The sequence below is a fragment of the Pseudomonas sp. SIMBA_067 genome (assembly GCF_046534675.1).
Classification (GTDB): domain Bacteria; phylum Pseudomonadota; class Gammaproteobacteria; order Pseudomonadales; family Pseudomonadaceae; genus Aquipseudomonas; species Aquipseudomonas putida.
Genome location: NZ_JAWRYH010000015.1, coordinates 1 through 112,730, shown reverse-complemented (window position 1 = coordinate 112,730; position 112,730 = coordinate 1). Strand labels below are relative to the sequence as shown.

The 112,730-nt window shown below is 62.1% G+C and carries 103 protein-coding genes and 1 pseudogene (1 of these 104 running past the window's edge); 46 read left to right on the top strand and 58 right to left on the bottom strand.

Going from position 1 to position 112,730, the window contains the following annotated elements:
• Nucleotides 1-465, bottom strand: the beginning of a protein-coding gene (locus SB765_RS25425; RefSeq protein WP_341796465.1) for a sigma-54-dependent transcriptional regulator. Its footprint begins 1,095 nt before the window's first position; the window shows 465 of its 1,560 coding nt (coding positions 1-465); it begins with the start codon at nucleotides 463-465; its stop codon lies beyond the left edge, outside the window.
• A 256-nt stretch (nucleotides 466-721) separates the two neighbouring features.
• On the opposite strand from SB765_RS25425, the gene phhA reads away from it, so the two are divergent.
• The 4 genes from phhA to SB765_RS25405 all read left to right on the top strand — a co-directional run bounded on the left by phhA (nucleotide 722) and on the right by SB765_RS25405 (nucleotide 3,504).
• Entirely contained in the window at nucleotides 722-1,510 is a 789-nt protein-coding gene (gene phhA, locus SB765_RS25420) for a phenylalanine 4-monooxygenase (protein ID WP_410932117.1), read from the top strand.
• A gap of 40 nt (nucleotides 1,511-1,550) precedes the next feature.
• A complete protein-coding gene (locus SB765_RS25415; RefSeq protein WP_019472967.1) occupies nucleotides 1,551-1,907 on the top strand; it encodes a 4a-hydroxytetrahydrobiopterin dehydratase in 357 nt (118 codons plus the stop codon).
• Between the two features lie 190 nt (nucleotides 1,908-2,097).
• On the top strand, nucleotides 2,098-2,226 hold the full coding sequence (locus tag SB765_RS25410; RefSeq protein WP_016488505.1) for a hypothetical protein: 129 nt from the start codon (nucleotides 2,098-2,100) through the stop codon (nucleotides 2,224-2,226).
• Nucleotides 2,227-2,316: 90 nt separating this feature from the next.
• A complete protein-coding gene (locus SB765_RS25405; RefSeq protein WP_410912510.1) occupies nucleotides 2,317-3,504 on the top strand; it encodes an MFS transporter in 1,188 nt (395 codons plus the stop codon).
• 124 nt (nucleotides 3,505-3,628) lie between these two features.
• Here SB765_RS25405 and SB765_RS25400 read toward each other — a convergent pair whose 3' ends face one another.
• Nucleotides 3,629-6,649 (bottom strand): FAD-binding and (Fe-S)-binding domain-containing protein, encoded by a 3,021-nt coding sequence (locus SB765_RS25400; protein WP_410932116.1) that lies wholly within the window; start codon nucleotides 6,647-6,649, stop codon nucleotides 3,629-3,631.
• Nucleotides 6,650-6,801: 152 nt separating this feature from the next.
• On the opposite strand from SB765_RS25400, the gene SB765_RS25395 reads away from it, so the two are divergent.
• Nucleotides 6,802-7,686, top strand: coding sequence for a LysR substrate-binding domain-containing protein (locus SB765_RS25395; protein ID WP_061203405.1), 885 nt, complete (start codon nucleotides 6,802-6,804; stop codon nucleotides 7,684-7,686).
• 166 nt (nucleotides 7,687-7,852) lie between these two features.
• Here the strand turns inward: SB765_RS25395 and SB765_RS25390 are convergent, their stop codons facing one another.
• The 6 genes from SB765_RS25390 to SB765_RS25365 all read right to left on the bottom strand — a co-directional run bounded on the left by SB765_RS25390 (nucleotide 7,853) and on the right by SB765_RS25365 (nucleotide 14,362).
• Nucleotides 7,853-9,271: an amino acid permease gene (locus tag SB765_RS25390; RefSeq protein WP_341796468.1), complete on the bottom strand. Its 1,419-nt coding sequence runs from the start codon at nucleotides 9,269-9,271 to the stop codon at nucleotides 7,853-7,855.
• Between the two features lie 722 nt (nucleotides 9,272-9,993).
• Nucleotides 9,994-11,061 (bottom strand): 23S rRNA pseudouridine(2605) synthase RluB, encoded by a 1,068-nt coding sequence (rluB, locus tag SB765_RS25385; RefSeq protein WP_132846931.1) that lies wholly within the window; start codon nucleotides 11,059-11,061, stop codon nucleotides 9,994-9,996.
• 192 nt (nucleotides 11,062-11,253) lie between these two features.
• Nucleotides 11,254-12,021, bottom strand: a complete 768-nt coding sequence (scpB, locus tag SB765_RS25380) for an SMC-Scp complex subunit ScpB (RefSeq protein WP_341796469.1) — start codon at nucleotides 12,019-12,021, stop codon at nucleotides 11,254-11,256.
• Nucleotides 12,008-12,733: a segregation and condensation protein A gene (locus tag SB765_RS25375; protein WP_162801848.1), complete on the bottom strand. Its 726-nt coding sequence runs from the start codon at nucleotides 12,731-12,733 to the stop codon at nucleotides 12,008-12,010. The genes scpB and SB765_RS25375 overlap by 14 nt, the downstream gene beginning before the upstream one ends.
• Before the next feature lie 125 nt (nucleotides 12,734-12,858).
• A complete protein-coding gene (locus tag SB765_RS25370) occupies nucleotides 12,859-13,488 on the bottom strand; it encodes an L-threonylcarbamoyladenylate synthase (protein ID WP_041167971.1) in 630 nt (209 codons plus the stop codon).
• Nucleotides 13,489-13,501: 13 nt separating this feature from the next.
• On the bottom strand, nucleotides 13,502-14,362 hold the full coding sequence (locus SB765_RS25365; protein ID WP_016498473.1) for a PHP domain-containing protein: 861 nt from the start codon (nucleotides 14,360-14,362) through the stop codon (nucleotides 13,502-13,504).
• Nucleotides 14,363-14,429: 67 nt separating this feature from the next.
• Between SB765_RS25365 and SB765_RS25360 the strand changes: the two genes are divergently transcribed.
• The 5 genes from SB765_RS25360 (at nucleotide 14,430) to SB765_RS25340 (ending at nucleotide 18,063) form a co-directional block, all read left to right on the top strand.
• Complete coding sequence (locus SB765_RS25360) at nucleotides 14,430-15,023, top strand: septation protein A (RefSeq protein WP_341796470.1); 594 nt, start codon at nucleotides 14,430-14,432, stop codon at nucleotides 15,021-15,023.
• 1 nt (nucleotide 15,024) lies between these two features.
• Nucleotides 15,025-15,324 (top strand): YciI family protein, encoded by a 300-nt coding sequence (locus tag SB765_RS25355; protein ID WP_012273585.1) that lies wholly within the window; start codon nucleotides 15,025-15,027, stop codon nucleotides 15,322-15,324.
• Between the two features lie 142 nt (nucleotides 15,325-15,466).
• A complete protein-coding gene (locus tag SB765_RS25350) occupies nucleotides 15,467-16,144 on the top strand; it encodes a response regulator transcription factor (RefSeq protein ID WP_016498471.1) in 678 nt (225 codons plus the stop codon).
• Between the two features lie 101 nt (nucleotides 16,145-16,245).
• Nucleotides 16,246-16,662: a Spy/CpxP family protein refolding chaperone gene (locus tag SB765_RS25345; protein WP_016498470.1), complete on the top strand. Its 417-nt coding sequence runs from the start codon at nucleotides 16,246-16,248 to the stop codon at nucleotides 16,660-16,662.
• A gap of 60 nt (nucleotides 16,663-16,722) precedes the next feature.
• Nucleotides 16,723-18,063: an ATP-binding protein gene (locus tag SB765_RS25340; protein WP_410932115.1), complete on the top strand. Its 1,341-nt coding sequence runs from the start codon at nucleotides 16,723-16,725 to the stop codon at nucleotides 18,061-18,063.
• A gap of 133 nt (nucleotides 18,064-18,196) precedes the next feature.
• On the opposite strand, the gene SB765_RS25335 is transcribed toward SB765_RS25340, so the two are convergent.
• On the bottom strand, nucleotides 18,197-18,751 hold the full coding sequence (locus SB765_RS25335) for an NAD(P)H nitroreductase (RefSeq protein ID WP_341796472.1): 555 nt from the start codon (nucleotides 18,749-18,751) through the stop codon (nucleotides 18,197-18,199).
• Between the two features lie 102 nt (nucleotides 18,752-18,853).
• Here SB765_RS25335 and SB765_RS25330 point away from each other — a divergent pair, with 102 nt between their 5' ends.
• Nucleotides 18,854-20,308 (top strand): TrkH family potassium uptake protein, encoded by a 1,455-nt coding sequence (locus SB765_RS25330; protein ID WP_016498467.1) that lies wholly within the window; start codon nucleotides 18,854-18,856, stop codon nucleotides 20,306-20,308.
• Here SB765_RS25330 and SB765_RS25325 read toward each other — a convergent pair.
• Nucleotides 20,265-21,326, bottom strand: coding sequence for an AraC family transcriptional regulator (locus tag SB765_RS25325; RefSeq protein ID WP_049275127.1), 1,062 nt, complete (start codon nucleotides 21,324-21,326; stop codon nucleotides 20,265-20,267). The two genes, SB765_RS25330 and SB765_RS25325, sit on opposite strands and share 44 nt — an antisense overlap.
• 154 nt (nucleotides 21,327-21,480) lie before the next feature.
• On the opposite strand from SB765_RS25325, the gene SB765_RS25320 reads away from it, so the two are divergent.
• Nucleotides 21,481-21,792 carry a DUF962 domain-containing protein gene (locus SB765_RS25320; protein ID WP_016498465.1) on the top strand — a complete coding sequence of 104 codons (312 nt, stop codon included), beginning with the start codon at nucleotides 21,481-21,483 and terminating at the stop codon, nucleotides 21,790-21,792.
• Between the two features lie 49 nt (nucleotides 21,793-21,841).
• Here SB765_RS25320 and SB765_RS25315 read toward each other — a convergent pair whose 3' ends face one another.
• Complete coding sequence (locus SB765_RS25315; RefSeq protein ID WP_341796473.1) at nucleotides 21,842-22,654, bottom strand: UDP-2,3-diacylglucosamine diphosphatase; 813 nt, start codon at nucleotides 22,652-22,654, stop codon at nucleotides 21,842-21,844.
• 128 nt (nucleotides 22,655-22,782) lie between these two features.
• Between SB765_RS25315 and SB765_RS25310 the strand changes: the two genes are divergently transcribed.
• Both SB765_RS25310 and SB765_RS25305 read left to right on the top strand, forming a co-directional pair.
• Entirely contained in the window at nucleotides 22,783-23,550 is a 768-nt protein-coding gene (locus SB765_RS25310; protein ID WP_341796474.1) for a helix-turn-helix transcriptional regulator, read from the top strand.
• A 167-nt stretch (nucleotides 23,551-23,717) separates the two neighbouring features.
• On the top strand, nucleotides 23,718-24,608 hold the full coding sequence (locus SB765_RS25305) for a DMT family transporter (RefSeq protein ID WP_341796475.1): 891 nt from the start codon (nucleotides 23,718-23,720) through the stop codon (nucleotides 24,606-24,608).
• Here the strand turns inward: SB765_RS25305 and SB765_RS25300 are convergent, their stop codons facing one another.
• The gene (locus tag SB765_RS25300) at nucleotides 24,609-24,890 is read right to left on the bottom strand and encodes a SelT/SelW/SelH family protein (RefSeq protein ID WP_016498461.1); all 282 of its coding nucleotides are present in this window, start codon (nucleotides 24,888-24,890) and stop codon (nucleotides 24,609-24,611) included.
• Nucleotides 24,891-24,957: 67 nt separating this feature from the next.
• On the opposite strand from SB765_RS25300, the gene SB765_RS25295 reads away from it, so the two are divergent.
• A complete protein-coding gene (locus SB765_RS25295; RefSeq protein WP_341796476.1) occupies nucleotides 24,958-27,144 on the top strand; it encodes a patatin-like phospholipase family protein in 2,187 nt (728 codons plus the stop codon).
• 33 nt (nucleotides 27,145-27,177) lie between these two features.
• On the opposite strand, the gene SB765_RS25290 is transcribed toward SB765_RS25295, so the two are convergent.
• Nucleotides 27,178-27,615 carry a MarR family transcriptional regulator gene (locus SB765_RS25290; protein WP_016498459.1) on the bottom strand — a complete coding sequence of 146 codons (438 nt, stop codon included), beginning with the start codon at nucleotides 27,613-27,615 and terminating at the stop codon, nucleotides 27,178-27,180.
• Nucleotides 27,616-27,765: 150 nt separating this feature from the next.
• Complete coding sequence (gene recQ, locus SB765_RS25285) at nucleotides 27,766-29,913, bottom strand: DNA helicase RecQ (protein WP_016498458.1); 2,148 nt, start codon at nucleotides 29,911-29,913, stop codon at nucleotides 27,766-27,768.
• 245 nt (nucleotides 29,914-30,158) lie between these two features.
• Between recQ and SB765_RS25280 the strand changes: the two genes are divergently transcribed.
• The 3 genes from SB765_RS25280 (at nucleotide 30,159) to SB765_RS25270 (ending at nucleotide 32,790) form a co-directional block, all read left to right on the top strand.
• Entirely contained in the window at nucleotides 30,159-30,746 is a 588-nt protein-coding gene (locus SB765_RS25280; protein WP_010955200.1) for a YecA family protein, read from the top strand.
• A gap of 7 nt (nucleotides 30,747-30,753) precedes the next feature.
• Nucleotides 30,754-31,119, top strand: a complete 366-nt coding sequence (locus tag SB765_RS25275; RefSeq protein ID WP_341796477.1) for a YbaN family protein — start codon at nucleotides 30,754-30,756, stop codon at nucleotides 31,117-31,119.
• Nucleotides 31,120-31,431: 312 nt separating this feature from the next.
• Entirely contained in the window at nucleotides 31,432-32,790 is a 1,359-nt protein-coding gene (locus SB765_RS25270; protein WP_341796478.1) for a TolC family outer membrane protein, read from the top strand.
• A gap of 143 nt (nucleotides 32,791-32,933) precedes the next feature.
• On the opposite strand, the gene SB765_RS25265 is transcribed toward SB765_RS25270, so the two are convergent.
• The 3 genes from SB765_RS25265 to SB765_RS25255 all read right to left on the bottom strand — a co-directional run bounded on the left by SB765_RS25265 (nucleotide 32,934) and on the right by SB765_RS25255 (nucleotide 36,260).
• Entirely contained in the window at nucleotides 32,934-33,533 is a 600-nt protein-coding gene (locus tag SB765_RS25265; RefSeq protein ID WP_410912496.1) for a tRNA-uridine aminocarboxypropyltransferase, read from the bottom strand.
• Nucleotides 33,534-33,664: 131 nt separating this feature from the next.
• Entirely contained in the window at nucleotides 33,665-35,230 is a 1,566-nt protein-coding gene (locus tag SB765_RS25260; RefSeq protein ID WP_197898184.1) for a methyl-accepting chemotaxis protein, read from the bottom strand.
• A gap of 136 nt (nucleotides 35,231-35,366) precedes the next feature.
• Complete coding sequence (locus SB765_RS25255) at nucleotides 35,367-36,260, bottom strand: LysR family transcriptional regulator (protein ID WP_016498453.1); 894 nt, start codon at nucleotides 36,258-36,260, stop codon at nucleotides 35,367-35,369.
• A gap of 225 nt (nucleotides 36,261-36,485) precedes the next feature.
• Between SB765_RS25255 and speB the strand changes: the two genes are divergently transcribed.
• Complete coding sequence (speB, locus tag SB765_RS25250; RefSeq protein WP_016498452.1) at nucleotides 36,486-37,436, top strand: agmatinase; 951 nt, start codon at nucleotides 36,486-36,488, stop codon at nucleotides 37,434-37,436.
• Between the two features lie 132 nt (nucleotides 37,437-37,568).
• Nucleotides 37,569-38,948 carry a sodium:solute symporter gene (locus tag SB765_RS25245; protein WP_016498451.1) on the top strand — a complete coding sequence of 460 codons (1,380 nt, stop codon included), beginning with the start codon at nucleotides 37,569-37,571 and terminating at the stop codon, nucleotides 38,946-38,948.
• Nucleotides 38,949-39,134: 186 nt separating this feature from the next.
• On the opposite strand, the gene SB765_RS25240 is transcribed toward SB765_RS25245, so the two are convergent.
• Both SB765_RS25240 and ptrR read right to left on the bottom strand, forming a co-directional pair.
• Nucleotides 39,135-39,263 (bottom strand): PA1414 family protein, encoded by a 129-nt coding sequence (locus tag SB765_RS25240; protein ID WP_009683677.1) that lies wholly within the window; start codon nucleotides 39,261-39,263, stop codon nucleotides 39,135-39,137.
• A 124-nt stretch (nucleotides 39,264-39,387) separates the two neighbouring features.
• Nucleotides 39,388-40,281 (bottom strand): putrescine utilization regulator PtrR, encoded by an 894-nt coding sequence (ptrR, locus tag SB765_RS25235; RefSeq protein WP_063427284.1) that lies wholly within the window; start codon nucleotides 40,279-40,281, stop codon nucleotides 39,388-39,390.
• 106 nt (nucleotides 40,282-40,387) lie between these two features.
• Here ptrR and SB765_RS25230 point away from each other — a divergent pair, with 106 nt between their 5' ends.
• A complete protein-coding gene (locus tag SB765_RS25230; protein ID WP_410932114.1) occupies nucleotides 40,388-41,560 on the top strand; it encodes an MFS transporter in 1,173 nt (390 codons plus the stop codon).
• Nucleotides 41,561-41,578: 18 nt separating this feature from the next.
• Here SB765_RS25230 and SB765_RS25225 read toward each other — a convergent pair whose 3' ends face one another.
• The 4 genes from SB765_RS25225 to SB765_RS25210 form a co-directional block, all read right to left on the bottom strand.
• Nucleotides 41,579-42,505: a DMT family transporter gene (locus SB765_RS25225; protein WP_014755720.1), complete on the bottom strand. Its 927-nt coding sequence runs from the start codon at nucleotides 42,503-42,505 to the stop codon at nucleotides 41,579-41,581.
• Nucleotides 42,506-42,610: 105 nt separating this feature from the next.
• Entirely contained in the window at nucleotides 42,611-43,006 is a 396-nt protein-coding gene (locus SB765_RS25220; RefSeq protein ID WP_410932113.1) for a transcriptional regulator, read from the bottom strand.
• Nucleotides 43,007-43,082: 76 nt separating this feature from the next.
• Nucleotides 43,083-43,337 carry a BrnA antitoxin family protein gene (locus tag SB765_RS25215; protein ID WP_004576871.1) on the bottom strand — a complete coding sequence of 85 codons (255 nt, stop codon included), beginning with the start codon at nucleotides 43,335-43,337 and terminating at the stop codon, nucleotides 43,083-43,085.
• Complete coding sequence (locus tag SB765_RS25210) at nucleotides 43,315-43,593, bottom strand: BrnT family toxin (RefSeq protein WP_410932112.1); 279 nt, start codon at nucleotides 43,591-43,593, stop codon at nucleotides 43,315-43,317. The genes SB765_RS25215 and SB765_RS25210 overlap by 23 nt, the downstream gene beginning before the upstream one ends.
• A 215-nt stretch (nucleotides 43,594-43,808) precedes the next feature.
• Between SB765_RS25210 and SB765_RS25205 the strand changes: the two genes are divergently transcribed.
• The 5 genes from SB765_RS25205 (at nucleotide 43,809) to SB765_RS25185 (ending at nucleotide 48,950) form a co-directional block, all read left to right on the top strand.
• Complete coding sequence (locus SB765_RS25205; protein ID WP_410932111.1) at nucleotides 43,809-44,081, top strand: hypothetical protein; 273 nt, start codon at nucleotides 43,809-43,811, stop codon at nucleotides 44,079-44,081.
• Between the two features lie 125 nt (nucleotides 44,082-44,206).
• A complete protein-coding gene (locus SB765_RS25200; RefSeq protein ID WP_410932110.1) occupies nucleotides 44,207-45,466 on the top strand; it encodes a tyrosine-type recombinase/integrase in 1,260 nt (419 codons plus the stop codon).
• A gap of 277 nt (nucleotides 45,467-45,743) precedes the next feature.
• On the top strand, nucleotides 45,744-46,004 hold the full coding sequence (locus SB765_RS25195) for a helix-turn-helix transcriptional regulator (protein WP_410932109.1): 261 nt from the start codon (nucleotides 45,744-45,746) through the stop codon (nucleotides 46,002-46,004).
• A gap of 391 nt (nucleotides 46,005-46,395) precedes the next feature.
• Nucleotides 46,396-47,784, top strand: coding sequence for a primase-helicase family protein (locus SB765_RS25190; RefSeq protein ID WP_410932108.1), 1,389 nt, complete (start codon nucleotides 46,396-46,398; stop codon nucleotides 47,782-47,784).
• A gap of 113 nt (nucleotides 47,785-47,897) precedes the next feature.
• A complete protein-coding gene (locus SB765_RS25185; RefSeq protein WP_410932107.1) occupies nucleotides 47,898-48,950 on the top strand; it encodes a hypothetical protein in 1,053 nt (350 codons plus the stop codon).
• Between the two features lie 12 nt (nucleotides 48,951-48,962).
• On the opposite strand, the gene SB765_RS25180 is transcribed toward SB765_RS25185, so the two are convergent.
• Nucleotides 48,963-49,355 carry a hypothetical protein gene (locus SB765_RS25180; protein ID WP_410932106.1) on the bottom strand — a complete coding sequence of 131 codons (393 nt, stop codon included), beginning with the start codon at nucleotides 49,353-49,355 and terminating at the stop codon, nucleotides 48,963-48,965.
• A gap of 28 nt (nucleotides 49,356-49,383) precedes the next feature.
• Here SB765_RS25180 and SB765_RS25175 point away from each other — a divergent pair, with 28 nt between their 5' ends.
• Complete coding sequence (locus tag SB765_RS25175) at nucleotides 49,384-50,169, top strand: hypothetical protein (protein WP_410932105.1); 786 nt, start codon at nucleotides 49,384-49,386, stop codon at nucleotides 50,167-50,169.
• A gap of 142 nt (nucleotides 50,170-50,311) precedes the next feature.
• Here SB765_RS25175 and SB765_RS25170 read toward each other — a convergent pair whose 3' ends face one another.
• From SB765_RS25170 to SB765_RS25135, 8 genes are all read right to left on the bottom strand, one after another.
• On the bottom strand, nucleotides 50,312-50,617 hold the full coding sequence (locus tag SB765_RS25170; RefSeq protein ID WP_410932104.1) for a hypothetical protein: 306 nt from the start codon (nucleotides 50,615-50,617) through the stop codon (nucleotides 50,312-50,314).
• A 4-nt stretch (nucleotides 50,618-50,621) separates the two neighbouring features.
• Nucleotides 50,622-51,614, bottom strand: coding sequence for a hypothetical protein (locus SB765_RS25165; protein WP_410932103.1), 993 nt, complete (start codon nucleotides 51,612-51,614; stop codon nucleotides 50,622-50,624).
• Nucleotides 51,607-52,167, bottom strand: a complete 561-nt coding sequence (locus SB765_RS25160) for a hypothetical protein (RefSeq protein ID WP_410932102.1) — start codon at nucleotides 52,165-52,167, stop codon at nucleotides 51,607-51,609. The genes SB765_RS25165 and SB765_RS25160 overlap by 8 nt, the downstream gene beginning before the upstream one ends.
• Nucleotides 52,160-52,411 carry a hypothetical protein gene (locus SB765_RS25155; protein ID WP_410932101.1) on the bottom strand — a complete coding sequence of 84 codons (252 nt, stop codon included), beginning with the start codon at nucleotides 52,409-52,411 and terminating at the stop codon, nucleotides 52,160-52,162. The genes SB765_RS25160 and SB765_RS25155 overlap by 8 nt, the downstream gene beginning before the upstream one ends.
• A complete protein-coding gene (locus SB765_RS25150) occupies nucleotides 52,408-55,677 on the bottom strand; it encodes a hypothetical protein (RefSeq protein WP_410932100.1) in 3,270 nt (1,089 codons plus the stop codon). The genes SB765_RS25155 and SB765_RS25150 overlap by 4 nt, the downstream gene beginning before the upstream one ends.
• Nucleotides 55,678-55,869: 192 nt before the next feature.
• A complete protein-coding gene (locus SB765_RS25145; protein ID WP_410932099.1) occupies nucleotides 55,870-56,814 on the bottom strand; it encodes a hypothetical protein in 945 nt (314 codons plus the stop codon).
• Nucleotides 56,815-56,847: 33 nt separating this feature from the next.
• The gene (locus SB765_RS25140; protein WP_410932098.1) at nucleotides 56,848-57,024 is read right to left on the bottom strand and encodes a hypothetical protein; all 177 of its coding nucleotides are present in this window, start codon (nucleotides 57,022-57,024) and stop codon (nucleotides 56,848-56,850) included.
• Nucleotides 57,021-57,434 carry a hypothetical protein gene (locus SB765_RS25135; RefSeq protein WP_410932097.1) on the bottom strand — a complete coding sequence of 138 codons (414 nt, stop codon included), beginning with the start codon at nucleotides 57,432-57,434 and terminating at the stop codon, nucleotides 57,021-57,023. The genes SB765_RS25140 and SB765_RS25135 overlap by 4 nt, the downstream gene beginning before the upstream one ends.
• Nucleotides 57,435-58,197: 763 nt before the next feature.
• Here SB765_RS25135 and SB765_RS25130 point away from each other — a divergent pair.
• Nucleotides 58,198-58,812 carry a recombinase family protein gene (locus SB765_RS25130; protein WP_410932096.1) on the top strand — a complete coding sequence of 205 codons (615 nt, stop codon included), beginning with the start codon at nucleotides 58,198-58,200 and terminating at the stop codon, nucleotides 58,810-58,812.
• Between the two features lie 696 nt (nucleotides 58,813-59,508).
• Here the strand turns inward: SB765_RS25130 and SB765_RS25125 are convergent.
• The gene (locus SB765_RS25125; RefSeq protein ID WP_019473861.1) at nucleotides 59,509-60,870 is read right to left on the bottom strand and encodes a DEAD/DEAH box helicase; all 1,362 of its coding nucleotides are present in this window, start codon (nucleotides 60,868-60,870) and stop codon (nucleotides 59,509-59,511) included.
• A gap of 103 nt (nucleotides 60,871-60,973) precedes the next feature.
• Here SB765_RS25125 and SB765_RS25120 point away from each other — a divergent pair, with 103 nt between their 5' ends.
• On the top strand, nucleotides 60,974-62,275 hold the full coding sequence (locus SB765_RS25120) for a mechanosensitive ion channel family protein (protein ID WP_341796484.1): 1,302 nt from the start codon (nucleotides 60,974-60,976) through the stop codon (nucleotides 62,273-62,275).
• A 114-nt stretch (nucleotides 62,276-62,389) separates the two neighbouring features.
• Here the strand turns inward: SB765_RS25120 and SB765_RS25115 are convergent, their stop codons facing one another.
• The 4 genes from SB765_RS25115 to SB765_RS25100 form a co-directional block, all read right to left on the bottom strand.
• A complete protein-coding gene (locus tag SB765_RS25115) occupies nucleotides 62,390-63,325 on the bottom strand; it encodes an AEC family transporter (protein WP_410932095.1) in 936 nt (311 codons plus the stop codon).
• Nucleotide 63,326: 1 nt separating this feature from the next.
• Nucleotides 63,327-64,202: a carboxylate/amino acid/amine transporter gene (locus tag SB765_RS25110; protein WP_049274453.1), complete on the bottom strand. Its 876-nt coding sequence runs from the start codon at nucleotides 64,200-64,202 to the stop codon at nucleotides 63,327-63,329.
• A 220-nt stretch (nucleotides 64,203-64,422) separates the two neighbouring features.
• Nucleotides 64,423-65,022, bottom strand: a complete 600-nt coding sequence (locus SB765_RS25105; protein ID WP_341796486.1) for an FMN-dependent NADH-azoreductase — start codon at nucleotides 65,020-65,022, stop codon at nucleotides 64,423-64,425.
• Nucleotides 65,023-65,130: 108 nt separating this feature from the next.
• On the bottom strand, nucleotides 65,131-65,445 hold the full coding sequence (locus SB765_RS25100; protein ID WP_024717905.1) for a hypothetical protein: 315 nt from the start codon (nucleotides 65,443-65,445) through the stop codon (nucleotides 65,131-65,133).
• A gap of 47 nt (nucleotides 65,446-65,492) precedes the next feature.
• Here SB765_RS25100 and SB765_RS25095 point away from each other — a divergent pair, with 47 nt between their 5' ends.
• The 4 genes from SB765_RS25095 to SB765_RS25080 all read left to right on the top strand — a co-directional run bounded on the left by SB765_RS25095 (nucleotide 65,493) and on the right by SB765_RS25080 (nucleotide 69,688).
• Nucleotides 65,493-66,416 carry a LysR family transcriptional regulator gene (locus SB765_RS25095; protein WP_341796487.1) on the top strand — a complete coding sequence of 308 codons (924 nt, stop codon included), beginning with the start codon at nucleotides 65,493-65,495 and terminating at the stop codon, nucleotides 66,414-66,416.
• A gap of 12 nt (nucleotides 66,417-66,428) precedes the next feature.
• On the top strand, nucleotides 66,429-67,241 hold the full coding sequence (locus tag SB765_RS25090; RefSeq protein WP_016498437.1) for an alpha/beta fold hydrolase: 813 nt from the start codon (nucleotides 66,429-66,431) through the stop codon (nucleotides 67,239-67,241).
• On the top strand, nucleotides 67,235-67,792 hold the full coding sequence (locus tag SB765_RS25085; protein ID WP_410932094.1) for a peptidylprolyl isomerase: 558 nt from the start codon (nucleotides 67,235-67,237) through the stop codon (nucleotides 67,790-67,792). The genes SB765_RS25090 and SB765_RS25085 overlap by 7 nt, the downstream gene beginning before the upstream one ends.
• 63 nt (nucleotides 67,793-67,855) lie before the next feature.
• Nucleotides 67,856-69,688 carry an ABC transporter ATP-binding protein gene (locus SB765_RS25080; protein WP_341796489.1) on the top strand — a complete coding sequence of 611 codons (1,833 nt, stop codon included), beginning with the start codon at nucleotides 67,856-67,858 and terminating at the stop codon, nucleotides 69,686-69,688.
• 160 nt (nucleotides 69,689-69,848) lie between these two features.
• On the opposite strand, the gene SB765_RS25075 is transcribed toward SB765_RS25080, so the two are convergent.
• Nucleotides 69,849-70,976, bottom strand: a complete 1,128-nt coding sequence (locus SB765_RS25075; protein ID WP_341796490.1) for a GNAT family N-acetyltransferase — start codon at nucleotides 70,974-70,976, stop codon at nucleotides 69,849-69,851.
• Between the two features lie 262 nt (nucleotides 70,977-71,238).
• Here SB765_RS25075 and SB765_RS25070 point away from each other — a divergent pair, with 262 nt between their 5' ends.
• Nucleotides 71,239-72,483, top strand: coding sequence for a putative porin (locus SB765_RS25070; RefSeq protein WP_019473637.1), 1,245 nt, complete (start codon nucleotides 71,239-71,241; stop codon nucleotides 72,481-72,483).
• A gap of 213 nt (nucleotides 72,484-72,696) precedes the next feature.
• Here the strand turns inward: SB765_RS25070 and SB765_RS25065 are convergent, their stop codons facing one another.
• Nucleotides 72,697-73,818 (bottom strand): beta-ketoacyl-ACP synthase III, encoded by a 1,122-nt coding sequence (locus SB765_RS25065; protein ID WP_410932093.1) that lies wholly within the window; start codon nucleotides 73,816-73,818, stop codon nucleotides 72,697-72,699.
• Nucleotides 73,819-73,993: 175 nt separating this feature from the next.
• Entirely contained in the window at nucleotides 73,994-77,899 is a 3,906-nt protein-coding gene (gene hrpA / locus SB765_RS25060) for an ATP-dependent RNA helicase HrpA (protein ID WP_410912480.1), read from the bottom strand.
• Nucleotides 77,900-78,469: 570 nt separating this feature from the next.
• Between hrpA and SB765_RS25055 the strand changes: the two genes are divergently transcribed.
• Both SB765_RS25055 and SB765_RS25050 read left to right on the top strand, forming a co-directional pair.
• The gene (locus SB765_RS25055) at nucleotides 78,470-79,834 is read left to right on the top strand and encodes a glutamine synthetase family protein (protein ID WP_410932092.1); all 1,365 of its coding nucleotides are present in this window, start codon (nucleotides 78,470-78,472) and stop codon (nucleotides 79,832-79,834) included.
• A gap of 24 nt (nucleotides 79,835-79,858) precedes the next feature.
• Nucleotides 79,859-81,166, top strand: a complete 1,308-nt coding sequence (locus SB765_RS25050) for an NAD(P)/FAD-dependent oxidoreductase (protein ID WP_410912476.1) — start codon at nucleotides 79,859-79,861, stop codon at nucleotides 81,164-81,166.
• Nucleotides 81,167-81,324: 158 nt separating this feature from the next.
• Here SB765_RS25050 and fadD1 read toward each other — a convergent pair whose 3' ends face one another.
• Together fadD1 and fadD2 are read right to left on the bottom strand one after the other, a co-directional pair.
• Entirely contained in the window at nucleotides 81,325-83,022 is a 1,698-nt protein-coding gene (gene fadD1, locus SB765_RS25045; protein WP_341796494.1) for a long-chain-fatty-acid--CoA ligase FadD1, read from the bottom strand.
• A 293-nt stretch (nucleotides 83,023-83,315) separates the two neighbouring features.
• The gene (gene fadD2 / locus SB765_RS25040) at nucleotides 83,316-85,004 is read right to left on the bottom strand and encodes a long-chain-fatty-acid--CoA ligase FadD2 (protein WP_341796495.1); all 1,689 of its coding nucleotides are present in this window, start codon (nucleotides 85,002-85,004) and stop codon (nucleotides 83,316-83,318) included.
• A 218-nt stretch (nucleotides 85,005-85,222) separates the two neighbouring features.
• On the opposite strand from fadD2, the gene SB765_RS25035 reads away from it, so the two are divergent.
• Both SB765_RS25035 and SB765_RS25030 read left to right on the top strand, forming a co-directional pair.
• Complete coding sequence (locus SB765_RS25035) at nucleotides 85,223-86,167, top strand: alpha/beta hydrolase (protein WP_410932091.1); 945 nt, start codon at nucleotides 85,223-85,225, stop codon at nucleotides 86,165-86,167.
• 34 nt (nucleotides 86,168-86,201) lie between these two features.
• Nucleotides 86,202-86,672: a MaoC family dehydratase gene (locus SB765_RS25030; RefSeq protein WP_410932090.1), complete on the top strand. Its 471-nt coding sequence runs from the start codon at nucleotides 86,202-86,204 to the stop codon at nucleotides 86,670-86,672.
• 126 nt (nucleotides 86,673-86,798) lie between these two features.
• Here SB765_RS25030 and SB765_RS25025 read toward each other — a convergent pair whose 3' ends face one another.
• The 7 genes from SB765_RS25025 to SB765_RS24995 all read right to left on the bottom strand — a co-directional run bounded on the left by SB765_RS25025 (nucleotide 86,799) and on the right by SB765_RS24995 (nucleotide 90,491).
• Complete coding sequence (locus tag SB765_RS25025; RefSeq protein WP_410932089.1) at nucleotides 86,799-88,037, bottom strand: RNA polymerase sigma factor; 1,239 nt, start codon at nucleotides 88,035-88,037, stop codon at nucleotides 86,799-86,801.
• Entirely contained in the window at nucleotides 88,037-88,522 is a 486-nt protein-coding gene (locus SB765_RS25020; protein ID WP_341796499.1) for an SRPBCC family protein, read from the bottom strand. Before SB765_RS25020 ends, SB765_RS25025 begins: the two co-directional genes overlap by 1 nt.
• Nucleotides 88,523-88,543: 21 nt before the next feature.
• Complete coding sequence (locus SB765_RS25015; protein ID WP_341796500.1) at nucleotides 88,544-88,888, bottom strand: YciI family protein; 345 nt, start codon at nucleotides 88,886-88,888, stop codon at nucleotides 88,544-88,546.
• A gap of 44 nt (nucleotides 88,889-88,932) precedes the next feature.
• Complete coding sequence (locus SB765_RS25010; protein WP_016498422.1) at nucleotides 88,933-89,358, bottom strand: YybH family protein; 426 nt, start codon at nucleotides 89,356-89,358, stop codon at nucleotides 88,933-88,935.
• Between the two features lie 155 nt (nucleotides 89,359-89,513).
• On the bottom strand, nucleotides 89,514-89,846 hold the full coding sequence (locus SB765_RS25005; RefSeq protein WP_016498421.1) for a type II toxin-antitoxin system HicB family antitoxin: 333 nt from the start codon (nucleotides 89,844-89,846) through the stop codon (nucleotides 89,514-89,516).
• On the bottom strand, nucleotides 89,843-90,097 hold the full coding sequence (locus SB765_RS25000) for a type II toxin-antitoxin system HicA family toxin (RefSeq protein ID WP_410932088.1): 255 nt from the start codon (nucleotides 90,095-90,097) through the stop codon (nucleotides 89,843-89,845). Before SB765_RS25000 ends, SB765_RS25005 begins: the two co-directional genes overlap by 4 nt.
• Nucleotides 90,098-90,233: 136 nt before the next feature.
• Nucleotides 90,234-90,491, bottom strand: a complete 258-nt coding sequence (locus SB765_RS24995; protein ID WP_063427321.1) for a DUF2790 domain-containing protein — start codon at nucleotides 90,489-90,491, stop codon at nucleotides 90,234-90,236.
• 357 nt (nucleotides 90,492-90,848) lie between these two features.
• Here SB765_RS24995 and SB765_RS24990 point away from each other — a divergent pair, with 357 nt between their 5' ends.
• On the top strand, nucleotides 90,849-91,217 hold the full coding sequence (locus SB765_RS24990; protein ID WP_410932087.1) for a GNAT family N-acetyltransferase: 369 nt from the start codon (nucleotides 90,849-90,851) through the stop codon (nucleotides 91,215-91,217).
• Here the strand turns inward: SB765_RS24990 and def are convergent.
• The 3 genes from def to SB765_RS24975 all read right to left on the bottom strand — a co-directional run bounded on the left by def (nucleotide 91,172) and on the right by SB765_RS24975 (nucleotide 93,038).
• Nucleotides 91,172-91,708, bottom strand: coding sequence for a peptide deformylase (gene def, locus SB765_RS24985; protein ID WP_016498418.1), 537 nt, complete (start codon nucleotides 91,706-91,708; stop codon nucleotides 91,172-91,174). The two genes, SB765_RS24990 and def, sit on opposite strands and share 46 nt — an antisense overlap.
• Nucleotides 91,705-92,664, bottom strand: coding sequence for a YihY/virulence factor BrkB family protein (locus SB765_RS24980; RefSeq protein WP_019471038.1), 960 nt, complete (start codon nucleotides 92,662-92,664; stop codon nucleotides 91,705-91,707). The genes def and SB765_RS24980 overlap by 4 nt, the downstream gene beginning before the upstream one ends.
• 194 nt (nucleotides 92,665-92,858) lie before the next feature.
• Nucleotides 92,859-93,038 carry a CsbD family protein gene (locus SB765_RS24975; protein WP_016498416.1) on the bottom strand — a complete coding sequence of 60 codons (180 nt, stop codon included), beginning with the start codon at nucleotides 93,036-93,038 and terminating at the stop codon, nucleotides 92,859-92,861.
• Between the two features lie 243 nt (nucleotides 93,039-93,281).
• On the opposite strand from SB765_RS24975, the gene SB765_RS24970 reads away from it, so the two are divergent.
• Together SB765_RS24970 and SB765_RS24965 are read left to right on the top strand one after the other, a co-directional pair.
• Complete coding sequence (locus SB765_RS24970) at nucleotides 93,282-94,754, top strand: nitrous oxide reductase family maturation protein NosD (protein ID WP_410932086.1); 1,473 nt, start codon at nucleotides 93,282-93,284, stop codon at nucleotides 94,752-94,754.
• A gap of 253 nt (nucleotides 94,755-95,007) precedes the next feature.
• On the top strand, nucleotides 95,008-95,388 hold the full coding sequence (locus SB765_RS24965; RefSeq protein WP_019471036.1) for a hypothetical protein: 381 nt from the start codon (nucleotides 95,008-95,010) through the stop codon (nucleotides 95,386-95,388).
• Between the two features lie 5 nt (nucleotides 95,389-95,393).
• On the opposite strand, the gene SB765_RS24960 is transcribed toward SB765_RS24965, so the two are convergent.
• Nucleotides 95,394-96,230: a S1 RNA-binding domain-containing protein gene (locus SB765_RS24960; protein WP_016498413.1), complete on the bottom strand. Its 837-nt coding sequence runs from the start codon at nucleotides 96,228-96,230 to the stop codon at nucleotides 95,394-95,396.
• A 129-nt stretch (nucleotides 96,231-96,359) separates the two neighbouring features.
• Here SB765_RS24960 and SB765_RS24955 point away from each other — a divergent pair, with 129 nt between their 5' ends.
• The gene (locus SB765_RS24955) at nucleotides 96,360-97,220 is read left to right on the top strand and encodes a DUF6279 family lipoprotein (protein WP_341796506.1); all 861 of its coding nucleotides are present in this window, start codon (nucleotides 96,360-96,362) and stop codon (nucleotides 97,218-97,220) included.
• Nucleotides 97,221-97,250: 30 nt separating this feature from the next.
• Here the strand turns inward: SB765_RS24955 and aceK are convergent, their stop codons facing one another.
• Nucleotides 97,251-98,960 carry a bifunctional isocitrate dehydrogenase kinase/phosphatase gene (aceK, locus tag SB765_RS24950; RefSeq protein ID WP_341796507.1) on the bottom strand — a complete coding sequence of 570 codons (1,710 nt, stop codon included), beginning with the start codon at nucleotides 98,958-98,960 and terminating at the stop codon, nucleotides 97,251-97,253.
• A gap of 284 nt (nucleotides 98,961-99,244) precedes the next feature.
• Here aceK and SB765_RS24945 point away from each other — a divergent pair, with 284 nt between their 5' ends.
• Together SB765_RS24945 and SB765_RS24940 are read left to right on the top strand one after the other, a co-directional pair.
• Complete coding sequence (locus SB765_RS24945; protein ID WP_341796508.1) at nucleotides 99,245-100,120, top strand: DMT family transporter; 876 nt, start codon at nucleotides 99,245-99,247, stop codon at nucleotides 100,118-100,120.
• Between the two features lie 13 nt (nucleotides 100,121-100,133).
• Entirely contained in the window at nucleotides 100,134-100,592 is a 459-nt protein-coding gene (locus tag SB765_RS24940; RefSeq protein WP_341796509.1) for a DUF4265 domain-containing protein, read from the top strand.
• A gap of 3 nt (nucleotides 100,593-100,595) precedes the next feature.
• Here the strand turns inward: SB765_RS24940 and SB765_RS24935 are convergent, their stop codons facing one another.
• Together SB765_RS24935 and SB765_RS24930 are read right to left on the bottom strand one after the other, a co-directional pair.
• Nucleotides 100,596-101,477, bottom strand: a complete 882-nt coding sequence (locus tag SB765_RS24935) for a DMT family transporter (protein WP_341796510.1) — start codon at nucleotides 101,475-101,477, stop codon at nucleotides 100,596-100,598.
• Nucleotides 101,478-101,593: 116 nt separating this feature from the next.
• Nucleotides 101,594-101,872, bottom strand: coding sequence for a hypothetical protein (locus tag SB765_RS24930; RefSeq protein WP_410932085.1), 279 nt, complete (start codon nucleotides 101,870-101,872; stop codon nucleotides 101,594-101,596).
• Between the two features lie 158 nt (nucleotides 101,873-102,030).
• On the opposite strand from SB765_RS24930, the gene SB765_RS24925 reads away from it, so the two are divergent.
• A complete protein-coding gene (locus SB765_RS24925) occupies nucleotides 102,031-102,891 on the top strand; it encodes a formylglycine-generating enzyme family protein (protein WP_410932084.1) in 861 nt (286 codons plus the stop codon).
• A gap of 125 nt (nucleotides 102,892-103,016) precedes the next feature.
• On the top strand, nucleotides 103,017-105,473 hold the full coding sequence (locus tag SB765_RS24920) for a TonB-dependent siderophore receptor (RefSeq protein WP_410932083.1): 2,457 nt from the start codon (nucleotides 103,017-103,019) through the stop codon (nucleotides 105,471-105,473).
• Nucleotides 105,474-105,695: 222 nt separating this feature from the next.
• Here the strand turns inward: SB765_RS24920 and SB765_RS24915 are convergent, their stop codons facing one another.
• Both SB765_RS24915 and SB765_RS24910 read right to left on the bottom strand, forming a co-directional pair.
• On the bottom strand, nucleotides 105,696-110,972 hold the full coding sequence (locus SB765_RS24915; protein ID WP_410932120.1) for an amino acid adenylation domain-containing protein: 5,277 nt from the start codon (nucleotides 110,970-110,972) through the stop codon (nucleotides 105,696-105,698).
• Nucleotides 110,973-111,086: 114 nt separating this feature from the next.
• A pseudogene (locus tag SB765_RS24910) lies at nucleotides 111,087-112,730 on the bottom strand (amino acid adenylation domain-containing protein); the annotation flags it as partial.

Here is a 112,730-nt window from a genome sequence, read left to right as displayed (position 1 = left end):
TTTGACCTTGATGCGCATGCCGTTGATGCGCGACTTGTTGGCCCGCACCAGCTCCGGCAGGTCGAAATCTTCCACGTAGCGCGCCAGCGGCATGCCGGGCACCTCGTCCACCCGCACCCCCAACAGCTGCGCCGCGGTACGGTTGGCGGCGACGATGCTGCCGCCCATGTCGATCGACAGCACCGGGAAATCCAGCGCGCCCAGCAGTGCATTCAACTCCATGTGCCGGCGCTCGCTGGGCATCAGCCCCACGCGCTTGACGCCGAATACTCCGGCAATCGCCTCGAACTTGGGCCGCAATGCCTGGAACTGCAGGTTGATCAGGTTCGGGCAATGCAGGTAGATGGCGTTGCCGTGGTCGCCGCCCACCTCGCCGCGCAGCACGTTGATGCCGTACTCCACCAGCAGGTTGAGGATGTCGCGCAGGATGCCAATACGGTTCTGGCAATGCACTTTGATACGCATGAGGGCTCTCGAAGCGCCAATGTTTTTCAACACCGCGCAGAAAATTCGTAAAGATAAGCTGACAAAAACCGCGCAACCATCAGCCAGATGCCTCGGATTTTCCGACACCTGCTCGATTTTGTAAAATTATCGTTACGAAAGTAGGGGTGGCGAGCAACTACAAGCCCTGCCATCCATCGTGCAAACCGACCCGGGTGGGGATATTACTTAGGCATGTCCTGCACATAACAAGAAAAGCCCTCACCAGGAGAGCCTCATGAAACAGACGCAATACGTGGCACGCGAGCCCGATGCGCATGGTTTTATCGATTACCCGCAGCAAGAGCATGCGGTATGGAACACCCTGATCACTCGCCAGCTGAAAGTGATCGAAGGCCGCGCGTGCCAGGAATACCTGGACGGCATCGACCAGCTCAAGCTGCCCCATGACCGTATTCCGCAGCTGGGCGAGGTCAACAAGGTGCTGGGCGCCACCACCGGTTGGCAAGTGGCCCGGGTACCGGCACTGATCCCCTTCCAGACTTTCTTCGAATTGCTGGCCAGCAAGCGCTTCCCGGTCGCCACCTTCATCCGCACCCCGGAAGAGCTGGACTACCTGCAAGAGCCCGATATCTTCCACGAGATCTTCGGCCACTGCCCGCTGCTGACCAATCCGTGGTTCGCCGAGTTCACCCACACCTATGGCAAGCTCGGCCTGGCTGCGACCAAGGAACAACGCGTGTACCTGGCGCGCCTGTACTGGATGACCATCGAGTTTGGCCTGATGGAAACCGCGCAAGGCCGCAAAATCTATGGTGGCGGCATTCTCTCGTCGCCCAAGGAGACCGTCTACAGTCTGTCTGGCGAGCCCGAGCACCAGGCTTTCGACCCGATCGAGGCCATGCGCACGCCGTATCGCATCGACATCCTGCAGCCGCTGTATTTCGTGCTGCCGAACATGAAGCGCCTGTTCGACCTGGCCCACGAAGACATCATGGGCATGGTCCATAAAGCCATGCAGCTGGGCCTGCACGCGCCGAAGTTTCCACCCAAGGTCGCCGCCTGAACGACCCTGCCGATAACAACTCGAACTGGAAAGACACCCCATGAATGCCTTGAACCAAGCCCATTGCGAAGCCTGCCGCGCCGACGCACCGAAAGTCTCCGACGAAGAGCTGGCCGAGCTGATTCGCGAAATCCCGGACTGGAACATCGAAGTACGTGACGGCCACATGGAGCTTGAGCGCGTGTTCCTGTTCAAGAACTTCAAGCACGCCTTGGCGTTCACCAACGCCGTGGGCGAAATCGCCGAAGCCGAAGGCCACCACCCAGGGTTGCTGACCGAGTGGGGCAAGGTTACCGTCACTTGGTGGAGCCACTCGATCAAAGGCCTGCACCGCAACGACTTCATCATGTGCGCGCGCACTGACAAGGTGGCTGAAACGGCTGAAGGCCGTAAGTGACCACTAAAAAATGGGGCCCAGGCGGCCCCATTTTTTATGGGAAAAATGTGCGCTGTTCGCCCGCAAAACCGACAAGCGACCGGTAAAAAATCCAAACTGTCATCCAGACTTGTGTATCCTGCCCCAGCTTTGCGAAGCTTCAACCGCGCCTGGCGCAGACTTTTCACTCACACTTGCGAGGAACGACGAGATGCACGAAATCCCGAATCTTCCCTTCCCAAGCCTGAACCCAGAAGAGCCATCCGTGACCGTTCACGCTGAACCGGCAGCAGCCGTCGAGCAGGATGGTGACGATCAATCCAGCGCTGACCAGGAATAACTGCGCATCCCCGACTGTGTGAAAACGGCTGACCTGCGGGCTACCCCCGTCATCACGTTTTCACACCGTCCTGAACACACGTAGGTCCCCATGCCCGACTCACCGCGCCCCCTTGCGGTCACCCTGCAAGTCGTCTCCATCGTCCTCTTCACCTTCATCGGCTACCTGAACATCGGCATCCCACTGGCCGTGCTGCCCGGCTATGTGCATAACGACCTGGGTTTCAGCGCCGTGGTCGCTGGCCTGGTGATCAGCGTGCAGTACCTGGCCACCCTGCTCAGCCGCCCCACCGCCAGCCGCATCATCGACAACCATGGCAGCAAGAAAGCCGTCATGTATGGCTTGGTCGGCTGCGGGCTTAGCGGGGTATTCATGCTGGCCTGCGCCTTCCTCACCCACCTGCCATGGCTGAGCCTGACCTGCCTGCTGGTAGGCCGCCTGGTGCTGGGCAGCGCCGAAAGCCTGGTGGGCTCGGGCGCGATTGGCTGGGGCATCGGCAGGGTGGGCGCCGAAAACACCGCCAAGGTCATCTCCTGGAACGGCATCGCCAGCTATGGCGCACTGGCCATCGGCGCGCCACTGGGTGTGCTGATGGTCAAGGGCCTGGGGCTGTGGAGCATGGGCGTCAGCATCATCCTGCTGTGCACCCTCGGCCTGCTGCTGGCCTGGCCCAAGCAGGCCGCGCCTATTGTAAGCGGTGTACGCCTGCCGTTCCTGCGGGTACTGGGCAAGGTGTTCCCGCACGGCTCGGGACTGGCCCTGGGCTCGATCGGCTTTGGCACCATCGCCACCTTCATCACCCTGTACTACGCCAGCCGTGGCTGGGCTGATGCGGCGTTGACCCTGAGCCTGTTCGGCGCCAGCTTCATCAGCGCGCGGCTGCTGTTCGGCAACCTGATCAACCGGATTGGCGGGTTCAGGGTGGCGATTGCCTGCCTGTCGGTGGAAACACTCGGGCTGCTGATGCTGTGGCTGGCTCCCAGTGCCGAACTGGCATTGGCGGGTGCAGCACTGAGCGGGTTTGGTTTCTCGCTGGTGTTCCCGGCATTGGGCGTGGAGGCGGTGAACCAGGTGTCGGCGGCCAACCGCGGCGCGGCGGTGGGGGCGTATTCGCTGTTCATCGATTTGTCGCTGGGGGTGACCGGGCCACTGGTGGGCGCGGTGGCGGCGGGGTTCGGGTTTGCTTCGATGTTTCTGTTTGCGGCGGCTGCCGCGGCTTGCGGGCTGGTGTTGAGCCTGTATCTGTACCGACAGGCGCGGAGTAGCCGCAGCCACTAACAAGCGGGGGCGCTTTGCGCCCCATTCGCGGCACAAGGCCGCTCCTACAGGGGGCACGCTATCACTTGTAGGAGCGGCCTTGTGCCGCGAATGGGCTGCAAAGCAGCCCCCGAGGCCCTGAAGATTAACGCTGAGCGTACTGCAACACCACTTCCAGCGGGTGGCGCATCTTGCGCTCGGTCATGCGCTTGACCTGGCTACGGCACGAGTAGCCCGTCGCCAACGGCTCCCCTTCCTTGTCCAGCTTGGTCGCCCAGCTCTGCTCGAAGATGGTCCGCGATGTCTCCTGGTTACGCGCCTCGTGCCCGTAGGTACCGGACATGCCGCAGCACCCCGTCGCCTCGGTCACCAGCTTCAGGCCCAAACGCTCAAACACCTGCTCCCACTGCCGGGTGCTGGCTGGCACGTTGGTCTTCTCGGTGCAATGCGCCATCAGGCGGAAGTTGCCCGGCGCGGTCGGCGCCTGCTCGGGCAGCACATCCATCAGCCACTCCTGCGGCAACAGCACCTTCGGGCAACCTTCCAGCCCCGGCACTTTCTGGTATTCCTGGCGATACACCAGGGTCATCGCCGGGTCCAGGCCCACCAGCGGCACGCCGCAGTCGGCCAGGGCCTTGAGCTGGATGGCGTTGCGGATCGCCGCCTTGGCGAATGCACCGAGGAAGCCCTGCACATGCAGCGGCTTGCCGTTGGCGCTGTACGGCGCCAGGAACACCCGATGACCCAGGCGGTGGGCCAGGTCGATAAAGGCTGACAGCAGCGGCGTTTCGAAGTAGCGGGTAAAGGCGTCCTGCACCAGCACGATGCTGCGTTCGCGCTGGGCCGGGGTCAGTTCACGCAGGGCCGGCACACTGGCCACGCCAACGCGGCAGCGGGTCAGGGTGGCCTGGAAGTTGAAACGGCTGATCAGCGGGCTGTCGACCATGCCGATCTTGTCGGCCAGCAGCCTGGTCACCCACTTCGAGCCCATCACCGCGTTGTAAAGCCCTGGCGCGTGGGCCAGGTACGGAATGCTGAATTCCAGCGAGCCAATCAGGTAGTCACGCAGCGGGCGCTGGTAGCGGCCGTGGTACAACTCAAGGAAGCGTGAACGGAAGTCCGGCACGTTGACCTTGATCGGGCACTGCCCGGCGCACGACTTGCACGCCAGGCATCCGGCCATGGCGTCATACACTTCATGGGAGAAATCTTCCTGCCCCTGGCTGCGTGCGCGGTTGTTGCGCAGGCGCGCTGGCAGGCCCTTGAGCCACGACACCTTGTTGCGCGCCGCGGCCAGCACGTCGATGTTTGCCTCGCCCTGCAGGCGCAGCCATTCGCGCATCAGCGAAGCACGGCCCTTTGGCGAATGCTGGCGTTCGCGGGTGGCCTTCCACGACGGGCACATGGCGTCGTTGGGGTCGTAGTTGTAGCAGGCGCCGTTGCCGTTACAGTGCACGGCACTGGGGAAGTCCTGCCACACGCGCTCGTCGATGGTACGGTCGAGGTCGCCGCGCAGGGTCACGCCATCGACCGGGGTCAGGCCTTCGGCGCTGCCTGGCGGGGTGCAGATCTTGCCCGGGTTGAGCTGGTTGTGCGGGTCAAAGGCACCCTTCAGGCGCTGCAGCGCCGGGTACAGCTCGCCGAAGTACTCCGGCACGTATTCGGAGCGCAGGCCTTTGCCGTGCTCGCCCCACAGCAAACCGCCGTAGCTTTTGGTCAGTGCCGCCACCGCATCGGAAATCGGCTTCACCAGCGCAGCCTGGGCCGGGTCTTTCATGTCCAGTGCCGGGCGTACGTGCAGCACGCCGGCATCGACGTGGCCAAACATGCCGTAGGTCAGGCCGTAGCCATCGAGCAGCGCGCGGAAGTCGGCGATGTAGTCGGCCAACTGCTCCGGCGGTACCGCGGTGTCTTCGACAAACGGCTGCGGGCGCACCTCGCCCTCGACGTTACCCAGCAAGCCCACCGAGCGCTTGCGCATGACGTAGACGCGAGTGACCGCCTCGGCGCCTTCTGCCAGGGTATGCCCCAGGCGCTCGACGCTGGTGTCCGCCTGCAAGTGTTCGACAAAAGCCTGCACCCGGGCGTTGACCTCGGCCGGCTCGTCGCCACAGAACTCCACCAGGTTGATGCCCAGGGTGGGGCGCTCGGGGTCGGCCGGGAAGTATTCGGCAACGCTGTGCCAGACGATGTCTTTCATCGCCAGCATCAACACCCTGGAGTCGACGGTCTCGATCGACAGCGGCTTGTGTGCCATCAGCGCGTTGGCGTCGCGCAGGGCATCCATGAAGCTGGTATAGCGCACGTTGACCAGCACCGCGTACTTGGGGATCGGCAGCACGTTGAGCTTGGCTTCGACCACGTAACCCAGCGAGCCTTCGGCGCCACACAGCACGCTGTTGAGGTTGAAGCGGCCCTGCTCGTCGCGCAGGTGCGCCAGGTCGTAGCCGGTCAGGCAACGGTTGAGTTTGGGGAAGGTGGTTTCGATCAGTTCAGCCTGTGTTTCCTGAATCTCGCGGGCCATGCGGTACACCTCGCCGACCCGGCCGGGCGCGGCGCAGGCCTGCTCCAGTGCGGCATCGTCGATCGGCAGGCTGTGCAGGCGCTCGCCACCGAGCAGCACGCTGTGCAGCTCCAGTACGTGGTCGCGGGTCTTGCCATAGGTGCAGCTGCCTTGGCCGCTGGCGTCGGTGTTGATCATGCCGCCGACCGTGGCGCGGTTGGAGGTGGACAGTTCGGGGGCGAAGAACAGGCCGTGCGGCTTGAGCGCGGCATTGAGCTGGTCCTTGACCGTACCGGCCTGCACCCGCACCCAGCGCTCCTCGACGTTGATTTCGAGGATCTTGTTCATGTGCCGCGACAGGTCGACGACGATGCCGTCAGTCAGCGACTGGCCGTTGGTGCCGGTGCCACCGCCGCGCGGGGTCAGCTTGACCTCCTGGAAGCGCGGGTCACCCATCAGCGTGGCAACCCGCGCCACGTCGTCGGCGTCCAGCGGGAACACCGCCGCCTGGGGCAAGCGCTGGTAGATCGAGTTATCGGTGGCCAGCACGGTACGGGTGCCGTAGTCGGCACTGATCTGGCCACGGAAGCCGCTGCTGCGCAGGGCTTCGAGGAATTCGGGGTAGTTGGCGCTCGGTGCAACGGTCGGCAGCTGGGCGATCATCGAAGGATGGCCTCTTGATATTGGCTAATTCACGGGATTCCTGTCGCTCCGGCATAGGTGTTGCCATGCCGGGGTGACGTATAGGCCAATGTTCCTGTAGTTTCGCCTCAGGGGCAAACGGATAATCCTGCCGCTATCAATGACTTTTATGAATGAATTACCGCCACCTGACACCGTCCATGTCGCTGCTGCTGGCATTCGAGGCCGCCGCCCGGCATGAAAGCTACACCCGCGCCGCTGCCGAACTGTCCCTGACCCAGAGCGCGGTCAGCCGCCAGGTGCAGGCGCTGGAACAGCAACTGGGCCTGACCCTGTTTCGCCGCGAAGGCCGCCAGGTGCAGCTGACCGATGTCGGCCGCCTGTACCAGCGCGAGCTCAGCGAGGCATTGGGGCGCATCCGCAGCGCCACCCTGCAGGCACTGGCCTACCAGTCAGGGGTGGGCACCTTGCGCCTGGCCACCCTGCCCACCTTCGGCTCGAAATGGCTGCTGCCGAGGCTGCATGCGTTCTACAGCGCCCACCCGGGCATGCTGGTGCACATTCATTCGCGCATCGAAGCCATCAACTTCGACACCAGCGAAATCGATGCCGCCATCGGTGTGGCCAGCCATGACCTGCCGGGGCTGATCTGCCATCGCCTGCATGCCGAGGAACTGGTGGTGATCCTGCCGCCGGAGGCCGGCGCAGATAGCCAGGGCTGGAGCCCGGCAAGGATCAGTGAAGAGGTGCTGCTGAATGTGGCCAACAACCCGCATGCGTGGGGCGAGTGGTTTTCGCACCATGGCCTGCCGCACCGATCGATGCGCCTGGGGCCGAGCTTCGAGCTGACCTCGCATTTGATCCAAGCAGTGCGCGCCGGGATTGGCATCGGCCTGGTGCCGCGCATTCTGGTGGAGGAGGAGCTGGCCAAGGCAGAGCTGTACAGCCCTGGGGTAGCGTTTGCCAGCCAGCGCAGTTACTACCTGATCTATCCGCCCCGGAATGAGGCCTTGCCATCGTTACGGGCGTTCAGGAGCTGGTTGCTGGAACAGATCTGAAGGATACGTTGCCTGTGCCGGCCTCTTCGCAGCGCAAGGCTGCTCCTACACACGGAACGGCGTCCGCCTGTAGGAGCAGCCTTGCGCTGCGAAGAGGCCGGGGCAGACAACAAAAAACCCCAAGTCAGTCGCCTGACTTGGGGTTTCTGCAGACTACGTTGCCGAGTTACTTGGCTGCGGTACCCGCAACTCCACCGGCATTCATCCTGCGGCGCGGCTTGACCATGTAGACAACGAACATCGCAAACAGCCACACCGGAATCGCATACACCGAAACCTGGATGCCCGGGATCATCAGCATGATGCCCAGAATCAGCACCACGAAGGCCATTACCACGTAGTTGCCATAGGGATACCACAGCGCCTTGAACAGCGGCTTCTGGCCAGTACGGTCGAGGTGCTGACGGAACTTCAGGTGCGAGTAGCTGATCATCGCCCAGTTGATCACCAGGGTAGCCACTACCAGCGACATCAGCAGCTCCAGGGCGTTCTGCGGCATCAGGTAGTTGAGCAGCACGGCGACAAGGGTAACGGCAGCCGACACCAGGATCGCACGCACTGGCACGCCACGCTTGTCGACCTTGGCCAGCGATGCCGGGGCATCGCCCTGCTCGGCCATGCCCAGCAGCATGCGGGCGTTGCAGTAGGTGCCGCTGTTGTACACCGACAGCGCGGCGGTCAATACCACGAAGTTCAGCAGGTGGGCGGCCACGTCACTGCCCAGCAGCGAGAACACCTGCACGAACGGGCTGCTGCCGTAGCTGCCACCCGAGGCATCGATGCTGGCGACCAGGTTGTCCCACGGGGTCAGCGACAGCAGCACCACCAAGGCACCGACATAGAAGATCAGGATGCGGTAGATGACCTGGTTGATCGCCTTCGGGATCACGGTCTTCGGCTTGTCGGCCTCGGCAGCGGTGAAGCCGAGCATTTCCAGGCCACCGAAGGAGAACATGATGAACGCCAGGGCCATGACCAGCCCGCTGACACCGTTCGGGAAGAAGCCGCCATGGGACCACAGGTTGGCGATGGTGGCGTCCGGGCCACCGCTGCCGCTGGTGAGCAGGTAGGCACCCAGGCCGATCATGCTGACGATGGCCACGACCTTGATGATGGCAAACCAGAATTCGGCTTCACCGAAGAACTTCACGTTCATCAGGTTAATGGCGTTGATCAGCACGAAGAACGCCGCCGCCGTGACCCAGGTAGGGATCTCCGGCCACCAGTAGTGAACATACTTGCCCACCGCCGAAAGCTCCGACATGCCCACCAGGATGTACAGCACCCAGCAGTTCCAGCCCGACAGGAAGCCGGCGAAACCACCCCAGTAAGTGTGGGCAAAGTGGCTGAACGAGCCGGCCACCGGCTCTTCGACAATCATTTCGCCAAGCTGGCGCATGATCATGAAGGCGATGAAGCCGCAAATGGCGTAGCCAAGGATCATTGACGGGCCGGCGGATTTCATCACGCCTGCAGAGCCGAGGAACAAGCCGGTACCAATCGCACCACCAAGGGCGATCAACTGGATGTGGCGGTTCTTCAGGCCCCGCTTGAGCTCGCCTGAATGCATGTTTTGTCCACTCATGAACGAAGTCACCTGCATTGTTTTTATCTGTGACGGAATCGGACCCACCGCGCTCGTGGCGCAGCGGAATGGGCAAGGTGATTACCTTGGGTTTCTTGATCTCAGGTGCCGCCGAGGCGGATCAACCAGGCGTGATCAAGAGTGCGCGGTACGCAAGAGGGTCACAGGTAAAACGCGGCGCACTGTATACCCCTGCAAACGCGCAGGCGTCAACGCGTTGCGTCCTTCCATCCGGAAAAAACGCAGCGATCCTGTGGTGTGGGCCTTGAAAGGCGGAGTGATCGGCGTACATGGCGCCTCCATTTGTTGTTTTGTCAGCCCGGCTCTGTGGACGGGCTCTTGCACACGGCAATGGCGGCTATAACACCGTGGGGACGGGGGTTTGGGCAAGGGTGGGAGGGCCCGGGACAGCGGCTTTGTCACCTGGACGCCGGCAAGGTTTGTTTACACGATTGGGCTTGATCTGAAATGCGGACTGAAACCGGCTACATTCGTATAAATTTCTTTACAGGGCGGTTCGGGAACTTGCCAGTCGTCCGAAAAATCTTTTTTGTTCAATATCTTGGGGCCGCTTTGCGGCCCTTTCGCGGCACAAGGCCGCTCCTACAATGGCCGCGCAAGACCTCAAAGACCGGTCGTATGGGCTGCAAAGCAGCCGCCAATTCCCACAGGCATAAAAAAACCAGCCCGAAGGCTGGTTTCTTGATTACCACACTGGCTCATCAGCCACGCGGCTTGCCGCGACCACGGCCTGCCGGCTTGTCACCCTCAGGCTTGCCCGGGCGCTTGCGCATATCGCTTGGGCGCTCGGCCACCGTGCTGCCACGGTTAGGTTTACGCGGAGCCTCTTCACGCGGCTGACGCGCCGGGCGCTCACCAGTAGCGGCACCTTCGTGAGCCGGGCGCAGGTTGCGCACGCGCTCGCCACGGCCCAGCGGGCGGGTCGACTTGCGCTGCAGGCGCTCCATCTTGTCCTTGGCCTTGAGCTTCATGGCAGGCAGCGCAACTGGCTGCAGGCCCACTTCGGCGGCCAGGATGTCGATTTCGCCCTGGCTCATTTCACGCCAGCGGCCCATCGGCAGGTCGGAGTTGAGGAACACCGGGCCGAAACGCACGCGCTTCAGGCGGCTGACCACCATGCCCTGGGATTCCCACAGGCGACGTACTTCACGGTTACGGCCTTCCATCACCACGCAGTGGTACCAGTGGTTGAAGCCTTCGCCACCTGGTGCCTTCTGGATGTCGGTGAACTTGGCCGGGCCGTCTTCCAGCATTACGCCGGCTTTCAGGCGCTCGATCATCTCGTCGTCGACTTCACCACGCACACGTACCGCATACTCACGGTCCATCTCGTAGGACGGGTGCATCAGGCGGTTGGCCAGTTCACCGTCGGTGGTGAACAGCAGCAAGCCGGTGGTGTTGATGTCGAGGCGGCCGATGTTGATCCAGCGGCCTTCTTTTGGCCGTGGCAGGCGGTCGAACACGGTCGGACGGCCTTCCGGGTCGTCACGGGTGCAAATTTCGCCATCGGGCTTGTTGTACATGATCACCCGGCGAGTGGCCTCGGCGGCCTCTTCGCGCTTGATCAGCTTGCCGTCTACGGCAATGGCGTCGTGCAGGTCGACCCGCTGGCCAAGGGTGGCTGCGACGCCGTTGACCTTGATGCGGCCCTGGCTGATCCAGGCCTCGACGTCACGGCGCGAACCCACGCCAATGCGCGCCAGCACTTTCTGCAGCTTTTCGCCGGATGGCGGGGTGATTTCGGTATCTTGCAGGTCTTGCTCACTCATCTGGGCACCTCCCGGTGTAGGAATGAAAACAGGTTCTTGGCGACGAACGCGCCAAAAGGCCGCGCATCATACGCGGTTCGGCAATAGAACGCACTGGAGGTTAGAGGGTTTTGCAAGTATTGGGAGCGGTTTCAGCCTAGTGGTCTTGTGTTGATCTCACTGGCCCTATCGCCGGCACTGCCAAAAGAAGAATCAGGGCTGTAACTTCCCTTCTTCTTCCACGGAAGCCTCGGGCTCGTCTTCGCGCAAATCATCAAAATCAATCTTCAGCCCCTCCTCCATGGCATCCAGTTCCACCAGCAAGCTACGGAAGCTGGTTTCGTCCTTTGGCTCAGCAACCTCTTCGTCCCCAAGGCTGGCATCCGCCAACGCCTGCAGGTGCGCCGGCACGGGCGCGTCATCCGGGTCGAGCAGCGGCTCCGGCTCCATTTCGCGCAACTCGGCCAGGGCCGGCAGCTCATCCAGGCTCTTGAGGTTGAAATGGTCGAGAAACCCTTTGGTGGTGGCAAACATCGCCGGCCGCCCGGGCACTTCGCGGTAGCCGACCACGCGAATCCACTCGCGCTCGACCAGGGTCCTGATGATGTTACTGTTCACCGCAACACCCCGTACGTCTTCAATCTCGCCACGGGTGATGGGCTGGCGGTAGGCGATCAGGGCCAGGGTTTCGAGCAGAGCGCGCGAATAACGCTGCGGGCGCTCTTCCCACAGGCGCCCGACCCAGGGCGCAAAGTCTTCGCGGATTTGCAGGCGGTAGCCGCTGGCCACTTCCTTGAGTTCGAAGGCACGGCCGCTGCACGACTTGCCAAGCACCTCAAGGGCCTGCCTGAACACGTGGGGCTCGGGGCGCTCGCCCTCTTCGAGCAGCTCGTACAGGCGCTCCAGGGATTGCGGCTTGCCCGAAGCCAGCAAAAAAGCTTCGATCAGTGACGCCAGGTCGCGGGGGTCATTCAGGTTCATCAGGTTCTTCAACAAGCGCTGGGCGAAGCCGCACGTGGATGGCGGCGAAGGGTTCATTCTGCACCAGTTCGATCAGCGATTCCTTCACCAGTTCGAGCACCGCCATGAAGGTCACCACCACACCCAGCTTGCCCTCTTCGGCGGCAAACAGCGCGCCGAACGGCACGAAAGCACCGCCCTTGAGGCGCTCCAGCACCTGGCTCATGCGCTCGCGGGTAGACAAGGTCTCACGGCTGATCTGGTGGCTTTCGAACAGGTCGTTGCGGCGCATTACCTCGGCCATGGACACCAGCAGCTCTTCCAGGCTGACCTGCGGCAACAGCTTGCGCACCTTGGCCTGCGGTGCTTCCAGGCGCGGCACCACGACATCGCGGCCCACCCGTGGCAGTTCGTCGATGCCTTCGGCCGCGGCCTTGAAACGCTCATACTCCTGCAGGCGGCGGATCAGCTCGGCGCGCGGGTCGCCCTCCTCCTCCTCGACATCGGCTGAACGTGGCAGCAGCATGCGCGACTTGATCTCGGCCAGCATGGCGGCCATCACCAGGTACTCGGCGGCCAGCTCCAGGCGCACGCTCTTCATCAGCTCCACATAGCCCATGTACTGGCGGGTGATTTCCGCCACCGGGATGTCGAGGATGTCGATGTTCTGCTTGCGGATCAGGTACAGCAGCAGGTCCAGCGGCCCTTCGAAGGCTTCGAGGATGACTTCCAGAGCATCCGGCGGGATGTACAGGTCCAGCGGCATTTCGGTCAGGGCTTCGCCGTAGACCAAGGCCAGTTGCAGCTGCCGAGGCGACTCGGCCTGCTCAGCCGGTGCCTCGGGCGTTTCCACCTGGCTCACGCGCTGACCAGAAACGGCGTGGGGTCGCCGCAGCCCTCGCGGATCAGTTCCGGCTCATCGCCGGACAAGTCGATGATGGTCGACGCCTTGAGGTCGCCGAAACCGCCGTCGATCACCAGGTCGACGTGGTGCTCCAGCCGCTCACGGATTTCGTGAGGGTCGGTCATTGGCTCGCTGTCGCCCGGCAGGATCAGGCTCACACTCATCAGCGGCTCGCCCAACTCGGCCAGCAAGGCCAGCGTGATGGCGTGGGCTGGTACGCGCAGGCCAATGGTGCGACGCTTGTCATGCAACAGCAGCCGCGGCACTTCACGGGTGCCGTTGAGGATGAAGGTATACGGCCCCGGCACATGCGCCTTGAGCAGACGGAAGGTGCCGGTGTCGACCTTGGCGTACAACCCCAGCTGAGACATGTCACAGCACATCAGGGTGAAGTTGTGCGTCTTGTCCAGCCCGCGCAGGCGACGCACCCGCTCAATCGCCGCCTTGTCACCCATCTGGCAGCCCAGCGCGTAGGCCGAGTCGGTCGGGTACACCACCACGCCACCCTTGCGGATGATCTCGACGGCCTGTTTTATCAGGCGCGCCTGGGGGTTCTCCGGATGAATCTGGAAAAATTGGCTCACGTAGTCATCCTGTTCATAGCGCCAAAGGCTGTTCATGGCTGAATCGACGCCACAGAGGTGGCAGGTCCTCGGGCAAAGGCCGGTAGGCACCGATCTCTCCCCAGGTGCCGGGGCCGTGGAAGTCACTGCCAGCGCTTGCCAGCAGGCCGAACTCACGCGTAAGGATGGACATCGTGCCCACCTGCTCGGCCGGCATCATCCCGTTGACCACCTCAAGTGCCTGCCCGCCTGCCTGAATATAGTCGGCAATCAGCCTTCTGCGCTTGCTGCGGGTCAGGTCGTAATGCATCGGGTGGGCCAGGCTCACCCATGCTTTGGACTGGCGCAGGGTGGCGACAGTTTCATCGAGGGTCGGCCAGTGCTGCTTGACGTCGCCCAGCTTGCCGGCACCCAGCCATTTGCGAAACGCCTCACCACGGTCCTTGACGTGCCCGGCCCGCACCAGGTACTCGGCAAAATGCGGGCGCGCCGGGGCGTTGCCGCTGTCGCCCAGTTCGTGCTGCACGGCGCGGGCGCCCTCCAGCGTGCCGGGCATGCCTTTGGCCGCCAGCCGTTTGTCGATTTCTTCGGCGCGCAACCAACGCCCCCGGTGCAGTGATTCAATCGCTGCCAGCAAGGGCGGCGCGTCCAGCGGGAAGTCATAACCCAGCACATGGATGGTCGCGCCACCCCAGGTGCACGACAATTCCACCCCGCTGACCCAATGCATGCCCCGTTCAGTGCAGGCCTGGCGTGCTTCGGCCAGGCCTTCGAGAGTGTCATGGTCAGTCAGTGCCAGCGTTTGCACCCCGTGCTCATGGGCCCGGGCAACCAGTACCGAGGGCGACAGGGCGCCGTCGGAGGCCGTACTGTGACAGTGCAGATCAACATTCATGGAGGAGCGCTTTCGCTGGAATCGATGTTTGTTATTATGCCGTCACATCCCGATTCTGGCTGCCATTGTGAAACAATTCATCGATTTCATCCCGCTGCTGCTGTTCTTCATCGTCTACAAGCTGGACCCGCGCCCCATGGAAGTCGCCGGCCACAACTTCGAATTCGGCGGCATCTACAGTGCCACGGCCATGCTGATCATCAGCTCGCTGGTGGTGTACGGCGCGCTATTCCTGCGCCAGCGCAGGCTGGAAAAGGGCCAGTGGCTGACCCTGGTGGCCTGCCTGGTGTTTGGCGGCCTGACCCTGACCTTCCACAGTGAAACCTTCCTCAAGTGGAAAGCGCCGGTGGTGAACTGGCTGTTCGCCCTGGGCTTTGCCGGCAGCCACTTCATCGGTGACCGGGTGCTGATCAAGCGCATCATGGGCCATGCCCTGACCCTGCCCGATGCCGTCTGGTCCCGCCTGAACGTTGCCTGGATCGCCTTCTTCCTGTTCTGCGGCGCGGCCAACCTGTTCGTCGCCTTCACCTTCCAGGACTTCTGGGTCGACTTCAAGGTGTTCGGCAGCCTGGGCATGACCGTGATCTTCCTGGTGGCGCAAGGCGTGTACCTGTCGCGCCACCTGCACGACGACCCTTCCATTACCAAACCCAAGGATTGACATGCTCTACGCCATCATCGCCAGCGACGTCGCAAACTCCCTGGAAAAGCGCCTGGCTGCCCGCCCGGCGCACATCGAACGTCTACAGCAGCTCAAGGCCGAAGGCCGCGTGGTGCTGGCCGGCCCACACCCGGCCATCGACAGCAACGACCCGGGCGAAGCCGGTTTCAGCGGTAGCCTGATCGTTGCCGAATTCGAATCGCTGGCTGCGGCGCAGGCCTGGGCCGATGCCGATCCTTACATTGCTGCAGGCGTGTACGACAAAGTCGTCGTCAAGCCGTTCAAGCAAGTACTTCCTTGACCTGAGACTGAGTCGCCTTCTTCGCGGGCTTGCCCGCGAAGAGCTGACGCGGTACCCGCAGTTATACGATTGCCATCAGTCTGCGGTATCTTTGCCACTGGCGGGCCGAATAGCCGCCGTCAATGGTTGAATTGAGTGAGTCATGAGCGAGCTGTTACTGATTGATGATGACCAGGAGCTGTGCGAGCTGCTCGGCAGCTGGTTGACCCAGGAAGGGTTCACGGTACGTGCCTGCCACGATGGCCAGAGCGCACGCCAGGCCCTGGCCGAGTACGCGCCGGCGGCCGTGGTACTGGACGTGATGCTGCCCGATGGCAGCGGCCTGGAGCTGCTCAAGCAATTGCGCAGCGAGCATACCGAGCTGCCAGTACTGATGCTCTCTGCACGCGGCGAGCCGCTGGACCGCATTCTCGGCCTGGAACTGGGCGCCGACGACTACTTGGCCAAACCTTGCGATCCGCGCGAGCTCACAGCCCGTCTGCGGGCAGTACTGCGCCGCAGCCACCCCACCGCCACCACCAGCCAGGTGGAACTGGGCGACCTGGTGTACAGCCCGGCACGTGGCGTGGCCAGCATCGACGGCCGTGAAATGACCCTGACCCTGTCGGAAAGCCGCATTCTTGAAGCCCTGCTGCGCCAACCCGGCGAACCGCTGGACAAGCAGGAGCTGGCGCAGATCGGCCTGGGCCGTAAACTGACTCTGTACGACCGCAGCCTGGACATGCATGTCAGCAACCTGCGCAAGAAGATCGGCCCACATGCCGATGGCCGTCCACGCATCGTGGCGCTGCGTAGCCGTGGCTATTACTACTGCCTCTGACCATCTTTACCGAGCCTTTACCATCCGCTGACTGCGCTTGACGGTGATCTCCCTAGACTGTGCTCATCCGGTAACCACCGGCCTATGAAAGGAGAGACACCATGCGCAAGACCCTTATCGCCCTGATGTTCGCCGCCGCCCTGCCGACCGTGGCGATGGCCATGCCTGAAGGCGGCCCGCGTCACGACGGCCCGCATCATCGCGGTGATGCGCCTTTCCATCAACTGGACCTGAGCCGCGACCAGCGCCAGCAGATCGGCAAGCTGATGGGCGAGCAGATGCAGCAGCGTCGTGAAATCAACGAGCGCTACTTGGCCAAGCTGCCAGCCGCCGACCAGAAAGCCATGAAGGACGAGCTGCAAGCCAGCCGCGACAAGACCGACACAGCAGTGCGCAATCTGCTCAAACCTGAGCAGCAGAAGAAGTTCGACGAACTGCAAAAGGAACGCGCCGCAAAGAAAGCCGAGTGGCAGGAGTTCCAGGCCTGGAAAGCTGAAAAAGGCACCAAGGCTCAGTAAGCTGTACGCCCGATGCCCGGCCCGTCTCCCTGCGGGCCGGGCTTTTACCGTTTACAGGAGGTGCACTTGCGTTCACTGTTCTGGCGCATTCTGGCCAGTTTCTGGCTGGCCATTACCCTGGTCGCAGGCCTGTCGATCCTGCTGGGCCACATGCTCAACCAGGACGCCTGGATCCTTAGCCGCCACCCGGGCCTGAATACCCTGGCCAGCAAGTGGGCCAAGCATTACGAGCAGGAAGGCCTGGATGCGGCACAGCACTTTCTGGAACGGCGCAAGGATCGCTACAAGATCGACGTGCAGGTGCTCGACGACAGTGGCGAGGCCGTGGTGCCCGGCACCTTCCCACGCCGTGCGGCAGCCTTCGAGGCACGCCAGCACAATGACGAGCGGCGCCTGCCATGGCGCCGGCTGACCGAGGAATACACCAGCCCCGAGACCGGCGATACCTACCTGCTGATCTACCGCATTCCCCATCCGGCGCTGGATGCCTGGCACCGCGAAAGCCTGATGTGGCCGCTCAGTGCCCTGGGGATTGCGCTGGTGGTACTGACCCTGTTCAGCCTGCTGGTCACACTGTCCATCACCCGCCCGCTAAGCCGCCTGCGCAGCGCGGTGCATGACCTGGGCCAGACCACTTACCAGCAGAACAGCCTGGCGCAACTGGCGGCACGGCGTGACGAGTTTGGCGTGCTGGCCAAGGACTTCAACAAGATGGGCGCGCGCCTGCAAAGCACCATTGGCAGCCAGCGCCAGTTACTGCGCGATGTATCCCATGAGCTGCGCTCGCCGCTGGCCAGGCTGCGCATTGCCCTGGCCTTGGCCGAGCGCGCCGGGCCCGAGCAGCGCGAGACCTTGTGGCCGCGCCTGACCCGCGAGTGCGACCGCCTGGAAGACCTGATCAGCGAAATCCTTGCCTTGGCCCGGGTCGATGCCGAGCAGGCGCATGCCGAGCCGGTCGACCTCAATGCCCTGCTCGGCAGCGTACGCAAGGACGCCCTGCTCAGCTCACCAGACCAGGACGTGCGCCTGGAGGCGCAGCCGGGGTTGACCCTGCACGGCTGGCCAACGCTGATCGAACGTGCCGTGGACAACCTGCTGCGCAACGCCCTGCGCTTCAACCCGCCGGGTCAGCCGGTGGAAGTGAACGCCGTGCGTGAGCAGGACCGTATCGTGATCAGCGTGCGTGACCATGGGCCCGGGGCGGCAGCCGAACACCTGGCGCAGCTGGGCGAACCGTTCTTCCGCGCACCGGGGCAGGACGCGCCGGGGCATGGCCTGGGGCTGGCGATTGCGCGCAAGGCGGCAGAGCGCCATGGCGGGAGTCTGGTGCTGGACAACCATCCACAGGGGGGCTTTGTGGCCAGGCTGGACTTGCCCTTGGCTGAAGCTACTGGCAGTTGATGGGATTTAAAGGCTACTGACCTCTTCGCGGGGCAAGCCCGCTCCTACAGGTACGGTGCAGGTATCAGGCATCGCACAGTACCTGTGGGAGCGGGCTTGCCCCGCGAAGAGGCCAGTGGCCCTGATGCAATAATCAGCCCCAGGCGCTGACGAACTCGGCAGTGTCCAGCACCGGCGCAGTGCGCGGCTCGGTCAGCGGCGTGCCGACATACAGGTAGCCGATCAACTCTTCGTTCTCGGCCAGCCCCAAGCCCTTGTGCACATGGGCATCGAAGGCCATGTCCCCGGTGCGCCACACCGCCCCGACGCCTTGCGCATGCGCGGCAATCAGAATGCCGTGCGCTGCACAGCCCGCGGCCAGGCGCTGCTCGGACTTGGGCACCTTGAAGTGGTCCTGCAGCTTGGCAATTACCACGATCAGCAACGGTGCCCGCAACGGCATGGCGCGGGCCTTGTCCAGCGCTGCCTGGCTGGCATCGCCCTTGTTCTGCACGGCTTCAGCGAACAGCTCGCCCAGCTTTTCACGGCCCTGGCCTTCGATGGTGAGGAAACGCCATGGCCGCAGCTGGCCATGATCCGGGGCGCGCAAGGCAGCCTGGAACAGCGCCTCGCGCTGGGCGGCATTGGGTGCCGGTTCGGTCAGGCGTGGCACGGAAACACGGTTGAGCAATGCGTCGAGAGCCTCCATCGGCTACCCTCCTGGCAGTTGAATGTGCGGCCATTCTAGCGTTTACATCACCAGACCCATAGGTAGAATGGCGCCCTTCCGTTTCGAGTCAGAGCAGATCACATGGCGTTGCCGACCTTAAGGATCATTGGTTTCATCATCGGCATCTTCCTGATTACCCTCGCCGTCGGCATGGCCGTGCCCATGGCGACCCTGGTGATCTTCGAGCGCACCGGTGACATGCCGTCCTTCCTCTGGTCGAGCCTGATCACCTTCATCGCCGGCCTGGCCCTGGTGGTACCGGGCCGCCCCGAGCATGTGCACCTGCGCCCGCGTGACATGTACCTGCTGACGGTCAGCAGCTGGCTGGTGGTGTGCGTGTTTGCCGCCTTGCCGTTCCTGCTGACCCAGCACATCAGCTACACCGATGCCTTCTTCGAGAGCATGTCGGGCATTACCGCTACCGGCGCTACCGTGCTCAGCGGGCTCGATACCATGTCCCCGGGTATCCTCATGTGGCGCTCGATGCTGCACTGGCTGGGCGGCATCGGCTTCATCGCCATGGCGGTAGCGATCCTGCCATTGCTGCGCATCGGTGGCATGCGCCTGTTCCAGACCGAATCGTCCGACCGCTCGGAAAAGGTCATGCCGCGCTCGCACATGGTCGCCAAGTCGATCGTCGGGGTGTACGTCGGCTTCTCGATCCTCGGCTCGCTGGCCTTCTGGTGGGCGGGCATGAGCCCGTTCGATGCGATCAACCACGCCATGTCGGCCATCTCCACCGGTGGCTTCTCCACCTCCGACCAGTCGCTGGCAAAATGGGATATCCCGGCCGTGCACTGGGTCGCGGTGGTGGTCATGATCATGGGCAGCCTGCCGTTCACCCTTTATGTAGCCACCCTGCGCGGCAACCGCAAGGCACTGATCCGTGACCAGCAGGTGCAGGGTTTGCTGGGCATGCTGCTCGTTACCTGGCTGGTGCTGGGCACCTGGTACTGGTACAGCACCAACCTGCACTGGCTCGACGCCCTGCGCCACGTGGCGTTGAACGTGACCTCGGTGGTCACCACCACAGGCTTCGCCCTGGGCGACTACAGCCTGTGGGGCAACTTCTCGCTGATGCTGTTCTTCTACCTGGGCTTCGTCGGCGGCTGCTCCGGCTCGACGGCAGGCGGTATCAAGATTTTCCGCTTCCAGGTGGCCTACATCCTGCTCAAGGCCAGCCTCAACCAACTGATCCACCCACGCGCGGTGATCAAGCAGAAATACAATGGCCACCGGCTCGACGAAGACATCGTGCGTTCGATTCTGACGTTCTCGTTCTTCTTCGCCATCACCATCTGCGTCATGGCCCTGCTGCTGTCGTTACTGGGCGTGGACTGGATGACCGCGTTGACCGGCGCAGCCGGCACGGTGTCGGGTGTGGGCCCGGGCCTGGGTGAAGTGATCGGCCCGTCGGGCAACTATGCCACGCTGCCTGACGCAGCCAAGTGGATCCTGGCGGCCGGCATGCTGCTTGGCCGCCTGGAAATCATTACGGTGCTGGTGCTGTGTATGCCGGCGTTCTGGCGTCACTGACCACTTCGGGATCCGCGCCCAGGCGGGCGCGATACTCGCTGGGGGTGACATCGAACCAGCGGCGGAACGCCCGGTAGAAGTTGCTGGGGTCGGCAAAACCCAGCAGGTAGGCGGTTTCCAGCAGTGTCATGCCCGGCTGGGCCAGGTATTGTTCGGCCAGCTCGCGACGGGTGTCATCGAGCAACGTCTGGAAACTGGTGCCCTCCTCCTGCAGCCGCCGCTGCAAGGTGCGCTGCGACAGGTGCAGGGCCTGAGCCAGGGTTTCGCGCTTGGGCTCGCCCTGCGGCAGGATGCGGCACAACACCTGGCGCACGCGGTGGGTAACCCGGCTTTCGGAAAAGCGTGCCAGGTACTCCCCGGCAAAACGGTCGTGCAACACCGCCATGGCCTCGTTGGCAGTCGGCAGCGGCGCCTCCATGTCGGCCCGCTCGAATACCAGCGCATCGTGCGGCGCACCGAACACCAGGGGTGAATGGAACGCCACCTTGTAGGGCTCGACATTCTTTGGCTGCGGCCCCTGCACCAATACCCGGCGCGGCTGCACCGGCCGACCGCTGAGCCACTTGCACAACGCCAGCGCACAGGCCAGCGATGCTTCGGCACTGTGCCGGGTCGGCGGCAAGTGGTCACCATGCACCGTCAGGATCAGCGAGTAGCCTTCGGCGCCAAGCACGAAACTGAGGTCGGAGCTTTCGGCGATGATGCGCTGGTAACGCACCAGGCGCTGGAAACCCTCGGCCAAAGTGCGGCTGGACATCAATGCATAGCCCACCACATGGAACGATGCAGGGCGTACTACCCGCGCCATGTTCAGGCCGATGGCTTCATTGCCCGATAACTCCACCGCCAACTGCCAGAGCCGGGTCATGGAGTCCTGGGGGAAACGTGCATCGGGGTCGTCAAGGGCAGCGAAGTCCAGCCCCAGCTGCTTGAACATGGACGGGCAGTCCAGTCCTTCCAGTTCGAGTGCCTTCACAATCCCTGATGCCCAACTGGCTGACGTGGTTCTTTCGCTCATGACAGGCTTCTTTTTACCGACCGCTCCTGCGGTGAACCCCAAGGATACTCAATTGGCGCCTATTGTCACTGGTAGGCCCCGTCAGTCACTCTAGACTCGAATCAGGCTCCACGCCGTGCATCTTGTCCAGAAGTATTAATCCCGGAGCACTGCCATGAACCGCACAGCGCAGTATCGCAGTTTTGCCGAGTTCTACCCCTACTACCTGGGGGAGCACAGCAATCCCACCTGCCGCCGGCTGCACTTTGTCGGCACCAGCCTGGTGATTGCCCTGCTGGCCTATACCATCGGCAGTGGCAAATGGTTGCTGCTGCTGGCCGTGCCCCTGTTTGGCTACGGCTTTGCCTGGGTCGGGCATTTCTTTTTTGAAAAGAACCGGCCGGCGACCTTCACCTACCCGCTGTACAGCCTGGCCGGGGATTTCGTGATGTTCAGGGATATCCTGCTGGGCAAGATCAGCCTGTAGATTCGGGGGCCGCGAAAGGGCTGCAAAGCAGCCCCATGGCCCTCAAGCCCTACGCCGGCTCGCGCAACGCCGCCACCGCCTGCGCTTCCCGTGCCTGGGCATCGGCCAGCCGGTACAGCTCGATGCTGCCATCCCAGTGCTCGATCAGCGCCGTGCACGACTCCACCCAGTCCCCGCAATTGAGGTACTCCACCTCCCCCACCTTGCGGATCTCGGCATGGTGGATATGCCCGCACACCACCCCATGAAAGCCACGCCGGGTGCACTCGTGGGCAATGGCATCCTCGAAGTCGCTGATGAAGTTCACCGCGCCCTTGACCTTGTGCTTCAGGTACGCCGACAGCGACCAGTAACCATAGCCATACCGCGCACGCCAGTGGTTGAGCCAGCGGTTGAGCACCAGGGTGAACTCGTAGGCACGGTCACCGAGAAACGCCAGCCAGCGATGGTAACGGGTAATCACGTCGAACTGGTCGCCGTGGATCACCAACAGGCGGCGCCCATCGGCGGTCAGGTGCTCGGCTTCATCCACCAGCTGGATGTTGCCCAGGATCAGCCTGGAGTATCGGCGCAGGAATTCGTCATGGTTGCCGGTGACGTAGATCACCTCGGTACCGCGCTTGCTCATGGTCAGCAGGCGGCGGATCACGTTGGTGTGGGCTTGCGGCCAGTAGATGCCGCCGCGCAGTTTCCAGCCATCGATGATGTCGCCTACCAGGTACACGCGGTCGGCCTGGTAACCCTTTAGGAACTGCGACAGGTGTTCGGCCTGGCAGTCTCGGGTCCCCAGGTGCACATCGGAGATCCACAAGGTACGCACGCGTTGCTTGCGCGAGGGACGGGAGAGTTCGGCATGGCTCATGGACAGGCTCCGGCGCAGTTTGCTGGAGACTGGCAGGCGCGCATGACAGCGCCGTGGCAAAACGGTTACGAGTGATGGCCTGCAGGGAATGAGGCACAATGCGCATCTGCCCTGCGAGGACGCCCCCCATGACCGCCGGCCCGATCCTCTCGCTGCGCCACTATCGCGACAGCCTGATCGCCCACAGCCACGAACACCCGCAACTGGTGTTTGGCCTGCGCGGCCGCCTGGAGTTCGAGGTGCAGGGGCAAGGCGCCGGGATCGACCGGCAGGGGCTGGTGGTGGTACCGGCGGGCGCGCATCACACCTGCGCCAGCGATGCCGGCAGCCACTGCCTGGTGCTAGATGTGCCTGGGGAGCAGTGGCTGCACGAGCAGTTGGGCGAGCATGCCGATGCCAGCCGCCGCCTGCTCGACCGCCCCGCCGCACTGGGCCTGGACAACCGTCAGCAGCAGTTGGTCGACTGGCTGGCGGCCAGCCCCATGGACGACCCGCTGATTGCCCGGCAAGGCGCAGCGCTGTTGCTGGCCAGCCTGAACCCAACGGCGGCAGCCAACGTGCGCCCCAGCCAGCGCTTGCCTTATGCCGCGTTCGATGCGCACATCGAGCAACATGCTGCCTACCCACTGCAGGTGGCTGACCTGGCGCGGCTGGCCGGGCTGTCCAGTGCCCGGCTGCACGCGCGTTTTATCGCGGAATGCGGGATGACGCCGATGGACTACATCCGCCAGCGGCGGTTGCTGAAGGCGCGGCGGCTGGTGGTGCAGACCTTGTTGCCGATGGGGGAAATTGCGGCGCAGGTGGGGTATGGCTCGCAGAGTGCGTTTTCAGCGGCGATGTTGCGGGCGTTCGGGTGTACGCCAATGGCTCTGCGGCGAGAGTCTGGCGACAACTGACAGCAGTCTTGCGACAGAAATCGTTGGCCTGTGGTTTTACACTTTGCCAGTGCCGGCCTCTTCGCAGCACAAGCCTGCTCCCACAGAATAAGCACAGTCCCTGTAGGAGCAGCCTTGTGCTGCGAAGAGGCCGGCAAAGTCGATAAAGATCTTGAGCAAGGACCACCATGAACCACCGCACCGCCCTCGGCGCCCTGCACATTGGCGCACTGTTCTTTGGCCTGACCGGCGTCTTCGGCAAACTGGCCGCCAGCGCCAGCCCGTCGATCATCGTCTTCGGCCGCGCCGCCTTCGCCGTACTCGCCCTGGCCCTGTTCGCCAGCCTGACCGGCCCGGGCTGGCAACGCCTGAGCAGCCAGGATATCCGCCGCCTGCTGCTCGGCGGTGTGCTGCTGGCCGGCCACTGGGTCAGTTTCTTCATCGCCGTCAAAGTCGGCGGCGTGGCCATCGCCACCCTCGGCTTTGCCAGCTTCCCGGCCTTCACCGTCATCCTTGAAGGCTTGCTGTTCCGCGAGCGCATCCGCCGCAACGAGGCCGTGCTGGTACTGTTGGTCAGCATCGGTCTGATACTGGTCACGCCGGCCTTCGACCTGGCCAGCGAGGCCACTGGCGGCCTGCTCTGGGCACTGTTTTCGGGGTTGCTGTTCTCGCTGCTGTCCCTCACCAACCGCGCCGGCTCCGGGCGTTTGCCAGCGGTACAGGCTGCACTGTGGCAGAACCTGGTGGTAGGCCTGTGCCTGCTGCCGTTCGCAGCACCCGGCCTGGCAGGCGTGGCAACCATGGACTGGCTGTGGATCGCCCTGCTCGGCATCTTCTGTACCGGCGTGGCGCACAGCCTGTTCGTCGCCAGCCTGGCAGTGATCAAGGCGCGCACCGCCGCCGTGGTGTTCGGCATGGAGCCGGTCTACGGCATTGCCGTGGCCTGGGCGGTGTTCGCCGAAACCCCGACCCTGCGCATGCTGCTGGGCGGCGCGCTGATCATCTTCGCCATCGTGCTGTCCAGCCGCATGGCCACCGAGCAACCGCCCAAGCAGCGGCCTCTGGCCGAGGGCGCCTGATCAGCGGTCGTTGTGGCCAAGGTCACGCTGCGGGTCGATCTGGTCGCGCACCCGCTGCTTCAGCACCTTGGCTTCGGGGAAGCCGCCGTCGGCCTTGCGCTCCCAGATCTGCACGCCATTGCAAGTGATGCGGAAGATGCCGCCGGTACCCGGCTCCAGCGCCACCCGGCCAAGGTCGTCGGTGAAGGTGCTGAGCAGCTCCTGGGCCAGCCAGGCGGCGCGCAGCAGCCATTGGCACTGGGTGCAATAAGTAATGACGATTTCGGGCTTGTTGTCGGCCATGCTGAGGCATCTCCAGGTCAGGGGCCGCTTATACTAGCCGTCTTTAGCCCACGGTTTGAGACTCACGATGCGCCGTTTGCTGTTCTGTTTCATCCTTGTTCTCACCTCGCTTACGGCCATCGCCGCCGAATCTGCCAGGCCAAAGGTCGGCCTGGTGTTGTCGGGCGGCGCGGCCCGTGGCCTGGCCCACATTGGTGTGCTCAAAGCCCTGGAAGAACAGGGCGTGCGCATCGACGCCATCGCCGGCACCAGCATGGGCGCAGTGGTCGGCGGGCTGTATGCATCGGGCTACAGTGTCGAAGAGCTGGAAAAACTCGCCACCACCCTCGACTGGCAACAGGCGCTGTCCGATGCCCCGCCGCGCAAGGACGTGCCGTTCCGGCGCAAGCAGGATGACCGCGACTTCCTGGTCAAGCAGAAGCTCAGCTTTCGTGACGACGGCAGCCTGGGCCTGCCGCTGGGGGTAATCCAGGGCCAGAACCTGTCACTGCTGCTGGAAAGCAAACTGGCGCACACCGCCGACACCCGCGACTTCGACAAACTGCCCATCCCCTTCCGTGCGGTGGCCACCGACATCGCCAGCGGCGAAAAAGTGGTATTCCGCCGCGGTCACCTGCCTCAGGTAATCCGTGCCAGCATGTCGATCCCCGCCGTGTTCGCCCCGGTCGAACTGGACGGCCGCCTGCTGGTGGACGGCGGCATGGTCGACAACATCCCCGTGGACGTGGCCCGGGAAATGGGCGTGGACCTGGCCATCGTGGTCGACATTGGTACCCCGCTGCGCGATCGCAAGCAATTACTGACCGTGGTCGACGTGCTCAACCAGTCGATCACCCTGATGACCCGGCGCAATTCGGAAGAACAACTGGCCAGCCTGCGCCGTGACGACATCCTCATCCAGCCATCGCTGACTGCCTTCGGCGTGACCGACTTCGGCCGTGCACGGGACATGATCGACGCCGGTTACCGCGCCACCCGGCTGCTCGACCCACGCCTTGCCGCCCTGCGCCAGCCCGAGGGCGACAGCAGCCTGGCCGTGGCCCGCTCGCCGCGCCAGCGCACGCCGGTAATCACCGCGATCCGGATCGAAAACGACTCCAAGGTCAGCGACGACGTGATCCGCTCGTACATCCGTCAGCCGATCGACGCACCGCTGGAGCTGGACCGCCTGCAGACCGACATGGGCACGCTGTACGGCCTGGACTACTTCGACCGGGTGCAGTACCGCGTGGTGCACAAGGGCAACGACAACACCCTGGTAATCAACGCTCGCGGTAGACGCGGCGGCACCGACTACCTGCGCCTGGGCCTGAACCTGTCAGACGACCTGCGCGGTGACAGTGCCTTCAACCTGGGCGCCAGCTACCGGGTCAACGGCATCAACAGCCTGGGTGCCGAATGGCTGACCCGTGGCCAGATCGGCGACCAGCAAGAACTGTACAGCGAGTTCTACCAGCCGCTGGACGTAGGCTCGCGCTACTTCATCGCGCCGTACCTGGACGTCAGCTCACAGAATATCGAAGCCACCCTGGACAACGACCCCGTCGCCGAGTACCGCCTGGAGCGCTACGGCCTTGGCCTGAACGTCGGGCGGCAGATTGGCACCAACGGTGAAGTACGCCTGGGCGTGGGCAAGGCCTGGGGCGAGGCCGAAGTGCGCATCGGCGACCAGGACCTGCCCAAGGTCAGCTTCAATGAAGGCTTCTATGAGCTGAAATACTCGTTCGACACCCTCGACAACGTGTATTTCCCGCACAGCGGTGAGGACATCAGCCTGACCTTGCGCAAGTACGACAAGTCGCTGGACTCTGACCAGGATTACCGGCAGTGGCTGTTCAACCTGGACAAGGCCATCAGCAGCGGGCCGAACACGTTCGTGCTGGGCGGGCGCTACGGGCGCACGCTGGATGACACCGAAGTGGTGACATCGAGCTTCGTGATGGGTGGGGCGCGTGAGCTGTCAGGCTTCCGGCAGGACTCGGTATCGGGGCAGAACGTGAGCCTGCTGCGCATGGTTTACTACCGCAGGCTGACGCCACGGGCCTACGTACCGCTGGACTTCCCGCTGTACATTGGCGGGTCGCTGGAGCGTGGGCGCGTGTGGAACAACGACAACGAGTTCGACAGTGGCTACATCAATGCGGCGAGCATCTTCCTGGGGCTGGAGACGCCGCTGGGGCCGCTGAACTTCAGCTATGGCACTAACAGTGCGCACGAGCAGGCGGTGTACCTGAACCTTGGGCATACCTTCTGAGTCGTCGGGGCTGCCCAGCAGCCCCAGGGGCCCTCAGGACTTCTCGAGGTTGGCCAGGATCGTGGCATGCACGCGCATGCACACCTGCAACTCTGCCTCGTCCACCCCGGTAAACAGCTCCACCCGCAGTTGATTGGCGATGGTTTCGATCTGGTCGATCAGCGGCTTGGCCGGCGGGCACAGCAAAATCTTCTTGGCTCGCCGGTCTTCTAACACGGCCTGCCGGCGCACCAGCCCTTGGGCTTCCAGGCTGTCGAGCAGGCGCGCCAGGGTCGGGCCTTCGACGCCCACGCTCTGGGCCAGCTCACGCTGGGTGGGGGCTTCTTCGAACCGCGCCAGGTGCAGCAACACCAGCCAGCGCGCCTGGGACAGGTTCAGCCCGGCCAGGCGGCGGTCCAGCTCGGCACGCCAGCCCCGGGACATCTGGGCCAGCTGCATGCCGAAGCGGTGTTGGTTGTCGGTCAGGGGCATAGGCAACTCATTGAACAGATCTAATTATTAGGCAGCTAACCATGCCCCGCCCCACGAGGCAAGGCTCGCGCACCCTTCATTGTTCGATAATCGTCAAAAAGCATGACAAAGGTCAGCAGATGGCGGTTCTGCCCTCGATCCGGCTGCCGGTCACATCTCGAACTCGGCCGCCAGCGCCGCACGCACGCAATACAGCACACCCTCCGGCACACGGCCCGCAAACTGCGGCGCAATGGCCGACACCGGCGGCAGCTCGCCCTCGCCATCCAGGAAGGCATCCTGCACTTCCATCAGCAGGTCTTCCGGCAGGTCGAGGGCCTGGTCGAGGCTCAGCTCCTGGCGGCCCAGCGCCTCGGCCAGCAGGCTATACACGTTCTTCTCGCTGCAGTTGAGCTGCCCGGCGATCTGGGCCGGGGTCATGCCGGCCCGGGCCAGGCTGACCAGTTCGTGGCGCAGGTCGAGCACCACTTTCGGCGCCTCTTCGGTGCCACCGCTGCTGTTCAGCACTTCGAGGAACGCCTGGCCGTAGCGTTCCAGCTTGCGCGCGCCCACACCGCTGACCTGGGCCATGTCGCTGAGGCTGACCGGCTGGCTGCGCAGCATTTCCAGCAGCGTCGAGTCGGGGAAGATGACATAGGGCGGCACACTGTGCTCCTCCGCCAGCTTGCGCCGCAGGGTACGCAGCGCTTCCCACAGCTCGCGCTCTTCGGCACGCACCAACTGGCTGGCAGGGCTGCCCCCCCCGGACGACGAGGACTTGGCCGTGGTCTGCGGCTTGAGGTCGCGACGCAGCTGCAAGGTCACCTCGCCGCGCAGCAGCGGCCGGCAGCTGTCGGACAGGCGCAGCCCGCCGTAGCCTTCCAGGTCGATGTCGACCAGGCCGCGCGCCACCAGTTGGCGGAACAGCGAACGCCATTCGACCTCGGCCAGGCCCTTGCCGACGCCGAACACCGACAGCTTCTCGTGGCCGAAATTGCGCACCTTCTCGTTGTCCTTGCCCAGCAGCACATCGACCAGGTGGCCCACGCCATAGCGCTGGCCCGTACGGAACACCGCCGACAGTGCCTGACGGGCCGGCTCGGTGGCGTCCCAGGTCTGGATGTTGTCGACACAGTTGTCGCAATGCCCGCACGGCTGTTCGAGGGTTTCGTCGAAATAGGCCAGCAGCGACTGGCGACGGCAGCGGGTTTCTTCGCACAGCGCCAGCATGGCGTCGAGCTTGTGCTGCTCGATGCGCTTGTGGCGCTCGTCACCTTCGGAGTTCTGCAGCATCTGCTTGAGCATCACCATGTCTTGCAGGCCGTAGGCCATCCAGGCATCGGATGGCAGGCCGTCACGGCCGGCACGGCCGGTTTCCTGGTAATAGGCCTCAAGCGACTTGGGCAGGTCGAGGTGGGCAACGAAGCGCACGTTGGGTTTGTCGATGCCCATGCCGAAGGCAATGGTGGCGACCATGATCAGCCCTTCCTCGTTGAGGAAGCGGTGCTGGTTGGCCGAACGGGTCTCGGCGGCCAGGCCAGCGTGGTACGGCAATGCCGGGAAGCCCTGTTCACAAAGAAAGGCAGCGGTTTCGTCGACCTTCTTGCGCGACAGGCAGTAGACAATGCCGGCGTTGCCGCGGCGCTCGCCGAGGAAGGCCATCAGCTGCTTGCGCGGCGCTTCCTTGGGTACGATGCGGTAGAAGATGTTCGGCCGGTCGAAGCTCGACAGGAAGCGCTCGGCGCCTTGCAGGTGCAGGCGCTGGACGATCTCTTCGCGGGTTCGCATGTCGGCGGTGGCGGTCAGCGCGATGCGCGGCACATGTGGGAACAGCTCGGCCAACTGCCCCAGTTGCAGGTATTCGGGACGGAAATCGTGGCCCCATTGCGACACGCAGTGCGCCTCGTCGATGGCAAACAGCGAGATGTCCAGCTCGCGCAGGAAGTCGAGCATGCGCGGCTGCACCAGGCGCTCGGGCGCCAGGTACAGCATCTTCACTTCGCCACGGCGCAGGCGCCCGGCCAGTTCACGCTGCTGCTCCGCCGTCAGGGTCGAGTTCAGCGCGGCGGCCGATACACCCAGTTCGTCCAGCGTGGCGACCTGGTCGTCCATCAGCGCAATCAGCGGCGAGACCACTACCGTCAGGCCCGGGCGCAGCAGCCCCGGCACCTGGAAACACAGCGACTTGCCGCCACCGGTGGGCATCAGCACCAAGGCGTCGCCGCCATTGGCCACGCATTCGATGATTGCTGCCTGGCGCCCACGGAAACTGTCGTAGCCGAAAATGTCCTTGAGAACGCGCTGAGCCTGTTCGAGCATGTGCAACTCCACAAATCGCCGTACCATCCTGGATACAGGCTGGACGAAAAACCCGCTCCGCACACGCCAAATGCGTAAGCGGTTTTTGCCAGGCGCCGATAAAATCTGCCCCTGGATGAAAAATCGCGGAGTATACCGCAGCACTGCACCGCACAGGGCACCACGGCGATAGACGTTCCCTTTACCCCGCTACCCTTGCTTGGTGCTAGAATTCGGTATCGTTTATTCCCCAAGGTAGCCCTGTAATGTCCTTCGCCGAGCAACTGACCCGCCTGCAAGCCTTCCTCGACGCCGACGAGCTGCACGAAGAGGCGCTGGACTACGTCGCCGCCCACGGCTACCTCACCGCCCTGTCGATCAACGCCGAAGACGTGCCCGAGCGCGAATGGATCGATGCCCTGTTCGCCGAAGAGCCGCACTACGCCAGCGAGGCCCAGCGCACCGAAATCGAAGCCACCCTGGTGGCGTTGAAAGCGCACATTGCCCGCCAGCTGGCCAGCGACGAAGAATTCGACCTGCCATGCGACCTCGACCTGACCGACGAGCCGGACGATTCTGACCTGCGCGGCTGGTGCATCGGCTTCATGGAAGGCGTGTTCCTGCGTGAAGAGGCCTGGTTCGAGAACGCCGAAGAAGAAGTCAGCGAGATGCTGCTGCCGATCATGGTTGGCTCGGGCCTGTTCGACGAACAGCCAGAGTTCGCTGACATCGCCAGCAACGCCAACCTGCAGGACGACATGATCGTACAGATCCCCGAGGCGCTGAGCGCACTGTTCCTGCTGCTGCACGCTCCTGACGAAAAACCGGCGCTGCTCAAGCCACGCCACCACTAAGTCGCCTGTGCCCTACCTGCTGCTGGCCATCGGCTGGCTCAGCGTTGCGCTGGGGGTGTTGGGGATTTTCCTTCCGGTATTGCCCACCACCCCGTTCCTGCTATTGGCGGCGGCCTGCTTTGCCCGCAGCTCGCCGCGCTTTCACCACTGGCTGGTCCATCACCCGAAGCTCGGGCCGTGGATCCGCGACTACCTTAGTGGTGAAGGCATCCCCCTCAAGGGCAAGGTCTACGCCATCGGCCTGATGTGGGCCAGCATCGGCCTGTCGTGCTATCTGGTGCCCCTGTTCTGGGCGCGCGCCTTCATGTTGACCAGCGCCGTGCTGGTAAGCCTGTATATCGTCAGACAGAAAACCCTTCACAAGCGAAAGTGACATTTTTTTGTCGCCAAATATCACTTTCGCCTAACTGACGTTTTCTTTATCCGAAATGGTTCTGGAACCGCACAAAAGCCTTGTAAATACTGGCTTTCGAGGCTTATTGCTCGCTCGCCTTCGACATGTTTTGTCGTCATTGTTAGACAATATACGTCTTATATGGCAATTTGATATGAATAAATCTTCTTATCTATCGCGTTGAATGTACTTAGCTGTGTTGTTAAAAACCTGCAACACTATACGCGATAACTTTATCGTCATTTTTTTGGCGAGCAGCAGGATCAATTCCAGGATCAGGGAGATGTACCCATGCGCGTTTTGAACCCCATCACCAGTGCACTACTGTTGGCCCTGGCAAGTGCCAACGTACAGGCGATGTCGATCACCGAGGCCGTCCAGAGCGCCGTGGACTACCACCCGCAGGTCAGCTCCAATCGCAACAGCAAGCTGTCGGCCGATGAAGACGTCAAGTTTGCGCGTGGTGGCTACTACCCTTCCGTGGATTTGGTTGCTGGCTATGGCCGCCAGCGTTCGGACAACGCTACCACCCGTGCCGAGGGTAACCACAACAAGGAAACCCTCAACTACACCCAGTCCGAGCTGCGCTTGCGGCAGATGATTTTCGACGGTTTCAACACCTCGAACGAAGTGGGCCGCACCGAAGCGGTGTCCACCTCCCGCGCCTACTACACCCAGGCCGTTGCCCAGGATGTTGCCCTGCGTGCGACCGAGGTGTACCTGGAAGTGCTCAAGCGCCGCGAGCTGGTGACCCTGGCCAAGAACAACCTGCAAGCCCACCTGCGCGTCAACGACCAGATCGGCCTGCGTAACGAGCGCGGCGTCGGCAGCACCGCCGACCTTGACCAGTCCCGCGCACGTCGCGCCCTGGCGGAAAACAACCTGGACACCGCCGAAGTCGACCTGGCCGATGCCGAAGCCAACTTCTTCAGCGTTGTCGGCCGTGCACCGGACGAGCTGGAAAGCCCGGCGAGCATCAAGGGCGAGGTGCCTGAGACCCTCGACGGCGCGCGCGACAGCATGCGCCAGAACAACCCTTACATCAAATCTGCCCAGGCTGACGTCAACGCCGCCGAGCAGCAATACGAAGTTGGCAAGTCGACCTTCTACCCGCGCTTCGACGCCATTCTGGCAACCGGTGCCAACAACAACACCGGCGGCGAAAAAGGCCACAACAACAACGACTGGCAGGCCGGCGTAGAGATGAACTACAACCTGTTCCGCGGCGGCAGCGACAAGGCCCGCCTGCAGTCTGACGCGCACAAGATCAACCAGGCCCTGGACATCCGCAACAACGCCCTGCGTGAGCTGACCGAAAACCTGAGCCTGGCGTGGAACGCCATGAACAACGCCAGCAAGCAGCTGCCGACCGCGCGTGAATACGCCGAGACCACCAAGCGCGTGCGTGCCGCCTACCAGGACCAGTTCGGTCTGGGCCAGCGTACCCTGCTGGACGTGCTGGACAGTGAGAACGAGCTGTACAACGCCGACCGTCGCTACACCGAAGTACGCTACACCGAGGAGTTCTCGCGCTACCGCGTGCTGGCGACCATGGGTGAGCTGCTGAGCAAACAGCGTATTTCGCTGCCGCCAGAGGCGCTGGCTACCACCGAGGTGCGTACCGAGGCGCGTTTGCCTGAGATGCGTTGATCGGCTTTAGATTTTGGGGCCGCTTTGCGGCCCATCGCGACACAAGGCCGCTCCCACAAGCGTTGCGCGCATGCCGCCCTTTGCGGGGTCTTCTGTAGGAGCAGCCTTGTGCTGCGAATGGGCTGCAAAGCAGCCCCCGGCCCTCACTCGACCCCGTGGTTGCGCTGGAACGTCTCCACCCCCATGGCCCTGATCTGCCCCTCGATCAACGCCTCGAACGGCGCCAGCAGTGCATCGAAGCAGGCCGGTTGCTCCAGCGCATTCAAAGCCCCCACCACCGCCTCGATAGTCGACAGTGCCCCCGCCTCCGGCGCCTTGCGCAGCCGATAACGCGAAGGTGCGACTGCCCCCAGCGTTACCCGCGGCAACCCCTCCAGTAGCGGGTTCATGTACAGCAGCTTGCGCGCCTTGCGCCAGGTGCCGTCGGGCACGATCAGCAGCAACGGCGTGTCATCGACCTTGCCATAGGCCGTCAGCACCTGAGCGTCATCGCCCGGGAACAGCAGGGCCGGCCGATAACCAGGCGTTGCCAGCCATTCAGCCAGGTCATCGAAAACCTCGCCTACCCGTAGCTCGGCATTGTTCAGCCCAAGGGCAGCAAGGCGCGCAGTGTTCAGGGCATGGGCGGTTTCACTGGGGTGCTGCAGCAGGATGACGCGGGTGCGGCTGTCGAGCGCGGGGATCAGTGGGCAGAGACAATGGTCGAGCGGGCGCTGGCAGCGCTCGCAGCGGGGTCTGGGCATGGGGTTCTCCTTGGCGGGAACAGTTTGCCACAGAACCGGGGCCCGCTTTGCGGGCCATTCGCAGCACAAGGCTGCTCCTACAGGAGATCGCGATGCCTTTGTAGGAGCAGCGTGCTGCGGCCCCAGCGATCTCAGCGGTTGAAGCGCTCTGCCAGGCTGTGCAGGTACTCCGCCATGCGCTCCAGGTCCTGGCTGATTTCTGCCCCCTGCCTGGCCTGCCCGGCACTCTGGTCACACAGCTGGGCAATCCTCACGATCTGCTGGTTGATGTCCTCGGCCACATGGCTCTGCTGCTCCGACGCCGTCGCCATCTGCTGGCTCATGCCGGTGATGCGGCTGACCGCCTGGGCAATCCCGCTCAAGGCCGCCTGCACCGCCTCGACGCTGTGCACGCTGTCCCGCGAGATCTGTTCACCCCGGTTGGCGGTGCTCACCGCCCGCTCTGCTCCTGCGCGCAACGAGGCAATGATGTGGTGAATCTCATCGGTGGATGCGCGGGTACGCTGGGCCAGCGAACGCACTTCATCGGCCACCACGGCAAACCCCCGCCCCTGCTCACCTGCGCGTGCCGCCTCGATGGCAGCGTTGAGCGCCAACAGGTTGGTCTGCTCGGCAATAGAGGTAATCACATCGACCACGCTGCCGATGGACTGAGTCTGCTCGGCCAGCGCATTGACCGCCTGGCCAATGTCGTTGACGGCATCACTCATGCTGCCCATGGCTTTAAGGCTTTGCAGCGCCAGCTCGCTGCCCTGCTGCGCCAGCTGATCGGCATCGCCGGCCGCATGCGCCGTGCTTTGCACGTTGTGCGTGACCTGCTGGATGGTCGCCGCCATCTGCGCAATGGCCGTGGCCGACTGGTCGGTCTCGCTGCGCTGGCGGTCGAGCATCTGCGCCTGGGCATCGGACAGATCGGACGACTGCGCAGCCCGCGACTTCACCCCGACCCCGGCGTCCACCAGGCGGGTCAGGGCCGTTTGCAGGCGCGCTTCCTCGCTGATGATGGCCAGGTCAAGCTGGCCCAGCAGGCCCGGGTTGTCGCTATAGGTCAGCGCCACCAACGGGCTGGTGAAGGCTTTGGGGTGCTCGGCCAACGTGCGGCGGATAGCCTGGTTCTGCCGGTGCTCGACCAGGTACCAGGCCAACAGCAGGCTGGCCATCAGGATCCCAAGCGCTGCATAGGGCGGCAGCCACAGGTAACCGGCCGCCGACAGCAGGCCCGCGCCGATCAGCGGCCAGCCATGGCCCAACCCATGCCCGAGCCGCGCGGCCCACGGCACCGCAGCACGGTCGGCACGCAGGCGCGCATACAGCGCTTCGGCGCGCCGGATCTGCTCACGCGTGGGCACCGAGCGCACTGACTCATAGCCATTGATGCGGCCCTGCTCGTAAATCGGGGTGACATAGGCGCTGACCCAGTAATAGTCGCCGTTCTTCGCCCGGTTCTTGACCACACCCATCCACGGTTTGCCCTGCTTGATCGTCTCCCACATATGCCCGAACACCGATGGCGGCATATCCGGGTGGCGCACCAGGTTGTGGGGTTGGCCGACCAGCTCGTCGTAGGTAAACCCGCTGATCGCCACGAAGGCTTCGTTGCAGTAAGTGATGCGGCTGTTGAGGTCAGTCGTGGAAATCAGGCGTTGATCGCTGGAGAAAGTTCTTTCGTGCTCAGTGACGGGCAAATTCATGCGCATCTGGGCGATCCTTGCAGGATGAACTAAGGGAAAAATCATCAGCGCAAGTTGATATGTAGCAGAGCGCTATCAGGTTAGCGGTCAGCTTTTACCGGAATTTAACACCGCCCGACGGAATGCATGAGGGTGTCGCGTCTCAGCCCACGTTCAGCTGGCTTTTGAGCAGGTCGCGGAAGGTCTGGATCAAGGGTTCACGGCTACGCCCACGGCGAATGATCAGCGAAAACGGTGCCTGGTAGCCGAAGGTCGACGGCGACAGCACGCGCAAGTCGCCCTTGTCGACCCAGGCCTGGGCGTAGTGCTCGGGCAGGTAGCCGATATAGGCCCCGGAAAGGATCAGGATCAACTGCGCTTCCATACTCTCCACCGTCGCCGCGCTGTGCTTGAAGCCATGCCGGGCCAGCTCGGCCTGGCTCCAGTAACCACGCCCGACCATGCGCTGCTGGGTCACCACCTGCTCGGGGATGCGCCGCTCGTTATACAACGGGTGGCGGCTGCTGCAGTACAGCCAGTGCTGTTCACGGTACAACGGCTGGTAAAGCAGGCCGCTCATGCGCGAGGAGAACGCACCAATGGCCAGGTCCAGGCGATTGTCCTGCACACCCAGTTGCAGCTCGTAAGGGCTGGACACCGACAAGTGCAGGTGCACCGCCGGGTGCTCCTGGCTGTAGGCGCCGATGGCTTCGGCCAGCGGCAAGGCCCTGTCACCGACCGTGGAGTCGATGACCCCGAGGTTGAGGGTGCCACGCAACTCGCCCTTGAGGGCAGCGGCATACTGCTCGAAGCCATCCAGTTCGGCCAGAAGCCGCAGGGTTTCCTGGTGGAACAGCTCGCCTTTGCTGGTCAGGCTGAAACCGCCACGGCCGCGGTGGCACAGCACGATCCCCAGTGCGCCTTCCAACTGGCTCATGTAGGTGCTGATGGCCGAGGTCGACAGGTTCAGCTCGCGCTGCGCGTTGGCGAAGCCCTGGTGGCGCGCCACGCTGATGAAGATGCGCAGCAGTTTCAGGTCAGGCAATGTCGAGGCCATGGTGCAACGGTTCCGCAAGGGTATTTACGCGCAGTCTAACCGCTCTGCCGGCCTTTAGTTCAGAAATTCCTGAACTAAGTATTTGTCGGTAGCGATTCTTCCGCGGCACTACCTTGAGCAGACTTGGCCGAAATGTCCCTGCCCGCCGGCAAAACCACACTTGAAAGGCGCGCGGCGGCACAGGTTCGAACAAACAAAACAATCGACCGACTGATGAGGCCCACCGTGGACAAGACTCTCCACCAACCACTGGGCGGCAACGAAATGCCGCGTTTCGGCGGCATCGCCACCATGCTCCGTCTCCCCCACCTGCAAAGTGCCCAAGGCCTGGATGCTGCCTTCATCGGCGTGCCCCTGGACATCGGTACCTCGCTGCGCTCCGGCACCCGCTTCGGCCCACGGCAGATCCGCGCCGAATCGGTGATGATCCGCCCGTACAACATGGCCACCGGTGCCGCTCCGTTCGACTCGCTGTCGGTGGCCGACATTGGTGACGTGGCGATCAACACCTTCAACCTGCTGGACGCCGTGCGCATCATCGAAGAAGCGTATGACGAGATCGTCGAGCACAACGTCATCCCGATGACCCTGGGCGGCGACCACACCATCACCCTGCCGATCCTGCGTGCGCTGCACAAGAAGCACGGCAAGATCGGCCTGGTGCACATCGATGCCCACGCCGACGTCAACGACCACATGTTCGGCGAGAAGATCGCCCACGGCACCACCTTCCGCCGCGCCGTGGAAGAAGGCCTGCTTGATTGCGACCGCGTGGTACAGATCGGCCTGCGCGCCCAGGGCTACACCGCCGATGACTTCAACTGGAGCCGCCGCCAGGGCTTCCGCGTGGTTCAGGCCGAAGAGTGCTGGCACAAATCGCTGGAGCCACTGATGGCCGAAGTACGGGAAAAGGTCGGCGGCGGCCCGGTTTACCTGTCGTTCGACATCGACGGCATCGACCCGGCCTGGGCGCCCGGTACCGGCACTCCGGAAATCGGCGGCTTGACCACCATCCAGGCGATGGAGATCATTCGCGGCTGCCACGGCCTGGACCTGATCGGCTGTGACCTCGTCGAAGTCTCCCCGCCTTACGACACCACCGGCAACACCTCGCTGCTCGGCGCCAACCTGCTGTTCGAAATGCTCTGCGTGCTACCAGGCGTCGTGCGTCGTTAATACCGCTACACCCCGGCAGGAGCCATGAGGGAGGGCCACAGAGGCCCGCCAACAACACGACAAGACCGCCGGGCGCCGTAAGCCGCCCGCGTGGTCGATCTCGCCATAATAAAGATAATCGGGAGACCCCCAATGGCCTTGGACATCATTGTTGTAATGATCTATACCGCCGGCATGCTCGGGCTTGGCTGGTATGGCATGCGGCGCGCAAAAACCCATGAAGACTACCTGGTAGCCGGGCGCAACCTCGGCCCGGTGCTGTACATGGGCACCATGGCCACCACCGTGCTCGGTGGCGCTTCCACCGTCGGCACCGTGCGCCTGGGCTACGTTCACGGCATCTCCGGCTTCTGGCTGTGCGCAGCCCTGGGCCTGGGCATCATCGCCATCAACCTGTTCCTGGCCAAACCGTTGCTGCGCCTGCGCATCTTCACCGTGACCCAGGTGCTTGAGCAACGCTACAACCCCACCGCACGCCAGGCCAGTGCCGTGATCATGCTGGCTTACGCGCTGATGATCGGGGTCACCTCGACACTGGCCATGGCCACCGTATTGCAGGTGCTGCTGGACCTGCCGTTCTGGGCTTCGCTGCTGCTCGGCGGCGGTGTGGTGGTGCTGTACTCCACCATTGGCGGCATGTGGTCGCTGACCCTGACCGACATCGTCCAGTTCGTGATCAAGACCGTCGGCCTGATGTTCATCCTGCTGCCGGTGTGCCTGTACAAGGCCGGTGGCTGGGACACCCTGGTGGCCAAACTGCCAGCGGCCAGCTTCCAGCTGACCACCATTGGCTGGGACACCATCATCACCTACTTCCTGATCTACTTCTTCGGCATCCTCATCGGCCAGGATATCTGGCAGCGGGTGTTCACCGCCCGTGATGAAAAGGTCTGCCAGCGTGCCGGTACCGTTGCCGGTGTGTACTGTGTGGTGTACGGCCTGGCCTGCGCCGCCATCGGCATGGCCGCGCATGTGCTGATGCCCGACCTGGCCAACCCGAACAACGCCTTTGCCGAGATGATCAAAAGCACCCTGCCCGATGGCATCCGTGGCCTGCTGATGGCCGCAGCCCTGGCAGCCATGATGTCCACCGCCAGTGCCGGCCTGCTGGCCGCCTCGACCACCGTGACCGAAGACCTGCTGCCCAAGCTGCGTGGCGGCAAGCAGTCGAGCCTGGGCATGAGCCGCCTGTTCACCCTGCTCACCGGCCTGGTGGTGCTGGGCATCGCGCTGATGGTGAACGATGTGATCAACGCACTGACCCTGGCCTACAACCTGCTGGTCGGCGGCATGCTGATCCCGCTGATCGGGGCGATCTTCTGGAAGCGTGCGACCACCGCCGGCGCGATTGCCAGCATGTCGCTGGGCTTTGCCACCGCGCTGCTTTTCATGTTCAAGGACGGGCTGGAAGCCAACACGCCGATCTACTACAGCCTGGCGATCGGCTTGGTGAGCTTCGTAGCGGTTAGCCTGATGTCGCGCAAACCAGTCGGTGCGGTGAATCTGGCCTGACCATTAGCCTGAAGCGGCTCTATCGCCGGCAAGCCAGCTACCACCAAAAATGCACAGGGCCTGAGGCTTGCGCAGTAACTGTGGGAGCTGGCTTGCCGGCGATAGGGCCAGAAGAGATAACAATAAACTCCAAGACACAAAAAAAGGCCGCAGCACCCACCCAGGGGCTGCGGCCTTTGTCTTATATCAGCGACGACGCGGTTGGCGTTTGCGCTGCTCTTCGTCAGTCGGGATCGGCACCGGCTGCAAGGGTGGTGGAATCAGCCCCAGGGCGACCGCCAGGTCGTGGAGCCAGTTGGACAGTGGTTTATTCATAATGCCCCCTTGACGGGTCAGCCTCACGGCGAATCAATCCTGGGATGTTTCATACAGATCATAGCCTGATGTCCTGTATTACGCATGCCTATGCTCTTACAGATAAGGGCCATTTTGACGCGGATCAAGCCGTAGCGGCGCATTCCGACGACTGGTTAATCGTTTCGCTTTGTTGCAGGTCGATCCACGCCTGCAAATTCGCCCCACGCATACCCTGGCGCCACATCAGCCAGGTGACCGCCTGATCGAAAGGTGCCTGCAGCGGGTGCACCCTTACCTGGGTGCGCCCAGGCAGGCTGTCGAGCATCGACTGGGCCATCATCGCCACGCCTGCACCGGCGATCACGCAGGCCAGCATGCTCTGGTACGACTCGATCTCCATCACCCGGCCCATGGGCGTGTGGGCATGTGCATACCACGCCTCCAGGCGCATCCGGTAAGAACAGCCTTGGCGGAAGGTGAACACCGCCTTGCCCGCCACATCCTTGGCAGTGTGCACCGCTGGGTGCTCGGGGCTGGTGATCAGCACCAGCTGCTCTTCGCACAGCGGCACGCCATCCAGCCCGGCCAGGCTCGGCGGGCCATCTACCAAGGCAGCGTCCAGTGTGTGGCCAAGCAGGCCTTCAAGCAGCTCGCCGCTGGGCGCTGCGCGCACCTGCAGGTTCACTGCGGGGTAAGCCTGGTGATAACGCGCGAGCAACGCCGGAAGGTGGGTCGCCGCCGTGCTGTACATGGTCCCCAGCACGAAGTCACCGGCTGGCTGGCCGCCGCGCACAGCGGCCAGCGCCTCGTCGCGCAAGGCCGACAGGCGGTTGGCGTACTCCAGCAGCACCTTGCCGGCCGGCGACAGCTGCAAGCGCTGGCGCTCACGCAGGAACAACTCGACACCCAGTTGCTCCTCAAGCTGGCGCAAACGCGTCGAGAGGTTCGATGGCACACGGTGCAAGCGTTCGGCGGCACGGGTGACCGAGCCTTCCTCGGCCACGGCCTGGAAGATACGCAGCTGGCTGAATTCCACAGCATTCTCCAAAACAGAACAACTTGATCATCATTATTCAATTTTATTGAAAATGAAACCACCCTAACCTGCCAGTCATCGCTTACATCCGTGCAGGAGACCTGTCATGTCGCCCCTCATTCAACTGCTCGCCAGCGCCGTGGCGCTGATGATGGCCATGGGCATAGGCCGTTTTGCCCTCACCCCGCAACTGCCACAACTGATCGCCGAAGGCCAGTTCGACCTGACGGTCGCCGGGCTGGTCGCGGCCGCCAACTACCTGGGCTATTTCATTGGCGCGGTGGACGCCATGTTCGCCCGCTCACCCGGCCAGGTGCGCCTGCGCCTGCATGGGGGGCTGTGGCTGTGCGTGCTGCTGACCCTGGCCTCATGGGCCGCCGACGGGTTCTGGAGCCACCTGCTGCTGCGCTTTGGCACCGGCGTGACCAGTGCCTGGGTGCTGGTGATGATCACCAGCCTCAGCCAACAGGTGGCCAACGCGCACAACCACCAACGGCTGGGTGCCCTGGTGTTTGCAGGGCCCGGCCTGGGCATCGCCGTGACCGGCCTGTTGGCACTGGTGGCGCACTTGGCTGGGCTGGGCTCGGCAGCACTGTGGCTGATCTATGCCGTGGCCGCGCTGGTGATGCTGCTGGCCGTGCGGCCTTGGTTGCCACGCGTTCTGCAAGCTGCGCCAACCTCATCGCCCTCGCACCCGGGCCCGACCCGCAGCGTCGGCATTGGCCGCCTGGGGCTGGTATACGCGCTGTACGGCGTGGGCTACATCCTGCCAGCCACCTTCCTCTCACAGATGGCCAACCAGCAGTTTCGCGGGCAATGGATGGCCGACCTGTTCTGGCCGGCGTTTGGCCTGTCGGCAGCGCTGGGGGTGATGCTGGTGAGCCTGCGCCGTGGTGGCCGCACCTCGACCTGGCTCACCGCCACCTTGTGGTTGCAAGGGCTTGGCGTGCTGGCCTGCCTGATGGGCGGGGGTATCGGGTTGGCGCTGGGAGTGGTGCTGTGTGGCGGGCCGTTCCTGGCCTGCATGCAACTGGTGATGCAGCGCTCGCGGGAGCTGGCACCGCATGCCACACAACGCAATGCCGGGCTGCTGACAGCGTGCTTTGCCCTGGGGCAGTTGAGCGGGCCCCTGCTGGCGGCGGTCAGCAGCCATTACAGTGGCGGGCTGCAACCGGCATTGATGCTGGCGGCGGGCGGGCTGGCGGTGGCGGGCGTGTTGGTCCAGTTGCCGGGTAACGCACAGCAAGGAAGCGCCTGTCAGGCCAAGGTTGCATCCTGAGCAGGTACAGGCAACACATCACCCTACCAACCGCCGCAATTGTTGTTTCACCCAAGGCTCGGCACTGACCAGGATCACACCCAACAACACCATCAACGCCCCCACCACGAAATTCGCACTGAGCGGCTCATCCAGCAGCAAAACGCCAAAGGTCACCCCAAACAACGGGGTAATGAAGGAAAACACCGCGAGGTTCGAGGCCAGGTATTTGCGCAGCAACCAGAACCAGGTGAGGTAGCTGATGAACGACACCACAATCCCCTGGAACAATACACTGCCCATCGCCAGCGGCGTCAGCGACACCGCGCCGATCTGCCCGCTGAGCAGGGCGATCAGCAGCAGCCCGGCAAAACCGACCGCCAGCTGATAGAACAGGGTCAAGGTCGCCGGCGCCTCCGATAGCCGTGAACAACGCACCACCACCGTGGTCGCGCCCCAGGCCAGCCCGGCGATCACGCCAAAGGCATCTCCCAGCAAGGTGCGGCTGTCCATGTGCTCGAACGAAGTGCCACCGGCAAAGGCCATGGCAATGCCGCCGAAGGCCAGCAGAATGCCCAGCCACTGCAGCAGCCGCAAGCGTTCACTGGGTAGACGAAAATGCAGGCCCAAGGCGGTAAATACCGGCGCGGTATAGAGGAATACCGACATGTGCGCCGCCGAGGTCAGTTTCAGCCCTTCGGCAATGAACAGAAACTCCACCCCGAACAGCCCGCCCGCCACCAACCCTGCGCGCCAGGTACTGCCGACCTGCTCCCAGCCACCCCGCCAGCACAGCATCAGGCCTACCAGCACAGCGGCAATGCCATTGCGCAGGGCTGCCTGCATCACCGGCGCGATGTCGACGGCAGCAGTCTTGATCAGTACCTGCTGGCAGCCCCAGATCAGGCAAAGGCCCAGCATTACCTGGAAGGCAAAGGCGTCAGGGTTCTTGCGGACCGCGCTCATAAGCGGGCCTCTGGGGTGATCGTAGGCATGGGCAAGGCTCGGCAGCGTTCAGAGGCTACCGATTATCGGGTTTCGAACGCTGCACTTGCCAGCCTTAAAACGACCTCAAGCAATCTGTGCCTTCGCAGATACCCGTTCGAACGTCGTTTCGTCCAGCGCATCCTCCTGCTCATCCAGCACCTGGCGCGGGTGCTCGAAGCCGGGGATGCTGCTGTCGATCAGGCTCATCAAGCGCGAGCCGCGTTCGGTCAGGACGAAGTTTTCGCCATTGCCGCCGTCCTCTTCAGGCCGGCATTCAATGAATCCGCGCTCAAATAGCAGCTTTTCAAACTCGCATGCACGGGTTTTCAGGTGATCCACGTCACCCACCGGCTCACCCTTGGCGGCCAGTGCAGCAGCATGCTGCTCGGCATAGGGGCGGGGCGTGAAGCTGTGACCGGCGCCGTTCTGCACTTCGTGCAGCAAGCGTTCGATCAGGTCCCAGTCGTAGGCGATGCTCATGGCTACGGGCTCCTGCTGTGGACGAAAGGGGTACACAGGTTGGGACCTGCCAAGGTTGCCAAGCGTTCCAAAGCGCTTAGCGCTGGCGTTGTTGCGCTTGCATGTACTGGCGCAGCAACTGATTGATGCGGGTCTGGTAGCCGCTGCCCTGCTCCTTGAACCAGGCGAGGACATCTGAGTCCAGTCGAATGGTCACCGTCTGCTTGGCGGGAACGCGCAGCTCGGCCTGGCGGAAAAAGTCCTGGTCCAGTTCAGGGATATCTGATGTGTCGATATCCTTGTCGTCCTGTCGGGCCAGGCGGCTCCAGTCAGTTCTCGATGATTTGGTCATAGTACCTGGCCTCCCGTTTGGTGGCTTTTCTTGCAGAAATGATGCGTATCACCTCACCCCGCCTCTCCGGGTACACGACGACACCTAACAGCGCCTTTAGCCATCCTAGGCTGACCCAACGTTCTTCAGCACATTCCACATCCTCATCACGCCGGATCAACATGGGATGGTTGAACATGTCAGGAACGTCGGCAAAGTCGATGCCGTGCTTGCGGATATTGCTCTGGTTTTTCCCTTCGTCCCATTCAAAGAACATGGGACGACCTGTATTTACAGCTGTACATACAATACCCCCTCTTTTCCTTCGAGACTAGAGCGATGTAGCGTGCTGCTCAACGGCGCTGGAGGGATACGGGAGCGTTTCAGAAACGGACTACCACCACCAAAGAAATCTTCCATCGGTCGCAAGCCCTGAACTTCCCTGCACCCACAGCCCTCCACCGGGCATCACCACCGCCGGAGGCTGGAAGGATGAAACCGCTACTGCCCATAGCCTGTGCCACTGCCCTGCTCTGCGCCCTGCCCGCTTGGGCCTGCACACCTGAAGAAGCGACGCAGAAACGTGAGGAGCTGGCCGGGCTGGTTACTCAGTTGACCGAGCAGAACCCGCAAAAGGCCAAGGAGATCAATGATGAGCTTCAGGGGATGGATCTGGGGACGGCGAGCAAGGACTTGCCCGACAAGTGCCAACTGATAGACCAGCGGATCAAGGAACTCAAGGGCGCCGAGGCTAAAACCCAGTAAAAACGCCGCTTTAAGCTGTAATTTGGTGAAAAGCGATGTTCGTCGGAAAACGCTGAAATCATGTGCACAACTGTATAATTTACCGTGACCCACTGAGGCACAACCGTATACAGAAGGCCGTGACCATGACCAAGAAGCCCCCGGCGAAACCGCTGACCGACGCGAAGGTCCGCGACACGAAGACCCCCGACACCTACCCGGACGGCACTGTGCGGGGACTGTATCTGGTCGTCTCGAAAACCGGATTGAAGTCGTGGTTCTTGCGGTATTGGGTCGACAAAAAAGAGCGTGTCTGTACCCTCGGCCACTACTACGTCGCCAAGACCGGTGTGCCACTGCCCCAGGATCATATGGGCCTGGTAGAAGCCCGCGCCGCTGCAGAGGCGGCCAAAGCCGGTGCAAGGGTAGGTATCCATCCCAAGGACCAGAAAAAGGCGCAGCAAGCCGCACGCAAGACCGAGCGCGAACAGACTTTCCGCGCCGTGGCGGCCGAGTTCGTTGAACACAACATGACGGCGAACGACTGGTCGCCCAGCACCGAGAAGGGCCACCGATACGCCCTCGCCGCAATCAATGAAATCATGGGCGATGTGCCGGTGAAGCAGATCAGCCCGGACCACATCAAAGCTGTGCTCAAGCCCTACCAGCAGCCGGAGTCGAAGCGGCCCACTGCCGAGCGCTATGCACTGAGTGTAGTGAAGCGCGTCCTGGCCTTCGCCAAGACTTCGAAGTACGTCAGCGAGAACGCGGCGATAGGCTGCGAAGGCTTCCTGTCCAAGCGCAAGAAGGGCGAACCCCGCTCACAGGGCAACCATGCGGCGATCCTCGATCCCGTCGCGCTGGGCACCTTCCTGCGCAAACTGGAGGCACACCCGCTCCACAGCCCGAGCTGGTATGGCCTGCGATTGCTGACCATGCTGCCGGTGCGGCCGGGGGAGTTGGCGGCGATGCGCTGGGCCGACCTCAAGGCTGGCTGGTGGGTGTATGTCATGCCCAAGGTGGACAAGGAGCACCATGTGCCCCTCCCCCGCCAGGCTAGTGACATCTTGCGAGAACTGCAGCAGCGCCGCATTGGTCCGGCCGAGTATGTGCTGCCGTCGCGCCTTGACCCTGACAAGCCGATGCATCCCGAAAGCATGCGCTTACTGATCACCGAGCAATTGAAGTACGACGTTGGCACAGTGACACCCCACGGCTTCCGGGCGAGCTGGCGGACGCTCGGCAAGAAGCACCTCAAGATTGACCCCGATGTGCTGGAGCTGGCCATGGGGCACGAAACCAAGGATCCGCTGGGCCGGGCGTACAACCGCGACGACATGCTGGGCGAACGCGCCGAGGCAGCACAACTCTATGCCGACTGGCTCGAAAAGTTACGCGATTCGTAAAAACCTAGGCACCGCCGAATAACTTTTTGATATTTGCTGCAGCCCTTACAGGGCAAGGGCTGCAACTACATCTGACAAATGGTCATTCGCAACTTCTCCGCCCTTGGTCCTTGACCCGCTGTATTTCGGAGTATGCTGATAGTCACTTGGAGCTATTGGCCATTCCGTATAACCAACTAGGATAGTAGTCAATGGCGCCGGGGAAATCCCGACATTTAAATTCGACAACTTTTTAAAAGTTTGTTGAGCGTCCACTGTTGTCCGAGAGGTAATGGCCATGAGCAAAACTAACACTCTTCCTCAATCGCCGTTCATGACTATCGAAGAAGTCCTGGCGGTCACTGGCTATAGGAACAGGCCAACCCTCTATGCACAGATCGCCAATGGCTTTCCCGCCCCCGTTGCGCTCGGCCCGCTTCGCCGCAATGGCCGTGCAAGCAAGGTCGCCTGGGTGCGTGCCGAGATTGAGCAGTGGATTGCCGACCGGATCGCCGCGCCGCGTCACCTGGACCGCAAGGGCCAACAGCAGCCAGCCTGAAAAGAAAAAGCCCATGGCGGATGAGGCCAGGGCAGAAAGGTATCACTATGAATTGTTATATTGTAACACTGCAAACCAGTGCCGCATGCCCGTCCGTCACCTGTGACGAACGCTGGGACGAATACGATCCGGGCGTCATCCACGCCCTGCTCACCAGTGAGCCGAACCCTTGCATCACCGGCAGTGCGGTCATGCTGACCACTCAGCAAGCCACCGCCTCGGTACTGCGTCCAAGGCCTGCCGTTGCACCAGCATGCCGACCAACTGTGCCGCTGCCCGCGCCAGTAATGCGCAATACGGTCCAGCAACGGGCGCGTCAACAAACGGCACAGGGGGCGCCCCAGCGCGCAGCACGAATACACCAGCCAGTAGTGGCTAGCGGGGGTGTGCAATGGGCCTGAGCATTGACGCCGAGTCGAGGGAAATCCTTCGCTATATCTCTAAGGACTTCGTGATGCTGACAGCGAACGGCGAGCAGCGCGCAGTCCACATCGAATCTGGCGACATCTTCGGCCAGAAAGGCTTCGTGAAGTATTGCGGCAAACACTACGGTGGAATCATCATCATCAATGCTGACGGCAAGGAAGAACGGGCCGAGTCGGGTGCGATCTGGTGGAACTGGGAAGACCCCCTGCAGCGCGTGGCGCGGCGCCTGGTGATGGAGCCGACCGCCAAGTCCGAGGCCGAGGACAACCCCGAAGTCTTCAACCTGTGGCACCAGCGCAAGAAAACGATGGTCCCGCCCAAGCTGGACGCCACGCTTGAGGACATCAAACCGCTGACAGATCACCTGATGTACCTAGCTGACGGCGACGAAGTGGTCGTGATGTATTTCCTGAACTGGCTGGCCACACTGCACCAACGCCCCGAAATCAAAATCCCGAGCGCGATTCTCTTTTATTCCAAACTCGGCGGCGTGGGTAAGTCCATGCTGCACAAGCTACTGGCGGCCGTGTTCGGGCCTTGCATGGTTGGCACCTGTAGCGGCCGGGCGCTGACCAAATCATTCGACGATGTGACCGAGCACAAGCGCATTCTGTTCATCAACGAAATGGCCAGGTCGGAGAAGGCGGACGGCTACGAAAACTTCAAGAACATGATTTCCGAGGAACAGGTTTCATTCGAGGGTAAAGGCCGAGCGGCCAAGGATATCGTCAACATCACCCACTACATCGTCACGACCAACAACAAGGACGCGCTACCGCTGATGCAAAACGACCGGCGTGTGGCCGTATTCATGTGCAATGCCGAACGCCAGCCCGACGCCTATTACCGCAAAATGCATGCATGGATGGAGGGGCCGGGGCCGGCGCTGGTGGCCGGTGTGCTGGCACAGTGGCAATTCCCGGCTGGCTGGGATCCGCATACCCCTGTGCCGCAAACCGCTGCTGCCAAGGCCATGCAGGACGCCGCTCAAGGCGAGCTTTACGGGGTCGCCAAGGAGATGATCGAGCAGCGGCGGGAGCCGTTTGATAAAGACATCATCGTGGTCGGTGAAGCCGCCACCAAGCTCAACAACATGGGACTGGCCCTGACTAAGCCGGCGAACATCACCAGCCTGGGCAAGGTGCTCAAGGTTCTTTGTGGGGAACCGGAGCCGCTGCGGATCTTGAAGGAGGAAACCGGCAAGTCGATGCCCCTCAATGTGTATCTAATCCGCAATGCCGAGCAGTGGAAAGCTGCTTCTCCCGAGCAACGCATGAACCATCTCGACACCGGAGTGCGCCTGTTCCCTGTTCAAGATCAATCCGTTGAAAGCGAGGTGGCCAACCATGAATAGCGGAATGGGTTCTGTCCACACAATTTCGACACATCCGCCTTGAGAGGCGTTGCGTGCCGGCGCACTAGACATTGTGATGGCAATTAGATAGCGTTGATGGCTATCCATAATTCTTGAAGCACTACTACAGAAAAATGAATTTCAACGAAGATCAGGTTCGCGCAACAGTCGAAAAACTGAAACAAATTGCTAGCGTACTTAAAAGTGACATTGGCCCCGATCAACTCACCCTAGAACTCCATGACCGATTTGAAAACTTCAGACAAGAACTTGAGATGTTTGAAAGCCAACTAGCGAGCACTCATTACCTGGACCTCATAGGCAGGGCGAACTATGTTGCTTCTCGCGGAGAGCATTTAGTCTCAGTTACCAGGACGGCCAAACTGAATGTCCGACCGGAGTTACTTGACGAACTTCTAAAACAGGCCGCGCGATTAAGCGCGATGATATCAGTGTCACATGAAAACGGTATGATCTCACTCCGAGATTTAGAAGAGGCCGAAAAGGACCTGCGAAAACAAATAAACATCGAGCAAGGGCGATTGACTGAGATAGAGGTAAAAATCAATACCTTGCACGACACCGCTAGCAATGAAATACAAAAAATCTCTCTAGCCTATGAAGAGAGTAGGGCCATTCTGAACGAGAAAAAAGCTCAGATTGATGAACTTGTAGGTCATGCTTCAGCTCAGGTGGTGGCCGGCGACTATGCCAAGTCATCCGAAGTTGAGAAGAGAATGGCGGATATGCTCAGGTGGGGGTCGATTGCGTGCATGGCATTCGTCGTTGCCATTCTGGGTGTGACCGCATTTAAGAGTCTGGATGCTGAAATACATTGGGAAAATTTTGTCATTCGGATCACGTTGGCGCTCTTGCTGTCGGTGCCGGCTGCTTACTTGGCAAGGGAGTCTGCGAAGCATCGGGAGCAGCAGTATCAGCACTTGCAGACATCGCTCGACCTGAAAGCCATAACCCCGTTCTTGGCCTCTCTGCCTCCAGAGGAACAGCACAAGATCAAGATCGACATTGCTTCCAAGATTTTTGCAGGTCGAGACTTCTCCAGGGTGGGTGCTGATCCTTTCCCAATCAATGCCCATGAGCTAGTCATGGAAATCATCAAGAAACTTGAGCTGCCCAAGGGGGCTTCTCGCGGCCCAGGACAGTAATCACGAAGGCTGCTAAAGGCCGTCGCTGTAGCGCTGTAGCTCCCTGTCGATCAGCTCCTTCAGCGCTGCCTCACTCCCTGTGAAATCAATCTCTACCGGCTCGCCTTTCAGCCTGGAAGTCACTGCCAGCTTGAGCCTGGTGGGACCGCCACCACTGTGCTGTACTGCTCGGAAAATCCGATTGCTGTCAGCACCCCGACGCGGAGCCCCGAGGAAGAAGGCCCAGCCGTCAGGGTTGTGGCGTGGCTCTGCTACTAGGTGGCTGTACTCACGCTCAATGAAGGCGCGGATCTGTTCGGGCGTCATGGCTGCATGCTCCAGCGGGTGGCCCAAGAAGTTCAGCACAACTGTGACAGCCTGCAAGAGTTCCATCAGCAGATCGACGCCGCTATCATCGCTGGCCATGTGCCACGGATAGAGCGAAGGGGTTGCAATGGCTGTATGGGAATCGGTGGACGGTGTCTACTGGAGCGCGCCACCGGATGAAGGATGGGCGTATTGGTCGACGGCCCTTGTGCTGCTGGTTGCAGTCGCCGTATGCGCGACCTTAACGCTACGCATTGTGAAGAAGCGCAGAGAACCAGAATGGCACCTGCGACAGCACATGGTGGAAATTGGCGGCGGCGCTACGCTGATCTACCTAGTTGGTATCACTGCACTGACGTGGGGCCGGATCGGCACGCTTGGGGATATGCCTCTGAACGAAGTGGGCGATTTCCTAGCAGGTGCGTTCGGTCCAGTTGCGTTCCTCTGGCTTGTCCTAGGCTTCATGCAGCAAGGGTACGAACTACGAATGCAGGCGGCCGAGCTGAAAAACTCGGTTGAGCAGCACAAAGAGATGGTCAAGACCACCAAGCAAGAGCGTGACAGAGCCCTTAAAGCGTTATTCACCTTTGATGTTCTTAACTCACTCATCCACAGCCGGACTGAAAAATGGGTTCGAAGGCAAGTCAATGTTAGAAACGAAGGCAAAAAGGCACTGAACGCAGTTTTGCACGGCGATCAAAATCTTAACTATGGTCAGCCATTAGAGCTAGGCGACCTGCCTGAGGGCGATCAACTCAATGTAACTTTCAGGTACCCATGGTCGGATTGCACTACTGCAGGTGAATTTTGGATCGAGTACGATGATGCAGTCGGCGACAGACGGAAGGAAGCTTTTGGATATATCAGCTGTGAAGTCGATTTGAGTTTCGTAAGAGCTAAATCCGTTGAGTAAAAATGGGCATCCCTGCCACCTGCGCTGAACCCCTCATTTCCCCCGACCGCGCTTGCCACTTGGCTTGCGCGGCATCGAGGGGTGAATTTGCTGCGGAAACCACGTCTGGTCCTTGACCGGTTTCTTGGTAACGCCTGGTCTTTTATCGCTCATTGCCCTCTACCTCAGTTGTTGTGCCCATCGGCACAGGTTCATCATCTTCGTTGGTCGGTAGCATGCTGAGTGGCCAGCCGAAGAGCTCAGCCCTCAACCCCTGCACTACCTCGTCAATCGTCAGTCCCTGACCGTCGGCCCATATGCCGGCGCGCATGCCGCGCAGGACAGCTCGGCGCTGGCGCTTCAACGTCTCGTTCCGACCTAGCTCAACGTCGCGCTGCAGAGCTGCGAGGCCCTGCATGATCCGGTCGCCGCGTGTGGCTCGCCGCGTGGGGATAATGACCTCGTCCATGGCGTCAGAACCCAAACCGTGGTGCATCAGCGGCGCGCATCTGCTCAAAGAACGCATCGAATTGTTCGTTGGACATGCTGGCGATCTGCTTGGCAGACATTGCGCCTTGTTCGTCTGGCGCCTTGCCAGATGCCGGCAGATTCGACAGGCTGGTCGGTGCGCGCTTCATCGAGATGGCCGGCGCCCGTGCCTGAGTCTGGAAGCCCAGCGCCTGCGCACGTTGGTAGACATGGGCACAAGGGTCGATGCCGTTGGCCTGGCACTGCCGGAGGAAGCCGATTGTCGCGATTTTCTCCAGGTCGTGGACCTGCTCCAGCGTGGCGCCAGGGTACTGCGCGGCCAGCTGTTGGCGGATGTTCGCTTGCACAAACTCGCGGGCGTCGTCGTAGTCAGGGTGCGCGGCTTTGAACTTCGGTTCCACCTCGTTGATGAACGGGGTGACCTGCACAGCGTCACGCTGGATTTGTGCTGCAGCCTGCTCCAGCATCTGGCGTTGATCCTGCTGCCCCTGCATGTTGGCCAGCCGTTGTTCAAACTGCTCGGTTAGCGCTTTGACGTGGCCTTCCGGGTCGTCCACGAACGCTGGAATTTCCGCCGGCTGCTGCTGGGCGGCCACCTGCTGTTGCCAGGCCTGGAACTGAGCCAGTTGCTGCTGGTGCGCGGCGAGTTGGTGGCGCAATTGCTCGGCTTCGGCCTGGGCCTGCTGCCGCTTCGCACGTTCGGACTGCAAGGCACCAAGGGGCACATTGCGCTTGTCACCGTTGTGCGCCTGCTGCTCGTCTTCACCCTGGCCATCGTCGCTCAGGTGTTCATCACGTTGCGCAGCGTGTTCCTGATATGACTCGACCTCATGAGCGATTTCGTCTGGCATCAGGTCATCATCACGAGGCTGATCGGCCAGGCCGACACTGCCAGTCAAATGTGCGGCCAGGCCGTCGACCGGTACGCCTTCGCCTGGACCGTCGATTGGTTCGACTTGGATGCTGGTATCACTCATGGTTCACCTCTTGGCGCGATGCGCGCTTGGCTTTGCTTGGGCGACCGCTGACGGTGCCGGTGGGCTTGCTGGTTTGCACAGGTGCGGCTGCGGCCAGGCCGTAGCGCTCAGCCAGGTCGGCGGCGCCTTGTGCGGCTGCAGCGCGGGCGGCTTGCCGAGCCAGGGCTTCGGTCAGCTCTTCCTGCAATTTCTCGATCTTCCTGGCCGGATTGGTCCTGGCCTTGAACGCAGCAATTTCTCCGGCGGTCAACGGTTTACGGGCGATGTCGGCACCGGTCCAGCCGACCACGACACCGGTACGCACACGGCGGCGCTCGCACACATGCAGCTTGACCAGGCCGTCGAGCAACGCGATTTCTGCGCCTTCGGCGCTGCGGGCGGTGACAGTGCGCTCTGGTGCGGACTCAGTCCACGGGCCAAGGTCCACGACGGGCCTGTCGAAGGTGATGACGTACTGCCCATCCACGGTAGTGGTCAGCTTGGCACGGGCGGTGTCGACGTTGTGCCACTCGGCGTCCCGTCGCAGGTTGTTCAGGTGTTCGATGTCATGCATGGCTGCGGTCCTCGTTGGCTGCGGCGATGGCGGCGGTGAGTCGGTCGATTTCACGCTGCTGGCACAGTGTGGCGGCGGTGCCGTCAGCCTGTTTCAGACGGCGCAGCTGTGCGCGTGCGGCTTCCAGTTCCTGCTGAGCAGCGGGCAGGCGGTCGCGCAGCATGAGGTGGGCGCGCACCAGTTCGTCGTATTGATCTTTGGCCTGGCGCACGGCGGCTTCGGCCTGTTCAATTTCGGTGGTCATGGTTGTGCCTCCATCTGGTCGCGCAATTTGTCGAGCGCAGCGCGGTTGCCTCTTGTGACAAAGGGGATCGAGGCCAGGCGCACAGAGGTGCGGGCCTTGGTTGCCGCGTCCTGCAGGGCGTCACGCTTCTGGTCGTCATCCAGCTTTGCCCAGCCTGGAGAACGCATGAGTTTCTGCGCAGCGCGGTGGGTCAGCTTGCCGGCCAGCTCTGCCAATTCATGGTGCTGCTCGGCGGGGATTTCGATTTTCTTGCCACTGAGGGTCAGCGACTTCTGGAACTCGGTAGGCGCCCAACCTAATCGGCTAGCTTCGATGCGTACCGGGTCGGTTGTTTCCTGCGACTGGGCAATGGGCGCGCCAACCGAGAACGGGCCACCGGGATACTGACGGTTTGGCACAGGTTCGCCGTAGCCATCGAGCTTGGTGGGCAGGTCGTTGCGCAGGCCCGGTAGCCGGTACTTGATCGAATCAAGGATCGAGTCACCTTCACGGGCGAAGGGGTCGGTCTCGCTGGCGATGTTGCTCAGCAGGGTGAACGGCTGGGCCATGGTCCCGACCATCTGCCGGCTGTACCACTCGGCATTGCGGTTGGGATCCTGCAGGAACTCGACGAAGTTGCTCAGACCTTGCATGTAGGTCTTGTTCATCGTGTTGCTCACCAGCGACCCGAGCACAGCAGTGGATACGTCAGCGGCGTCCTTGTGCTGGTAGTCCATGGTTGCCATGTCGGCAGCCAGGCCGAGCCACATGGCAAAGGGGTCAGCGCGGTTATATTCGTGGTAGGTGTCGCCCACCTTGACCGAGTACGGCCGCCAGCCGGTAGCCAGCAAGGCCTGTTTTTCCTTCTTGTCGTCGGGACCGGCACCGGTGATATATCCAGCCTGCGCAGCCAGCCCGGCCATCGCCATGACCCCCGAACCCCAAACGATCCTGGCAAGGGCCTGCTCCTGACGTGCGCCACCGGCCTTGATATCCTCGCGCACGCCTTTGAACAACGGCGCCAGCGGGGTGCGTTTCAGGCCGTACTCAACCACGTTCATTGGCGTACGGACGAAGGGCACGATCAGGTTCAGCCAAGGATGTTTGCTCTTCGCCATCATGATCGAATTGGCGAAGGTGCCGGCCTTGTTGTTGAACGTCGTGGTTCTGGCGTGGAGGCCTGCCGCTTCAATCATTTTTGCGGTGGGGTTTTGCACAAGTTCGTCAGTGCGCTGGCTGATCTTGATGCCCTTGGGTAACTGCTTTTGGCGCATTTCATTCATGGCCTGGCGGCGGGCCAGGGCGCGTAATTCAGCCTCAAAGTTGAGCGTGGCAAAGAATGCGTCTTCCGCACCGAGCAGGCGGTAAGGGACGCTGGCAGCGCGGTCGGCTGCGAAGGCTGCACCACCGAGCACACCGGGCCGACGCGGGGTGTTGTTCAGGCCTTGGCTGTTGTCCTGTTTGGCCATGCCACCCAACACTGGGGATTCGCCCGTCTTGAATGCATCGACGGCAGCGGTGCCGGCCCTGGCCATGCCCCGTGCCATACCCATCAATTGATCTACAGCTTCGGTCGACGCGGTTTCTCCGTACTTGCCGCCCGTGGCTCCGCGCTTGATGCTGGCGATACCGCTGGCGATACCACGTTCGACGGCCTCGTTACCCAGTACGGCGCTGTTGCTCATGATATTGACCGCATGAGTCCGAACGCCGCTTAACAGAGCTGCCCGGAAGTAGTAGCCGAACAGGCGCTGCATCGCGCCCTCTGGCTTGGCCACCAGCTTGGCCAGGTTCTGTACGCCACCACTTTGCACAGCTTTTCCGATGGCTGCAGCCATGTCGTCGGCACCTTGAACGCCGCCGATACCTTCAAGGATTCGCTGGGCTTCCTTCATGTCCTGCACCTGGCGCCGCTGCGCTGCCAATGCCCGGCCACTCTCGGCGCGTGCGCCCATGAGTTCACCGAACATGACTTTCATGTCACCCAGGTCTTGCACAAATGCGGCCTTTTCCAGGTCGGTAGCCTGGCCGCTGGCGATGCGCTGTTGCTGCTCCATGACCATTTTCAGGCGGTCGCTCACAAGGTCGGTGCCGGCGATAATCTGTTCAGCGTTCCAGGCCTGGCCAATCTTGCGGCTGAATACCTGCGCCTGCGCACCGTCGAGGCCAATCAGGCTGGCCAAGCGGCGTTGTTCATCCAGGGTCACGACACCGCGACGGCGTGCCTCAATGTCCTGTTCGGCTGGGCGCAGAAGGTCGAGCGACCGCGTGCGCTGTCCACCTTGTACGCCCAGGTTATCCAGCAGCGGGGTGATGTCCTGGCTACCGGCGAACGGGGTTTTTGGCACAGGTTGCGGGGCTGGCTGTGGTGGAGCTGGCGGGGCTGCCGGCGCAGGTGCTGCAATCGCCTCGGGCTGCTGTACTGGGGCCGCTGGCTGTTCTGCCGGGGTGTTCATGTTGGGTCGACGCAAGCCGGCAGCGCCACCCATCGCACCGCCAACCACACCGCCCAAGACCATTTGCTTGGTGACGCCTTCCATGGTTGGCCGGTCGTTAGCCAGGTTGCTCAAAACCTGCTGCTGGCCGGATTGGCTGAGTTCTTCCAGGCTCTCGATGCCGGTGCCAACAAAGGTGCGATTGACCAGACCCTTGGCCACGTCTGCGCCGTTCTGCCCGGCAAGCTGCAGGTCGATGTCAGCGACGCCCAGCCTGCGGCCGATGCGTGCGCCGGCCATGCCGAGCAGGCTAGTACCCAAGCCGGTACCCAGCGCCAAGCCGGTCTGGCCGAGGGTGAGGCCGTCGACGCCTTTCTGCTGGTTCTGCTGCACAGTTTGAGAGGCCTGCTGGCCACTGGCGACAATGCCTTCACCAGCGCCCGCGCCGATCATGCCGGCCATGCCTGGGGTGACACCAAGGGCCTTCATGCCGGCAGCGACACCACGGCCAGCGGCGCCGCCCAGTGCCATGCTGGGCACCGATTCGACGACGGCATGAGGGATCAGTGACGGGTTGTTTTTCAGAGCATTCAGCGTACCGGCGAAGCCTTGGGCGCGGTCGAGCTGTTGCATGGCCTGCTGACGTTCAGGCGTAGCCATCCGGTCGAGTTCGACGCGACGGCCTTGGGGGTCATAGCCATACGCGGCATTGAGGCCCGGCGTCACCCGGCCACCGGTCGCCAAGTCACCCACACCGACGATGCCTTCGGCTGCGCCGATCATGCCCCTGGACAGGCTCAAGCCGTAGTCGTCGATTGCTCGGCCGATACCCTGCAGGCTTTCCGGCAACATGTCATTCGCGTTCCATGGCCGACCAGATGCGGGTGGCACAGTTGTGGCGGGGGTGGGGCCACTGTCGACAGGATCCCCAAAGGCGCTTACCTGTGGCTGCGCTGGCGCCGCCTGCGGTTGGCGTACTGCAGGAGCAGGCGCTGCTGGGTCGTCTGGAATTTCATCACCGAAAGCGCTGGTGGCCATTGCACGTTAACCTCGCTTAGTGGCGGTCTTGCCACTTTTGGGGTCGATGTACTGGGCACCGGCTGGCAAGGCGTCATAGTCCGCCTTGGTGAGCGGGCGAGCGATCTGCGCCTGTCCAGGTACACGCATACCGGCCTTGGGTGCGGGCTTCTGCGCGGCGTTACCGCCTTGTGCTGACATCGGCAGGACGCCGACCGGGCCTTGCGGCTTCGGCATGTAGCTCTGCATGTTGCCGGTACCGGGCAGGCTACTGGCGTCTGGCACAGGTTCGGCGTCTGGTTGTTCAGGGTTGAGGATGGCGTCGACCATCCCGTCAGCACCGCCCTTGGCTTTGCCACGATTGGAATAGGGACTGTAGGCCGAACCGTATGGTTTGTAGCCACCGGTTGCAGCGTCGTACATATGGTTTTGCACGCGGCCATCCGGCAAGTGTTCCTGAATGATCTGCCGAGGCGTTGGCACCTTGGGCGCGGATGAACCGGCACCGGCACCGATACGGCTTTCGCGGGTATCGAACTGGCCTTGCTGTTGTTGCAGCGTGGCCTGGCGGTGGGCCTGGAGCGCGTCCGAGTTGGTGGCGCGGATCAGGTCGGCAGGGTCGACCCCCAGCGTAGCGAGTTGTCGCGCAAGTGGACTGAGGCCTGCCTGAAACTGTGGGTCTTGCAGGCGCTGTTGGTACTGCCGTTGCTGGTCAGCCTGCTGCTGTGCCTTGGCCTGCTGCAATTGCAGTTGTTCCTGCTGCATCCGCGCCAGGTTGTTGCGGTACTCGCCCAGTGCCTGCACACGTTGCATTTCACTCATGCCAGCGGCAGCTTGCCCCAAGCGGGCACCGAATCCGGGGTTGCCTTGTTGCGGTCCGGACGCCATGAGCATCTGCAGTCCCAGCTGGCCGAGCGGCGTACCCGTCACATTGCCAATGCCTTGGTTAAGTGTGTCGATGAAACCGGGCATTTCTCCTTACTCCACCAGCACGGCGGCTGGTAATCAATGAATGGTGTCGTTCCCTGGCAGCGCAGCGCTGCGTATCAGGGCGTGAACCAGTGCCATGGTTTCGGCATGGAGGGCATCGGCCTTGGCCTGAACTTCAGGCGGGAGGGCTGGGGCCTCGGGGTACATAGTCATCAGCGTGGCCATCGGGGCGGGGATGAACTTGGGATTCATGGCTGTTTCTCCATCACGGCGGCACGCAAGCCGCGTTGTTCGGTGAGGGTGAATTCGTCGGGGAGCAGGGTCAGGACCATGCGAAAGGTGCCGTCGCCGTTGTCGAGCAGGCGGAACGGTCCGGGCTTGGCACAGGTGCGCTTGCTGGTGCGGGACGGTTCAGTGCGACCGATCAGGGCCAGGCGCAAGCGGCATTCGGCTTCCGTGAGGTGCGCAGTTTGGTCGTAGGCGAATGCGGCCAGGGCATCCAGGGCGAAGGCGTGTTGAGGATTGCCAGGGCGGCCGGTGTGCACTGGGGTGGATTCGGGCAACCGGGGGTTATGGCTCAGCGCGCTGGTCGTGACGGCGAGCAGGTCAGCCAGTTGTTGGCTGGTGACTGCGGCGGTGGCGCTGGAAGTTGGGAAGTTCATCGTCGCATCCCCCCGGATGTTTCGCTGAGTGCATTCAACTTAATAGTGAATACCTGTCTATACAATAACTTCTAGACGAACGGCGTCATGCTTGCTAGGAGTAAACCAAGTTGTGTACGAGCGTTCCGTGAAGTTGCGATTGCGAGCGACACAGTTACCGGGACAATTACCCCAGCACCGTTGCGTTCGGATTCGATCTAAACCTATATAAACTGCTGATTTGGCACATGTTTTAAGGTGGTGCTGCGTGTTTGGGATTATTTGGGTGTTAGGAGCGGAACGTTAAATTAAGTTTTAAGTGTGGGGGATTTTTTTGGGAGGGCACAGATCTGAGGCCGTTGGATTTTTGTTCTGCAGAGTCAATGCGTAAAAGTTAGGGCTTAGAATTTTGGAAAAATTTTGCAGGGGTAGATACGTATATTTCGTGACGCACAAAGGACGACACACCCCCACCACGGTCCGATAATCCTGGCCGCTGGGGGTCTTTTTCTGGCTGCCAGGTAGTCAGCCCCTTCATCGATGGCCCTCTCGCTTAATATGAAACGTTTCAGCAATAGGAAACGACGTTCGTTGACACACACCCACAGTGTTTTGAAGTGACCCCTTTTCTGGTGGAGGCTGTGCCGAAGAGCTGTACCGATATGGGTATGCCTCAACGAGTACCGCTTGTCAGCGGGTTGCAGCTGTACCGAGATATCTATTTGCAAGCCCAAACGAGTACACCTATATTCGGTACACCCATAACGGTATAGGAGGGTTTGCCATGTTCATTCGTGCGTATCTCCGGGCATCGAGCGATGACCAGAACGCCAGCCGTGCAAGGGATGTGCTGGAACAGTTCGCCGGCAGCCACGGGCACAAGGTGGCCGCGTGGTACGTCGAGAATGAGTCAGGCACGGTGCTGCAGCGACCTGAGCTGTTCAGGCTGCTGGAGGACAGCCACAAGGGTGATGTGATCCTGATCGAACAAGTAGACCGCCTGTCCCGTCTCACCCAGGACGATTGGGCCAGACTCAAGGCACAGATCGGCGAGCGTGGCGTTACGGTGGTATCCATGGACCTCAGCACCAGCCATGCAGCCTTGAAGCCTGAGAGCGGCATGGATGACTTCACCAGAGGCATGATTGCGGCCGTGAACGGCATGTTGCTCGACATGCTGGCCGTGGTTGCGCGCAAAGACTACGAAGACCGGCGCCGTCGCCAGGCACAAGGGATCGCTGCTGCCAAGGACAAGCCTGGCAAGTATGCTGGTCGGCCAGTGGACGCAGACCTGCACAAGCGCATCCAGGCATGCAGGGCAAAAGGCATGAGCTTGCGGGAAACGGCAAAGACTGTCGGCTGCGCACTGAGCACTGTGCAACGAGCGTTGAAGGGTTGATCTTGGATCTTGGGGCCAGGGATGGCACATGGCCAATAGTGGCACCGATAATAGAGGTGTAGTTGCGAGTGGCGGAATGTAGCCAGGACTCAACTACAGGCAGAAACGGCTCTAGCACAAGGGTTTGAGCATAGGTGTAGTTAGGGTAGTTAGGTCAAACCCTATTTTGCTGGCAACACCCCATAACCCTATAGCTACTACAGGGTTTTTACCTTTCCTCCAATAATTATAAAAACCTAACTACATAACTACAGTAGCATCCGAACAACTGTGCTAGACGCCTGAAGCCTGTAGTTATCTTCCCCAAAACCTACCTACGCACCTAACTACCTAGCTACACCATGTGCCATCATGCCGGAGGCCTGAAATCCCCGTTTCCAGCCTTAAGAAAGCCGGCTGCCGTATAGTCACAGCCTGGCGCGCCAAGCACAGCGCCCTCCCCTGCAAGACCGTAGATAAAACCGTATAGCGCAGCCCTCCCCTCCACTGTGCCGAAGAGCGAAGAACCCGGATTAGAGCCGGCTAGGCGCCAACGTAGTAAGTCACCAGAGACTTGCCCGACAAGTGTCAGCTGATCGACCAGCGGATCAAGGAGTTGAAGCAGGCAGAGAAAACGGCGGAGTGATCGTTCGTCGCCTGCGCACGCCCTTCGCAGAAGCAAGCTCGTGTCGCTTCTGCAAAGGGCCGGCGTGACTTTTATTCCGCAGCAGGCTTGCGCTTTTTCAGCGGCGCCAGGCCGTCAGCGCTGGCCAGCGGTGCGTTGGCCCGCGGTTTGGCGGTTGGCTTGCGCTTGGCGGCAGCTTTCTTGTCGCCGGTTTTCTTGTCAACTTTCTTCTTCTTGGCGCCAACCGCCTTGCCCGAAGCCTTGACCTTCTTCGGACCGCTGTAGGTGCCTTTCACTTCCTTGATTACACGGCGTTCGAACTGCTGCTTGAGGTAGCGTTCGATGCTCGACATCAGGTTCCAGTCGTTGTGGGTAATCAACGAGATCGCCAGGCCTTCGCCACCGGCACGGCCGGTACGGCCCACGCGGTGCACGTACTCATCACCGCTGCGAGGCATGTCGAAGTTGATCACCAGGTCCAGGCCGTCGATGTCCAGGCCACGAGCCGCCACGTCGGTAGCCACCAGCACCTTGGAACTGCCCTGCTTGAAGCGCTCGATGGCCAGCTTGCGGTCCTTCTGGTCCTTCTCGCCGTGCAGCACGAAAGCCTTCACGTCCTTGGCCACCAGGTGACCGTAGATACGGTCGGCCATGGCGCGGGTGTTGGTGAAGATGATCGCCTTGTCGAAGGTTTCGTTAGCCAGCAGCCACTGCGCGATGTGCTCTTTGTGCTGGTCGTGGTCGGCGGTGATGATCTGCTGGCGGGTGCCTTCGGCCAGCTGCGAGACGCTGTTGAGCATCAGGTGCTCAGGGTCTTTCAGCACCTTGCCGATGATGTCGCGCAGGGCAGCGCCACCGGTGGTGGCGGAGAACAGCAGGGTCTGCTCGCGGTTCTCGCACTCCTTGCACAGGCGCTCCATGTCTTCGGCAAAGCCCATGTCCAGCATGCGGTCGGCTTCGTCGAGGATCAGCACCTGCACGTGGGACAGGTCGAGGTTGCCGGCGTTGAGCTGCTCAAGCAGACGGCCCGGGGTGCCGATCAGCACGTCCGGCACCTTGCGCAGCATGGCGGCCTGTTCCTTGAAGTCTTCGCCGCCGGTCACCAGGCCCGCCTTGATATAGGTGAACTGCGAGAACAGCTCCACCTGCTTCAAGGTTTGCTGGGCCAGCTCGCGGGTCGGCAGCAGGATCAGCGCGCGGATCTCGACGCGCCCGCCTTTCAGGTCGACCAGGCGGTTGAGCAGCGGCAATACGAAGGCCGCCGTCTTGCCACTGCCGGTCTGCGCGGTCACACGCAGGTCGCGCCCTTGCAGGGCCAGGGGGATGGCCGCGGCCTGCACCGGGGTCGGCTCGACAAATTTAAGCTCGGCCACGGCTTTAAGCAGGCGTTCATGCAGGGCGAATTGGGAGAACACGGAGGTAACCTCAGGCAAGTGCGGGAAATTCAGTTGCATAGGGTAACGTTTTCTGCCGCCTTAGCCGAATTTCTTTTGGCAACTTTGTCGCCATCCGCGCTCTAATGGCACCTCGTTTCACAACAAGACTGTACCCAAGCCCATGGATATACAACGAATCTGGCGTGACTCCCTCGACCTGTGGGGCACCCTCGACCAACATCCCATGCTGCACGCGGCCATCGGCCTGGCGGTGCTGCTGCTGATTTCCCTGGTGGTCGGCCGCCTGGCGCGCTTCCTGATGCTGCATGGCGCCCGTCTGCTGGCCCGCCAGCCTGCCCTGAAGTGGCTGGACGACCTGCGCCATAACAAAGTGTTCCACCGCCTGGCGCAAACCACGCCCTCGCTGGTGCTGCAGTTTGGCCTGAAGCTGGTGCCGGAGCTGTCCGACACTGCCCAGCACTTCCTGGGCAATGTCGCCCTGGCCTTTACCCTGCTGTTCATGACCATGGCGCTGTCATGCCTGCTGGATGCACTGCTCGACATTTACGCCCGCACCGAGCACGCCCGCACCCGCTCGATCAAGGGCTATGTGCAACTGGCCAAGATGATGCTGTGGATCTTCGCCTCGATCGTCATCGTCGCCACCCTGATCGATCGCTCTCCGTTACTGCTGCTGTCGGGCCTGGGTGCCATGTCGGCGGTGCTGCTGTTGGTGTACAAGGACACCTTGCTGTCGTTCGTCGCCAGCGTGCAACTCACCAGCAACGACATGCTGCACGTGGGTGACTGGATCGAAATGCCGCAAGTAGGTGCTGATGGCGACGTGGTGGACATCACCCTGCACACGGTGAAGGTGCAGAATTTCGACAAGACGATTGTTTCCATCCCCACCTGGCGCCTGATGAGCGAGTCGTTCCGCAATTACCGCGGCATGCAGCAGTCCGGGGGCCGGCGCATCAAGCGCAGCCTGTTCATCGATGCGGCCGGGGTGCGCTTCCTCACCCGCGAAGAGGAGCAGCGCCTGAGCCAGGTGCAGTTGCTGGGCGACTACCTGGCCGGCAAGCGCCAGGAGCTGCAGAACTGGAACGAAGCCCTGGGGCCTGTCGCCGAGCTGTCAGCCAACCGCCGAAAGCTGACCAACATCGGCACCTTCCGCGCGTTTGCCCTGGCCTACCTGAAAAACCACCCCAACGTGCACCCGAACATGACCTGCATGGTGCGGCAGATGCAGACCACCGCCGAAGGTGTGCCGCTGGAGATCTACTGCTTCACCACCACCACGGTGTGGGCAGATTACGAACGGATTCAGGGGGATATCTTCGACTATTTGCTGGCGGTGTTGCCGGAGTTCGGCTTGAGCCTGTATCAGCAGCCGAGTGGCAATGACATGCGGGTGGGGTTGAGTGGGCGTGCGGCGCAAGAGCCTGTGTCGCGTCGGCTGGAAGAGATGAGCGAGGCTTGAGATTGCCGGGGCTGCTTTGCAGCCCATTCGCAGCACAAGGCTGCTCCTACAAAATGTACGCGTTTCCTGTAGGAGCAGCCTTGTGCTGCGAATGGGGCGCAAAGCGCCCCCGAATCACCCCGCGTAACCTAGCAGGTACAACAACCCGGTCAAGGTCACCAGCGATGCCACGGTCGACAACAGGATCGTCCGCGAAATCAGCCCCGCCTCGCGGTTGTAATACTCCGCCAGCATGAACGGCCCGGTCCCGGTCGGCAGCGCTGCCAGCAGCACCGCCGAAGCCGCCCACATGCTCGGCAGGCTGAACACCTTGTACGCCAGCACCCAGGTCAACGCCGGCTGCCCCACCAGCTTCAAGCCTACCAATGGCCAAGGGCTGGCTTGCGCACCCGCGCGCTTTCCTGCCAGGAATGCACCCAGCGATACCAAGGCGCACGGGGTGGTGGCCAGCGCCAGCATGTCGAGAAAATGCATCACCGGTTCGGCCAGCCCCAGCCCGCTCATGGCCCAGCCAGCCCCCGCCAGCGGCGAAATCACCAGCGGGTTCTTCGCCAACGCCTTGCCTACGACCACCACGGCGCGACCGATACGCCGCTCCTCCTGTAGCCCAACCTCGATGAGCGTCAGCGAAATGGCGAACACCAGGCACACCACGATCAACGATGAAATCAGCGCCGGCTGCAAGCCCGCCTGGCCGAACAGCAGCAGGCACAACGGGATGCCTATATAACCGGTGTTGGCATACCCCGCACTGAGCCCGTCGATGCTCGACGCTACAAGGCCATGGCCGCTGTTCAGGCGCCACAACAGCGTGACCACGAACATGGCCAGGGCGCCCGTGCCAAAGGCCGCGATGAACCCCGGGTGCCAGATCTCGCTCCAGGTGGCAGTGGCCGTCACCTTGAACAACAACGCCGGCAGGCACAGCCAGACCACCATCTTGTTGATTTCGGCGGCGGCCTTGTCACCCAGCTTGTTGGTCTTGCGGCACAGATAGCCGACCAGGATCAGGGCGAAGATCGGCGCAACAATGACGAAGATGGTGTGCATGTCAGGCCTTGTTGGCCAGCGGTGCCTGCGCGCGTGCGCCCAACCGGCTCAGCCACACCGACGCCAGGATGATCCCGCCGCCAATGAACAGCCGCCCCAGCGGCTCGTGCTGGTTCCAGATCAGCAGGTTCAGCAGCAACCCCACCGGCACATGCAGGTTGTTCATGACCGCCAGCGTGCCGCCTGAAACCATGCACGCGCCCTTGTTCCACCAGTACAGGCCCAGCGCCGTCGGGCACAGGCCCAGGAACAGCAGCACCAGCCATTGCACGTCGGTACTCGGCAGGTGCTGGGCATTGCCGAACAGCAGGAAGGCCGGCAGCACCACCAGCAAGGCCCCCAGGTAGAAGTAGCCAAAACGGGCGTAGTGCGGCAGGTCACTGGGGTTGCGCGCGACCAGATGGCGGTACAGCACCTGGCCGGCGGCATAGGTGAAGTTGGCCAGTTGCAGCAGCAGGAAGCCGATGAAAAACTCGCCGCTGATGCTGTCGAAGCGGATCACCGCGGCACCGGCTACAGCCACCAGCGCAGCCAGCAGCGCCCATGGGTTGAAACGCCGGTTCATGGCGTCTTCGATCAGCGTCACGTGCAACGGCGTGAGGATAGTGAACAGCAGCACCTCTGGCACCGTCAGTACGCGGAAGCTCAGGTACAGGCAGACGTAGGTGATGCCGTACTGCAAGGCGCCGATCAGCAGCATCGAGCGCATGAAGCGCGGTTCGACCTGGCGCCAGCGGGTCAGCGGCAGGAACACCAGGCCGGCCAGCAGCACCCGTGCGAGCACGGCGAAGTAGCTGTCGACGTGCCCCGCCAGGTACTCGCCGATCAGGCTGAAGGAAAACGCCTGGATCAGCGCGACGATTATCAGGTAGCCCATGGTTGCCTCTCATGAATCAAGGCCGCGACCTTAGCGGGTTGCGGTAAATGAGTTCAACCATGAGGAATGTAGGGGCTGTACCTGCCTCTTCGCGGGCGTGCCCGCGAAGAGGCCGGCTCAGGTCCCCTCATGGCTTCACGCATAAAAAAGCCCGGCCATTGGCCGGGCAGTACACCCAAAGGAGCAAAAACAGGTGTCAGGGTTGGGAATTCAGTAAACCTCAGGCCACCGCCGCCAGTTTGGCCTTGGCCTGGTTGACACCTTTCTCGTGGAACTCGCCGCTCATGTTCAGGCCTTCGGCATGGATGAAGTCGACATCGTGAATGCCGATGAAAGCCATGACCTGGCGCAGGTACGGTTCCTGATGGTCGCTGGTAGCGCCGGCATGGATACCGCCGCGGGCAGTCAGGACGATGGCGCGCTTGCCGGTCAGCAGGCCCTGCGGGCCAGTGGGGGTGTACTTGAAGGTGATGCCCGCTCGCAGCACGTGGTCCAGCCAGGCCTTGAGGGTGCTGGGGATGGTGAAGTTGTACATGGGCGCGGCCATCACCAGCACGTCGGCGGCCAGCAATTCATCCGTCAATTCGTTGGAACGGCCCAAGGCCTCAAGTTCGGCGGCGCTGCGCTGTTCTTCCGGCTTCATCCAGCCACCCAGCAGGTTGGCGTCCAGGTGCGGCACCGGGTTTACGGCCAGGTCACGCACAGTAATCTGATCAGCCGGGTGAGCGGCCTGCCATTGCTGGATGAAATCTCGGGTCAGCTGACGGGAAACGGAATCCTGCTGGCGGGCGCTGCTTTCGATGATCAGTACGCGGGACATGGGGTGCCTCCATCGGCAAAAAGGGTGCGATTCGATGGAGGTGAGATTAAGGCTTGACCTATCGATAAAAAAGCGTAAAAAGTGGGTTCAATCAATCGATTAATCAGTTTATTCCGGGCTGCAGTTCACGGCGATCCGTAGTTTGATGATCTGCCTGTTGAATTTGGCAGTGACATCCACGCTTTTACCGGCCGGCACGTTCACCCGGCGTACCCGCGGGGCCTCCGGGCCATTGCGGAAGGTTACCTTGCACGCCGCCGGGACCTGCCCGTAGTTGTTCAGGGTAATGGCGCCAATGTCGTAGGCCGTGTCATAGGCGGTGTAGTCAAGCTTGACCCCGGTCAGTTCCTTCTCCACATCGATGGGATAGGCCATGGCCCCGAGGGGCAGGCACATCAGTATTGCCGCACAACATTTCTTCATGGGCCGCTCTCCTTGAAAGAGGCAGCTTAGGACAACAGGAGCGAAAGATGAAAGCGCCGCGCGTAACCCTTGACCAGTGGCGAACCCTGCAAGCAGTGGTCGATCACGGCGGGTTTGCCCAGGCCGCCGAGGCACTGCACCGCTCGCAGTCCTCGGTCAGCTACACCGTGGCCCGCATGCAGGAGCAACTGGGCGTGCCACTGCTGCGCATCGACGGCCGCAAGGCGGTGCTCACCGAGGCGGGCAACGTGTTGTTGCGTCGCTCTCGCCACCTGGTCAAGCAGGCCAGCCAGCTCGAGGACCTCGCCCACCACATGGAACAAGGCTGGGAAGCCGAGGTGCGGCTGGTGGTCGATGCCGCCTACCCCAGTGCGCGGCTGGTACGTGCCCTGGCCGCGTTCATGCCGCAAAGCCGCGGCTGCCGGGTGCGCCTGCGTGAAGAAGTGTTGTCTGGCGTAGAAGAAGTGATGCACGAAGGCATCGCCGACCTGGCCATCAGCAGCTACAGCATTGGTGGCTACCTGGGCGCCGAACTGAGCGCGGTGGAGTTCGTCGCCGTCGCCCATCCTGAACACAGCCTGCACCGCCTAGGCCGGGAACTTACCTTCCAGGACCTCGAAAGCCAGTTGCAGGTGGTTATTCGCGACTCCGGCCGCGCACAACCACGCGACGTCGGCTGGCTGGGTGCCGAGCAGCGCTGGACGGTCGGCAGCCTGGGCACCGCCGCCACCTTCGTCAGCAGCGGCCTGGGCTTTGCCTGGCTGCCCCGGCACATGATCGAGCGCGAGCTGACTGAAGGCGTGCTCAAACCGCTGCAGCTGGATCAGGGTGGCAGCCGCCACCCACTGTTCTACCTTTATTCGAGCAAAGAGAAGACCTTGGGCCCGGCCACGCAGATTCTCATCGAGCTGCTGCGCAACTTCGACACTGCGCCACTGGACGTGCCTTTCGCAGCCCCCCCGCAAGCTTGAGAGAACCAGCCCATGGCCTATTTCGAACACGAAGGATGCGCATTGCATTACGAGGAATATGGCCAGGGCGAACCCTTGGTGTTGCTTCACGGCCTGGGCTCCAGTTGCCAGGACTGGGAGTTGCAGGTGCCGGTGCTCAGCCGCCATTACCGGGTGATCCTCATGGACATCCGCGGCCACGGTCGCTCCGACAAGCCCCGCGACGGCTACCAGATCGCCACCTTCAGTGCCGACCTGCTGGCCCTGCTCGAACACCTGCACACGGGCCCCGTGCACTTCGTCGGCCTGTCGATGGGCGGCATGGTGGGTTTTCAATTCGCTGTCGACCACCCCCAGTGGCTGCGCAGCCTGTGCATCGTCAACAGCGCCCCCGAGGTCAAGCGGCGTACCCGTAGTGACTGGGCCTGGTGGCTCAAGCGCTGGGGCCTGGCGCGCCTGCTCAGTGTCGAAACCGTCGGCAAGGGCCTGGCCGAGCGCCTGTTCCCCAAGCCCCATCAAGCAGACCTGCGGCAGAAGATGGCCCAGCGTTGGGCGCGCAATGACAAACGCGCCTACCTCAAGAGCTTCGACGCCATCGTCGACTGGGGCGTGCAGGAACGCATCGGGCAGATCCACTGTCCTACCCTGGTGATCGCCGCCGACCACGATTACACCCCGATACAACTGAAAGAGCGTTACGTGGCCCTGATGCCCAACGCCAGGCTGGTCGTCGTCGACGATTCCCGGCACGCTACGCCACTCGATCAACCCGAGGTCTTCAACCAGACCCTGCTGCAGTTCCTCGCAGCCGCTTCCACCTCTCAAGGATCTTTGAGCCCATGCTGAAAAAACTCCTGCTCACCGCCTGCTCGGTCGCCTTCGCCACCAGCGTCATGGCCTCCGACAAGACCCCGCACGTCATGCTGGACACCAGCTTCGGCCAGGTCGAAATCGAGCTGAACGCCGAAAAGGCGCCGCTCAGCACCAAGAATTTCCTGGCGTACGTTGACAGCGGCTTCTACAACAACACGATTTTCCACCGGGTGATCCCGGGGTTCATGGTGCAGGGCGGCGGTTTCACTGACCAGATGGTGCAGAAGGACACCAAAGACCCGATCAAGAACGAGGCCAGCAATGGCCTGCTGAACACCCGCGGCACCCTGTCGATGGCGCGCACCTCCAACCCGAACTCGGCCACCAGCCAGTTCTTCATCAACGTGGCCGACAACGATTTCCTCAACCCGGGGCGCGACGCCGGGTACGCCGTGTTCGGCAAGGTGACCAAAGGGATGGAAGTGGTCGACCAAATCGTCAACTCGCCCACCACCGTCAAGAAAGGCATGCGCGATGTACCGGCCGACCCGGTCTACATCAAGTCGGCCAAACGCATCGACTGACCGCAGGCTGCACAGGGACGTGCAACCGCCTGAGGGCCGGATGGAACAGGAGTGTCGTTACCCATGCTGTACCGTCGTTTTGAACAGCTGATCGATATCTTTCGCGAAGCACCCAGTGAATCGCCACCCACCACCGTGTGGCCGTTCTACCTGTATTACCTGCGCCAGGTATGGCCCAGCTTCCTCGCCCTGCTGGTGGTCGGCCTGTTCGCCTCGCTGATCGAGGTGGCGATGTTCAGCTACCTCAGCCGCATCATCGACCTGGCCCAGGGCACGCCGAATGCCAGCTTCTTCAGCGAGCACAGTGGCGAACTGATCTGGATGCTGGTGGTGATTCTGCTGCTGCGGCCGTTGTTCTTCGGCCTGCACGACCTACTGGTGCACCAGACCATCAACCCCGGCATGACCAGCCTGATCCGCTGGCAAAACCACACTTACGTGCTCAAGCAGAGCCTCAACTTCTTCCAGAGCGACTTCGCCGGGCGCATTGCCCAGCGCATCATGCAGACCGGCAACTCGCTGCGTGATTCTGCCGTGCAGGCGGTGGACGCGCTATGGCACGTGCTGATCTACGCCATCACTTCGCTGGTGCTGTTCGCCGAGGCCGACTGGCGCCTGATGCTGCCGCTGCTGGTCTGGATCTCCGGCTACATCGCCGCGCTGTTCTACTTCGTGCCACGGGTCAAGGAGCGCTCGGTGATCTCGTCCGACGCCCGCTCCAAGCTGATGGGGCGTATCGTCGACGGCTATACCAACATCGCGACGCTGAAGCTGTTCGCCCACACCGACTACGAGCAGCAATACGCACGTGAAGCAATCCGCGAGCAAACCGAGAAAACCCAGCTGGCCTCGCGGGTAATTACCAGCATGGACGTGGTCATCACCACCCTCAACGGCCTGCTGGTGGTCGCCACCACAGGCTTGGCGCTGTGGCTGTGGAGCCAGTCGCTGATCACCGTTGGTGCTATCGCCCTGGCCACCGGCCTGGTAATCCGCATCGTCAACATGTCGGGATGGATCATGTGGGTGGTCAACGGCATCTTCGAAAACATCGGCATGGTCCAGGACGGCCTGCAGACCATCGCCCAGCCGGTTACCGTCACCGACCAGCCCAACGCGCCGGCGCTCAAGGTCAGCCGCGGCGCGGTGCATTTCGATGATGTCGACTTCCACTATGGCAAGGCTGCCAATGTGATCGAAGGCCTCGACCTGAACATTCGCCCGGGCGAAAAAATCGGCCTGATCGGCCCGTCCGGCGCGGGCAAGTCGACTTTGGTCAACCTGCTGCTGCGCCTGTATGACGTGCAGGGCGGGCGCATCCTCATCGATGGCCAGAACATTGCCGAAGTCAGCCAGGCCAGCCTACGCGCACAGATCGGCATGATCACCCAGGACACCTCGTTGCTGCACCGCTCGATCCGCGACAACCTGCTGTATGGCCGCCCCGACGCCAGCGAGGCGGAGTTGCACGAAGCGGTTCGCCGCGCCCGCGCCGACGAGTTCATCCCGCAACTGTCGGACGCCCAAGGGCGCACCGGCTTCGATGCCCATGTGGGTGAGCGCGGGGTCAAGTTGTCGGGCGGCCAACGCCAGCGCATCGCCATTGCCCGGGTGCTGTTGAAGAATGCGCCGATCCTGATCATGGACGAAGCCACTTCAGCGCTGGACTCGGAGGTGGAGGCAGCCATCCAGGAAAGCCTGGAGACGCTGATGCAAGGCAAGACCGTGATCGCCATTGCCCACCGGCTGTCGACCATTGCCCGGATGGACCGGCTGGTGGTGCTGGACAAGGGCCGGATTGTCGAAAGTGGCAGCCATGCGCAGTTGCTGGAGCAACAAGGGTTGTATGCCCGGTTGTGGCATCACCAGACCGGGGGCTTTGTCGGGGTCGACTGATCTACGCTACGGCGCGCTTCTTGAGCGGCCTTGAGTCGCGAAAGGGCTGCGCAGCAGCCCGAGGTTTTCAGCTTCGCAGCAATAATTGCCGGGGCCGCTTTGCGGCCCTTTCGCGGCACAAGGCCGCTCCTACAGGGATCGCGCTGCAGCCGAAGACGCATCAGGCCCGGCGGTAGGGCAACATCCCCCTCGCCTCCTCGGCATACCCCTTGACCCCTTCGCGCTCCTGCAGCAGAAAATCCTCCACCGCCCGCCGCAACCCTGGGTGCAGCAGGTAATGCCAGGACCGCGTCAACACAGGCTCAAACCCGCGTATCAGCTTGTGCTCGCCCTGCGCCCCGGCATCGAAACGCTGGTAACCCTCGGCAATGGCAAAATCCATGCCCTGGTAGAAACACGTTTCGAAATGCAGCCGGTCGAACTCATCCAGGCACCCCCAGTAACGGCCAAACAGGCTGTCACCCCCCACCAGGCTCAAGGCCATCGCTACATCGCGCCCACCCTGACGGGCCATCACCACACGCAACGCCTCGGGCATGCGTTCGGCCAGCAGGCTGAAAAACTCGCGGGTCAGGTAAGGCGCGCGTCGGCGCACCGCATAGGTGTTGGCGTAACACTGAAAGACGAAATCCCACTGTGCCTCGTCCAGTTCATCACCGCGGTACCAACGGAATTCGATGCCCTGCCCCGCCACCTGCTCACGCTCCTTGCGCATCTGCTTGCGCTTGCGCGAGCTCAGGCTGTCGAGAAAATCCTGGAAGTCCCGATAGCCCCGGTTTTGCCAGTGGAACTGACAGCCCAGGCGCTCCATCCACCCTGGCAGGCCCGCCAACTGCGCGTCCAGCGCCGGGTCGGTGAAGTTGATGTGCGCACTGGAAAGTCCGCCCTTGCCCAGATACTCCGGCAGGGCCTGCAGCATCAGCAAACCGTCAGCCGGGTCAGCCGTCAGCAGGCGTGGGCCGCTGACCGGGCTGAACGGCACAGCGCCGAGCAGCTTGGGGTAGTAGGCAATACCGGCCCGCTCACAAGCATCGGCCCAGCCGTGATCGAACACATACTCGCCAAACGAGTGCCACTTGCGGTACGCCGGCAGCAGCGCCCGTACCTGCCCGTCACGCTCCAGCACCAGGTGCTCGGCGGCCCAGCCGGTGCTGCGCTGCACACTGCCGCTGTCTTCCATCGCGCTGAGGAAAGCATGGCGCAGGAACGGTTGGCCGGCCGGCACCAGGGCATCCCAGGTGGCCGCCGGAAGATCACGCAAATGGGCAAGGCTATACAGGCTGGTCACGGTTTCGGCTCGCTGTCTGAAGGCGTTCAGTATCCCCAAGGAACGCTCCGCACTCAAATGACGAAAGCCGGGCTGATCCTTTTACTCTCAATTACTTAACAACAGTGCCACTAATTAGACATTAATCTGTCATTGGCCCCCGCAATACTTGCGCCTGTTTTCCGGAACCCCAGAACCTGTCTATTCAGGCCCTTTCCGAAGACATGCCAACGCAGGGGCAGGCGCTTGAGCCTCCCCCATTTTTTTCAGTAGGGAGAACCTTATGCGTCTTGTTTCTACACTTACCGGAGTGAGCCTCACCGGCATGATGCTGGCTCTGAGCGCCCCGGCCAGTGCTGCTGTCGACGCCAAGCTGCTCGAAATGCTCCGCGCCAACGGCTCGATCAACCAGGCGCAGTACAACGAACTGCAGGGCGACCTGGCAAAAGAAACCAAGGAAAAGGCCGACCAGAAAGCTCAGTCCGAACGCATGAGCTCGTTTGAACAAAAAGTGGCATGGGCCGCCAAGACCCAGATCAAGGGTGACGTGCGCCTGCGTTACGAAGACGTCAACGTCGATGACCCGAACAGCAGCAGCGGCAACCAGGACCGCCAGCGAGTGCGTGCCCGTGTCGGCTTCTACAGCGAGATCAACCCGCAGGTCGACGCCGGCGTTCGCATAGCCACCGGCAGCAGCGCCGACCGGCGCTCGACCAACCAGAGCCTCGACAACTACTTTGACAAGAAGTCGCTGTGGGTCGACCTCGCCTACCTCGACTGGCACCCTACTGCAGTCCCGAACCTGCACCTTATTGGCGGCAAGATGCCACAGCCTTGGGTAAGCATGGGGGATATTATCTGGGATAGCGACATCAACCCGGAAGGTGTGGCTGCCACTTACAAAGCGGACCTGGGCGGCGCCGAAGTCTTTGCCAGCGCCGGTCAGTACACCCTGAAGGACAACGTCGATGGTGATGGTGTCCAGTACAAGCACGATGCGCAGGTCTACCACGGTCAGTTGGGCGCCAAGTTCGCGCCGGCTGATGTGCTCAAGCTCACCGTGGGTGCGAGCATCTATGGTTATGACAACGACAAGGAAGCAGCCATCCTGCAGTCGTTTGGCAACACCACCAACGAGTTCAATCTGGTGGAAGGTTTTGGCCAGATCGATTTCACCGGCTTGGCCATTCCATTGTCGGCCTATGGTCAGTACGTGAAGAATACCGAGAGCACCGATGGCGAAGATCAAGCCTGGCTGGCTGGTTTGAAAACCAAGGTGGGAGCCTGGAGCCTGGACTACAACTACCGCGATGTGCAGCGTAACGCGGTGGTCAGCCTGTTCACCGATTCGGACTTTGGCAACGGCTTCACAGGTTCCCGTGGCCATAAGTTCAAGGTGGGTTACGAAATCGACAAGAACTTCTCCCTGGGTGCTGCCTACCTGATGGCCAAGACAGATCTGTCGCAGCTACCGAACAGCAATGCTGACGTAGACACCCTGCAGGTGGACCTGGAAGCCAAATTCTAAGCGTCACTCTCTCTGCTTCACGCTGAAGCGGGAAACGCCGACCCCATCCGGCGTTCCCCGCTTTTTTTGCCTGTGAAATTGTAAGGGGCTGCTTTGCAGCCCATTCGCAGCACAAGGCTGCTCCTACAGGGGGACGCGATCCCTTGTAGGAGCAGCCTTGTGCTGCGAATGGGCCGCAAAGCGGCCCCGGCTATCTCGGATCAGATCAAGCAATCAGCGCTTGCGCAGAATCACGCTACCAATCGAATACCCCGCACCAAACGAACTCAACACGCCCAGCGAGCCCTTGGCCAGGTCATCCTGGTACAGGTGGAAGGCAATCACCGACCCCGCCGAGCTGGTGTTGGCATAACGGTCGAGAATGACCGGTGCATCTTCCTCGGCCACTTCACGCCCCAGCAGCTTCTTGACGATCAGGTGGTTCATGCTGAGGTTCGCCTGGTGCAGCCAGAAGCGCTTGACGTCGCTCGGTTGCAGGCCGTTTTCCTGCAAGTGCTCACCGATCAGCTCGGCCACTTTCGGGCACACCTCGCGGAACACCTTGCGGCCTTCCTGGATGAACAGTTTGTCTGCCGCACCTTCGCCTTCTTCCGCCGCACGGTTGAGGAAGCCGAAGTTGTTGCGGATGTTGTTGGAGAACTCGGTCCATAACTTGCTGCTGACAATGTCGAACTGGTGCGCCGAGGTGGCCTGGTCGGCACCCTCGATCAGCACCGCCGTGGCGGCATCACCGAAAATGAAGTGGCTGTCACGGTCACGGAAGTTCAGGTGGCCAGTGCACACCTCCGGGTTGACCATCAGCACCGCGCGCGCCTGGCCCAGGGCCACGCTGTTGGCGGCGGTCTGGATGCCGAAGGTGGCCGACGAGCAGGCCACGTTCATGTCGAAGGCAAAGCCCTGGATGCCCAGCGCCTGTTGTACTTCGATAGCAATGGCCGGGTATGGGCGCTGCAAGTTGGAGCAGGCGACGATCACCCCGTCGACATCGGCAGCCGTGCGGCCGGCGCGCTCCAGGGCCTGGCGAGCGGCAGCCACGGCCATTTCGCAGAGCACCGACGGTTCGTCGTTGGAACGCTCTGGCAGGCTTGGCTTCATGCGCTGCGGGTCGAGGATGCCGGCCTTGTCCATGACGAAGCGGCTCTTGATGCCCGAGGCCTTTTCGATGAATGCCGCGTCGGACACCGGCGCCGCTTCGACTTCACCGCGCTCGATGGCGGCGGCGTTGTCCTGGTTGAACTGCTGCGACCAGGCGTTGAAAGAGGCCACCAGTTCTTCGTTGGAAATGCTCTGGGCCGGGGTGTACAGGCCGGTGCCGCTGATCACGACGTTATGCACGGTCGTTCCTCTGGTCAAAGGCCATCGCCACGGGGCGCTGGCTGGAAATATGGCAGGTTAATGGCACTTTAGTGCCAATTTAGGGGCGTAGGCTTGTCCCTGTGGGAGCGGGCGTGCCCGCGAAGGGCCGCAAAGCGGCCCCAAATTGCACCAATATTGCCACAACTGTAGAAGTTTAGCCTTCCACCTGACTCCACTGTTTGCTCAGTCGCTTGTCGGAAATCGGCACCTTGGTGCCCAACTGCTGGGCAAACAACGACACCCGATATTCCTCCAGCCACCAACGGTACAAAGCCAGTTGCTCATCACGCTTGCCCTCTTGGGCATGCTTGTCGGCACGGGCCTTGTACTGCGCCCACAGGTTGGCCAGTTCGCCGGACCAGACCCGGTCCTTCTGCACTTGCGAACCCAGCTTCTCCAGGCGCAGTTCCACCGCCTTGAGGTAGCGTGGCAGCTCCTTGAACCACGCCGCAGGCGTTTCGCGCACAAAGCCCGGGTACACCAGGTTGCTTAGCTGCTGCTTGATGTCGTTCAGCGCCACCGCCTGGCTCAGGTCGATCTTGCCCTTGAAGCGCTTCTGCAGGCCATGCCAGAGTTTCAGCACCTCCAACGTTAGCCGCGCCAGGCGCTCGGCATGCTCGGCCCAGCTGCCGCGCTTGCGTTCAGCCAGCCCGGCCAAGGCCGCGCCATCACGGGGCAGCGGTTGTTCGCCTTCGAGGATGCAGCTGTCCAGGCTGGCCAGCAGAATGTCTTCGACCAGCGCCTCGACCCGCCCCATTTCACGGTACAGCAGGCCCAGCTCGGTCAGCCCCGGCAGCTTGCCGCGCAGGAACTTGGCCGGCTCGGCCAGTTGCTGCAGCAACAGCCGTTGCAACGCGCGGCGGTGCTGGAACTCGGCTTCGGCCTGGGTCGAGAAGCGCCCTTCGCGCACGGTGCCGTTGTCTTCGACCAGCGCCGGGTACACGGTCATCGACAGCCCGGCAATCTTCTGCTGGGCGGTCTGTTTCACTTCGCTGAAAGCTTTGGCCTGCACCGGTTGTTCGCTTTTGGCATCACGCGGCACCGCCAGTGCTGCCTGGCTGGCAGCGGCAAAGCGTGCAGTCAGCTCGGCCAGGTCGCGGCCTTCGCCAAGGAACTTGCCCTGGCCATCAACCACCTCGATGTTCATTCGCAGGTGGCCTTCGACCAGCTTGACCGATTCGTCCCAGGCCTCATCGGACACCCGCGCACCGGTCATGCGCAACAGCTCCTGGCCCAGGGCCTGCGGCAGCGCCCCTTGGCCGAACGTCATGCGCGCCAGGGAGGCCTTGACGAAGTCCGGCACCGGCACGAAGTTCTTGCGCAGGGCCTTTGGCAGGTTGCGCACCAGCGCCACGCACTTGGCTTCCAGCAGGCCTGGCACCAGCCATTCCAGGCGTTCGCCGGGCAGGCTTGGCAACAGCGGTGCCGGCACCCGCACAGTCACGCCGTCACGCGGGTGGCCGGGCTCGAAATGGTAGCTCAGCGGCAGGCGCAGCTCGCCCACCTGCATGCTGTCGGGGTACTGTGCTGCGGTCACCTCGCTGGCCTCGCGGGCCAGCACGTCTTCCTCGCGCATGATCAGCAGGTTGGCGTCCTTCTGGCTGCCCATGCGGTACCAGCTGTCGAAGGTCGCGGTCTGGTGGATTTCCGCCGGCAGGCGCGCTTCGTAGAAGGCGTACAGCGTTTCTTCGTCGGCCAGGATGTCGCGCCGGCGGGCCTTTGCCTCCAGCTCGTCAAGCTCCTCAAGCAGGCGTTTGTTGGCTGCCAGGCACTTGGCTCGCGACTGGATTTCGCCCCCCACCAGGCCTTCGCGGATAAACAACTCGCGCGAAGTAACCGGGTCGATCGGGCCGTAGTGCACCGGGCGGCGGCCAACCAGAATCAGCCCGTACAGGGTGATCTGCTCATAGGCCACCACCTGCCCGCGCTTTTTCTCCCAGTGCGGTTCGAAGTGGTTCTTCTTGACCAGGTGGCCGGCCAGCGGCTCGATCCAGTCCGGCTCGATCTTGGCCACCATGCGCGCATACAGCTTGGTGGTCTCGACCAGTTCGGCGGCCATTACCCACTGCGGGCGCTTGCGCCCCAAGCCCGACGACGGGTGTACCCAGAAGCGCCGTTGGCGGGCCCCCTGGTAGTCGCCCTCTTCGGTCTTCTGGCCGATCTGGCTCAGCAGGCCACTGAGGATGGCCTTGTGCATCTTCAGGTAGTCGGACGGTTCCTTGTTCACCGTCAACTGCAGCTCACGGCAGATCAGTGCCAGCTGGCGGTGGGCATCGCGCCATTCACGCAGGCGCAGGTAATTGAGGAAGTTCTTGCGGCACCAGTTGCGCAGCGGGTTGGCCGTCAGCGCCTGGCGCTGCTCTTCGAAACCACGCCACAGGTTGACCAGCGCGGCGAAGTCGGAGTCCACATCCTTCCACTGTGCGTGGGCCTGGTCGGCGGCCTGCTGGCGCTCCGGCGGGCGTTCGCGTGGGTCTTGCACCGACAGCGCACTGGTGACAATAAGCACTTCCTGCAAGCTGCCCAGGCGTGCGCCTTCAAGCAGCATGCGGCCCAGCCGTGGGTCGACCGGCAGGCGCGCCAGCTGGCGGCCGATCGGGGTCAGCTGGTTCTCGCGGTTGACCGCCGACAGCTCTTGCAACAGATTGAAGCCATCGCTGATGGCCTTGCCATCCGGCGGCTCGATGAACGGGAAGGCATCGATCGCGCCCAGGCGCAGGTGCAGCATCTGCAGGATTACCGCCGCCAGGTTGGTGCGCAGGATCTCTGGGTCGGTGAACGCGGGCCGGCTGTTGAAATCTTCTTCGCTGTAAAGCCGTACGCAGATGCCTGGCTCTACCCGGCCGCAGCGGCCTTTACGCTGGTTGGCACTGGCCTGCGACACCGCCTCGATGGGCAGGCGCTGCACCTTGGCGCGGTAGCTGTAGCGGCTGATGCGCGCCGTGCCGGTGTCGATCACATAGCGAATGCCAGGCACGGTCAGCGAGGTTTCGGCAACGTTGGTGGCCAGCACCACGCGGCGCCCGGTGTGCGGCTGGAAGATGCGCTGCTGCTCGGCTGGCGACAGGCGCGCGTACAGCGGCAAAATCTCGGTGTGGCGCAGTTGCGCCTTGCGCAGGATTTCGGCGGCATCGCGGATTTCCCGCTCGCCCGGCAGGAAGATCAGGACATCGCCCGGCCCCTTGCCCTCGCTGCGCTCATGGTGCGCCAGCTCATCCAGGGTAGCGAGGATGGCCTGGTCGACGGTGAGGTCGTCCTCGATCTGGTTGCCTTCCTCGTCCTGCTCGCTGGTCAGCGGGCGGTACCAGGTCTCCACCGGGTAAGTGCGCCCGGACACCTCGATGATTGGCGCGTTATCGAAGTGCCTGGAGAAACGCTCCAGGTCGATGGTCGCCGAGGTGATGATCAGCTTCAGGTCTGGCCGGCGATGCAGCAGGGTCTTCAGGTAGCCGAGCAGGAAGTCGATGTTCAGGCTGCGTTCGTGGGCTTCGTCGACAATGATGGTGTCGTAGCGCTCCAGAAGGCGGTCGTGCTGGGTTTCGGCCAGCAGGATGCCGTCGGTCATCAGCTTGACCAAGGTATTGGAATCGCTCTGGTCTTCGAACCGCACCTGGTAGCCGACCAGCCCGCCCAGCGGCGTGCCCAGCTCTTCGGCGACCCGCGCCGCCACGCTACGCGCGGCGATCCGGCGCGGCTGGGTGTGGGCGATCAGGCCATGGCTGCCACGGCCCAGCTCCAGGCAGATCTTCGGCAGCTGGGTGGTCTTGCCCGAACCGGTTTCGCCGGCGATCACCAGCACCTGGTTTTCGGCCAGGGCCTTCTTGATTTCATCACGCTTGGCGGCGATCGGCAGGTTGTCGTCGTAGCGCACGGTCGGCACGCTCTGCTGGCGCGCGGTGACCTGGGCGCAGGACGCCTGAACCTTTTCCACCCACTGCGCGAGCTTCGCCTCGTCGGGGCGCTTGCGCAGTTCGTGCAGTTGCCGGCGCAGACGATGGCGGTCGGCGATCATGGCGTGGTCGAGGTTTTGCAGCAGTTTGTCGATGGCGTGGTCAGTCATGGGGCTTTTTAGTGATGCAGGTGAGCCTGCTTTTTCATGATCGGCATTCGAAGGATGCGCGATTGTCGCAGATTTGGGCCTACTTTGCTGTCCAGGCTGGCACGGTCCCTGTAGGAGCGGCCTTGTGCCGCGATGGGCTGCGGCAGCAGCCCCAGGATTTGCGCCCCAGCACACATTGCCGGGGCCGCTTTACGGCCCAATCGCGGCACAAGGCCGCTCCTACAGGGATCGCATAGCGGCTGAAAGTTTAGCAAGGGCATATGTAAAGGTTGCCATTCACTGCTTTAATCAACCTTACGCCGCATGTGAGTATCAAAGGCATGACTCCCGTCCAGCCCATCGCCCCACCGTCGTCCCGCCCTTCGCTACCGAAGGCCCGGAGCCGTGCCGGGGAAAATCCGCTGGTTCACATCATCCTCGCCTTCTGGGCTTTGTGGCACTGCCGCCACGCGCGCCCACCGGACACCTCGCTCACGCCATTGTGACCAAACCCGGCCTCCTTCTGGCCGTTTGACTCAACTGGGCCGCCTGCTTGTGCGGTGGCCCTGTGCGCCCGTGAGCGAATCAATCATGCACTTTGCACCCGTAGAGCAGGCTTCCCGTTTCCTGGCCGAAAACCCCGATATCGAGCTGTTCGAGCTCTTTATCCTCGACGCCAACGGCGTACCGCGCGGCAAGCTGTTGCACCGCGAGGAACTGCTGGCCGTTTACCAGACCGGCCGGCCGCTGCCCAGCACCATCCTCGGCCTGACCCTGAACGGTGACGACGTGGAAAACTCGGGCCTGGTGTGGGACGTGGGCGACATCGACTGCCGCGCCTACCCGCTTGAAGACAGCCTGGTGCGCTTGCCCTGGCGCCGGGTGCCAACCGCTGCCGTGCAGGTCAGCATGCACCCGAGCGAAGGCCTGCCGGCCAGCATCGCCGACCCGCGTCATGTGCTGCTGCGCACCATCGAAGCGTTGAAAGCCGACGGCTACCACCCGGTAATGGCCTGCGAGCTGGAATTCTACCTGCTCGACCAGCAACGCGATGCCCAGGGCCGCCCGCAACCGGCGCTGGACAACGACGGTGGCCGCCCGCGCGCTACTCAGGTCTATGGCCTGCGTGAGCTGGAGCAGATAGAACCGTTTCTTGCCGACCTGTACGCCGCCTGCAAGGCCCAAGGCATTCCGGCACGTACCGCCATTTCGGAATACGCCCCAGGCCAGGTGGAAATCACCCTGGAGCACGGCGATGCACTGCAGGCGATGGACCAGGCCGTGCGCTACAAGCGCCTGGTGAAAGGCGTGGCCCATGCCCACGGCATGCAGGCCTGCTTCATGGCAAAGCCGTTTGCCAACCTGGCCGGTACCGGCATGCACATGCACCTGAGCCTGGCCGACAACGCGGGCAACAACCTGTTCGCCAGTGAAGACAAAGCCGGCACCCCGCTGCTGCGCCAGGCTGTGGCCGGCATGCTGCGCCACCTGCGCGACTCGCTGCTGCTGTTCTGCCCCAACGCCAACTCGTTCCGCCGCTTCCAGGCCAACAGCTATGCGCCGCTGGCGCCGACCTGGGGCGTGGACAACCGCACCGTGAGCCTGCGTGTGCCAGGCGGCCCGGCCAACAGCCGGCATGTGGAACACCGCATTTGCGGCGCCGATGCCAACCCCTACCTGGCCGCAGCGGCAATTCTCGCCGCCAGCCACCGGGGCATCCGCGAACAGCTGGACCCAGGCGCACCGGTGGAGGGCAATGGCTATGCCCAGGCCACCGAACACCTGCCCACCGACTGGCTGACTGCCCTCGATGCCCTGCAACATTCCCATTGGGCCCGCGAAGCATTGGGCGAAGACTTCCTTGGCGTGTACCTGAAGGTCAAACGCGCCGAGTACCGCCAGTTCATGGCCGAAGTCAGCGAGCAGGACTGGCGCTGGTACCTGCACCAGGCCTGAGCCTCTACATAACAAGGAATACCCATGAACGCAGCATTGAACAAAGGCTCGGCGCAACGTGCGCCGTCCTACTACAGCGCCACCCTCAACGACCACACCGAGTACCCGCAGCTCAAGGGCACGGTGCAGGTGGACGTGGCCATCATCGGTGGCGGCTTCACCGGCGTCGCCACGGCGGTGGAGCTGGCCGAGCGTGGCCTGAAGGTGGCCATCGTCGAAACCAACCGTATCGGCTGGGGCGCCAGCGGGCGCAATGGCGGCCAGGTCACCGGCAGCCTGTCGGGCGACGAGGCCATGCGCACGCAGATGCGTAGCCACCTGGGCGCCGAAGTCGACGATTTCATCTGGCACCTGCGCTGGCGCGGGCACCAGGTGATCGAACAGCGCGTGGCGCGCTATGGCATCGACTGCGACCTCAAGCACGGCCACCTGCATGCAGCGATGAAGCCCTCGCACATGAACGAGCTGCGCGCATTCGAGGCCGAGGCCCAGCGCCGGGGCATGGGCGAGCAGGTGCAATTGCTCGACCGCGCTGCAGTGGCCGAGCACCTGCAGAGCCCGCTGTACCTGGGCGCGTTGAAAAACCTGCGCAACCTGCACCTGCACCCGCTCAACCTGTGCCTGGGTGAGGCCCGCGCTGCCCACAGCCTGGGTGCATTGGTCTTCGAAAACTCCGAGGTGCTGGACATCGTCCACGGCCCGCGCCCGGCGGTGGTTACCGCCCACGGCCGGGTCGAGGCACGCCAGGTGATGCTGGCCGGCGATGTGTACCACAAACTGGAAAAGCGCCAGCTCAAGGGCAAGATATTCCCGGCCATGGGCGGCATCGTCACCACCGCGCCGCTGGGTGAGCTGGCCGAGCAGATCAACCCGCAGGACCTGGCGGTGTACGACTGCCGCTTCGTGCTCGACTATTACCGCCTGACCGCCGACAAGCGCCTGCTGTTCGGGGGCGGCGCCAACTACTCGGGGAAAGATTCACGCGACATCGAAGGCGAACTGCGCCCGTGCATCGAACGCACGTTCCCGGCCCTCAAAGGCGTGCCCATCGAGTTCCAATGGAGCTGCGCCATGGGGATCGTGGTCAACCGGATCCCGCAGCTGGGCAAGCTGTCGGACAACGTATGGTACTGCCAGGGTTATTCAGGGCACGGCATTGCCACCAGCCACATCATGGGCGAGATCATGGCCGAAGCGTTGACCGGGACACTGGAGAAGTTCGACACCTTCGCCCAGTGCAAGCATGTGCGGGTGCCGATGGGGGATTTGCTGGGCAACCCGCTGCTGGCGGCGGGAATGTGGTACTACCAGATGCTGGAAAAACTGCGCTGAGCCCGAAAGCGGTGCAACCTCTGTAGGAGCGGCCTTGTGCCGCGAAAGGGCCGCACAGCGGCCCCAGGTTTTCAGTGGTGTTGCTGAAATTGCCGGGGCCGGTTCGCGGCCCTTTCGCAGCACAAGGCTGCTCCTACAAGGGCCGCGCTGGCGGGGCGTCAGGCGATCTTCTTCAAGCCCTGCTTCTTGAGCTCTTCATCGCGCAGCTCGCGGCGCAGGATCTTGCCCACGTTGGTGGTCGGCAGCGAATCGCGGAACTCGATCAGGCGCGGTACCTTGTAGCCGGTAACGTTGGCACGCATGTGCTCCATCACCTGCTCTTTGGTCACGGTCATGCCCGGCTTGACCACGATGAACACCTTGATCACTTCACCCGATTTCTCGTCCGGCACACCAATGGCTGCGCACTGCAGCACACCTGGCAAGGCCGCCAACACGTCTTCCAGCTCGTTGGGGTACACGTTGAAGCCCGAGACCAGGATCATGTCCTTCTTGCGGTCAACGATGCGCATGTAACCGTCGGCCTGGATCAGGGCGATATCGCCGGTCTTCAACCAGCCTTCGCTGTCGAGGATCTCGGCGGTGGCGTCTTCGCGCTGCCAGTAGCCCTTCATCACCTGCGGGCCCTTGACGCACAACTCGCCCACCTCGCCCAGCGGTAGCTCGTTGCCGGCGTCGTCGATGATCTTGCACAAGGTCGATGGCACCGGAATGCCAATGGTACCCACCTGGTTCGCTTCTGCCGGGTTCACCGCTGCCACCGGACTGGTTTCGGTCATACCGTACCCTTCGCATATGGCGCAGCCGGTAACGGCCTTCCAGCGCTCGGCCACGCTCAATTGCAGGGCCATGCCGCCCGACAGGGTGATTTTCAACGACGAGAAGTCCAGCGCACGGAACGCCTCGTTGTTGCACAGGGCAACGAACAGGGTGTTGAGGCCGACAAAGCCGCTGAACTTCCACTTGCCCAGTTCCTTGACCATGGCCGGCAGGTCACGCGGGTTGCTGATAAGCACGTTATGGTTGCCGATCAGCATCATGGCCATGCAATGGAAGGTGAAGGCGTAGATGTGGTACAGCGGCAGCGGGGTGATGAGGATTTCGCAGCCTTCATGCAGGTTCGAGCCCATCAGTGCACGGCACTGCAGCATGTTGGCCACCAGGTTGCGGTGGGTCAGCATGGCGCCCTTGGCCACGCCGGTGGTGCCACCGGTGTACTGCAGCACGGCCACGTCGTTGGCCTGCGGGTTGGCCTCGGTCACCGGCTGGCCCTTGCCCAGGGCCAGGGCGTCGTTGAAGCGCACGGCCTGCGGCAGGCTGTAGGCCGGCACCATCTTCTTCACGTACTTGATCACGCTATTGATCAGCAGGCGTTTTAGCGGCGGCAGCAGGTCGGCCACTTCGGTGACGATGACGTGCCTGACCTGTGTCTTGGGTATTACCTTCTCGGCCAGGTGGGCCATGTTCGCCAGGCACACCAGGGCCTTGGCGCCGGAGTCGTTGAACTGGTGTTCCATCTCCCGCGCGGTATACAGCGGGTTGGTGTTGACCACGATCAACCCGGCACGCATGGCACCGAAGACCGCGACCGGGTATTGCAGGACATTGGGCAGTTGCACGGCAATGCGGTCACCGGGCTTGAGGTCGGTATGCTGCTGCAGCCAGGCGGCAAACGCCCCCGACAGCGCATACAGCTCGCCATAAGTGATAGTCTTGCCCAGGTTGCTAAAGGCCGGTTTGTCGGCAAAGCGTTGGCAGGATTGCTTGAGTACTGCCTGGATATTGGGGAATTCGTCAGGATTGATTTCCGCCGTAATCCCGGCTGGGTACTTATCCTTCCAAAAATTTTCGATCATGGAAGCCCACTCCTTCAGCAACAGCGAAGTTCGATTGGCGCGTCGATGCGCTTATTATTGATATGAGACGGCGGTTCGTTGCAAACCGGATCGTCTGAAAGCGGGCCGAGAGTAACAGCTTTGCCTGGGGTCGCCTAGAGGCCAAAACAGGCCTTGCAGTCACAAAAATGACTCAATGAACAATACAGGTCATTTTTAGAGTTTTTAACCAAAATGTCGCAGATCAGGCTGTAATCATCCTGTTAGAGCGGTTTTGAAGCATTCGCGGGCAAGCCCGCGAAGCCATCCCGGTATCACGCTATATCGCGCAACTCCCGCCGCAGGATCTTGCCAACCGGCGTCATCGGCAACGAATCACGCAGCACGATGTGCTTGGGTACCTTGTAGCCGGTGAAGTTGGCTTTGCAGTAGGCCTTGAGCTCATCCACGCTCACCCCGCCCTCGCGCGGCACCACAAACAGCTTCACCGCCTCGCCTGAGCGCTCGTCCGGCACGCCGATGGCTGCACAGTTGGCAACCTTGGGGTGGCCCATCACCACGTCCTCGATCTCGTTGGGGTACACGTTGAAGCCCGAGACGATAATCATGTCCTTCTTGCGGTCGACGATGCGGGTGAAACCGTCCGGGTCGATCACCGCGATATCCCCGGTCTTGAACCAGCCGTCCGCATCCAGTGCTTGAGCAGTGGCCTCAGGCTGCTGCCAGTAACCCTTCATCACCTGCGGGCCCTTGATGCACAACTCGCCCCGCTCGCCCAGCGGCAATTCGTTGCCGTCATCGTCGATAACCTTGAACGCGGTACCCGCCACCGGGATGCCCACGGTGCCCAGGCGCGCCAGCTGGCCATAGGGGTTGGTGCTGGCCACCGGCGAGGTTTCTGTCAGGCCGTAGCCTTCGACAATGCGGCACCCGGTAAGGGCCTCCCAGCGTTCGGCAGTGGCCTTGACCAGCGCCGTGCCGCCGGAGTTGGTGACCTTCAGCGCCGAGAAATCCAGCTGGCGGAAACCGGGGTGGTCCATCAGCGCGACAAACAGGGTGTTCAGCCCCAACAGCGCCGAGAAACGCCACTTGCCCAGCTCCTTGATGAAGCCGGGGATGTCACGTGGGTTGGTGATCAGGACGTTGTGGTTGCCGGTGACCATCATGCACATGCAGTTCGCGGTGAAGGCATAGATGTGGTACAGCGGCAGCGGCGCGATCATCACCTCCTGGCCGTCCTTGAGCAGCTTCTGCCCGTCGGGGCCGTGCTGCGAGAAGCAGGCTAGCACCTGCAACATGTTGGCCACCAGGTTGCCGTGGGTGAGCATGGCGCCCTTGGCCAGGCCAGTGGTGCCACCTGTGTACTGCAGCACGGCAATGCCGTCCAGGCTCAACGGCACCGGTTTGGGCGACTGCTCGCGACCCTGGCGCAGCACCTGCTTGAACGCTATCGCCTGAGGCAGCTGGTAGGCCGGTACCATCTTCTTCAGCTTGTCGACCACGGTGTTGATCAGCCAGCCCTTGGCGGCGGGCAACAGGTCGCCCATCTTCGCCTCGATCAGGTACTCGATGCCGGTATCGGGCAGCACCTCCTGCACACGCTTGCCGAACATGTTCAGGTACACCAGCGCACGTGCGCCACTGTCCTTGAACTGGTGGCGCATTTCGCGCTCGGTGTACAGCGGGTTGGTGTTGACCACGATCAAGCCGGCGCGCATGGCACCAAAGACGGCGATCGGGTATTGCAGCACGTTGGGCATCTGCACCGCGATGCGGTCGCCCGGCTTGAGGTCGGTGTGCTGCTGCAACCAGGCAGCAAAGGCTGCCGAATGTCGCTCCAGCTCCGCGTAGGTCAGGGTCACGCCCAGGTTGCTGAACGCCGGGCGGTCGGCAAAGCGCTTGCAGGAGCGCTCGAACACCTCGACGACCGAGGTGTAGGCATTGATGTCGATGGTGGAAGGCACGCCCGCCGGGCGCTTGTCATTCCAGAAGTCGGCTTGCATTTATTATTGTTCCTCTGCCTGGACCTGCACTGCGTCCTTTAGTCCTTTACCTGATCGCCTGCTGGCGAAAAGGCGTTGATCCGACGTTAGCAGGTAAGCCCAAGGCGGCATATACGCCAAGTGCCGCCATTAACATTGTGAATCTTATTTGTGCCCTTCCTGCAATCCGGCCGGTTGTGCATACACTGTTCGGGTACCTGTGCGCACAAGGACCCGCCATGCCCCACGACGCCTTCTGGCTACCCGCCAGCGAGCACTGCAGCCTGTACGTGCACCAATGGCTGCCGGCCACACCGGTAAAAGCCGTGGTGCTGCTGGCCCACGGCATGGCCGAGCATGCCGGGCGCTACCTGCGTCTGGGGCATGCCCTGAGCGAGGCCGGCTTTGCCCTGTTCGCTGCCGACCAGCGCGGCCACGGGCGCACCGCCGAGCTGGGCAGCCTCGGCCTGTTCGCCCGCCATCATGGCTGGAATGCCGTAGTCAACGACCTTGGGCTGCTGGCCCAGCACATCGGCCAGCAGTACCCGGGCACACCGCTGTTTCTGTTCGGCCACAGCATGGGCAGCTACATCGCCCAGGCTTACCTGCTGCACCACAGCGCCAGCCTGCACGGGGCGATTCTCAGTGGCTCCAACTACCAACCGGCGGCGCTGTACCGCGTGGCGCGGCTGATTGCCAGGCTGGAGGCCTGGCGCCAGGGGCCGCAGGGCAAGAGTGCGCTGATCGAATGGTTGTCGTTCGGTTCGTTCAACAAAGCGTTCAAGCCCAACCGCACGGCGTTCGACTGGCTTAGCCGCGACCCGGCCGAGGTCGACCTGTACGTCAGCGACCCGTTGTGCGGCTTTCGCTGCAGCAACCAGCTGTGGCTCGACCTGCTGCAAGGCTTGGCGCAAATCAGCCAGCCGAGTAACCTCGCGCAGATCGATCCGAACCTGCCCATGCTGGTAATCGGTGGTGAATGTGATCCGGTCAGTGCCGGCAAGCGTCTCACCCATCTGGCCGACGCTCTGCGCGCGACCGGCAATCGACATGTACAGCTGCGCGTCTACCCTGAGGCGCGGCACGAAGTACTCAATGAAACCAACCGTGACGAGGTCACCGCCGATATTCTCGGCTGGCTTGAACAGGCGCTGGCCCTTGGCCGCCCTGCGCGCAGTGAATGATAGCCGCCCTCGCCCAACGCTTAAGGAAGCACCGATGTCCCAGGTCACCAACACGCCTTACGAAGCCCTCGAAGTTGGCCAGACGGCCGAGTACACGAAGTCCGTTGAAGAACGCGACATCCAGCTGTTCGCTGCAATGTCTGGTGACCACAACCCGGTTCACCTGGATGCCGAGTTTGCCGCCAAGAGCATGTTCCGCGAGCGTATTGCCCATGGCATGTTCAGCGGCGCGCTGATCAGTGCTGCAGTGGCCTGCACCCTGCCTGGCCCTGGCACCATCTACCTGGGCCAGCAGATGAGCTTCCAGAAGCCAGTGAAAATTGGCGACACCCTGACCGTGCGCCTGGAGATTCTCGAGAAGCTGCCCAAGTTCAAGGTGCGCATCGCCACCAATGTGTACAACCAGAACGATGAGCTGGTAGTGGAGGGTGAGGCCGAGATCCTGGCGCCGCGCAAGCAACAGACAGTCGAGCTGGTGTCGCCGCCGAATTTCGTGGCTAGCTGAAAACCGAATTAGCCAGTTCCGGCCCTATCGCCGGCAAGCCAGCTCCCACAGGATCACCACAGGCCTGAACATTGTGGTGATCCTGTGGGAGCTGGCTTGCCGGCGATAGGGCCGGTACCGCCACCCTCATTCAAGCGCCTGTAACCGCTGTTCGATATGCCGCCGCTCCGGCGCCTGCCGGGTCAGCGCCAGCGCCTGCCGCCACGCCGCACGCGCCTCCTCCACCTGCCCCAGCTGATAATGCAGCTCGGCCCGCGCCGCATGCGCCAGGTGATAGTCCAGCAGCTCACCGCGCGCCAGAATCCCTTCGACCTCCCGCAGGCCAACTTCCGGCCCGTCCCGCTTCGCCAGCGCCACCGCCCGGTTCAGCTCCACCACCGCTGACGGCCAGTGCCGCTGCAACACGTCGTACAGCCCGACAATCTCCGTCCAGTCAGTCTCTTGTGCCGTAGCTGCTTCAGCGTGCACCGCAGCGATCGCCGCCTGTACGGTGTAGGCGCCAAATGCCCGGCTTTGCAGGGCCTGGCGCACCAGCTCGCAGCCCTCGTCAATGCGTTGCCGGTCCCACAGGCTGCGGTCCTGCTGTTCCAGCACCACCAGGTTGCCCTGGGCATCGGTTCGCGCCTGCTGCCGGGACGCCTGCAGCAGCATCAATGCCAGCAGGCCGATCGCCTCCGCATCAGGCAACAATTGCACCAGCAGCCGCGCCAGGCGAATGGCTTCATCGCTCAGTTCCTGCAGCAGCAGTGACTCGCCCGAGGACGCCGAATAGCCTTCGTTGAATACCAGGTAGATCACCCGCAACACGCTCTCCAGGCGCTCGGGCAGCTCGTTCAGTTCCGGCACCTGGTACGGGATGCCGGCGTCGCGGATCTTGGCTTTGGCGCGGACAATGCGCTGGGCGATGGTGGCGGGGCTTTGCAGGAAGGCGCGAGCAATCTGCTCGGTGGTCAGGTCGCAGACTTCGCGCAGGGTCAGCGGCACCTGGGCATCGGCCGACAGCGCCGGGTGGCAGCAGGTGAAGATCAGCCGCAAGCGGTCATCCGCCAACAACTCTTCTTCACTGGGGTCGTGTGCCTGGCCGTCGAGCAGCATGCTCAGGTCTGCCTGAGAGCGGTCGAAACGGGCCCGTCGGCGCAGCGCATCGATGGCCTTGAAACGCCCGGTGGAAACCAGCCACGCCCGGGGCCTATCGGGGATACCATCGCGCTGCCAGCGCTCGACGGCGATGAAGAAGGCATCATGCATGGCCTCCTCGGCCAGGTCGAAATCACCCAGCAGGCGGATCAACGTCGCCAGGATGCGTCGCGAATCCCGCCGGTACACGGCCTCGACTTCGGCACGCACCTGCGCCAGTGCCGTCATCAGTCGGGCATCCGCTGGGTCACCACCTCCACCAGGCGGTCCAGGCTTTCTCCCCAGCCCTGGTAGAAGCCCATTTCCTCATGGGCCAGGCAGTCAGCGGCATTCCAGTGCCAGGCGCGGGCGGTATAGCGGGTCTTGCCCTGCTCCTCGTCAAAGCTGATGACGGCGGTCATGAAGGCCTTGTCCGACGGCACCCAACCGGGGCCAAAGGCATCGGTGAACACCAGCCGGCGCGGCGCGACAATTTCCAGAAACACGCCCTGGGTCGGGTATTCGCTACCATCCGGCGCCCGCATCAGGGTGCGGAATACACCCCCAACCCACAACTGCATCTCGCACTCCGGGGTGGTCATGCCGTGCGGCCCCCACCACTGCATCAGCCACTGGGGTTCGGTCCAGGCGCGAAATACCTTGGCCGGCGGTGCGTCGATCAGGCGGCTGATGGACAACTCGTGTTGTGCTTGCGCGGGGTGTGCAAGGCTCATGCTGATGGTTCTCCGTAGCTGTCAGGGTTGCAGTTCGCGCACCGGTCGCACCTCGACACTGCCGACCCGTGCCGCCGGGATGCCCTTGGCGATGTTCAGCGCTTCGTTCAGGTCGCGGGCCTCCACCAGGTAAAAGCCGGCGAGTTGCTCCTTGGTTTCGGCAAACGGGCCGTCGGTCAGGCTCATGTGCCCGTTACGCACGCGCACCGTGGTGGCGGTTTGCACAGGCTTGAGCGCCTCGGCCGCCAGCATTCGCCCAGAGCCCTGTACGGCTTCGGCGTAGGCCATGCATTCGGCGTCTTCCGGGCTGTCGGGCAGGCTATGCAGCAGCCCCTCGTCACAATAGACCAGGCACAGGTATTTCATGGTCGCCTCCAGGGCATCGGCAAAGTGCGTTTGGCGATAACGGCTCAGGGCTTGAGATCGAACAGGGCTTTTTGCGTTTCCATGTCGAAAGGCGCCGACCAGTGCTCGTGGATCACCTGCCACTGGTCACCTTTCCGACGATAGCCCACGGTGGCGCGCATGAAGCCGCACTGGCTTTCGTCGTCGCCCGGGCCGCAGCGGTTCAGCCAGTGGGCCAGGGCCAGGTCGCCTGCGGCATGTACGGTGAGTTCGGCCAGTTCGAAGACCATGGGGCCGGTGCACATGCCCATGCACATTTCCCAGTGCGCCGTGTAGGCGGCCTTGCCTTTGAATTGCAGGGCCTGGATCGCATCGAAGGCAACGATGTCATCGGCATAGGGGGCGGTGATGTTGGGGATGTCACGATCGCGCACGGCCTGCATCCAGCGCTCGATCAGTTGGCGGATCTCGGTTTCGGCTGCGGTGCTCATCGGGGTGCCTCCGACAGTACGTAAGGTTTTGACACGCAGTGCGGCGTGCCTTCACCTATGGTCGAACGGAGAACGGAGGAATCGACAGGCCTTGGTAACTATTCTGTTCAGTGACGGCAGGATATTACCTATGCGCTGCGTCAGAGCAGCGTGGCTCAGGCCATCGCGGCTTGTTCAAATACCTCATCAGCCCACTGATTCAGGCTTTTACCGGCAGCACGGGCAGCGACACTCGCCGCAGCATGAACCTCAGGCCGAATTCTCAGCATGACCTTACCCGAAGCAGGCTTCTCCGGAGTAATGCCCTGCTCTGCACAATCGGCCAGGTAATCCTCCAGTGCATCGCGGAACGCTTCATGCAATTCGGGCACCGACCTTGCGTGAAAACTGATGATGTCTCGCATACCGAGCACACGGCCGACGAAAATGTCATCACGCTCGTCGTACTCGATACGAGCGGCGTAGCCTTTGTAGCGCATGCAACTCATGTCCTGACCCCTGCCCGTAATAGAAATTCGCGAGCTTCTTCAATCTGATACCGCTTGGCTTCTTTACCTGGATGAGGCCGGTGACACCTCCAGCAGTGCTCACCAAGCAGCAGCTTGACCCTTGAGCCTTGCCGCTCCTGCACCTGGCCACCGAGATGGAGTATCAATGCCTCAATTTCGGAAAAAGCCAACGACGCCGTGGTCGGCGCTCGGAAAATTGCGTCGAGAATTTTGCGGTATCGAGTGTTCATCGAAAAATGCTATCAAATTAAGATAGCACTTTTTCCTCGATATTCATTCAGGATTTTACATTGCCGAGCTGTAAGACCGCTGATGGCCCTCTAGCCTGGGGAAGCAAGAGAGCCATCAATCTTTGACAAGGCCCGATCAACCCTGCTGACAACCCTCACCCATGGCGCGGTACTGGATGGTGTGCACCTGGCCCTGGTGGTCTTCGTAGGTCATGGTCGCAGGCACCACTTCGCAGACATTGGGGATGGTCGAGAGGTTGATCACCCGTTTGATGTCCAGGTTCATGGTGTAGTCGTACTGCTGGGCCACAGGCTGGCTGGAGACAGGTTGGGCCTCGTCGGCAAGGGCGAACGAGGACATACCGACCAATGCAAGAATCAGTAATGGTTTCATGTGGGTTTGCCTTTTGAGCATTCAAGCTGATCGATTGACTTCTAATGCCGTCAATGGCGCGGAGAAGTTGCCATCTACGGTGAAGATGGCACGAAGTACCGATCCCGCTTCGTACTGCCAGGGGGGATGAGTAAAATTCTACTCCCGGTTCGCAATAGTTGAACCCTGAAAGTCGGATATTCACCCTTGCCGTATTTGCAACAATCTGCGTCAAATTGGCCGCAAAATCTCACGCCAGAGCCTTGGCGAGCTTTAAGGGCAGGACCCGCCATCTCATTAAAAAATATTCACTGCTCGACACTCTCGGCCACAGAACGCCGGCTGCTAGACCACTTTTACCGCCAACACGGCTCGCGCATGCGTGCTGCGGGCGACGCTGAACTGTGGGTGGCAAGGGCCCCGGGCATCGTTGCAGGCTTGAGCCTGAGTGGGGTGGGTGAAGGCTTTTGGTTGACGGGACTGTTCGTCGACCCGCAGCAGCGCGGCCAAGGGGTGGCCGGGCAATTGATCGAGGCGGCGCTGGAACAGGAAAAGGGACCCACCTGGCTGTTCTGCCACCCGGACCTGGTGCCGTTCTATGAGCGCCTGGGTTTCCACATGGCCGTGCAACTACCCGAAACCCTGGCCAGCCGCCTGCAGCGCTACCAGCGCAGCAAACGCCTGCTAGCCCTGCAGCGGGATCAGTCGTCGCTGAGCTCAAGCCCGGGGAACAGCACCTCGGTGTAGCCGAACTTGGCAAAGTCCTGGATACGCGACGGGTACAGCCGGCCGATCAGGTGGTCGCACTCATGCTGCACCACCCGCGCATGGAAGCCGTCGGCAAAGCGGTTGATCGGGCTGCCCTGGGGGTCGACCCCTTCGTAGCAGATATGCTTGAAGCGTGGCACCACACCCCGCAGGCCCGGTACCGACAGGCAACCTTCCCAGCCGTCCTCCACTTCAGTGGACATCGGCGTGATGACCGGGTTGATCAAAATGGTCTGCGGCACCGCTTCGGCATCCGGGTAGCGCTCGCTGCGCTCGAAGCCGAAAATCACCAACTGCAGGTCGATACCAATCTGTGGCGCGGCCAGGCCTACGCCGCCCACATGGCGCATGGTTTCGAACATGTCGTCGATCAGTTGCTGCAGTTCGGCAGTGCCGAGCATGTGCTCGGGTACTGGCGGGGCGATACGCAGCAGGCGTTCGTCGCCCATCTTTAAAATGTCACGGATCATCTGGGGTTCGGCTCGGAAGGTTGGTGCTGGCTCGGTTGCGGGTGTTCATGGCCCAGCACGGTGATGGTTTCCGGGGCCTTGTGCCCTTCGAAATCCTTCTCGCCAGGGTTCTTGCCCTCGCTCGACATGTGCTCGATCACCGCATTCATCTCCGCGCCCAGCAGCAACACGGCGGCGGAAATATAGAAATACAGCAACAGCACGATGATTGCACCAATACTGCCGTACATGGCGTTGTAGTCGGCGAAGGTTTTCACGTAATAGGCAAAGCCCAGTGACGCCACGATCCACACCACCACCGCCAGCACCGAGCCGGGGGTGATGAAGCGAAACTTCTGTTTTACGTCAGGCATCACGTAGTAGATAAGGGCCACCGCCACCATCAGCAATATGATGATCACCGGCCAGCGCAGAATGGTCCAAAGCGTGACAATGAACTCCTGCATGCCGATCTGGGCGGCGATCCATTCCATCACCTGCGGGCCCAGCACCATCAGCGCTGCGGCCGCCAACAGCATGCCAGCCAGGCCGATGGTGTAGAAAATGGAAAGCGGGATACGCTTCCACACCGGGCGGCCTTCGGGCACATCGTAAGCAGCGTTCATCGCGCTCATCATCAGGCGCACGCCAGCCGACGCGGTCCACAAGGCAATCACGATACCCACCGACAACAGCCCGCCCTTGGACTGCTGCAACTGATCGATCACCGGGTTGACCTGTTCCAGTGCCTGAGGCGGCAGCACCAGTTCCGATTGCAGGCGCAGCCACGAAAAGAAGTCCGGCAAATGCAGGAAACCAATCAGGGCAATGAGGAACAGCAGAAAAGGGAACAGCGAGAACAGCGCCTGGTAAGCCAGCGCGGAGGCGTAGGTGGACATCTCGTCATCAAGAAATTCCTTGATGGTACGAACCAGCACGCGGTGCAAGGGCAGGCCCTGCAGGGCGGAAAAAATCATAGCGTCTCCTTTCGCCGCTCGATCGATTCAACAGACAAGTCTAATAGACCATACCGCTGCTGTGCTGCTCCCGGCCAATGCATCAAAAATTGTGTAAGCCTGTATCAGCCTCTTCGCGAGCACGCCCGCTCCCACAGATACGTACATGTGGGAGCGGGCGGGCCCGCGAAGAGGGCGGTTCAGGTGGCATCAAATCAAGGCTTCTTCACTGCATCCTTTACATCGCCCTTGACCTGCTGCGCCTCGCCTTTAAGCTCCTGCGCCTTACCTTCGGCGCGCAGCTTGTCGTTGTCGGTCACCTTGCCAACACCCTGTTTCACGTTGCCGATTGCTTCGTTGGCCAGACCTTTCGCTTTGTCTTTAGTACCGCTCATGGCAAAACTCCTGCAAATGGAGACACGTGAACCGTGTCGACAGAAGGTGGACCCACCACCCTCGCCGGGAGTTTCAACGGATTTTCCAGCCACAAGCCGAGCGGTAAAACTGCGGGCGAATACCGCACCAAATCACCCCGGCGCACCTACGCAGCTGGCACAGCTGCCCTAGAATCCCCGCAAACGTCCGCCCAGAGCAGGCTGACACTCGATAAAAACAATGTTTTCCGGATACCCGCACCCATGCGTCTGATGCCTGCGCTGGTGGCCTTGCTGCCACTGCTCCCCCTGCCCGCCCTGGCCGCCGCACCGGCCAACCCCGAAACCCTGCGTGTCGAGCGCTACGCTGACGACGACCAGCCCGGCTCGCTGCGCTGGGCCATCGAAACCAGTAACCAGAACCCCGGCCACTACAGCATCGACATCGCCGCCGTCGGCAAGCCGCCCTACGTTATCCGCCCCAGCCGTGCGCTGCCGGAAATCAAGGGCCCGGTGCGCATCACCGGCCTGCCTTGGGCACGCGATGGCCAATACATCGCCATCGACGGTTCGGCCTACATCAAGGACCAGGGGGTACGCACCTGCCCCGGCGCCCTGCCCGGCCAGTTCGGCACCAACGTGCGCACCACCACCAACCCCGGGCTGGTACTACGCGACACCCAGGGCGTGCACCTGAGCGGCCTGGAAGTGCGCAACTTCTGCATCGGTATCCTGGTCAACCGCGCCAGTGGCAACGTGATCGAAGACAACCGCATCGTCGCCAACAAAGGCGGCGCGGGCATCATGCTGACCGGTGACGACGGCGCGGGTAACCCCACCGCTACCACCACGAACAACAACAAGGTGCTGCGCAACCAGCTGATCGACAATGGCGATGGCCTGGAACTGACCCGCGGCGCGGCATTCAACCTGGTGGCCGACAACCTGTTCCGCTCCACTGCAGCCAACCCCGAACCCTCGCAGGGTATCGAGATTCTGTTGGGCAATGACAACAGCGTGGTGCGTAACCGCTTCGAAAACTATTCCGACGGCCTGCAGATCAACTGGGGCAAGCGCAACTACCTGGCGGCCAACACCTTCAGCGGCAACTCGATCGGCGTCAGCGTCACCGGCGAGGGCAACATCCTCGACGGCAACCTGATCCACGGCAACCGCATCGGCGTTGCACTGCGCCCGGAACCGGATGCTACCGCCACGCGCCTGAGCGGCAACCGCATCTGGGGTAACAGCCAGGATATCCGCCGCTGTGAAGCGGGCGGTTCGTGCGTGCCGGGCCAACGCACCGGCGCCATCGTGTTTGGCGTGCCTGCGCAGGCCCATGCGCTGTATGTAGGTTCGCGCGGGGTGGGCGCCGACTTGCCGAAGAAAGACCAGGCGATCATCTGCGACGCCAAAGGCGAGCCCAAACCTTGCCAGCCGCTGCCCAATCATAACCAGCAGGCGCCACGGCTGCTTGCGCTGGAAGGCAATGTGTTGCGCGGTGAAGTGCAGGGGCCGGTGTCGAGCCTGCTGCGTGTGGAGTTCTTTGGCAATGCCGAGCCCGATGGCACCGAGGCGGAGCAGTACCTCGGGGAGGTGCTGGTGAACAGCGACAAACAGGGGCAAGCGCGGTTCGCACAAGTGCTGGAGAACATCGGCGGGTTGCGCAGCTTTACCGCGACCGTGACCACTGCCGATGGGGCAACCTCCCAGTTGAGCCTGCCGGTTCGGCGCTAACAACACCGACCCTCATCGGTTAATACGGCCGTTGTAGGAGCGGCCTTGTGCCGCGAAGGGGCTGCAAAGCAGCCCCAAGGTTCTAGCAACAAAGCCGATATTGCCGGGGCCGCTTCGCGGCCCTTTCGCGGCACAAGGCCGCTCCTACACTGACCGCGTCAGCCCCAACGCAAAGGTCTTCATCAAACCTTGCCCCGCCCCGTGCCACCCCTCACAATGCAGGCCTTCATAGCGTCAACCCGCAGGAACCTGCATGAAACTCGACAAACCCGCCGCCATCGCCCGGCGCAACGAAGCATTGGCCAAGCCGGTGCTGAACAGCAGCAACACCCTGTTCGCCATCCTGGACAACAAACGCAACCTGTGGTGGTTCGAAGTGCCCGTGAAGCTGCTGGGCAAGGGCCAGGCCGACTGGGTCAACCTGCTGCTGCACACGCCAGAAAGCGATGAGCTGCAGCACCTGAAAGTGCCCACCAACTTCCTCAAGGCTCATCTGGAGCAGATGGAAGTGCGCAAGCCCGGCAAGCGCCGCTCCACCATCAGCCTGGCCCTCAGCGCCGACCGCGACTCGCTGCTGCGCGACACCCGTCCGGGTGGCGAGCAGCTGGACTTCCGCAACTTCGTACAGGCGTAAGGCGGTCAGGCCTTTTCGATACGATCGTCATGGATGACGATCAGGCCCTGCTTGAACAACGCGCCAATGGCCTTCTTGAAGTTGCCCTTGCTGACGTTGAACAGCTTGCTGATCAGGGCCGGGTCGCTCTTGTCGCACACGCCCAACACCCCACCTTCAGCCTCCAGGCGCGCCATGATCTGCTCTTGCAGGCTGTCGGCCAGGGCCGCACCCACCGGTTGCAGGCTCAGGGCAATCTTGCCGTCGTGGCGCACTTCCTTGATGAAGCCCTTCTCGTGCATGCCCGAACGCAGGAACTTGAACACCTCGTTCTTGTGGATCAGGCCCCAGTGGCGGTTGTTGATGATGGCCTTGAAGCCCATCGGTGTTTCGCCGGCCACCAGCAACTCGACCGGTTGCCCGACTTTGTAGTCGGCCGGGGTGACGTCGAGGTAACGGTCCAGGCGTGACGTGGCGGTGATGCGGCGGGTGCGCTTGTCGAGGTAGACGTGTACCACGCAGTAATCGCCGATTTTCAGCTGCCGTGCCTCTTCCGAGTACGGCATCAGCAGGTCCTTGGGCAGGCCCCAGTCCAGGAAGATGCCGGCACCGTTGATATCCTTGACCTTGAGGCTGGCAAACTCACCCACCTGCACCTTGGGCTTCTCGGTGGTGGCGATCAGCTGGTCTTCGCTGTCCAGGTAGATGAATACGTTAAGCCAGTCATCCACCTCGGTTTCGGCGTTTTTCGGGATGTAGCGCCCCGGCAGCAGGATCTCGCCATCGGCGCCGCCGTCCAGGTACAGGCCGAAGTCCACGTGCTTCACGATTTGCAAACTGTTGTAACGCCCAAGCAGAGCCATTTCCGATGATCCTCAAGACAAGGCGGCTATTCTACACCTGAAGCCACCGGATGGCCGACCACTGATACGGTGGAACCGCCAGCCCGCCCTTGCGTCTACCATCTGGCCAGACTGAGGAAGGAACAGCACATGCCGCTACGCCTGCCCAAAGCCCTGCTGATCGCCATCGCCTTAACCCTGGCCCTGGCCGCCTGCAGCCGCATCGACCTGGCCTACCGCAACCTGGACCGCCTGGTGCCGTGGTCGCTGGGAGATTACCTGGACATGAACAGCGAGCAAAAAGCCTTGCTCGACGACCGCTTGCGCGAACATCTGGCCTGGCATTGCAAGACCCAGCTGCCAGGCTACATCGACTGGCTGGACCGGGTACGCGGCATGGTCGCCGATGGCCAGGTGACCGACCAGGCCCTGCAGCAACGCACCCGCGAGGCCCGTGAGGCGATTGGCCGGGTGGCAGAGGAAATCACCCCGTCGGCCACCGAGCTGTTGCGCGGCATGAGCGACAGCCAGGTGGCGGAAATGCGCGAGGCGTTCCGCGAGGACATCAACGAACGGCAGAAAAAGTACGTGGATACCCCGCTGCCCAAGCAGATCGCCCGCCGTAGCGAGCGCATGGAGAAACGCCTGACCCCGTGGTTTGGCGAATTGACGGCAGCGCAGAAGCAGCGGGTGCAGGCCTGGTCCGCAGCACTGGGCGACCAGAACCGCGAATGGATCGCCAACCGCGCCCACTGGCAGCAGCAATTGTTGCTGGCGATGAACCAGCGCAACGACGCCAGCTTCGAGCCACGCCTGGCGACGCTACTGCAACGCAAGGAAAGTTTGTGGACGCCTGAATACCGCTCGGCATTTCAAAACACCGAACAACAGGCGCGCAGTTTGCTGGTGGACCTGGTGCAGCAGAGTACGCCGCAGCAGCGGCGGTTCTTGCAAGAAAAGCTGGGTAAGGTGCGGACTGATTTCAGTGAATTGAAGTGTTTGAAGGGTTGAAGTCACTGGTTGCCTGTCCTGGCCAAGCAATTACCGGGCCTTGCGCCGGTACGGAAACACATCAATCACCTTCCCCTCGCGAATGGCTGCCTGCAGCCCCTTCCAGTAATCCGCGTCATACAACTCCCCATGCAAGCGGCTGAACAACCGTCGCTGGCCAAGATCGGCAAACAGGAACGGCGGAAACTCTTCGGGGAACACGTCGTGGGGCCCGATCGAGTACCACGGCTCGCCCGACATCTCATCCTCCGGGTAACGCGGTGGCGGGATGTGCCGGAAGTTCACCTCGGTCAGGAAGCTGATCTCGTCATAGTCGTAAAACACCACCCGGCCATGGCGGGTAACGCCAAAGTTCTTCAGCAACATGTCGCCGGGGAAAATGTTTGCCGCCGCCAACTGCTTGATGGCCAGGCCGTAATCCTCCAGCGCCTCCAGCACCTGGCCTTCGCTGGCATGCTCCAGGTACAGGTTCAACGGCGTCATGCGCCGCTCTGTCCAGCAGTGGCGAATCAGTACAGTGTCACCCTCCAGTATTACCGTCGACGGCGCCACCTCCAGCAGCTCGGCCAGGCACTCCGGCGCGAACTTGCCCTGTGGGAAGCGAAAATCGGCAAACTCCTGGGTATCGGCCAGGCGCCCCACACGGTCGACGCTTTTTACCAGCCGGTACTTGTCGATCACGGTTGCGCGGTCGACGGTTTTTGATGGCGAGAAGCGGTCCTTGATGATCTTGAACACGGTGTTGAAGCCCGGCAGGGTGAACACGCTCATGACCATGCCGCGCACCCCGGGCGCCATGACGAAGCGGTCTTCGCTGCCGGCCAGGTGGTTGATCAGCGCCCGGTAGAACTCCGACTTGCCGTGCTTGTAGAAACCGATGGAGGTGTACAGCTCGGCAATATGCTTGCCCGGCAAGATGCGCTTGAGGAAGTTGACGAACTCTGCCGGCACCGGCACATCGACCATGAAATAGGAGCGGGTAAAGGAAAAGATGATCGACACCTCGGCCTCGTCGGTGATCAGCCCATCGGCCTCGATACCATGCCCCTCACGGTGCAGCAGCGGTATCACCAGCGGCCACTGCTCATCGCTGTTGTACAACCGGCCGACCAGGTAGGCACCCTTGTTGCGGTACAGCACCGGCGAAAACAGCTCCACCGCCAGCGTCGGGTCTTTGCAAACCCAATCCGGCAGGCACTCGCGCAGTTGCTCCTCAAGGCGTGACACGTCGCTTTCAAGGTCGCCATAGGCGAATGCATAGTCGGAAAGAATCGCCCGCAGCAGGCCCTGCAGATTGCCATCGGGGCGGTAGGTACAGGTTTGTGTGGCACGCTGGTGGCTGCGGATAGACGGCCGGGTGGTGTGGATGAACATGCAGCCGTCGCTGATCTGGTCATGGCTGAATAGGCTGCAGAACAACGAGTTGTACCAGGTCTCGGACAATTCATCGTCCAGGCGCGGGTCGATCAGGCGTATGTAGGCACTTTTCACCAGAGGCCACTGCTCGACCTCCAGCAGCACTTCGTCATCGAACGCATCACGCAACCAGCCGTTGACCTCGCCGACCTTCTGTTCGTAAAGGTTGATCCGAGCGGCGGCTGCCCGCTGGCTGTCTTGCCAACGCGCCTGCTCGAAGCGCTCGCGGGCGCCGAGGGTGATGCGGCGGAAATGCTCGCGGTAGTCGTCGAAGCCATCGAGGATCATCCGGGCGATCTCGCCGGCAGGCCAGTGCTGGGTCATGCGGTGGGCCTCGGTGCAAAGATTGAGTACTGAGCTTAGCCGCCCTTGTGATCATGGGTTAATGCCACACCTCGAAGGCCTGCATGGCCTTTGTAGGAGCAGCCTTGTGCTGCGAAGAGGCCGGTACAAGCACAGGTATTTTTCGCCTGTACCGGCCTCTTCGCAGCACAAGGCTGCTCCTACAAGGGCCGTGCAGAGCGCAATGGATTGCACCGCAAGAAAGCACAAGAATCCCCCCGCCCCCTGGCGTACACTCGCGCCCTGCCCTGTACCCGGAGACCGCCGTGAGCCCCATCGCCCTAGCCCGCCTGCTGACACTTGCTGCCGTCTGGGGGGCGAGCTTTTTGTTCATGCGCATCATCGCCCCCGAGCTGGGCACAGTGCCGACCGCATTCTTCCGTGTATCCATTGCCTGCCTGGGCCTGATCGGCATCGTCGCGGTCGCCCGCGTGCGTTGGGACTTCCAGGGCAAGCTCGGTGCCTGCCTGGTGCTGGGCATGATCAACTCCGGTATCCCGGCCACCTTCTATTCCGTTGCCGCTCAGGTATTGCCAGCCGGCTACTCGGCGATCTTCAACGCCACCACACCACTGATGGGCGTGCTGATCGGCATGCTGTTCTTCCGCGAGCCCATGACCCTGCCCAAGATGTGCGGCATCTTCCTTGGCCTGTTTGGCGTCGGCATCCTCAGCGGCGCCGGCCCGGTGGCGCTGGACATGGCCCTGGTGCAGGGCGCCCTCGCCTGCCTGGCGGCCACCACCTGCTACGGCTTTGCCGGCTTCCTTGCCCGCCGCTGGGTCAGCGGCCTGGACAGCCGCCTTTCGGCACTGGGCAGCATGCTCGGCGCCACCTTGCTGCTAAGCCCGCTGTTCGCCTGGAGCGCGCTCAGCCAGCCACCTGCCAGCTGGGGCGGCTGGCAGGTGTGGCTATCGCTGTTGGGCCTGGGCCTGTTGTGCACGGCGTTCGCTTATATCCTGTACTTCCGCCTGCTGGAAGAAATCGGCCCGGTAAAGGCCAGCACCGTGACCTTCCTGATCCCGGTGTTCGGTGTATTGTGGGGGGCGTGGCTGCTGGACGAGTCGCTGTCCATGGGGCACCTGTACGGCGGCTTACTGATTGGCATGGCACTGTGGCTGGTGTTGCGCCCGACGCGCAACTGAAGCGGGGCACACGATGAACAGCGTATACAAGAAGGTCTTGTTCCGCCTGGAACAGGACGAAAACGGCTACCCACCCGCCTCAGTCGAGGGCCTGTGGGCCAAGGCTGTGGAAGGCGGCTATACGGTCGACAACATCCCCTTCCATGTCTACGGCATTGCCCCGGGTGATGTGATTGCCACCCGTGAAGAAAACGGCGAAACCTGGTTCGATGCACTGCGCAGCAGCAGCGGCAGCTCGGTGTTCCGGGTGCTGGTAAAGCCCCCGGAAACCCTGGACCAGGTACGTGCGGCCTTGCAGGACTTCGGCTGCAACTGCGAAACCGAGCAGGCCGTGAAGATGCTGGCTGTCGAGGTCCCGACGCAACGTTCACTCGACACCCTGCTCTACTACCTGCTCACCCAGCGCGAAGCCGGCCTGCTGGACTTCGAGGAAGGCGTATTGCGCCACGCCATCCCCGAAGAGTTCCGCTAGGACTTACGCCTCGGCCAGGCGCGCGACGGGCTTGCGAAACACGAACAGCAGGCCCACCACGATCAACCCCATGCCCAGCAGGCTGAGCGGTGCCAGTCGGTTGCCGAAGATCAGGAAGTCCATCACTGCGGTCACCGCCGGCACCAGGTAGAACAGGCTGGTGACATTGACCAGGTTACCCTTGGCGATCAGCCGATACAGCAGCAACGTCGCCAGCAATGAAACCACCAGGCCCATCCACAGCAACGCGCCGACAAAGCCGCCGGTCCACTCGACATGCAGCGGTTGCAACGGTGCGAACAGCGCGCACATGGCAAAGCCGGCCAGGTACTGCAACGGCAGCGTGCCCATAGGGTTATCGGTGATGCGCTTCTGCAGGATCGAGCCCAGGGTCATGCTGGCCAACGCCAACAGGGCAAACAGCATCCCTGCCAGCGACACCCCGCCCAGGTTGATGCCCTGGTACACCACCATGATCAAGCCGCCCAGCCCCAGACCCAGGCCGAACAGACGGCTCCAGGAGCGTTGGCGCTCCATCAGCACCACGGTAAGGATCGGTTGTACCCCCATGACCGTGGCCATGACGCCAGGGGTGACATGGGTGTTGAGCGCCAGCAAGTAGAAGATCTGGTAGGCGCCGAGCAGCACGCACCCGGTACCCAAGGCGCGCAGAATCGCCCCACGGCTGCGCGGCCAGCGCAGCCCCAGCAGCGGGCCGATCAGCAGCAGGCCGGCCAAGGCCAGCGCCGAGCGCAACAGCAGGAAGGCGAACGGGCTGGCATGCGCCAGGCCCAGCTTGGAGACGATCGCCCCGCTGCTCCACAGCAGGACGAACAGGCTGGTAGTGGCCACCGAGGCCACGGATGCTTTGGTAAAGACAGACATGTATTGCCACCTGATAGTAGGCAGGAAAGCCAAACGGACGGCGTGCGCTTCAGCGAGGGAAGTAGCCGACCGTGTTCAGTAGGTTGCGTGTGCGAAGGGGTTCGGCAAGCAGCCGATCAGCCCAGCACAACCACGCAAGGAGGCGGAGCTACGCCGCCTACGACGCCACTGACAGGTGGTGGGTTGTGACTGATCATGACCGGCTGCTGGCTGCCACGCACGACCATGCCCGCGACTGGCGCGATGGCAAAGCATGTGGTGGAAGGGCTGGCTGGCATGAACAGGTCTTCGGGAAGAGAACAGTGGGTTGGACTATAGCCCGGCGCCACATGGCTGGCAACTACCAGGCCGGCACACTCCTGTGCAGGGGCAGCCTTGTGCTGCGAAGAGGCCATCACTCCCTGCACATATGTATGAGGCAGCACTGGCCCTTTCGCAGCACAAGGCTGCTCCTACACAGGCCACATCCGATTGGCCACTGGTTAATTTTCCATCGCTCCGGCTCGTCTGAATGCGAAACGCAGCACGCATTCACCCGTTCCGAGGATCACCCATGAACGCAAAAGCCTGGCTCTACCGGCCAGCCCAGATCACTTGCCTGCTGCTGGTCAGCGCCTACGCCCACGCCGCCAAGCCCGGCGATGTTTTCAAGGACTGCAAGAACTGCCCGGAAATGGTCGTGCTGCCCGCTGGCAGCTACGTGATGGGCGCCCCCGACGACGAAGTCGGCCGCCAGCCCGACGAAGGCCCGTTGCACACCGTGACATTCGCCAAGCCGTTTGCCATGAGCCGTTACCAGGTTACCGCCGCCGAGCTGGACGCCTACATCAAGGCCACCGGCACCGTCATCAAGAGCGGCGACGACCGCCCCGGCCGCTGGTGCGAGGCCAGCAAGCCGACCTACAAGCAAGGGCCCCGCCAGCCGGCTGTGTGCGTGGACTACGACGAAGTACAGGCCTACACCCAGTGGCTGGCCAAGACCACCGGCAAGCCCTACCGCATGGTCAGCGAGGCCGAGCGCGAATACGCCGCCCGCGGCGGCTCCACCGGTCCGTTCCCCTTCCCCTTCGACGAGCCGGGCAAGTACGAAATCAGCAAGCACGCCAACACCTACGGCCCTCGCGATGGCTACACCTACACAGCCCCAGTGGGCAGCTACCCGGCCAATGCCTTTGGCATGTACGACATGCACGGCAACGTCTACGAATGGGTTGCCGACTGCTACCACGAAAGCTATGAAGGCGCCCCCGCCGACGGCAGCGCCTGGGTTCAGGACCCGAAATGTATCCGCGCGCACATGCGTGGCAACGACTGGGGCGAGCCGCCAATTTTCTCCCGCTCGGCCAACCGCAATGACCGCCTCAAGACAACCCGCGGCGACTTTCTCGGTTTTCGCGTAGCACGTGAACTGTGAAGTTGTGACGCGGTTAACGCAGCACTGGTGAAAAAAATAGCCAATAAGAATCGTTCCGGTTTTTCACAGGTGCTGCGTCACATAGCTGACATTAAAAAACCCTTCTGCCAACGAGACCGCAATAGATGTCCAAGTCCTTGCCCGGCCCGCTCAACCCGCTTGCAAAAGCGTTACTGATCCGTCATTCCCTTCGGCCCCGGCACGTGTTGTCGCGCGTAGGCCTGGGGCTGGCGTTGTCCACTGCGATGGTTGCCCAGGTGCAGGCGCAGGAATGGGCGCTGGATATTCCGGCACAGTCGATGAACTCGGCGTTGCAGGCGCTGGCCAAGGAGACGGATACGCAGTTGCTGTACAGCCCGGAGGACATCGGTGGCTTGCAGTCCTCGGCACTTAAGGGCCGTCACGACCTCGCGACATCGCTGCGCATCCTGCTGGGCGGCAGTGGGCTGCGTTATCAGATCGACGGCAATACGGTGACGGTAACGGCGGGCTCTGCCGCAAAGGACGGCCAGGTCGAGCTTTCGGCGACTAACGTCAATAGCGTCGGCCTAGACGCAACCACCGAAGGCACAGGCTCTTACACGACGGGCGTGACAAGCACGGCCACGAAAATGAACCTGTCGCTTCGTGAAACACCGCAATCGATCACCGTTGTCACCCGTCAGCGCATGGATGACCAGCATCTGGGCGCTATTACCGACGTACTGAAACAGACGCCAGGTATCACCATTTCCCAAGACGGCGGGGAACGTTTCAACGTCTATTCGCGTGGCAGCGCCATCGACACCTACCAGTTCGATGGCGTCAATACCAGCCAAGAGAACCAGACGCGCAACATGCCCAGCACACTGTTGGACATGGCGTTGTACGACCGGGTAGAGATCGTCCGCGGCGCCACAGGCCTCATGACAGGGGCAGGCGAACCCGGCGGAGTCATCAACCTGATCCGCAAAAAACCAACCCATGAGTTCAAGTCTTATATCAAGGGCAGCGTAGGCTCCTGGGACAATTACCGCAGCGAAGCCGATGTCTCTGGCCCGTTGACTGAAACTGGCAATGTGCGAGGGCGCATGGTTGCGGCCAAGCAAGACAACCACACATTCATGGACTGGTACGACCAGAAACGCGAAATCTTTTATGGCGTCGTCGAGGCCGATGTGACCGACACGACCCTGGTACGTTTTGGCGTCGACTACCAGAAATACCGCTCAACTGGCTCGCCTGGCGTTCCTTTGCTGTTCACCAATGGCAAGCAGACCGATTTCTCCCGCTCCACCAGTTCTGGCGCACGGTGGATGTACGATGATTTCGAGACCATGAACTACACCGCTACCCTGGAGCAGCAGTTGGTGAACGACTGGAAGCTGCGGGTAGTGGCCAACTACATGGATGTGGACCGAGACGCAGACTTGGGATGGTATCGGAGCACGTCGGGTGTCACTTACCTGAACGAAGCAACCGGTTCGGCAAGCGCCGAGCGGGCCAAGATTTCTGCCGACCAAACGCAAAAAGGCCTGGACGTCAATCTCGCTGGCACCTACGACCTGTTCGGCCGCAGCCATGATCTGGTACTGGGCTACAACTACTCTGAATACGAGAATGACCACCGCTCCCAGACGGGCGGGATCGCCACCTTCAACTTCTACACTTGGGACAACTACCTGGCACGCGACGGCTACCGTCCATCCTTGATTTTCAACATCAAGACACGCCAGAGCGGCTACTACGTGGCCAACCGTTTCAACGTCACCGATGATCTGCACCTGCTGCTTGGTGCCCGAGTTTCGCAGTACACCTACGACTCCGACCTGACATCCCTGATCGCCAACACCAATACGGTCAGCAAGATGCGTGAAACCGGCCAGGTAACGCCGTACGCAGGTTTGATCTATGACCTGACGCCTGAACAATCCGTGTACTTCAGCTACACCGACATCTTCAAGCCGCAAACTTCGATGGACAAGGATGGCAAAGTCCTCGAGCCGGTTGTCGGCAAGAACTACGAAGCTGGCTGGAAAGGCGAGTTCTTCCAGGGCCGGCTTAACACCAGCGCTGCTGTATTCATGGTCGAGCGCGACAATTTTGCCGAACTCGATCCTGGCCAGCTCACTCCAACCGGCTCATCGGCCTATCGCGCAGTCGACGGGGCCAAGACCAAGGGCTTCGATCTTGAAGTCACGGGTGAGATCGCACCGGGCTGGAACGTACAGACAGGTTATAGCCATGCCAAAACCAAGGATGCCGATGGGGAGCGCCTGACCACGCAATTGCCCATGGACACCTTCCGCCTGTGGACCACCTATCACCTCAAAGGCGATTGGGACAAGTTAACGATAGGCGGTGGCGTGAACTGGGATTCGAGCAAATCGCTGACCTTTACCAACATCAACAACGCAAAGGCCAAGGATGACGATTATGCCGTCGTCAACCTCATGGCTCGCTACCAGGTCACCGAACACCTGGCGGCTACTGTCAACGTCAACAACCTGTTTGACGAAAAATACTACTCCGGCATGGCCGGCAGCTACGGTCACTACGGTGCACCACGTAATGCAACACTCGATGTCCGCTACGATTTCTGATCCTGCAAGCCAGTGTGAACAGCGCCCTTCTTCGTGAAGGGCGTTTTTTTTACCCGGTACCGGCAATCAGTATCCGCCAAGGGGCAACAAGCCTGCCCTACCAGGATAGCGGCAGGGCTGCACCCGCAGCCGAAGCAAAAAAAACCTGCGGAATCATCCTTGACGAATGACACCGCAGGTTGCTGAGCCCAGGCAAAGCCCGTGGTTCAGGGGCATGCTCCCTCAGTCACTTACCTTGTCTACCTCTTGCACCATTGTCACCAGGCCATCAATCACTTCCGGGTGTTTGAGGATGTCGTAATGCCCGGCGTTGATAGCCACATTAACGGTACTACGGCGGGTCCAGTACGGGCTGACGGTGTCGCCCGCCCACCAGCATGAGGCCTGTGCCGAGGTGCTCGGCAAACCGCTGATCTGTGAGGACAGCGCCTTTAATCGCATGGCAACGACGAAAGTATGGGCCAACTCGCCGCTGCTGATATCGGCATAGGCCGATTGCTCGCAATGATCGGCGCGCCATTGTTGGACCATTTGTTCCAGGGCAGCCGCCTCGGTATCGACAGGCACCCCCCCCGCGGGCAGTTGCTCCTTCGCAATGCCCAGGACCACGCTCAGGAAACCACGCAAATCATTACCCCAGTCGCCTTCAGCCGGTACTACCTCTGGCTTGGGCATGAAGCTGTCAACCAGGCCTAGCGCCGCTACTTGCTGCCCTTGGTTTTCCAGTTCACGAGCAACCATCACCGCCAGTGATCCACCCAGCGACCAACCCATCAGTCGATAAGGGCCCTCAGGTTGTTTCTGGCGGATGTACTGGGCGTAGTCAATAGCCATCGACTCCAGGGAGTCGTCTTCCCAATCACGATCCAGGAACATGCGGCACTGCAAGCCGTAGACACTGCAATGGCCATCCAGGCGACGCGCCAGCGGCTCGTAGTCAAATACCGTGCCGAAGCCTGCGTGCAGGCAGAACAACGGTGTGGCATCGGCCACTCGGCTGTTGAGCAGCAAGAGCGGGTCAAGGTCATTTCCTGCGATAGTGAAGCCCGAAAGTTCGCCAATAGTCGGCTTGGCCATGACATCGCGCAACTTCAACTCGATGGGCAGATCTTCGTGCGCGCGTACCTTGGACAGCATCTTCAGCACCCGCAACGAGTCACCACCAAGCTCGAAGAAGTTGTCGTCGACCCCGACTTGATCAACCTCCAACACCTCCTGCCAGATACGCGCCAGTACACGCTCGATATCATTGCGTGGTGCCACACGCTTGCGCTGCCCGGTAGCTTCGGGGGCGGGCAGTGCGTTACGGTCGATCTTGCCGTTTGGTGTAAGTGGCATCGACGCAAGCAGGACAACATGTGCTGGCACCATGTAATCGGGCAGCTCGGCACGCATCGCATCACGCAACTGCGCCGACATTACCATCGCGTTTGCTGACACCACATAGCCCACCAGTTGCTTGCCGTTGGCGACCTCGCGGGCCACGACCACCGCATCCTTGACATCAGGAAGGTTGCGCAGACGGGTTTCAATCTCTCCCGGCTCGATACGGAACCCACGGACCTTCAACTGGTTGTCCAGCCTACCGATGAAGTCAATGACCCCATTGGCACGACGGCGTACCCGATCTCCCGTGCGATACAGACGTGAGCCTGGGTTGAACGGGTCTGCGACAAAGCGTTCAGCCGTCAGCGCCGGGCGTTGGTGATAGCCTCGCGCCACCCCCTCGCCACCGATGTAGAGCTCGCCGGCGACGCCGTCAGGCAACGGGTTCAGGTCCTGGTCGAGTACATGCAGGGTACGCAGACCGACCCGTTCACCGATCGGTGCATAGACCGCTTCGCACGACTGCTGCGCCGATACCTTCCACAACAGGGGCGTGACGACCGTTTCTGTCGGCCCGTAGCCATTGGTCAGGTATTGAGGACGCAACGTACGCTTGACCAGCTCGAACAGCGCATCAGGCACGGCATCACCGCCAAAGCAGTAGATTCGCACCGGTGGTGCAGCCTGCGTCGATGCTTCGGCGAATTCTGCCAACTGCTGCAGATAAGCTGGCGGGAAGCAGGCAATATCGATGCGCTGCGCATGCAACACCTGCCAGGTTTCTTCGGCCGTCCACAAACGGTTGTCGCGTACCACGAGGCTGCCACCACTCGACAAGGTCGAGAGCCAGCGTTCCTGAGCACCGTCGAATGCAAACGACATGAACAGCAGCTCGCGGGTCGCTGTATCCATCTCATACAACTGGGCGATAGCCTGGCAATGCATGCGTATCTGCCCATGGCTCACGGCCACACCCTTTGGCTTGCCGGTAGAGCCGGAGGTATAGATCAGGTAAGCCAGGTTGTCATCCTGCACCTGCACCTGCGGCGCGCTGTCAGGTAGTTCAAGACCTGTCAGCAGGTCGAGCTCAACACAGCTGCGAACCTGGGCAAAGCGCTCACGCAAGCCACTGCTGGTGACTAGCAGATGCATGGCGGAGTCTTCGACAATCCACTGCAGACGGTCCTGCGGATAGTCTATATCCAGCGGCACGTAGGCGGCGCCGGTCTTCATCACTGCGAGGAATGCCACGATCACGTCCACTGACCGTTCCAGGGCGATCCCGACCGTGACTTCAGGGCGTGCCCCCAGGCTTGTCAGATGATGCGCCAATCGGTTGGCACGATGATCCAGCTCGGCGTAGGTCAATACCTGCTCACCGCAACTCACGGCCAATGCGTGTGGACGTTCGAAGGCATGCCGCGCGACTTGCCCGGCAAGGTGCAGCATGCTGCTTTCGCCGGCCGGCAGCCGATTACGCGCGACCGTCTGCTGCACCTGGGCCGAAGTGAGCATGCCAAGGCTGCCGATGGCGGCCCGGGGATTATCCAGCATGGCCGTGAGCAAAGACTCGAAGCTACCGCGTATGGCATCGGTGGCCGCTTGGGTGAAGCGGCTTCGCAGGTAGAGGAACTCGACCGACAAGGTCTCGCTCAGGTGTACGGCCAGGTCCATGGCGAAGTTGGTCACATCACGGTTGCTGACTTCACCGAACCGCAGGGTGCTATCGGCGCTTTCGCGCAAACGCTCATCCACGGGGTAGTTTTCAAAGACCACGATACTGTCGAACAACGCCTGCCCCGGTTGCCCGGCCCAGCGTTGTACGTCCGCCAGCGCTGCATGTTCATGGTCGCGCAACTCCAAATTGTAGGCCTGCAATTGTTGCAACCAGTCAGACACCACTACGTCCGGTTGTGGAGCCTGGACCACGGGCAGGGTATTGATGAACAGGCCCAGCATTTCATCCGAACCCGCCAGTCCCGCCGGCCGCCCCGCAACCGTTGCGCCGAAGCAGACGCTGGACTGGCCGGTATAGCGTTGCAGCAACAACAGCCAGGCGGCCTGAATGAGGGTGTTCGGGGTTACCCGCAAACGCTGTGCCTGCTGGCGCAGGCGCGAGGTCTTCGCGGCATCCCAGTGCAGGTACAACGCATCGTGACCCTCAAGTTTGCTGTCGGCATACGGGGCAACCGTCCCTGCCAACAGGGTCGGGCTTTCGAGTTCGCGAAGCTTGCCCGACCAGAACGCCTGCAATGCAGCCTGCGGCTGGCGGGCGAGCCAGCGAATGTACTCTGCAAAGCGCGTGACCGGCACACTCGACCCTTGACCGTGGTAACACTGCAGAACTTCACCCAGTAGGCGCGAGTTGCTCCAGCCGTCCATGAGGATATGGTGTCGCGTCCAGATCAGATGCAAACGCTCATCGTCGAGCCTGACCAGTGTCAGTCTCATCAATGGCGCACTCATCAGATCGAAACCTTGCGCCGTTTCATCCGCTGCCAAGGCTTGCAGATCGTCAGTGCTCACCTCACGCCCACGCCAGTCCAGGACCCGCGTTGGCAATTCGGCCTGGCGGTGCACCACCTGAAGTGGCTCGGCCAGCATGGGTGAAAGCCAGAACCCGGTGCGCAAAATGTCATGACGCACGATCACCTGATTCCAGGCCGTAATGAAACGATCAATCTCGAGCCCGGCCACTTCCACCGAGGTCTGATTGATGTACAGCCCGCTCTCCGATCCCTGCAGGGTATAGAACAACATCCCTTGCTGCATCGGCGACAACGGATAGATATCAGCGACCTGTTGAACAGGTACTGGCAAGCTGTCCAGTTGAGATTGGTTCAGGCCAGCGAGCGGGAAGTCCGAAGGTGTGACACCGGTGTGCTGTTGAAGGCAGCAATGCTCGATCAATGCGTTGAGTTCGGTCACATAGTCATCGGCCAAGCGCTGCAGTGTGGCCGGCGCGAACCGATCCCGGCTGAAGCTCCAGTTCAACTTGAGCTCACCGCCGTATACCTGGCCATTTATCGTTAGCATGCTTGCCAGTGGCGCGGACTTATCCTGAGGTGCCCCTGGGTATTCCTTGGCCGGCACGAATAGAGCAGAGGATGCATCAAAGCTACCATCGAACTGGCCAAGGTAATTGAACACGACTTCGCCATGCGGTAGCTGCACCAACGTATTGCGTGCCTGCTCATCGCCCAGGTAACGCAGCAGCCCATAACCCATGCCCTTGTCCGGCACCGCCCGAAGTTGCTCCTTGATCGCCTTGATCGAATCCCCCATGCCACGCTGTGGGTGCAGGTTTACCGGGTACATGCTGGTGAACCAACCCACCGTCCGGCTGAGGTCGATACCCTCGAACAAGTCTTCACGACCATGACCTTCCATGCGAACCAGCAGCTGCGGATGTGCAGTCCAGCGGCAAACCACTCGGGCCAATGCAGTCAGCAACAGGTCGTTGATCTGGGTGCGGTATGCCGCAGGAGCAACCTGAAGCAGTTGACGTGTGCGCTCACGGTCCAGACAGCTGCTGACCGAGGCAGCGTGTTTTTGCAGATTGCCGCCTTGCGGGTTGTCGCACGGCAGCGCATCGCTCGTACCTTGCAACTGCGCCTGCCAGTAGTCCATTTGCGCCACTAGCTGCGGGCTCGCCGCGTAGTCCCGCAATTGCTGCCCCCAGGCTTTGAACGAACTGGTCTTCTCCGGCAGGTTCAGCGGTTGACCGTCCCGCAGCGCCAGGTAAACCTGTTGCAGATCTGCTAGCAGTACGCGCCACGAGACACCGTCAACGACCAGGTGGTGGATCACCAGCAGCAGGCGTTGCCCACCGTCGGCCAGGTCGATGAGCACTGCGCGCAAGAGTGGCCCCTGCTCAAGGTTCAAGCTGCGCTGCGCCTGCTCGGTCACCAGCGACAATTGGCTGGCATCCGTTACCGAACGCGTCCACAGCAATGCTTGGGGAGCCTCCTTGAACGCCGCATGCCAGCCGCTTTCGCTTTGGTCGAAACTCAAGCGCAATGCATCGTGATGCTCCACCAGCGCGGACAATGCGGCACCCAAGGTTTCGCTATGCAGTATTTCACTCGGCTGCAACAGTACGGACTGGTTCCAGTGCTGACGCTGAGGGATGTCTTCGGCGAAGAACCATTGTTGGATCGGAGTCAATGGCATGCTGCCAGAAACCTTCCCTTGATCGACAGCACTACGCACGTTGCGTCGCGCGATCGCCGCCAACCTTTGGACCGTCTGGTTTTCGAACAACTCTTTGGGTGTGAACTGAATGTCCTGCAGACGTGCACGGCTTACCACCTGCAACGAAATGATGGAATCGCCACCTAGCTCGAAGAAGTTGTCGGTCAGCCCGACCTTTTCCAGCTTCAGCACATCCGCCCAGATCGCCGCAATCTGCTGTTCCAGCTCGCTTTGCGGTGCAACGTATTCACCCTGCAACTGGCTGGCGTCCGGCTGCGGCAGGGCCTTGCGGTCCAGCTTGCCGTTCGGTGTCACTGGCAGCTTGTCGAGCAGCAACAAGTGAGCCGGCACCATGTAATCCGGCAAACCGGCCTTGAGCGCTTCGCGCAGGCTGTCGCGCAGCGCGCTTTCATCTTGCGTGTTGTCGACAGGCACCACATAGCCCACCAGCTGCTTGCCGCTCGGCCCGTCCTGCGCCAGCACCACCGCTTCCTGCACGCTTGGCAGTTCAAGCAGGCGCGCTTCGATCTCGCCCAGTTCAATACGCAGGCCGCGGATTTTCACCTGGTGGTCGATACGCCCGGCATAGTCGATCACGCCATCGCCGCGGTAGCGCGCCAGGTCGCCGGTGCGGTACAGGCGCCCGCCGTTAGCACTGAACGGGTCCGGCACGAAGCGTTCGGCGGTCAGCGATGGGCGCTGGTGGTAGCCGCGAGCCAGGCCGACCCCGCCCAGGTACAGCTCGCCCGCACTGCCGCGCACGGCTGGCTGCAGGCTGCCTTCCAGGATGTGGGTCTTGAGATTATCGATCGGCTGGCCGATCGGCACGCTGATGCTTTCGTCCGGCTGGCAGGTCCAGTGGGTCACGTCGATGGCCGCTTCGGTCGGGCCGTACAGGTTGTACAGGCCCGCTGCCGGCAGGCGTTGCAGGGTTTGACGCGCCAGCTCGGCCGGCAGCGCTTCACCGCTGCACACCACGCGCTTGAGGGTGGTGCAGCTTTCGACCGCTTCGTGGGTCATGAACGCCTGCAACATCGAGGGCACGAAGTGCAGGGTGCTGATGCCATGGTGGTTGATGGTTTCCACCAGCAGTTGCGGGTCACGGTGCGCCCCTGGCTGAGCCACCACCAAGCGCGCGCCGGTCATCAGCGGCCAGAAGAATTCCCACACCGACACGTCAAAGCTGAACGGGGTTTTCTGCAGCACGCTGTCGCTGGCGTCCAGGCCGTAGGCTTTCTGCATCCACCACAGGCGGTTGACCAGCGCCTGGTGGCTGTTGCCGGCGCCTTTCGGGCGACCGGTGGAGCCGGAGGTGTAGATCACGTAGGCGAGGTTCAGCGGCGCCACATCGACGGCCGGGTTTGCGTCGCTGAAGCCGCTGAGGTCTTCGACATCCAGGTCCAGGCTGCGCAGGCCGGCCGGAATCGGCAGGTTGTCACGCAGGTGCGACTGGGTCACCAGCAAGGCGATACCGCTGTCTTCAAACATGTAGGCCAGGCGGTCCTGCGGGTATTCCGGATCCAGCGGCACGTAGGCGCCGCCTGCCTTCACAATCCCCAGCAAGCCAATGACCATCTCCAGGCTGCGCTCCATGGCGATGCCCACCAGCGCATCCGGGCCAACGCCCAGTTCGCGCAGCTTGTGCGCCAGTTGGTTGGCGCGGCGGTTGAGCTCAGCGTAGCTCAGAGCCTGCTCGCCAAACACCAGTGCCGGAGCGTCCGGGGTGGCGAATACCTG

What these genes read in the sequence shown, in the direction of transcription:
- SB765_RS24990 (WP_410932087.1), top strand. Translation starts at nt 90,849, where the DNA reads ATGCGTGCTGCGGGCGACGCTGAACTGTGGGTGGCAAGGGCCCCGGGC.
- SB765_RS25055 (WP_410932092.1), top strand. Translation starts at nt 78,470, where the DNA reads ATGCACTTTGCACCCGTAGAGCAGGCTTCCCGTTTCCTGGCCGAAAAC.
- SB765_RS25160 (WP_410932102.1), bottom strand. Translation starts at nt 52,167, where the DNA reads ATGCATGACATCGAACACCTGAACAACCTGCGACGGGACGCCGAGTGG.
- SB765_RS25180 (WP_410932106.1), bottom strand. Translation starts at nt 49,355, where the DNA reads ATGGCCAGCGATGATAGCGGCGTCGATCTGCTGATGGAACTCTTGCAG.
- SB765_RS25095 (WP_341796487.1), top strand. Translation starts at nt 65,493, where the DNA reads ATGAAAGCGCCGCGCGTAACCCTTGACCAGTGGCGAACCCTGCAAGCA.
- SB765_RS25025 (WP_410932089.1), bottom strand. Translation starts at nt 88,037, where the DNA reads ATGACGGCACTGGCGCAGGTGCGTGCCGAAGTCGAGGCCGTGTACCGG.
- SB765_RS25410 (WP_016488505.1), top strand. Translation starts at nt 2,098, where the DNA reads ATGCACGAAATCCCGAATCTTCCCTTCCCAAGCCTGAACCCAGAAGAG.
- SB765_RS25395 (WP_061203405.1), top strand. Translation starts at nt 6,802, where the DNA reads ATGAATTACCGCCACCTGACACCGTCCATGTCGCTGCTGCTGGCATTC.
- SB765_RS25270 (WP_341796478.1), top strand. Translation starts at nt 31,432, where the DNA reads ATGCGCGTTTTGAACCCCATCACCAGTGCACTACTGTTGGCCCTGGCA.
- SB765_RS25255 (WP_016498453.1), bottom strand. Translation starts at nt 36,260, where the DNA reads ATGGCCTCGACATTGCCTGACCTGAAACTGCTGCGCATCTTCATCAGC.
- SB765_RS25115 (WP_410932095.1), bottom strand. Translation starts at nt 63,325, where the DNA reads ATGCACACCATCTTCGTCATTGTTGCGCCGATCTTCGCCCTGATCCTG.
- SB765_RS25265 (WP_410912496.1), bottom strand. Translation starts at nt 33,533, where the DNA reads ATGCCCAGACCCCGCTGCGAGCGCTGCCAGCGCCCGCTCGACCATTGT.
- SB765_RS25155 (WP_410932101.1), bottom strand. Translation starts at nt 52,411, where the DNA reads ATGACCACCGAAATTGAACAGGCCGAAGCCGCCGTGCGCCAGGCCAAA.
- SB765_RS24920 (WP_410932083.1), top strand. Translation starts at nt 103,017, where the DNA reads ATGTCCAAGTCCTTGCCCGGCCCGCTCAACCCGCTTGCAAAAGCGTTA.
- SB765_RS24940 (WP_341796509.1), top strand. Translation starts at nt 100,134, where the DNA reads ATGAACAGCGTATACAAGAAGGTCTTGTTCCGCCTGGAACAGGACGAA.
- SB765_RS25125 (WP_019473861.1), bottom strand. Translation starts at nt 60,870, where the DNA reads ATGCAACTGAATTTCCCGCACTTGCCTGAGGTTACCTCCGTGTTCTCC.
- SB765_RS25135 (WP_410932097.1), bottom strand. Translation starts at nt 57,434, where the DNA reads ATGAACTTCCCAACTTCCAGCGCCACCGCCGCAGTCACCAGCCAACAA.
- SB765_RS25165 (WP_410932103.1), bottom strand. Translation starts at nt 51,614, where the DNA reads ATGAGTGATACCAGCATCCAAGTCGAACCAATCGACGGTCCAGGCGAA.
- SB765_RS25100 (WP_024717905.1), bottom strand. Translation starts at nt 65,445, where the DNA reads ATGAAGAAATGTTGTGCGGCAATACTGATGTGCCTGCCCCTCGGGGCC.
- SB765_RS25220 (WP_410932113.1), bottom strand. Translation starts at nt 43,006, where the DNA reads ATGAGCATCGCCTACGACTGGGACCTGATCGAACGCTTGCTGCACGAA.
- SB765_RS25145 (WP_410932099.1), bottom strand. Translation starts at nt 56,814, where the DNA reads ATGCCCGGTTTCATCGACACACTTAACCAAGGCATTGGCAATGTGACG.
- SB765_RS25415 (WP_019472967.1), top strand. Translation starts at nt 1,551, where the DNA reads ATGAATGCCTTGAACCAAGCCCATTGCGAAGCCTGCCGCGCCGACGCA.
- SB765_RS25020 (WP_341796499.1), bottom strand. Translation starts at nt 88,522, where the DNA reads ATGAGCCTTGCACACCCCGCGCAAGCACAACACGAGTTGTCCATCAGC.
- SB765_RS24995 (WP_063427321.1), bottom strand. Translation starts at nt 90,491, where the DNA reads ATGAAACCATTACTGATTCTTGCATTGGTCGGTATGTCCTCGTTCGCC.
- SB765_RS24975 (WP_016498416.1), bottom strand. Translation starts at nt 93,038, where the DNA reads ATGAGCGGTACTAAAGACAAAGCGAAAGGTCTGGCCAACGAAGCAATC.
- SB765_RS24980 (WP_019471038.1), bottom strand. Translation starts at nt 92,664, where the DNA reads ATGATTTTTTCCGCCCTGCAGGGCCTGCCCTTGCACCGCGTGCTGGTT.
- SB765_RS24915 (WP_410932120.1), bottom strand. Translation starts at nt 110,972, where the DNA reads ATGCCATTGACTCCGATCCAACAATGGTTCTTCGCCGAAGACATCCCT.
- SB765_RS25140 (WP_410932098.1), bottom strand. Translation starts at nt 57,024, where the DNA reads ATGAATCCCAAGTTCATCCCCGCCCCGATGGCCACGCTGATGACTATG.
- SB765_RS25150 (WP_410932100.1), bottom strand. Translation starts at nt 55,677, where the DNA reads ATGTTGCCGGAAAGCCTGCAGGGTATCGGCCGAGCAATCGACGACTAC.
- SB765_RS25325 (WP_049275127.1), bottom strand. Translation starts at nt 21,326, where the DNA reads ATGAGCGAAAGAACCACGTCAGCCAGTTGGGCATCAGGGATTGTGAAG.
- SB765_RS25405 (WP_410912510.1), top strand. Translation starts at nt 2,317, where the DNA reads ATGCCCGACTCACCGCGCCCCCTTGCGGTCACCCTGCAAGTCGTCTCC.
- SB765_RS25335 (WP_341796472.1), bottom strand. Translation starts at nt 18,751, where the DNA reads ATGGAGGCTCTCGACGCATTGCTCAACCGTGTTTCCGTGCCACGCCTG.
- fadD2 (WP_341796495.1), bottom strand. Translation starts at nt 85,004, where the DNA reads ATGCAAGCCGACTTCTGGAATGACAAGCGCCCGGCGGGCGTGCCTTCC.
- SB765_RS25205 (WP_410932111.1), top strand. Translation starts at nt 43,809, where the DNA reads ATGAAACCGCTACTGCCCATAGCCTGTGCCACTGCCCTGCTCTGCGCC.
- SB765_RS25005 (WP_016498421.1), bottom strand. Translation starts at nt 89,846, where the DNA reads ATGAGTTGCATGCGCTACAAAGGCTACGCCGCTCGTATCGAGTACGAC.
- SB765_RS24965 (WP_019471036.1), top strand. Translation starts at nt 95,008, where the DNA reads ATGAAACTCGACAAACCCGCCGCCATCGCCCGGCGCAACGAAGCATTG.
- SB765_RS25090 (WP_016498437.1), top strand. Translation starts at nt 66,429, where the DNA reads ATGGCCTATTTCGAACACGAAGGATGCGCATTGCATTACGAGGAATAT.
- SB765_RS25085 (WP_410932094.1), top strand. Translation starts at nt 67,235, where the DNA reads ATGCTGAAAAAACTCCTGCTCACCGCCTGCTCGGTCGCCTTCGCCACC.
- SB765_RS25315 (WP_341796473.1), bottom strand. Translation starts at nt 22,654, where the DNA reads ATGAGCCATGCCGAACTCTCCCGTCCCTCGCGCAAGCAACGCGTGCGT.
- phhA (WP_410932117.1), top strand. Translation starts at nt 722, where the DNA reads ATGAAACAGACGCAATACGTGGCACGCGAGCCCGATGCGCATGGTTTT.
- SB765_RS25240 (WP_009683677.1), bottom strand. Translation starts at nt 39,263, where the DNA reads ATGAATAAACCACTGTCCAACTGGCTCCACGACCTGGCGGTCGCCCTG.
- SB765_RS25280 (WP_010955200.1), top strand. Translation starts at nt 30,159, where the DNA reads ATGTCCTTCGCCGAGCAACTGACCCGCCTGCAAGCCTTCCTCGACGCC.
- SB765_RS25110 (WP_049274453.1), bottom strand. Translation starts at nt 64,202, where the DNA reads ATGGGCTACCTGATAATCGTCGCGCTGATCCAGGCGTTTTCCTTCAGC.
- SB765_RS25130 (WP_410932096.1), top strand. Translation starts at nt 58,198, where the DNA reads ATGTTCATTCGTGCGTATCTCCGGGCATCGAGCGATGACCAGAACGCC.
- recQ (WP_016498458.1), bottom strand. Translation starts at nt 29,913, where the DNA reads ATGCTCGAACAGGCTCAGCGCGTTCTCAAGGACATTTTCGGCTACGAC.
- SB765_RS24935 (WP_341796510.1), bottom strand. Translation starts at nt 101,477, where the DNA reads ATGTCTGTCTTTACCAAAGCATCCGTGGCCTCGGTGGCCACTACCAGC.
- SB765_RS24970 (WP_410932086.1), top strand. Translation starts at nt 93,282, where the DNA reads ATGCGTCTGATGCCTGCGCTGGTGGCCTTGCTGCCACTGCTCCCCCTG.
- SB765_RS25195 (WP_410932109.1), top strand. Translation starts at nt 45,744, where the DNA reads ATGAGCAAAACTAACACTCTTCCTCAATCGCCGTTCATGACTATCGAA.
- SB765_RS25330 (WP_016498467.1), top strand. Translation starts at nt 18,854, where the DNA reads ATGGCGTTGCCGACCTTAAGGATCATTGGTTTCATCATCGGCATCTTC.
- rluB (WP_132846931.1), bottom strand. Translation starts at nt 11,061, where the DNA reads ATGAGTGAGCAAGACCTGCAAGATACCGAAATCACCCCGCCATCCGGC.
- SB765_RS25305 (WP_341796475.1), top strand. Translation starts at nt 23,718, where the DNA reads ATGAACCACCGCACCGCCCTCGGCGCCCTGCACATTGGCGCACTGTTC.
- SB765_RS25355 (WP_012273585.1), top strand. Translation starts at nt 15,025, where the DNA reads ATGCTCTACGCCATCATCGCCAGCGACGTCGCAAACTCCCTGGAAAAG.
- SB765_RS25080 (WP_341796489.1), top strand. Translation starts at nt 67,856, where the DNA reads ATGCTGTACCGTCGTTTTGAACAGCTGATCGATATCTTTCGCGAAGCA.
- scpB (WP_341796469.1), bottom strand. Translation starts at nt 12,021, where the DNA reads ATGAACCTGAATGACCCCCGCGACCTGGCGTCACTGATCGAAGCTTTT.
- SB765_RS24930 (WP_410932085.1), bottom strand. Translation starts at nt 101,872, where the DNA reads ATGGCCTCTTCGCAGCACAAGGCTGCCCCTGCACAGGAGTGTGCCGGC.
- SB765_RS25350 (WP_016498471.1), top strand. Translation starts at nt 15,467, where the DNA reads ATGAGCGAGCTGTTACTGATTGATGATGACCAGGAGCTGTGCGAGCTG.
- SB765_RS25230 (WP_410932114.1), top strand. Translation starts at nt 40,388, where the DNA reads ATGTCGCCCCTCATTCAACTGCTCGCCAGCGCCGTGGCGCTGATGATG.
- SB765_RS25300 (WP_016498461.1), bottom strand. Translation starts at nt 24,890, where the DNA reads ATGGCCGACAACAAGCCCGAAATCGTCATTACTTATTGCACCCAGTGC.
- SB765_RS25310 (WP_341796474.1), top strand. Translation starts at nt 22,783, where the DNA reads ATGACCGCCGGCCCGATCCTCTCGCTGCGCCACTATCGCGACAGCCTG.
- SB765_RS25345 (WP_016498470.1), top strand. Translation starts at nt 16,246, where the DNA reads ATGCGCAAGACCCTTATCGCCCTGATGTTCGCCGCCGCCCTGCCGACC.
- SB765_RS25295 (WP_341796476.1), top strand. Translation starts at nt 24,958, where the DNA reads ATGCGCCGTTTGCTGTTCTGTTTCATCCTTGTTCTCACCTCGCTTACG.
- SB765_RS25015 (WP_341796500.1), bottom strand. Translation starts at nt 88,888, where the DNA reads ATGAAATACCTGTGCCTGGTCTATTGTGACGAGGGGCTGCTGCATAGC.
- aceK (WP_341796507.1), bottom strand. Translation starts at nt 98,960, where the DNA reads ATGACCCAGCACTGGCCTGCCGGCGAGATCGCCCGGATGATCCTCGAT.
- SB765_RS25030 (WP_410932090.1), top strand. Translation starts at nt 86,202, where the DNA reads ATGTCCCAGGTCACCAACACGCCTTACGAAGCCCTCGAAGTTGGCCAG.
- SB765_RS24955 (WP_341796506.1), top strand. Translation starts at nt 96,360, where the DNA reads ATGCCGCTACGCCTGCCCAAAGCCCTGCTGATCGCCATCGCCTTAACC.
- SB765_RS25035 (WP_410932091.1), top strand. Translation starts at nt 85,223, where the DNA reads ATGCCCCACGACGCCTTCTGGCTACCCGCCAGCGAGCACTGCAGCCTG.
- SB765_RS25120 (WP_341796484.1), top strand. Translation starts at nt 60,974, where the DNA reads ATGGATATACAACGAATCTGGCGTGACTCCCTCGACCTGTGGGGCACC.
- SB765_RS25200 (WP_410932110.1), top strand. Translation starts at nt 44,207, where the DNA reads ATGACCAAGAAGCCCCCGGCGAAACCGCTGACCGACGCGAAGGTCCGC.
- def (WP_016498418.1), bottom strand. Translation starts at nt 91,708, where the DNA reads ATGATCCGTGACATTTTAAAGATGGGCGACGAACGCCTGCTGCGTATC.
- SB765_RS25320 (WP_016498465.1), top strand. Translation starts at nt 21,481, where the DNA reads ATGAACCGCACAGCGCAGTATCGCAGTTTTGCCGAGTTCTACCCCTAC.
- SB765_RS24925 (WP_410932084.1), top strand. Translation starts at nt 102,031, where the DNA reads ATGAACGCAAAAGCCTGGCTCTACCGGCCAGCCCAGATCACTTGCCTG.
- SB765_RS25050 (WP_410912476.1), top strand. Translation starts at nt 79,859, where the DNA reads ATGAACGCAGCATTGAACAAAGGCTCGGCGCAACGTGCGCCGTCCTAC.
- SB765_RS25105 (WP_341796486.1), bottom strand. Translation starts at nt 65,022, where the DNA reads ATGTCCCGCGTACTGATCATCGAAAGCAGCGCCCGCCAGCAGGATTCC.
- SB765_RS25365 (WP_016498473.1), bottom strand. Translation starts at nt 14,362, where the DNA reads ATGAATGTTGATCTGCACTGTCACAGTACGGCCTCCGACGGCGCCCTG.
- SB765_RS25215 (WP_004576871.1), bottom strand. Translation starts at nt 43,337, where the DNA reads ATGACCAAATCATCGAGAACTGACTGGAGCCGCCTGGCCCGACAGGAC.
- SB765_RS25400 (WP_410932116.1), bottom strand. Translation starts at nt 6,649, where the DNA reads ATGATCGCCCAGCTGCCGACCGTTGCACCGAGCGCCAACTACCCCGAA.
- SB765_RS25170 (WP_410932104.1), bottom strand. Translation starts at nt 50,617, where the DNA reads ATGGACGAGGTCATTATCCCCACGCGGCGAGCCACACGCGGCGACCGG.
- SB765_RS25290 (WP_016498459.1), bottom strand. Translation starts at nt 27,615, where the DNA reads ATGCCCCTGACCGACAACCAACACCGCTTCGGCATGCAGCTGGCCCAG.
- SB765_RS25260 (WP_197898184.1), bottom strand. Translation starts at nt 35,230, where the DNA reads ATGCGCATGAATTTGCCCGTCACTGAGCACGAAAGAACTTTCTCCAGC.
- SB765_RS25010 (WP_016498422.1), bottom strand. Translation starts at nt 89,358, where the DNA reads ATGAGCACCGCAGCCGAAACCGAGATCCGCCAACTGATCGAGCGCTGG.
- SB765_RS25000 (WP_410932088.1), bottom strand. Translation starts at nt 90,097, where the DNA reads ATGAACACTCGATACCGCAAAATTCTCGACGCAATTTTCCGAGCGCCG.
- SB765_RS25175 (WP_410932105.1), top strand. Translation starts at nt 49,384, where the DNA reads ATGGCTGTATGGGAATCGGTGGACGGTGTCTACTGGAGCGCGCCACCG.
- SB765_RS25070 (WP_019473637.1), top strand. Translation starts at nt 71,239, where the DNA reads ATGCGTCTTGTTTCTACACTTACCGGAGTGAGCCTCACCGGCATGATG.
- SB765_RS25245 (WP_016498451.1), top strand. Translation starts at nt 37,569, where the DNA reads ATGGCCTTGGACATCATTGTTGTAATGATCTATACCGCCGGCATGCTC.
- SB765_RS25225 (WP_014755720.1), bottom strand. Translation starts at nt 42,505, where the DNA reads ATGAGCGCGGTCCGCAAGAACCCTGACGCCTTTGCCTTCCAGGTAATG.
- SB765_RS25390 (WP_341796468.1), bottom strand. Translation starts at nt 9,271, where the DNA reads ATGAGTGGACAAAACATGCATTCAGGCGAGCTCAAGCGGGGCCTGAAG.
- fadD1 (WP_341796494.1), bottom strand. Translation starts at nt 83,022, where the DNA reads ATGATCGAAAATTTTTGGAAGGATAAGTACCCAGCCGGGATTACGGCG.
- SB765_RS25190 (WP_410932108.1), top strand. Translation starts at nt 46,396, where the DNA reads ATGGGCCTGAGCATTGACGCCGAGTCGAGGGAAATCCTTCGCTATATC.
- SB765_RS24960 (WP_016498413.1), bottom strand. Translation starts at nt 96,230, where the DNA reads ATGGCTCTGCTTGGGCGTTACAACAGTTTGCAAATCGTGAAGCACGTG.
- SB765_RS25210 (WP_410932112.1), bottom strand. Translation starts at nt 43,593, where the DNA reads ATGTTCTTTGAATGGGACGAAGGGAAAAACCAGAGCAATATCCGCAAG.
- hrpA (WP_410912480.1), bottom strand. Translation starts at nt 77,899, where the DNA reads ATGACTGACCACGCCATCGACAAACTGCTGCAAAACCTCGACCACGCC.